The 112647-nt window shown below is 67.0% G+C and carries 107 protein-coding genes, 1 tRNA gene, 2 other RNA genes and 2 pseudogenes (2 of these 112 cut by a window edge); 56 read left to right on the top strand and 56 right to left on the bottom strand.

The window, feature by feature from the left end; all coding sequences use genetic code 11:
* Window positions 1-848, top strand: partial view of a glycogen/starch/alpha-glucan phosphorylase gene (locus H7X47_RS06340; RefSeq protein ID WP_193367800.1) — the 3' end only. It extends 1570 nt beyond the left edge of the window; 848 of the gene's 2418 nt are visible here — the last part of the coding sequence; its start codon lies beyond the left edge, outside the window; it ends in the stop codon at window positions 846-848.
* A gap of 8 nt (window positions 849-856) precedes the next feature.
* Complete coding sequence (gene glgB, locus H7X47_RS06335; RefSeq protein WP_193367799.1) at window positions 857-3088, top strand: 1,4-alpha-glucan branching protein GlgB; 2232 nt, start codon at window positions 857-859, stop codon at window positions 3086-3088.
* Window positions 3089-3277: 189 nt separating this feature from the next.
* On the opposite strand, the gene H7X47_RS06330 is transcribed toward glgB, so the two are convergent.
* Window positions 3278-3571, bottom strand: coding sequence for a hypothetical protein (locus H7X47_RS06330; RefSeq protein ID WP_193367798.1), 294 nt, complete (start codon window positions 3569-3571; stop codon window positions 3278-3280).
* Between the two features lie 219 nt (window positions 3572-3790).
* On the opposite strand from H7X47_RS06330, the gene H7X47_RS06325 reads away from it, so the two are divergent.
* From H7X47_RS06325 to H7X47_RS06300, 6 genes are all read left to right on the top strand, one after another.
* Window positions 3791-4666: an NAD(P)-dependent oxidoreductase gene (locus tag H7X47_RS06325; RefSeq protein WP_193367797.1), complete on the top strand. Its 876-nt coding sequence runs from the start codon at window positions 3791-3793 to the stop codon at window positions 4664-4666.
* 28 nt (window positions 4667-4694) lie between these two features.
* On the top strand, window positions 4695-4883 hold the full coding sequence (locus H7X47_RS06320; protein ID WP_193367796.1) for a hypothetical protein: 189 nt from the start codon (window positions 4695-4697) through the stop codon (window positions 4881-4883).
* A gap of 364 nt (window positions 4884-5247) precedes the next feature.
* A complete protein-coding gene (locus tag H7X47_RS06315) occupies window positions 5248-5874 on the top strand; it encodes a TetR/AcrR family transcriptional regulator (protein WP_193367795.1) in 627 nt (208 codons plus the stop codon).
* A 23-nt stretch (window positions 5875-5897) separates the two neighbouring features.
* Window positions 5898-6341 carry an SRPBCC family protein gene (locus tag H7X47_RS06310; protein ID WP_193367794.1) on the top strand — a complete coding sequence of 148 codons (444 nt, stop codon included), beginning with the start codon at window positions 5898-5900 and terminating at the stop codon, window positions 6339-6341.
* A 43-nt stretch (window positions 6342-6384) separates the two neighbouring features.
* A complete protein-coding gene (locus H7X47_RS06305) occupies window positions 6385-6876 on the top strand; it encodes a VOC family protein (protein ID WP_193367793.1) in 492 nt (163 codons plus the stop codon).
* 27 nt (window positions 6877-6903) lie between these two features.
* Window positions 6904-7560 (top strand): glutathione S-transferase family protein, encoded by a 657-nt coding sequence (locus H7X47_RS06300; RefSeq protein WP_193367792.1) that lies wholly within the window; start codon window positions 6904-6906, stop codon window positions 7558-7560.
* A 229-nt stretch (window positions 7561-7789) separates the two neighbouring features.
* Here the strand turns inward: H7X47_RS06300 and H7X47_RS06295 are convergent, their stop codons facing one another.
* The 7 genes and pseudogenes from H7X47_RS06295 to H7X47_RS06265 form a co-directional block, all read right to left on the bottom strand.
* Window positions 7790-8254 carry a VOC family protein gene (locus H7X47_RS06295; RefSeq protein ID WP_227010251.1) on the bottom strand — a complete coding sequence of 155 codons (465 nt, stop codon included), beginning with the start codon at window positions 8252-8254 and terminating at the stop codon, window positions 7790-7792.
* A 180-nt stretch (window positions 8255-8434) separates the two neighbouring features.
* Window positions 8435-8776: pseudogene (locus H7X47_RS06290) on the bottom strand (integrase core domain-containing protein); the annotation flags it as partial.
* 422 nt (window positions 8777-9198) lie between these two features.
* Complete coding sequence (locus tag H7X47_RS06285) at window positions 9199-9948, bottom strand: amino acid ABC transporter ATP-binding protein (RefSeq protein ID WP_319633546.1); 750 nt, start codon at window positions 9946-9948, stop codon at window positions 9199-9201.
* Entirely contained in the window at window positions 9945-11063 is a 1119-nt protein-coding gene (locus H7X47_RS06280) for an amino acid ABC transporter permease (RefSeq protein WP_193367790.1), read from the bottom strand. The genes H7X47_RS06285 and H7X47_RS06280 overlap by 4 nt, the downstream gene beginning before the upstream one ends.
* 1 nt (window position 11064) lies before the next feature.
* Window positions 11065-12264, bottom strand: coding sequence for an amino acid ABC transporter permease (locus H7X47_RS06275; RefSeq protein WP_193367789.1), 1200 nt, complete (start codon window positions 12262-12264; stop codon window positions 11065-11067).
* A gap of 30 nt (window positions 12265-12294) precedes the next feature.
* The gene (locus tag H7X47_RS06270; protein WP_227010250.1) at window positions 12295-13323 is read right to left on the bottom strand and encodes an amino acid ABC transporter substrate-binding protein; all 1029 of its coding nucleotides are present in this window, start codon (window positions 13321-13323) and stop codon (window positions 12295-12297) included.
* A 76-nt stretch (window positions 13324-13399) separates the two neighbouring features.
* Window positions 13400-14581, bottom strand: coding sequence for a trans-sulfuration enzyme family protein (locus H7X47_RS06265; RefSeq protein ID WP_193367788.1), 1182 nt, complete (start codon window positions 14579-14581; stop codon window positions 13400-13402).
* A 109-nt stretch (window positions 14582-14690) separates the two neighbouring features.
* On the opposite strand from H7X47_RS06265, the gene H7X47_RS06260 reads away from it, so the two are divergent.
* From H7X47_RS06260 to H7X47_RS06230, 7 genes are all read left to right on the top strand, one after another.
* Complete coding sequence (locus H7X47_RS06260; RefSeq protein WP_193367787.1) at window positions 14691-15575, top strand: LysR substrate-binding domain-containing protein; 885 nt, start codon at window positions 14691-14693, stop codon at window positions 15573-15575.
* 81 nt (window positions 15576-15656) lie between these two features.
* Window positions 15657-18185, top strand: coding sequence for a heavy metal translocating P-type ATPase (locus tag H7X47_RS06255; protein ID WP_193367786.1), 2529 nt, complete (start codon window positions 15657-15659; stop codon window positions 18183-18185).
* A 20-nt stretch (window positions 18186-18205) separates the two neighbouring features.
* Window positions 18206-19246 (top strand): 2Fe-2S iron-sulfur cluster-binding protein, encoded by a 1041-nt coding sequence (locus H7X47_RS06250; RefSeq protein WP_227010249.1) that lies wholly within the window; start codon window positions 18206-18208, stop codon window positions 19244-19246.
* 1 nt (window position 19247) lies between these two features.
* A complete protein-coding gene (gene cueR, locus H7X47_RS06245) occupies window positions 19248-19694 on the top strand; it encodes a Cu(I)-responsive transcriptional regulator (RefSeq protein ID WP_193367785.1) in 447 nt (148 codons plus the stop codon).
* 68 nt (window positions 19695-19762) lie between these two features.
* Window positions 19763-20017, top strand: coding sequence for a heavy-metal-associated domain-containing protein (locus H7X47_RS06240; RefSeq protein WP_193367784.1), 255 nt, complete (start codon window positions 19763-19765; stop codon window positions 20015-20017).
* A 132-nt stretch (window positions 20018-20149) separates the two neighbouring features.
* Window positions 20150-20287 (top strand): hypothetical protein, encoded by a 138-nt coding sequence (locus H7X47_RS06235; RefSeq protein WP_193367783.1) that lies wholly within the window; start codon window positions 20150-20152, stop codon window positions 20285-20287.
* Window positions 20260-20655, top strand: a complete 396-nt coding sequence (locus H7X47_RS06230; protein WP_193367782.1) for a dihydroxyacetone kinase subunit DhaK — start codon at window positions 20260-20262, stop codon at window positions 20653-20655. The genes H7X47_RS06235 and H7X47_RS06230 overlap by 28 nt, the downstream gene beginning before the upstream one ends.
* A gap of 329 nt (window positions 20656-20984) precedes the next feature.
* Here H7X47_RS06230 and atzF read toward each other — a convergent pair whose 3' ends face one another.
* The 16 genes and pseudogenes from atzF to ilvC all read right to left on the bottom strand — a co-directional run.
* Window positions 20985-22733, bottom strand: coding sequence for an allophanate hydrolase (gene atzF, locus H7X47_RS06225; protein WP_193367781.1), 1749 nt, complete (start codon window positions 22731-22733; stop codon window positions 20985-20987).
* A gap of 42 nt (window positions 22734-22775) precedes the next feature.
* Window positions 22776-24449 carry a carbon-nitrogen hydrolase family protein gene (locus H7X47_RS06220; RefSeq protein WP_193367780.1) on the bottom strand — a complete coding sequence of 558 codons (1674 nt, stop codon included), beginning with the start codon at window positions 24447-24449 and terminating at the stop codon, window positions 22776-22778.
* 54 nt (window positions 24450-24503) lie between these two features.
* A complete protein-coding gene (locus H7X47_RS06215) occupies window positions 24504-25280 on the bottom strand; it encodes an ABC transporter ATP-binding protein (protein WP_193367779.1) in 777 nt (258 codons plus the stop codon).
* A 114-nt stretch (window positions 25281-25394) separates the two neighbouring features.
* Window positions 25395-26384 carry an ABC transporter substrate-binding protein gene (locus tag H7X47_RS06210; RefSeq protein WP_193367778.1) on the bottom strand — a complete coding sequence of 330 codons (990 nt, stop codon included), beginning with the start codon at window positions 26382-26384 and terminating at the stop codon, window positions 25395-25397.
* A 55-nt stretch (window positions 26385-26439) separates the two neighbouring features.
* Entirely contained in the window at window positions 26440-27228 is a 789-nt protein-coding gene (locus H7X47_RS06205) for an ABC transporter permease (protein ID WP_193367777.1), read from the bottom strand.
* Window positions 27229-27539: 311 nt separating this feature from the next.
* On the bottom strand, window positions 27540-28469 hold the full coding sequence (locus H7X47_RS06200) for a LysR family transcriptional regulator (protein ID WP_193367776.1): 930 nt from the start codon (window positions 28467-28469) through the stop codon (window positions 27540-27542).
* A gap of 581 nt (window positions 28470-29050) precedes the next feature.
* A tRNA-Lys gene (locus tag H7X47_RS06195) sits at window positions 29051-29126 on the bottom strand.
* Window positions 29127-29377: 251 nt separating this feature from the next.
* A complete protein-coding gene (rodA, locus tag H7X47_RS06190; protein ID WP_193367775.1) occupies window positions 29378-30532 on the bottom strand; it encodes a rod shape-determining protein RodA in 1155 nt (384 codons plus the stop codon).
* Entirely contained in the window at window positions 30532-32433 is a 1902-nt protein-coding gene (gene mrdA, locus H7X47_RS06185; protein ID WP_193367774.1) for a penicillin-binding protein 2, read from the bottom strand. The genes rodA and mrdA overlap by 1 nt, the downstream gene beginning before the upstream one ends.
* Window positions 32434-32450: 17 nt before the next feature.
* Complete coding sequence (gene mreD / locus H7X47_RS06180) at window positions 32451-32966, bottom strand: rod shape-determining protein MreD (protein ID WP_193367773.1); 516 nt, start codon at window positions 32964-32966, stop codon at window positions 32451-32453.
* Window positions 32963-33862: a rod shape-determining protein MreC gene (gene mreC / locus H7X47_RS06175; RefSeq protein ID WP_193367772.1), complete on the bottom strand. Its 900-nt coding sequence runs from the start codon at window positions 33860-33862 to the stop codon at window positions 32963-32965. The genes mreD and mreC overlap by 4 nt, the downstream gene beginning before the upstream one ends.
* A gap of 129 nt (window positions 33863-33991) precedes the next feature.
* Window positions 33992-35032 carry a rod shape-determining protein gene (locus H7X47_RS06170; RefSeq protein WP_167223262.1) on the bottom strand — a complete coding sequence of 347 codons (1041 nt, stop codon included), beginning with the start codon at window positions 35030-35032 and terminating at the stop codon, window positions 33992-33994.
* Window positions 35033-35104: 72 nt separating this feature from the next.
* On the bottom strand, window positions 35105-36694 hold the full coding sequence (locus H7X47_RS06165) for a 2-isopropylmalate synthase (RefSeq protein WP_193367771.1): 1590 nt from the start codon (window positions 36692-36694) through the stop codon (window positions 35105-35107).
* A gap of 471 nt (window positions 36695-37165) precedes the next feature.
* Window positions 37166-37447 carry a DUF6881 domain-containing protein gene (locus H7X47_RS06160; RefSeq protein WP_227010248.1) on the bottom strand — a complete coding sequence of 94 codons (282 nt, stop codon included), beginning with the start codon at window positions 37445-37447 and terminating at the stop codon, window positions 37166-37168.
* The gene (locus tag H7X47_RS06155; protein WP_193367769.1) at window positions 37444-38010 is read right to left on the bottom strand and encodes a GNAT family N-acetyltransferase; all 567 of its coding nucleotides are present in this window, start codon (window positions 38008-38010) and stop codon (window positions 37444-37446) included. The genes H7X47_RS06160 and H7X47_RS06155 overlap by 4 nt, the downstream gene beginning before the upstream one ends.
* Window positions 38011-38421: 411 nt before the next feature.
* Window positions 38422-39447, bottom strand: a pseudogene (ilvC, locus tag H7X47_RS06150) (ketol-acid reductoisomerase); the annotation flags it as partial.
* 298 nt (window positions 39448-39745) lie between these two features.
* Between ilvC and H7X47_RS06145 the strand changes: the two are divergent.
* The 3 genes from H7X47_RS06145 to H7X47_RS06135 are packed head-to-tail and all read left to right on the top strand — an operon-like array spanning window position 39746 to window position 42389.
* On the top strand, window positions 39746-40450 hold the full coding sequence (locus tag H7X47_RS06145) for an NUDIX hydrolase (RefSeq protein WP_227010247.1): 705 nt from the start codon (window positions 39746-39748) through the stop codon (window positions 40448-40450).
* Window positions 40451-40467: 17 nt separating this feature from the next.
* On the top strand, window positions 40468-41466 hold the full coding sequence (locus tag H7X47_RS06140; protein WP_193367766.1) for an SPFH domain-containing protein: 999 nt from the start codon (window positions 40468-40470) through the stop codon (window positions 41464-41466).
* A gap of 26 nt (window positions 41467-41492) precedes the next feature.
* The gene (locus H7X47_RS06135) at window positions 41493-42389 is read left to right on the top strand and encodes a diacylglycerol kinase catalytic domain-containing protein (protein ID WP_193367765.1); all 897 of its coding nucleotides are present in this window, start codon (window positions 41493-41495) and stop codon (window positions 42387-42389) included.
* A gap of 16 nt (window positions 42390-42405) precedes the next feature.
* Here the strand turns inward: H7X47_RS06135 and ilvN are convergent, their stop codons facing one another.
* The 3 genes from ilvN to miaA all read right to left on the bottom strand — a co-directional run bounded on the left by ilvN (window position 42406) and on the right by miaA (window position 45948).
* Complete coding sequence (gene ilvN, locus H7X47_RS06130) at window positions 42406-42924, bottom strand: acetolactate synthase small subunit (RefSeq protein WP_193367764.1); 519 nt, start codon at window positions 42922-42924, stop codon at window positions 42406-42408.
* Between the two features lie 86 nt (window positions 42925-43010).
* A complete protein-coding gene (locus H7X47_RS06125; protein ID WP_193367763.1) occupies window positions 43011-44774 on the bottom strand; it encodes an acetolactate synthase 3 large subunit in 1764 nt (587 codons plus the stop codon).
* A gap of 193 nt (window positions 44775-44967) precedes the next feature.
* Window positions 44968-45948 carry a tRNA (adenosine(37)-N6)-dimethylallyltransferase MiaA gene (gene miaA, locus H7X47_RS06120; protein WP_193367762.1) on the bottom strand — a complete coding sequence of 327 codons (981 nt, stop codon included), beginning with the start codon at window positions 45946-45948 and terminating at the stop codon, window positions 44968-44970.
* 88 nt (window positions 45949-46036) lie between these two features.
* On the opposite strand from miaA, the gene serB reads away from it, so the two are divergent.
* Complete coding sequence (gene serB / locus H7X47_RS06115) at window positions 46037-46936, top strand: phosphoserine phosphatase SerB (RefSeq protein ID WP_193367761.1); 900 nt, start codon at window positions 46037-46039, stop codon at window positions 46934-46936.
* 76 nt (window positions 46937-47012) lie between these two features.
* On the opposite strand, the gene H7X47_RS06110 is transcribed toward serB, so the two are convergent.
* The 4 genes from H7X47_RS06110 to hflK all read right to left on the bottom strand — a co-directional run bounded on the left by H7X47_RS06110 (window position 47013) and on the right by hflK (window position 51038).
* A complete protein-coding gene (locus H7X47_RS06110) occupies window positions 47013-48524 on the bottom strand; it encodes a DegQ family serine endoprotease (RefSeq protein ID WP_193367760.1) in 1512 nt (503 codons plus the stop codon).
* Between the two features lie 211 nt (window positions 48525-48735).
* Complete coding sequence (locus H7X47_RS06105; RefSeq protein WP_193367759.1) at window positions 48736-48921, bottom strand: DUF2065 domain-containing protein; 186 nt, start codon at window positions 48919-48921, stop codon at window positions 48736-48738.
* Between the two features lie 74 nt (window positions 48922-48995).
* The gene (gene hflC, locus H7X47_RS06100; RefSeq protein ID WP_193367758.1) at window positions 48996-49874 is read right to left on the bottom strand and encodes a protease modulator HflC; all 879 of its coding nucleotides are present in this window, start codon (window positions 49872-49874) and stop codon (window positions 48996-48998) included.
* A gap of 12 nt (window positions 49875-49886) precedes the next feature.
* Window positions 49887-51038, bottom strand: a complete 1152-nt coding sequence (gene hflK / locus H7X47_RS06095; protein WP_193367757.1) for an FtsH protease activity modulator HflK — start codon at window positions 51036-51038, stop codon at window positions 49887-49889.
* A gap of 160 nt (window positions 51039-51198) precedes the next feature.
* Between hflK and apbC the strand changes: the two genes are divergently transcribed.
* The gene (gene apbC, locus H7X47_RS06090; RefSeq protein ID WP_193367756.1) at window positions 51199-52347 is read left to right on the top strand and encodes an iron-sulfur cluster carrier protein ApbC; all 1149 of its coding nucleotides are present in this window, start codon (window positions 51199-51201) and stop codon (window positions 52345-52347) included.
* 133 nt (window positions 52348-52480) lie between these two features.
* Window positions 52481-52951: a YHS domain-containing (seleno)protein gene (locus tag H7X47_RS06085; RefSeq protein ID WP_193367755.1), complete on the top strand. Its 471-nt coding sequence runs from the start codon at window positions 52481-52483 to the stop codon at window positions 52949-52951.
* Between the two features lie 27 nt (window positions 52952-52978).
* Here H7X47_RS06085 and H7X47_RS06080 read toward each other — a convergent pair whose 3' ends face one another.
* Together H7X47_RS06080 and H7X47_RS06075 are read right to left on the bottom strand one after the other, a co-directional pair.
* A complete protein-coding gene (locus H7X47_RS06080; protein WP_193367754.1) occupies window positions 52979-53509 on the bottom strand; it encodes a L,D-transpeptidase family protein in 531 nt (176 codons plus the stop codon).
* A 90-nt stretch (window positions 53510-53599) separates the two neighbouring features.
* On the bottom strand, window positions 53600-54022 hold the full coding sequence (locus tag H7X47_RS06075; RefSeq protein ID WP_193367753.1) for an SRPBCC family protein: 423 nt from the start codon (window positions 54020-54022) through the stop codon (window positions 53600-53602).
* 255 nt (window positions 54023-54277) lie between these two features.
* Between H7X47_RS06075 and H7X47_RS06070 the strand changes: the two genes are divergently transcribed.
* On the top strand, window positions 54278-54946 hold the full coding sequence (locus tag H7X47_RS06070; protein WP_193367752.1) for a class I SAM-dependent methyltransferase: 669 nt from the start codon (window positions 54278-54280) through the stop codon (window positions 54944-54946).
* Window positions 54947-54980: 34 nt separating this feature from the next.
* Here H7X47_RS06070 and H7X47_RS06065 read toward each other — a convergent pair whose 3' ends face one another.
* Entirely contained in the window at window positions 54981-55508 is a 528-nt protein-coding gene (locus tag H7X47_RS06065; RefSeq protein ID WP_193367751.1) for a dihydrofolate reductase, read from the bottom strand.
* A 3-nt stretch (window positions 55509-55511) separates the two neighbouring features.
* A complete protein-coding gene (locus H7X47_RS06060) occupies window positions 55512-56306 on the bottom strand; it encodes a thymidylate synthase (protein ID WP_193367750.1) in 795 nt (264 codons plus the stop codon).
* Window positions 56307-56496: 190 nt separating this feature from the next.
* Here H7X47_RS06060 and ssrA point away from each other — a divergent pair.
* Window positions 56497-56874: a transfer-messenger RNA gene (gene ssrA, locus H7X47_RS06055) on the top strand.
* 167 nt (window positions 56875-57041) lie between these two features.
* Window positions 57042-57578 (top strand): SspB family protein, encoded by a 537-nt coding sequence (locus H7X47_RS06050; RefSeq protein WP_193367749.1) that lies wholly within the window; start codon window positions 57042-57044, stop codon window positions 57576-57578.
* Window positions 57579-57661: 83 nt separating this feature from the next.
* On the opposite strand, the gene H7X47_RS06045 is transcribed toward H7X47_RS06050, so the two are convergent.
* Window positions 57662-57862 (bottom strand): hypothetical protein, encoded by a 201-nt coding sequence (locus H7X47_RS06045; RefSeq protein ID WP_193367748.1) that lies wholly within the window; start codon window positions 57860-57862, stop codon window positions 57662-57664.
* A gap of 260 nt (window positions 57863-58122) precedes the next feature.
* On the opposite strand from H7X47_RS06045, the gene H7X47_RS06040 reads away from it, so the two are divergent.
* The gene (locus H7X47_RS06040) at window positions 58123-58770 is read left to right on the top strand and encodes an alpha/beta family hydrolase (RefSeq protein ID WP_193367747.1); all 648 of its coding nucleotides are present in this window, start codon (window positions 58123-58125) and stop codon (window positions 58768-58770) included.
* On the opposite strand, the gene H7X47_RS06035 is transcribed toward H7X47_RS06040, so the two are convergent.
* A complete protein-coding gene (locus tag H7X47_RS06035) occupies window positions 58767-59186 on the bottom strand; it encodes a VOC family protein (RefSeq protein WP_227010246.1) in 420 nt (139 codons plus the stop codon). The genes H7X47_RS06040 and H7X47_RS06035 overlap by 4 nt on opposite strands.
* Before the next feature lie 127 nt (window positions 59187-59313).
* Between H7X47_RS06035 and H7X47_RS06030 the strand changes: the two genes are divergently transcribed.
* Together H7X47_RS06030 and H7X47_RS06025 are read left to right on the top strand one after the other, a co-directional pair.
* Window positions 59314-60072, top strand: coding sequence for a helix-turn-helix transcriptional regulator (locus H7X47_RS06030; protein ID WP_193367745.1), 759 nt, complete (start codon window positions 59314-59316; stop codon window positions 60070-60072).
* Window positions 60069-60467 carry a TfoX/Sxy family protein gene (locus H7X47_RS06025; protein WP_319633545.1) on the top strand — a complete coding sequence of 133 codons (399 nt, stop codon included), beginning with the start codon at window positions 60069-60071 and terminating at the stop codon, window positions 60465-60467. The genes H7X47_RS06030 and H7X47_RS06025 overlap by 4 nt, the downstream gene beginning before the upstream one ends.
* Before the next feature lie 44 nt (window positions 60468-60511).
* Here H7X47_RS06025 and H7X47_RS06020 read toward each other — a convergent pair whose 3' ends face one another.
* Together H7X47_RS06020 and H7X47_RS06015 are read right to left on the bottom strand one after the other, a co-directional pair.
* Entirely contained in the window at window positions 60512-61342 is an 831-nt protein-coding gene (locus H7X47_RS06020; protein WP_193367744.1) for a carbonic anhydrase, read from the bottom strand.
* Window positions 61343-61430: 88 nt separating this feature from the next.
* Window positions 61431-63200 (bottom strand): methyl-accepting chemotaxis protein, encoded by a 1770-nt coding sequence (locus H7X47_RS06015; protein WP_193367743.1) that lies wholly within the window; start codon window positions 63198-63200, stop codon window positions 61431-61433.
* Window positions 63201-63884: 684 nt separating this feature from the next.
* Between H7X47_RS06015 and fumC the strand changes: the two genes are divergently transcribed.
* From fumC to H7X47_RS05995, 4 genes are all read left to right on the top strand, one after another.
* Window positions 63885-65300, top strand: a complete 1416-nt coding sequence (fumC, locus tag H7X47_RS06010) for a class II fumarate hydratase (protein ID WP_193367742.1) — start codon at window positions 63885-63887, stop codon at window positions 65298-65300.
* 25 nt (window positions 65301-65325) lie between these two features.
* Window positions 65326-65649, top strand: coding sequence for a ribbon-helix-helix domain-containing protein (locus H7X47_RS06005; protein WP_193367741.1), 324 nt, complete (start codon window positions 65326-65328; stop codon window positions 65647-65649).
* 227 nt (window positions 65650-65876) lie between these two features.
* Window positions 65877-66227, top strand: a complete 351-nt coding sequence (locus H7X47_RS06000) for a YciI family protein (protein WP_193367740.1) — start codon at window positions 65877-65879, stop codon at window positions 66225-66227.
* Entirely contained in the window at window positions 66224-67477 is a 1254-nt protein-coding gene (locus H7X47_RS05995; RefSeq protein WP_227010245.1) for an RNA polymerase sigma factor, read from the top strand. The genes H7X47_RS06000 and H7X47_RS05995 overlap by 4 nt, the downstream gene beginning before the upstream one ends.
* Before the next feature lie 143 nt (window positions 67478-67620).
* Here the strand turns inward: H7X47_RS05995 and H7X47_RS26270 are convergent, their stop codons facing one another.
* Window positions 67621-71061, bottom strand: coding sequence for an AsmA family protein (locus H7X47_RS26270; RefSeq protein ID WP_193367739.1), 3441 nt, complete (start codon window positions 71059-71061; stop codon window positions 67621-67623).
* Window positions 71062-71485: 424 nt separating this feature from the next.
* Here H7X47_RS26270 and H7X47_RS05985 point away from each other — a divergent pair, with 424 nt between their 5' ends.
* Complete coding sequence (locus tag H7X47_RS05985; protein WP_193367738.1) at window positions 71486-71644, top strand: hypothetical protein; 159 nt, start codon at window positions 71486-71488, stop codon at window positions 71642-71644.
* A 32-nt stretch (window positions 71645-71676) separates the two neighbouring features.
* Here the strand turns inward: H7X47_RS05985 and H7X47_RS05980 are convergent, their stop codons facing one another.
* From H7X47_RS05980 to H7X47_RS05955, 6 genes are all read right to left on the bottom strand, one after another.
* Complete coding sequence (locus H7X47_RS05980; RefSeq protein WP_193367737.1) at window positions 71677-74454, bottom strand: cation-translocating P-type ATPase; 2778 nt, start codon at window positions 74452-74454, stop codon at window positions 71677-71679.
* A gap of 69 nt (window positions 74455-74523) precedes the next feature.
* Window positions 74524-75924 (bottom strand): FAD-linked oxidase C-terminal domain-containing protein, encoded by a 1401-nt coding sequence (locus H7X47_RS05975; protein ID WP_193367736.1) that lies wholly within the window; start codon window positions 75922-75924, stop codon window positions 74524-74526.
* 125 nt (window positions 75925-76049) lie between these two features.
* A complete protein-coding gene (locus H7X47_RS05970) occupies window positions 76050-77357 on the bottom strand; it encodes a TRAP transporter large permease (protein ID WP_193367735.1) in 1308 nt (435 codons plus the stop codon).
* On the bottom strand, window positions 77357-77884 hold the full coding sequence (locus H7X47_RS05965) for a TRAP transporter small permease (protein ID WP_193367734.1): 528 nt from the start codon (window positions 77882-77884) through the stop codon (window positions 77357-77359). The genes H7X47_RS05970 and H7X47_RS05965 overlap by 1 nt, the downstream gene beginning before the upstream one ends.
* Window positions 77885-77954: 70 nt before the next feature.
* Window positions 77955-78941: a TRAP transporter substrate-binding protein gene (locus tag H7X47_RS05960; protein WP_193367733.1), complete on the bottom strand. Its 987-nt coding sequence runs from the start codon at window positions 78939-78941 to the stop codon at window positions 77955-77957.
* Between the two features lie 182 nt (window positions 78942-79123).
* Window positions 79124-79843: an aspartate/glutamate racemase family protein gene (locus tag H7X47_RS05955; protein WP_193367732.1), complete on the bottom strand. Its 720-nt coding sequence runs from the start codon at window positions 79841-79843 to the stop codon at window positions 79124-79126.
* Between the two features lie 84 nt (window positions 79844-79927).
* On the opposite strand from H7X47_RS05955, the gene H7X47_RS05950 reads away from it, so the two are divergent.
* The 6 genes from H7X47_RS05950 (at window position 79928) to H7X47_RS05925 (ending at window position 84763) form a co-directional block, all read left to right on the top strand.
* The gene (locus H7X47_RS05950) at window positions 79928-80647 is read left to right on the top strand and encodes a hypothetical protein (RefSeq protein WP_193367731.1); all 720 of its coding nucleotides are present in this window, start codon (window positions 79928-79930) and stop codon (window positions 80645-80647) included.
* Window positions 80648-80716: 69 nt separating this feature from the next.
* Window positions 80717-81112 (top strand): IS66-like element accessory protein TnpA, encoded by a 396-nt coding sequence (tnpA, locus tag H7X47_RS05945; protein WP_227010244.1) that lies wholly within the window; start codon window positions 80717-80719, stop codon window positions 81110-81112.
* On the top strand, window positions 81109-81459 hold the full coding sequence (tnpB, locus tag H7X47_RS05940) for an IS66 family insertion sequence element accessory protein TnpB (protein WP_193367730.1): 351 nt from the start codon (window positions 81109-81111) through the stop codon (window positions 81457-81459). Before tnpA ends, tnpB begins: the two co-directional genes overlap by 4 nt.
* Window positions 81460-81556: 97 nt before the next feature.
* Entirely contained in the window at window positions 81557-83179 is a 1623-nt protein-coding gene (gene tnpC, locus H7X47_RS05935; RefSeq protein ID WP_193367729.1) for an IS66 family transposase, read from the top strand.
* 52 nt (window positions 83180-83231) lie between these two features.
* Window positions 83232-83573 (top strand): DUF7668 domain-containing protein, encoded by a 342-nt coding sequence (locus tag H7X47_RS05930; RefSeq protein ID WP_193367728.1) that lies wholly within the window; start codon window positions 83232-83234, stop codon window positions 83571-83573.
* A 467-nt stretch (window positions 83574-84040) separates the two neighbouring features.
* Window positions 84041-84763 (top strand): hypothetical protein, encoded by a 723-nt coding sequence (locus tag H7X47_RS05925; protein ID WP_193367727.1) that lies wholly within the window; start codon window positions 84041-84043, stop codon window positions 84761-84763.
* Window positions 84764-84773: 10 nt separating this feature from the next.
* Here H7X47_RS05925 and H7X47_RS05920 read toward each other — a convergent pair whose 3' ends face one another.
* Window positions 84774-85274, bottom strand: a complete 501-nt coding sequence (locus tag H7X47_RS05920; protein WP_193367726.1) for a hypothetical protein — start codon at window positions 85272-85274, stop codon at window positions 84774-84776.
* 93 nt (window positions 85275-85367) lie between these two features.
* Here H7X47_RS05920 and H7X47_RS05915 point away from each other — a divergent pair, with 93 nt between their 5' ends.
* On the top strand, window positions 85368-85931 hold the full coding sequence (locus H7X47_RS05915; RefSeq protein WP_193367725.1) for a tetratricopeptide repeat protein: 564 nt from the start codon (window positions 85368-85370) through the stop codon (window positions 85929-85931).
* A gap of 13 nt (window positions 85932-85944) precedes the next feature.
* Here the strand turns inward: H7X47_RS05915 and H7X47_RS05910 are convergent, their stop codons facing one another.
* The 7 genes from H7X47_RS05910 to H7X47_RS05880 all read right to left on the bottom strand — a co-directional run bounded on the left by H7X47_RS05910 (window position 85945) and on the right by H7X47_RS05880 (window position 92790).
* Complete coding sequence (locus H7X47_RS05910; RefSeq protein WP_193367724.1) at window positions 85945-86514, bottom strand: winged helix DNA-binding protein; 570 nt, start codon at window positions 86512-86514, stop codon at window positions 85945-85947.
* The gene (locus tag H7X47_RS05905) at window positions 86511-90167 is read right to left on the bottom strand and encodes a hydantoinase B/oxoprolinase family protein (protein ID WP_193367723.1); all 3657 of its coding nucleotides are present in this window, start codon (window positions 90165-90167) and stop codon (window positions 86511-86513) included. The genes H7X47_RS05910 and H7X47_RS05905 overlap by 4 nt, the downstream gene beginning before the upstream one ends.
* Window positions 90168-90281: 114 nt before the next feature.
* The gene (locus H7X47_RS05900; protein ID WP_193367722.1) at window positions 90282-91220 is read right to left on the bottom strand and encodes a homocysteine S-methyltransferase family protein; all 939 of its coding nucleotides are present in this window, start codon (window positions 91218-91220) and stop codon (window positions 90282-90284) included.
* A gap of 82 nt (window positions 91221-91302) precedes the next feature.
* Window positions 91303-91635: a hypothetical protein gene (locus H7X47_RS05895; protein ID WP_193367721.1), complete on the bottom strand. Its 333-nt coding sequence runs from the start codon at window positions 91633-91635 to the stop codon at window positions 91303-91305.
* 13 nt (window positions 91636-91648) lie between these two features.
* Window positions 91649-91960: a hypothetical protein gene (locus tag H7X47_RS05890; protein WP_193367720.1), complete on the bottom strand. Its 312-nt coding sequence runs from the start codon at window positions 91958-91960 to the stop codon at window positions 91649-91651.
* On the bottom strand, window positions 91960-92307 hold the full coding sequence (locus H7X47_RS05885; RefSeq protein ID WP_193367719.1) for a hypothetical protein: 348 nt from the start codon (window positions 92305-92307) through the stop codon (window positions 91960-91962). The genes H7X47_RS05890 and H7X47_RS05885 overlap by 1 nt, the downstream gene beginning before the upstream one ends.
* Before the next feature lie 21 nt (window positions 92308-92328).
* A complete protein-coding gene (locus H7X47_RS05880; protein WP_193367718.1) occupies window positions 92329-92790 on the bottom strand; it encodes an Lrp/AsnC family transcriptional regulator in 462 nt (153 codons plus the stop codon).
* Window positions 92791-92920: 130 nt separating this feature from the next.
* On the opposite strand from H7X47_RS05880, the gene H7X47_RS05875 reads away from it, so the two are divergent.
* Window positions 92921-93907, top strand: a complete 987-nt coding sequence (locus H7X47_RS05875; protein WP_193367717.1) for a DMT family transporter — start codon at window positions 92921-92923, stop codon at window positions 93905-93907.
* Here H7X47_RS05875 and H7X47_RS05870 read toward each other — a convergent pair.
* Window positions 93867-94466 (bottom strand): glutathione S-transferase family protein, encoded by a 600-nt coding sequence (locus H7X47_RS05870; protein WP_193367716.1) that lies wholly within the window; start codon window positions 94464-94466, stop codon window positions 93867-93869. The genes H7X47_RS05875 and H7X47_RS05870 overlap by 41 nt on opposite strands.
* Window positions 94467-94619: 153 nt before the next feature.
* Window positions 94620-96011: a methyl-accepting chemotaxis protein gene (locus H7X47_RS05865; protein WP_193367715.1), complete on the bottom strand. Its 1392-nt coding sequence runs from the start codon at window positions 96009-96011 to the stop codon at window positions 94620-94622.
* 198 nt (window positions 96012-96209) lie between these two features.
* Here H7X47_RS05865 and H7X47_RS05860 point away from each other — a divergent pair, with 198 nt between their 5' ends.
* The 16 genes from H7X47_RS05860 to murG all read left to right on the top strand — a co-directional run.
* A complete protein-coding gene (locus H7X47_RS05860; protein ID WP_319633544.1) occupies window positions 96210-96965 on the top strand; it encodes a DUF3750 domain-containing protein in 756 nt (251 codons plus the stop codon).
* 121 nt (window positions 96966-97086) lie between these two features.
* Complete coding sequence (locus tag H7X47_RS05855) at window positions 97087-97818, top strand: TerB family tellurite resistance protein (RefSeq protein WP_193367714.1); 732 nt, start codon at window positions 97087-97089, stop codon at window positions 97816-97818.
* A gap of 2 nt (window positions 97819-97820) precedes the next feature.
* Window positions 97821-99674 carry an ABC-F family ATP-binding cassette domain-containing protein gene (locus H7X47_RS05850; RefSeq protein ID WP_193367713.1) on the top strand — a complete coding sequence of 618 codons (1854 nt, stop codon included), beginning with the start codon at window positions 97821-97823 and terminating at the stop codon, window positions 99672-99674.
* Window positions 99671-100594 carry a DMT family transporter gene (locus H7X47_RS05845; protein WP_227010243.1) on the top strand — a complete coding sequence of 308 codons (924 nt, stop codon included), beginning with the start codon at window positions 99671-99673 and terminating at the stop codon, window positions 100592-100594. Before H7X47_RS05850 ends, H7X47_RS05845 begins: the two co-directional genes overlap by 4 nt.
* Before the next feature lie 33 nt (window positions 100595-100627).
* Complete coding sequence (locus tag H7X47_RS05840) at window positions 100628-101317, top strand: N-acetylmuramoyl-L-alanine amidase (RefSeq protein ID WP_193367712.1); 690 nt, start codon at window positions 100628-100630, stop codon at window positions 101315-101317.
* Between the two features lie 29 nt (window positions 101318-101346).
* Window positions 101347-101735: RNase P RNA component class A (gene rnpB / locus H7X47_RS05835), an RNA gene on the top strand.
* Window positions 101736-102141: 406 nt separating this feature from the next.
* A complete protein-coding gene (locus tag H7X47_RS26265; protein ID WP_193367711.1) occupies window positions 102142-102609 on the top strand; it encodes a division/cell wall cluster transcriptional repressor MraZ in 468 nt (155 codons plus the stop codon).
* On the top strand, window positions 102606-103631 hold the full coding sequence (gene rsmH, locus H7X47_RS05825; RefSeq protein WP_193367710.1) for a 16S rRNA (cytosine(1402)-N(4))-methyltransferase RsmH: 1026 nt from the start codon (window positions 102606-102608) through the stop codon (window positions 103629-103631). Before H7X47_RS26265 ends, rsmH begins: the two co-directional genes overlap by 4 nt.
* Entirely contained in the window at window positions 103628-104026 is a 399-nt protein-coding gene (gene ftsL / locus H7X47_RS05820; protein WP_193367709.1) for a cell division protein FtsL, read from the top strand. Before rsmH ends, ftsL begins: the two co-directional genes overlap by 4 nt.
* Complete coding sequence (locus H7X47_RS05815) at window positions 104023-105822, top strand: peptidoglycan D,D-transpeptidase FtsI family protein (protein ID WP_193367708.1); 1800 nt, start codon at window positions 104023-104025, stop codon at window positions 105820-105822. Before ftsL ends, H7X47_RS05815 begins: the two co-directional genes overlap by 4 nt.
* Before the next feature lie 25 nt (window positions 105823-105847).
* A complete protein-coding gene (locus H7X47_RS05810) occupies window positions 105848-107287 on the top strand; it encodes a UDP-N-acetylmuramoyl-L-alanyl-D-glutamate--2,6-diaminopimelate ligase (protein ID WP_264373075.1) in 1440 nt (479 codons plus the stop codon).
* A complete protein-coding gene (locus H7X47_RS05805) occupies window positions 107287-108750 on the top strand; it encodes a UDP-N-acetylmuramoylalanyl-D-glutamyl-2,6-diaminopimelate--D-alanyl-D-alanine ligase (RefSeq protein WP_193367706.1) in 1464 nt (487 codons plus the stop codon). Before H7X47_RS05810 ends, H7X47_RS05805 begins: the two co-directional genes overlap by 1 nt.
* A 13-nt stretch (window positions 108751-108763) precedes the next feature.
* Window positions 108764-109852, top strand: coding sequence for a phospho-N-acetylmuramoyl-pentapeptide-transferase (gene mraY, locus H7X47_RS05800; protein ID WP_193367705.1), 1089 nt, complete (start codon window positions 108764-108766; stop codon window positions 109850-109852).
* Between the two features lie 15 nt (window positions 109853-109867).
* Entirely contained in the window at window positions 109868-111310 is a 1443-nt protein-coding gene (murD, locus tag H7X47_RS05795; protein ID WP_193367704.1) for a UDP-N-acetylmuramoyl-L-alanine--D-glutamate ligase, read from the top strand.
* Window positions 111307-112428 carry a putative lipid II flippase FtsW gene (gene ftsW, locus H7X47_RS05790; protein ID WP_193367703.1) on the top strand — a complete coding sequence of 374 codons (1122 nt, stop codon included), beginning with the start codon at window positions 111307-111309 and terminating at the stop codon, window positions 112426-112428. Before murD ends, ftsW begins: the two co-directional genes overlap by 4 nt.
* On the top strand, window positions 112428-112647 hold the 5' end (the start) of the coding sequence (gene murG / locus H7X47_RS05785; protein ID WP_193367702.1) for an undecaprenyldiphospho-muramoylpentapeptide beta-N-acetylglucosaminyltransferase. 941 nt of this gene lie beyond the right edge of the window; the window shows 220 of its 1161 coding nt (coding positions 1-220); it begins with the start codon at window positions 112428-112430; the stop codon falls past the right edge of the window. The genes ftsW and murG overlap by 1 nt, the downstream gene beginning before the upstream one ends.

Here is a 112647-nt window from a genome sequence, read left to right as displayed (position 1 = left end):
AACGCACCCTGGGCGTGACGGTCGATCCCGAAGCCATCTTCGACATCCAGATCAAGCGCATCCACGAGTACAAGCGCCAGCTGCTGAACATCCTGGAGACCGCGGCCCAGTGGAACGCGATCCGCCGCGACCCCGGCGCCGACTGGGCGCCGCGGGTCAAGATCTTCGGCGGCAAGGCGGCGCCCGGCTACGTCATGGCGAAGCAGATCATCAAGCTGATCAACGACATCGGCGCGACGGTCAACGCCGATCCGCTGATGGAGGAGCGCCTTCAGGTCGTCTACCCGCCGAACTACAACGTTTCCATGGCCGAGCTGCTGATCCCGGCGGCCGACCTTTCCGAACAGATCTCGACCGCCGGCATGGAGGCCTCGGGCACCGGCAACATGAAGCTGGCGATGAACGGCGCGCTGACCATCGGCACCCTGGACGGCGCCAACATCGAGATCGCCGAGGCGGTGGGCCGGGACGACATCTTCATCTTCGGCTTGACCGCCGAAGAAGTCGCCGCCGCACGGGAGGCCGGCTACGACCCCGCCGCCCACATCGAGGCAGAGCCGCGCCTGGCCGAGGTGCTGGAGCAGATCGCCGCCGGCGTCTTCTCGCCGGACGACCCGCAGCGCTACACCGGGCTGGTCGACAACCTGCGCCAGAACGACTGGTTCATGGTGGCCGCAGACTTCACCGCCTACTGGGAGGCCCAGCGCCGAGTCGACGCGGCCTGGCGGGACCGCGACGCCTGGAACCGCAGCGCCGTCTTGAACACCGCTCACATGGGCTGGTTCTCCTCCGACCGCACGATCCGCGGCTACGCCCGCGACATCTGGCAAGCCGAACCCGCGTTCTGAGACCGCCCATGGCCAAGCGCCCCAAATCCCCGCCCAAGGAAGTTCTGGCCGATCCGGCGCAGACCGCTGCCCTGGCCGCAGGCAGGCACGGCGACCCCTTCGGCTACCTGGGCGTCCATCCCCTGGAAGCCGGCGGCTGGGTGCTGCGGGTCTTCCGCCCGGGCGCGGAGGCGGTGGAGATGCTGCCGGCGCCGCCGCGGCGCAAACCCGTAACACTGGAAAGGGTCGCGGGCAGCGACCTCTTCGTCGCCGCGCTGGAGGGCGATCCCGGTGTCTACCGCCTGCGGCCGCGCAGCATGCAGGACGAATGGGAGGAGCATGATCCTTACCGCTTTCCCCCGGTGCTGGGGGAAATGGACGAGCACTTCATCAGCGAGGGCTCGCACCTGGCCCTCTGGCAGGTTCTCGGCGCGCACCCCCTGACGCTGGAGGGCGTCGCCGGGGTTCACTTCGCGGTCTGGGCGCCCAACGCCCGGCGGGTTTCCGTCGTCGGCGAGTTCAATCACTGGGACGGCCGGCGCCACCCCTTGCGCGCGCGCGGCGCCACCGGGGTATGGGAGATCTTCCTGCCCGGGGTCGTCGAGGGCGCCTGCTACAAGTACGAGATCCTGGGTGCCGACGGCGCCGGGCACCCGCAGAAGGCCGACCCGGTGGCCTGGGCCGCAGAGCCCCCGCCGGCCACCGGCTCGGTGGTGCGCGACCTCGGCGGCCGCCAGTGGCGTGACGACGACTGGATGGCCGGGCGCGCCGAGGCCGCCCGCCGCGACCGGCCGATTTCCATCTACGAGGTTCACCTCGGCTCCTGGCGGCGCGTACTTGAGGAAGGCGGCGACGGCGAGCGGCCGCTCAGCTACCACGAGCTGGCCGAGCAGCTGGTGCCCTATGCCCGCGACATGGGCTTCACCCACATCGAGATGCTGCCGATTACGGAGTTTCCCTTCGACGGCTCCTGGGGCTACCAGCCCATCGGGCTCTACGCCCCGTCCATCCGTCACGGCACGCCGGGCGAGTTCCGCGACTTCGTCGAGGCCTGTCATGCTGCGAACCTTGGCCTCATCCTCGACTGGGTGCCGGGCCACTTCCCGACCGACCCGCACGGCCTGGGACGCTTCGACGGCACCGCGCTCTACGAATACGCCGACCCGCGCGAGGGCTTCCACCAGGACTGGAATACCCTGATCTACAACTACGGCCGGCGCGAGGTGCAGAACTACCTCATCGCCAACGCGCTCTACTGGCTGAAGGAGCACCACCTGGACGGCCTGCGCGTCGACGCCGTGGCCTCCATGCTGTACCGCGACTACTCGCGCCGCGAGGGTGAATGGGTGCCCAACGTCCACGGCGGGCGCGAGAACCTGGAGGCCATCGCTTTCCTCCGGCGCATGAACGAGGTGGTCTACGGCGACTGCGCCGGGGTCATGACCCTGGCCGAGGAGTCGACCTCCTTCCCCGCCGTTTCGCGGCCAACCCACGACGGCGGCCTCGGCTTCGGCTACAAGTGGAACATGGGGTGGATGAACGACACCCTGGACTACATGCGGCGCGACCCGATACACCGCCGCCATCACCACCACCAGATGACCTTCGGCCTGCACTATGCCTTCTCGGAGAACTTCGTCCTCCCGCTTTCCCACGACGAGGTAGTCCACGGCAAGGGCTCCCTGCTGGCCAAAATGCCGGGCAGTGGCGAGGAGAAGTTCGCCAACCTGCGCGCCTACTTCGCCTTCATGTGGGGCCACCCGGGCAAGAAGCTGCTGTTCATGGGCCAGGAACTAGCGCAGCCCGGCGAGTGGAACCACAACCGCAGCCTGGACTGGCAGCTGCAGGATGACCGCCGCCATGCCGGCATGCAGGCCCTGGTCCGCGACCTCAACCGGCTCTACCGCGCCAGCCCGGCGCTGCACCAGCTGGATTGCGAGGCCGGCGGCTTCGAGTGGATCGAGGCCAACGCCGCCGAAGAGTCGATCTTCGCCTGGCTGCGGCGAGGCGACAGGAACGCGCCCCCGGTGGTGGTGGTCAGCAACTTCACGCCGGTGGAGCGTAGCGCCTTCCGCCTGGGCGTGCCGGCCGCCGGTCATTGGATCGAGCGCCTCAACAGCGACGCCGCCGACTATGGCGGCCAGGGGCGCGGCAACCTGGGCGGCGTCGACAGCCGACCTGTGGGCTCACACGACCGCACAGACTCGATCGAGATCACGCTGCCGCCGCTGGCCACCCTGATCTTCGAGCTGGCGGCCTGAACCGGCAGCCGCTGCGCCGATCTCGTTGAGCGCGGAGTTCCTTCATGCGCGCCGCGATCTCACGGCCCAGGCTGGCGACGTCCCGGCTCATGGAGGCCGCCACAGTGTCATAGTCAGCACCGCCTTCCCCGAGAGGCGCAGCGGATCTCTGCGCCGGCCCACCGCCTCGCGGCAGACCGCCCTCCCGCGCTACCGGTCGCCGCGGCGGGTGCGGTTCATCCTGATCCACTTTTCGGTCTTCTTCACTTCCTCGAGACATTTCGCCTCGTCACCGCTTCGCAGCGCCGCTTCGGCCGCGGCGACGTGCCTGGCGGCGGTCCCCATATGCGGCCTCGGCACGTTCACGTCGCCTGTATGCCGCTTGGCTCTCTTTATCTGGTCGGCGCAGGAGACAGCCGCGTAGCTCTCCGCTGCCGCAAGAAGAACCGCGGCAAACAGGGCGAAGAGGCCGGCGGCTCGCAAGGCCTCAGGTTTTCCGGGCATGGGCCTTCTCCTTTCGTAGGAACAACCGATACACCATTTAGGGCGCCACCGCCTTCGTGACAGGCGCGAATAAGCGCGCGCGATTTCCACCTATGGCCCGGGCGCGGCAGCGGACGTGCGGGCGGCGGAGCGATCCGGGAGGATCGGCCATATGTCGGTGACAATCTCCCGACCCGGGCGCCTAATGGAATTGGAAGAATGGCTGAGAGGGGAGAGACGATGATGAGCGACGTTACGGTTGCAGGTCTGGGAGCGATGGGTACGGCCCTGGCACGGACGCTCATAGACGCGGGGCGGAAGGTGACGGTATGGAATCGCTCTCCGGAAAAAATGGCCCCCCTCGTGGCGCTGGGCGCGAACGGCCCCTCGGACTTCGGCGAGGCCCTCGCCGCCAGTCCCCGCGTCATCGTCTGCATTTCGGACTATCAGACGACGGAAGAACTGTTCGGGCAGCCGGCTACTACGACCTTGCTCAATGGCCGCAGCGTCGTCCAGTTGAGCACCGGGACGCCCAAGGAAGCCAAGCAGAGCGAGACATGGTTCAATGGCTTCGGTGCTTCCTATCTGGACGGCGCCATCCTCTGCTGGCCCCGCAACATCGGAACGGCTGACGGACTCATCCTGGTCGGCGGGCAGGAAGCGGCGTTCGAAGATTGCCGAACCGACCTTCAGCACCTTGCCGGCGACCTGCGCTATCTCGGCCCGAACATCGGGGCGCCCTCGGCGCTCGATCTGGCGTGGCTGTCGCGCCTGATGGGCGTCGTATTCGGTTCCATTCATGGCGCCCTCCTCTGCGAGTCGGAAGGTGTGCCCGTGTCGGCCTTCACGGCGCTGCTGCCGGCCAACGACAGGGCCGTTCCACTGACGCAAGCCATCAATGACGGAACCTTCGCCGAGGTCAGCAAAGGCGGGGCGACGCTCGATGTTGCCACCAGCGCCTTGGCCCGAATTCGCCAGCAGGCGCAGGATGCCGGCATCAACAGCGAGTTGCCCGACCTGCTGTTCGCTTTGGCGAAACGCGCTCAGGTCGCCGGATACGGGTCGGAGGAGACGGCCGCGGTCATAAAGGTGCTTCGTGGGAGCCGCTCATCCTGACGACAGAGGGCCGCCGCAAGAGGCCGCCATGGTCGAGCGGGGCGCGGAGAACGCCGCCGAACTGGTCGTCGACGAGGTTACGGAAGCCTTCCTGACACTGAAGAAGGAGCGCTTTGCCCGCGGTCAACTCGACCTCTCCGGCCCCCTCACGGAAGAGGACCTGGAAGCGCTGGGGCAGCCGGGTTTCGACCGCATCAAGCGCCTGCTCGACAAGTAAGTTCACACAGCGCCCCGCGAGGCCTCCGGCCGCCTGGAAGTGCTGCACGACATTGCGGATTCGAGCGCCCAAACAGCTTCCAGGCGCTATTGCAGAGAAGATCGGGGCTGCACTGCGCTGGCCCTGGCGCGAACGCGGTCAACTTCTGTCACATGGCCCTAACCTGTCCGCTACGATTTCATAGCAGACACAGCCCTAACGTCGAGAGGAGTTCGGCTTCGTGCCAACACCGGTCACTTCGTGGCCGTGAGCAGATGTCCGCGCCGCGGACCGAGTGGACGTCTTGTCACTGAAACTGGCAGATTATGGTCATTTGACAACATACCGACTGGTTGGTATGTTTCGGCTTCCAAAGGAGGGCGAGATGTCCAGCCAGGCCGCAAAACCGAACGCCAGATCAAAGCTGCTCGATGCCGCGCTGTCGGTGATCCGCACCAAGGGCTACTCCGCCACTACGGTTGACGAGCTCTGCGCGACCGCCGGGGTCACCAAGGGCGCGTTCTTCCATCACTTCAGGAGCAAGGACGACCTGGGCATCGCCGCGGCGGACCACTGGTCGGAAAAGACCGAGGCGCTGTTCGCCGAGGCGCCCTATCACGACCATGCGGATCCGCTGGACCGGGTGCTGGCTTACCTCGCCTTCCGCAAGGCGCTGCTGCGCGGCGGCGTGCCCGAGTTCACTTGCCTCGTCGGCACCATGGTGCAGGAAACCTACGAGACCAGTCCGGCCATCCGCGACGCTTGCGACCGCAGCATCAGTCGCCATGCCGAGACGCTGGAAGCCGATATCGAAGCGGCGCTGCAGGAGCGGGGCATGTCGCCCGACTGGACCGCCCGGTCGCTGGCGCTGCACACCCAGGCCATCCTGCAGGGCGCCTTCATTCTCGCCAAGGCAAAGGGCGGCGCGGCGGTCGCCGCCGACAGCATCGATCACCTGACCCGGTACCTGGAACTGCTGTTCAGCCCGCGAAAGGTAGAACGCAAGAACTGAAATCACACCAAGAGGAGAATGACATGCCCAGTACGATCCGCCTCCACCGCGTCCTCGCCGCAAAGCCCGAGAAGGTCTACCGCGCCTTCGTAGAGAGCGATGCCGTGGCGAGTTGGCTGCCGCCTTATGGCTACGTCTGCACGGTCCATGAACTGGAGGCGAAGGTCGGCGGGCGCCATAGAATGTCCTTCCGGAATTTCACGACGGGCGAGGGCCACTCATTTGGTGGCACCTATGTCGAGCTCGTGCCGGGCGAGCGCCTGGTCTACACGGACAGCTTCGATGATCCGAAACTGCCGGGCGAGATGCAGGTCACCGTCACCCTGAAGGCCGTTTCGGTGGGCACAGAACTCAACATCGAGCAGGAAGGTGTGCCCGACGTGATCCCGCCGGAGGCCTGCTATCTCGGATGGCGCGACTCCCTCGACAAGCTGACAAAACTGGTGGAGCCGGAGATCCACCAATAGGGCCCTCCGATGGCGCAAAGAGCAAGACGCAAGGAGAATGAACATGACTGACCTCGTTACCTGCGTGTGGTTCGATCACGGTGAAGCCAGCAAGGCGGCCGAATTCTATGCCGCCACCTTTCCCGACAGCCATGTCGACCGGGTGAACGCAGCCCCGGGTGATTTTCCCGGCGGCCGCGAGGGCAGCGAACTGACCGTCGAGTTCACGGTGCTGGGGCGGCGGTTCATCGGGCTTAACGGCGGCCCGGTTTTCACGCCGAATGAAGCAGTCAGCTTCATGGTGTTGACCGAAAGCCAGGAAGAGACCGACCGCTACTGGAATGCGATCACTGCAAATGGCGGCACCGAGAGCGAGTGCGGCTGGTGCAAAGACCGCTGGGGCTTCTCCTGGCAGATTACACCGAGGCGCCTGCTTGAGCTGACGACGCTTGCCGACCGCGCCGTGGCGAAGCGTACCTTCGAGGCGATGATGAAGATGCAGAAAATCGATATCGCGGCACTCGAAGCGGCTGCCTCTGCCCGAGCGGGCGCCTGATATCCGCAGCCAACCCGGCGCCTTCCAATGACCATCACTATCACCGCCTTTGCACGCTCGCCCGATGGCGGCAGGGGACTGGCGCGCGACATGCCGGTTCGCTGGGCGCTGGAAGAAGCGGGCGCGGCCTACGACGTCCGCCTGGTTTCGTTCGCGGCGATGAAGGGGCCCGCGCATCGGGCACTGAATCCCTTCGGGCAGATTCCGACCTATGAAGAAGGAGATCTCGCCCTCTTCGAGTCGGGAGCGATCGTGTTCCATATTGCCGAGCGGCACGCGGGCCTGCTCCCGGACGAGGCGAATGCGCGGGCGCGGGCGGTCACCTGGATGTTCGCCGCGCTGAACACCGTGGAGCCGCCGATCTTCGAGCGCGATCTCGCCGACATCCTGGAGCGCGACAAGCCCTGGTATCAACAGCACCTGGCTGTCCTCGAGGACAGCATCCGCAAACGCCTGGATGCACTTTCCCGCCGCCTGGGTGATGCCGACTGGCTGGACGGCGCGTTCAGCGCCGGCGATCTGCTGATGGTGACGGTGCTGCGCCGGTTGCAGGGATCGGGCCTGCTGAAGGAATTTCCAAACCTCGCGGCCTATGTCGCCCGCGGCGAAGCACGGCCCGCTTTCAGGCGCGCTTTCGACGCGCAGCTGGCGGTTTTCGCCGACAGGCCATCGGATGGCACGTAAAGATCCGCTCTGAGCTGAATGCGGTCACAAGAACAATAAGCCCATAGTGCCGCACCAGGTCAATAGCCGCCTTTCCGGAGGCCGCCTCCTCAGGTCTGGTCAGCGCCACCAAGCTGTTATTTGGGGTGCCCGGCCCGTCTATGCCGGCTTGCAGGGGAGGAGCGGACCAGTCCATCGCCCCTGAAGAACAGCCGCCGAGTGCCAGGAACCGACCTCTCAGCATTGATACCTACTTGTTGCCAAGCTCTTCGGCCAGTCCGATAAGAATTCCTTCGGGACCTCGGATGTAGCAGAGCCGATACATGTCCTTGTATATTACTACATCACCAACGAGTTTAGCGCCGCGCTTGCGCAGTCTCTCGAGCGTCTCGTCGATGTTCCCGACGGTGAACATGGTGCGCAGATAGCCAAGCGCGTTCACCGGGGCGTTCCGGTGATCGGCAACTACCGACGGAGCGAGGAATCGCGAAAGCTCAAGACGGCTGTGGCCATCGGGCGTAACCATCATAGCGATTTCGACGCGCTGATCACCGAGACCGGTGACGCGCCCGGCCCATTCTCCCTCGACCGTGGCCCGCCCTTCGAGCACGAGGCCAAGCTCAGAGAAAAAGGAGATGGCCTCATCAAGGGATTCCACCACGATGCCGACGTTGTCCATTCGAAGCAGCGCCGATTTTTGTGATTTTTCCGCCATACGCCATACACCTCCAATCACGGCAGGGAATACGTGGAACCGCGCTCAGTCTGCAGAAAAAGTCCCCACTCATGATGCGACCCAACGTATCCTCATCTATACTAGAAGTGTCCGTCATCAGAATGAATGGGACAGGTGCGGTGACTACTTAGTGGAGGCCCCGGCTCATCCTGGTTGATGTTAAGCGGCTTGGCGCTGATGGGCCAAGCGGCGTTTTCGGATAGTCAGATTTTTGATCTTTCTCCTTCTGTCGATGATGGCCCGGTCGCGTCCGAAGTAGACGTCAGCGGGCGTCAGGTTGCCGAGGCTTTCGTGATAGCGGCGGTGGTTGTAGCGCTCGACGAAGTCGGCGATAGCGGGCTCGAGATCACCCGGCAGGTAGTAGTTCTCCAGCAGGACGCGGTTCTTCAAGGGCTGGTGCCAGCGTTCGATCTTACCCTGGGTCTGGGGGTGGTTCGCTGCGCCACGGACGTGATCGAGGCCCCGGTCCTTGAGCCAGTCTGCAAGATCGCCGGGCACGTGATCATCGAGGCAGAAATCATAGAACAGCCGGTCCGGCGCCGCCTGTGTCCCCATCATTGCCCTGTCCTCCCCGCAAAACCTTAGGAAGACGGAATCACGCCTCTCACCTCCGTTCAAGCCCGACTAAATCAACAAAATCTGCCAGGAGGCGACGTTGACCTAGGACGCAGCTTGCGGGTCTTGCCGAAAGCCGAACAGCTTGGCGTTCAGGCCGCCATCTTCAAAAAAACATCTCACTCAGGGCCCGATCCGAATCCTCAGCCGCAACCGCCGTATCGTCGCCGCGCTCGAAGGTCTCTGCCATTCCTGCAGCCGCTGGCCTGACGCTGCAACTGAGGGTGGTCTATCGCGAAAGACGGGGAAGCAATCCAGCTCGATGAGTTCACTTGATAAAGATTGAAGTCGCACGTTGTTCGAGGGCATCAGGCAACGGGCGTTGCCCCGATCTCCCCGAGAAATGCCCGGGCGCGCTCGCTGGCTGGCGCCTTGAAGAAGCTGGCAGGGTCAGCGGCTTCAACGATGCGTCCGCGATCCATGAAAATGACGTTGTGTGCGACGTGTCGGGCAAAGCCCATCTCGTGCGTTACCACGACCATCGTTGTGCCGCTTTCGGCAAGCTCGACCATGATGTCGAGCACCTCCTTGATCGACTCCGGGTCGAGAGCGGAGGTCGGCTCATCGAACAGCAAGGCGCGGGGCGCCATGGCGAGCGCCCGGGCAATGGCCACGCGCTGCTGCTGACCGCCCGAGAGATCGGCCGGCAGCTTGCGGGCCTGATCCGCAAGCCCCACACGCGCCAGGAGCGCCATACCCGCCCGTTCCGCGTCAGCCCGGCGCTGCCGGCCCACGACTCTTGGCGCAATGGTCACGTTGGCCAGCGCGTCCAGATGTGGAAAGAGGTTAAAGCTCTGGAACACCATGCCAACCTCCCGGCGCAGGCGGCGGAGGTCCCGCGCTCTGCGGGCGACCGGACAGCCACCGATAATAACGTCGCCCGCCTCCCATTCTTCAAGGCCGTTCAAACAGCGCAGCAGCGTCGACTTGCCGGACCCGGAGGGGCCGCAGAGCACCGTGCAGCTGCCGGCCCTGACCTCGAGGGAGACGTGGTCGAGCGCGCACCAGGCTCCATACCATTTGCAGAGGGACCGGACGGAGATCAGGGCCTCGCTCATCGCGACATTCCTAGTGTGTTCTCGGCCGGCCGGTTCGGCTTGTCGCGCTGCTCGAAGCGGGCGCTCATGCGCGACATGCCGAAGCAGATGGTCCAGTAGATGACCCCGACGAAGATATACCCCTCGGCTGCCAGGCCGACCCAATGGGCATCCGACAGCCCGGCCACGACGATGTTCAGCAGGTCGAAGAGGCCGACGACCATCACGTAGGTCGTATCCTTGAACAGCGCGATGGCAGTGTTGACGATGGCCGGCACCACCGAGCGCAAGGCCTGGGGCATGACCACGTAGCCCTGCATGTTCCAGAAACCAAAGCCAAGCGCGCCAGCCGCCTCGTACTGTCCACGACCGATGCCCTGGAGGCCGCCGCGCACCACCTCGGCGAGGTAGGACGCCGAGTAGAAGGTGATGCCGGCGAGCGCCAGGGACAGCCGCGGCGCCTCGACATCGGGAGGCAGGAACAGCGGTAGCATGATGACCGACATGAAGAGGATCGCCACCAGCGGCAGGCCGCGCCAGAACTCGATAAAGCCTGCAGCAACCAGCCGCAGCGCCGGTAGGCCGGAGGTGCGTGCGAGAGCAAGCACAATGGCGAGCGGAAACGACAGGACAAAGGCGCTCATGCCAACGATCATGGTGAGCGTGAGGCCGCCCCACTTTTCGGTCGAGACTTCGGGCAGTCCGGGCAATCCGCCGGCGAGCAGCATGAAGGCAAGAAAAGGATAGAGACCAAATCCCGTCACCATGATGACCCGGCGCCCCCGGAACTCGGGAACCACTGCCAGCAGCATCAGTGACGGCGGCGCCAGCACAACGAGCAAGGCGCGCCAGCGCTCCTGCTCCGGATAGAAACCGAAAGCGAACTGCGGCAGGCGGTTTACGATGAAGGCCCAGCAGGCTCCCGCGGGGTCACAGCTGCTGCGGTCTTCGGCTAGGAATGTGGCGTGGACGATACCCCAAGAGACCACGCCCTCGCCGACGATCCAGGCGGCATAGAGCAGGACCAGCGATACCAGGAGGCTGAAGGGGTGCCGGATCGTGACCGCCAACAACGATCCCGTCTGGCGGGCAAGACGCCGGGGGATGGAGGGGCCGGAGAGGGTTCCCGCCGACATTTCAGCGCTCCACCAGCTTCATACGCCGGTCGTACCAGCCGGTGACAAGACCCACGGAGGCGGTCAGGGTGAGATAGACGGCCGCCGTCATCACAACGATCTCGACAGCCCGGCCCGTCTGGTTCAGGGCCGTGCCCATGAAGACGTTTACCAGGTCAGGAAAGCCCACGACCGTCGCCAGCGCCGAGGCCTTGATGAGGTGCGCGTACTGATTGGCCATCGGCGGCACCATCACACGGACAGCCTGTGGCACGATGATGAGGCGCATTGTCAGGCGTGCCGACAGACCGAGCGCTGTGGCGGCCTGGCGCTGCCCCGGGCTAACCGACTGGATGCCGGCGCGCACGATCTCGGCGACGAAGGCGGCGTTGTAGAGGGTCAGCGCGGCAACCAGCGCAGCGAGTTCCGGCATGATCTTCACACCGCCCCGGTAGTCGAAGCTGCCGAGCACGGGGACATCCCAGTCCACCGACGCCACTGTGATTACGATGAAGGCGGCGGCGAGAAGGATCATGCCCACGGCATGGGCCGGCGGCAGCAACTCCTGCCGGCGGTGGGCCCTGCGCGCCAACAGGAGGCCGATACAAAGCGTTGCGCCGGCCCCTCCAAGAAACACGAGCGACGCCGTTGACCAACCCACCGGCGCCGCGAGATAGAGGCCGCGATTGCTGAGAAAGGCCACCCCGCCCAGTTCGTGCGCCTGCTTCACGGTTGGCAGGGACCGCAGGATGACGCCCTGCCACAGTAGCAGGTGGAGCAGCAGCGGCAGGTTGCGGACCAGTTCGACATAGCCTTTCGAAAGGAGCCGTGCCGGGATGTTCTGCGACACGCGCGCCAGCCCGATGAGAAACCCCAGCATCGTCGCCGCTACCATCGCCACGGCGGCGACAAGCAGGGAGTTCAGCAGGCCGACCAGGAAGATCCGCCCATAGGTGGAGGTCGCGTCGGCCGCGATGAGGGTAAAGCCGACGTTGAATCCGGCCTCCTGCCAGAGAAAGTCGAACCCCGAGGCCAAGCCACGCGCCTGCAGATTGACAACGGTATTGCGGACGATGACTGCGCCGACGGCGGCGAGGGCGCCAAGCAGGAGCAGTTGTTGGAGGAGCGCGGCGCGCCGGCGACGGGCCTGTCGCCGGGCGACCGCGCCCGCCCCGTCGGTGCGCCTGCTCTCATCCTTCAGGCTTGCAGCAGTTGTCAGCATCGTATCCTGGCCAGCGGGCGTTGTCCTTCCTCAGCGGATCGGAGGCGCGTAGAGCAGGCCGCCCTCGGTCCACAGGGTGTTCAGCCCGCGATCGAGTTTCACCGGGCTGCCCGCACCGAGGTGACGTTCGAAGATCTCGCCATAGTTGCCGACGGCGGAGATCACCGACACAGCCCAGTCGTTGGAGAGCCCGAGCTTGGCGCCGAAGTCGCCGGTCTTGCCGAGCAACCGCTGGATCTCCGGGTTTTGCGAGGACTCTGCCAAGGCGGTGACGTTCTCCTGCGTAATGCCGAACTCCTCGGCAGCGACGAGGGCATGCAGCGTCCAGGCGGCGACGTCGCGGAATTGCGGATCGTTCTGGCGCACAATCGGCCCCAGTGGCTCTTTGGAGATGACTTCGGGCAGGATGACGTAGTCGTCAGGCTGGGTCAGCCCCAGACGGCTGGCGGCGAGGCCACCCCGTTCGTTGGTATAGGCGTCGCAGCGCCCGGCCTCCAGATTGGCGAGGTTCTGCTCGCGGTTGTTCGCCACGATCGGCGTGTAGTCCAGGCTGTGGGTCCGGAAATAGTCAGCCAGGTTGAGCTCGGTCGTCGTGCCGGCCGAGACGCAGATGGAGGCGCCGCTCAGCTCCCCCAGCTTCGCCACGCCGAGGTCCTTCTTCACCAGGAAGCCCTGGCCGTCGTACATGTAGACTCCGACCCAGTCGAATTTCAGCTCGGTGTCGCGCGTATAGGTCCAGGTCGCGGCGCGCGCCAGCAGGTCGACGCTGCCGGACTGCAGCGCTGCAAAGGCATTCTTGAATTCAAGGGGGACGAAGCGGACCTTGGCGGCATCGCCGAGCAGAGACGCCGCAACGGCGCGGCAGTAGTCGACCTCGAGCCCGCTCCATTTTCCAGTGTCGTCGAGGGTGCTGAGTCCGATCGCCGTCCCGGTACTGGTACCGCAGACGAGTTCGCCGCGCTGCTTGATGGCGCTGATGGTCTCGCCTTCGCTCGCCACCGCCGGGCCGGCCAGCAGGCCTATGCCGAAGAGTGCGCAGACTGCTTGCTTCATAGTCATGATCTTACCCCTTTCTTGCTTCCCTGTTTGTAGTTTGTGTTGCCGGCCCGACGACCGGCCCCCGCACGCCACCCGGTCAGATGGAGGCGGCCCTGTTCGGCGGGCGGTAGCGCTCCAGCCCTGCCAGAAGGTCGTCGATAAGGTCGTCGGGATGTTCAAGGCCGATGCTGAATCTCAGCACCGGTCCCGCGCCTTGCCACGGCACCGCACTGCGCGCGCCGTCGAGCCGCGCTGGTGCGACGAGGCTATGCAGGCCACCCCAGCTCGCGCCGAGGCGGAACAGGCGCATCTGCTCCAGGAAGGGGGCAAGGGCCGTGTCGCCGCTCGGCTCAAGCACGACCGAGAAAACACCGCTCGCCCCGGTGAAGTCGCGGCACCAAAGGACGTGGCCAGGATCGCCCGGCAGTGGCGGATAGAGAACCTGCTTGACGCAGGGGTGCTCGGCCAGGATGCCGGCAACCTTGACGGCGCTCTCCGTCTGCCGGCCAAGCCGGGTGGAGAGCGTGCCCAGCCCACGCTGCGCCAGGAAGCAGTCGTCGGGAGACACCCCGAGCCCGAGGTAGCGGCTTGCGTCTTTGATCCGGCGGAACAGAGTTTCGTCGTCGACCGTCACGCTGCCCAGGATGAGGTCTGAGTGGCCGGCGATGTGCTTTGACAGGGCCTGAACAGCAACGTCGGCGCCATGGCGCAGCGCCTTAAAGCCGAGTGGCGAAGCCCAAGTGCAGTCGGCAGCGACCAGCGCGCCATGGTCGTGGGCGGCGGCCGTGATCGCCGGCACGTCCTGCACTTCCATAGTGAAGGACGCTGGGGACTCAACCCAGACGAGGCGGGTTGTCGACCGGAACAACTCGGCAATCCCGACACCGGCCAGCGAATTGTAGAAGGTCGACGTGACCCCCATGGCCGACAGGAACCCCTCTGCCGCCGCGCGGGCCGGCGCATAGACGGCGTCCGGTATCAGAACGTGGTCGCCGGGGCGCAGGAGCGCGAGGTTGACGACGGAAATCGCCGCCATGCCGGAAGGCACGATAAGCGCACGGCTCCCCCCTTCCAGCGTGGCGATCTGCTTGGCGAGCGAGCGCGACGCGGGGTGGCCATAGAGGCCGTAGGAGTAGCCGTCGTAAAAACGGCTATGGCGCGCGAGGAATTCTTCGACCGTCGGAAAGACCAGCGTCGAGGCCCGGTGAACCGGCGTCGTCAGGGCCCGGAACGGCTCGTCATCGCTATCGCAATGAAGCAGGCGTGTCTCGTCGTGCATCGTCGACCTCTAATGAGAAACCGCCCTATTGCAGCGAGAAGACAACTTGACTTCAAATGCTAACTTTCCCGATAGTTATGCAGATATATTATAAGTATCGGAACATCCCATGAATTTCCGCCAGGTCGAGGCCTTTCGGACCGTTATCGCCTGCGGGACCACGACCCGCGCCGCGGAAATCCTGCGAATCTCCCAGCCGGCGGTCAGCCGTCTGCTGGCCGACCTCGAGCGCTCGACGAAGCTGAAGCTCTTCGACCGCGGCAAGGGCCGCATCCGGCCGACAGCCGAAGGCCTCGCCTTCTACGAGGAGGTGCAGCGTGCCTTCATCGGGTTGGAGCGGTTGTCCTTCGCCGCTGAAAACATCCGCAGCTTCGCCGCTGGCAGCCTGCGTGTGGCGAGCCTCCCGGCCCTCGGCCACGCCTTCCTGCCGCGCGTCGTCGCCTCCTTCTGCCGTGACTTTCCAGGCATCTCGGTGTTGTTGCACATTCGCAGTTCGGAAGCGGTCAAGGATCTCGTGGCGACCGGTCAGTTCGACCTCGGATTTGCCGCGGATGAAATCGACCTTGCAGGTGTCGAAGCGCAGGTCTTCGCTGCCCCGCAGGCGGTATGTCTGGTGCCGAACGGCCATCCGCTGGCAGAGCGGGAAACACTGGCGCCGCAGGATCTTGCGGACAGCCGCTTCGTTTCCCTGGCCAGCGAGGATGCCGCCCGGGCCCGCATCGACCGCCTGTTCGAACAGGCTGGCGTCCGGCGGCGCATCGTGGTGGAAACGCAATACTCGGTGACCATCTGCAATCTCGTGCGCAACGGTGTCGGTGTCAGCCTGGTCAATCCCCTGGCGCTCGAGGGATTGGATCGGGCGGGACTTACCGTCGTTCCCTTCAAGCCAGAGGTGCATTTCCGCACGCTGATGATCACCCCGCCAAGCGGCACCCTCTCTCAGGTCGCGGGTGCCTTCCTCGCCGAAGCCCAGCGTCAATTGGCACTGTCCTAGCCGTTCCGGCAGCCCACGAGAATAGGCATTGACCTTCCCATAATGGGAAAGTTTAGGGATAGAGGGAATGGAGGATTCCCGATGCCCAGCCAGACCGTGCAACCCGCCCCCAACAGTTTAACCCTCACCGTCGAGGGCATGAGTTGTGCTTCCTGCGTCAAACGCGTGGAGACGATCGCCGGCCGCGCCCCCGGGGTCGCCGCGAGCAGCGTCAACCTCGCCAACGAGACCCTGACAGTAGAGATGGCCAAGGATTTTTCCCTTGAGGCCCTGATCGAGGCCATCAGGAAGGGCGGCTACGGCGCGGCGACACGCAGAACCGAGATCGCCATCGACGGCATGAGCTGTGCCTCCTGCGTCAAGCGGGTGGAAAACGCGATCCATAAGGTGCCCGGCGTCGTCGGGGCAACGGTCAACCTGGCGACCGAACGGGCGAGCGTGGAACTGCTGGGCGACAACGCGCAGCTGGGCGAGGTCCTGAAGGCGATCACGGCAGCAGGCTATGCAGCGCAGAGCGCGGAGGACGACCAGGCCCTGGAATCCCGTCAAGAAAGCAAGACTGCCGAGGTGCAAAAGCTGCGGCGCGACGTCATGGTGGCCGCACTGCTGACCCTTCCCCTCTTCGTCCTGGAGATGGGCGGCCACCTCTATCCTCCCTTCCAAGGCTGGCTGAGGTTCGCCATATCGACCCCTTCGCTCCACCTGCTCTACTTCGCGCTGGCCAGCGCCGTGATGTTCGGCCCGGGCCGGCGATTCCTGGTGAAGGGCGTTCCCGCCTTGCTGCGCGGCGCGCCGGACATGAACTCGCTGGTAGCGCTCGGCACCTCTGCCGCCTACGGCTACTCGGTGCTGGTTACCTTCGCCCCGCAACTGCTGCCGGCGGCGGCGCACAACATCTATTACGAGGCCGCAGCCGTCATCGTCACCCTGATCCTGGTCGGGCGACTGCTGGAAGCCCGCGCCAAAGGGCGCACCAGCCAGGCCATCAAGCGCCTCGTCGGCCTGCAGGCAAAGTCCGCTCGGGTGGTCAAGGACGGCGCGGTCGTCGAAGTGCCGCTGGCCGCGGTCGCCGCCGGCGACATTGTCGTCATCCGCCCGGGCGAGAAGATTCCCGTCGACGGCGAGGTGATCGAGGGGTCCTCCTACATCGACGAGTCGATGATCTCCGGTGAGCCTCTGCCCGTCGCCAAGAGCGAGGCCGACACCGTGATCGGCGGTACCATCAACAAGACCGGGAGCTTCCGCTTCCGCGCCACCAAAGTCGGCGCCGATACCATGCTGGCCCAGATCATCCGCATGGTGGAAGAGGCCCAGGGATCGAAGTTGCCTATCCAGCTGCTGGTCGACCAGGTAACCGCCTTGTTCGTGCCGGCCGTCATGGCGATCGCCGCCGTCACCTTTCTGGCCTGGGCCCTCGTCGGCCCAGAGCCGGCTTATACCTACGCCATGATCAATGCCGTGGCTGTGCTGATCATCGCCTGCCCCTGCGCCATGGGCCTAGCCACGCCGACCTCCATCATGGTCGGCACCGGCCGCGGCGCCGAGACCGGCGTGCTGTTCCGTAAGGGCGACGCCCTGCAGCAGCTGCGCTCGGCGGCGGTGGTAGCCCTCGACAAGACCGGCACCCTGACCAAGGGCCGTCCGGAGCTGACCGATCTGCTGACCATGCCGGAACACGATGAATCCGAGATCCTGGCGCTGGTCGCCGCCGTGGAGGCCCAGTCCGAACACCCTATCGGTGAGGCCATTGTGAGCGCCGCCGCCCAGCGCGGCCTGACCCTGGCAAACCCCAGCGCCTTCGAGGCGGTGCCCGGCTACGGTGTCACGGCGGTGGTCGACGGACGCCGGGTCGAGATCGGCGCCGACCGCTTCATGACGAAACTGGGCTACAGACTCCGCGGCTTCGGCGGCGAGATCGAGCGCCTCTCCGACGAGGGCAAATCGCCGCTCTTCGCCGCCGTGGACGGCAAGATTGCCGCCGCCATCGCCGTGGCCGACCCGGTGAAGCCGACCAGCCGCCAGGCCGTCGAGCAGCTGCACGCCCTGGGCCTCCAGGTCGCCATGATCACCGGCGACAACCGCCGCACTGCGAAGGCGATCGGCCGGGAGCTGGGCATCGACCAGGTGATCGCGGAAGTCCTGCCGGAAGGAAAGGTGGCGGCGCTGCACGACCTGCGCGAGGGCGGCAATCTGCTCGCCTTCGTCGGCGATGGCATCAACGATGCGCCGGCCCTGGCCGAGGCGGACATCGGCATCGCCATCGGCACGGGCACGGACGTCGCCATCGAAAGCGCCGACGTGGTGCTGGTCGGCGGCGATCTGCTGGGCGCGGTGAACGCCATCGCCCTCAGCCGGGCGACGATGCGCAACATCAAGCAGAACCTTTTCTGGGCCTTCGGTTACAACGTCCTGCTGATCCCGGTCGCCGCCGGCGTTCTCTATCCCGCCGCCGGCCCGCTGCTTTCGCCCATGCTGGGGGCTGCCGCAATGGCGCTGTCCAGCATCTTCGTCCTCACCAATGCGCTGCGCCTGCGCCGCTTCGTGCCGCCGCAGGGCGAAACGGCCGGGACAGCGGCAAGCGTCGCGGCCACGGCCACGGCCGCAGCCTGAATCGCAAGGAGATCCCGCCCTTGGACAACGACACCTTCAAGGCCAGGATTATTTCCGCGGAGCGCGCACTCACACTGCCGGCGGACAAGACCCTGCTGGAGACCGCTCTGGACGCCGGCATCGCCTATCCTCACGGCTGCCGTTCCGGGCGCTGTGGGGCCTGCAAGACACGCCTCTTGTCGGGCGAGGTCGAGCTGCTGCCGCACACGCGCTTCGCCCTGAGCGAAGACGAGCGAGAGCAGGGCCTGATCCTCGCCTGCCGGGCCAAGCCGCTGAGCGACATCGAGGTCAAGTGGCTGGCCCAGGAGACCGTCTCCCACCCTCTGGTCAAGACGACGGGCAGCGTGGCCGGAACGCGGCGCCTGACTCACGACATCGTGGAACTGCGGCTAGGTCTCGAGGCGCCCTTCGCCTATGCGCCCGGCCAATACGCCAGGCTGACCTTTCCGGGCCTGCCGGCACGCGACTACTCCATGGCGCCCAGCGGGCGCGACGACGAACTGGTCTTTCACATCCGCGAGGTGGCCGGCGGGCGCGTCAGCGCCGCGGTCGCGCAGGCGGCCAAGCCGGGCGTCGCGGTGCAGGTCGAGGGCCCCTTCGGAGAGGCCTACCTGCGCGAAGGCCACACCAGGCCGATCCTGGCGGTAGCCGGCGGGTCGGGGCTGGCCCCCGTGCTTTCGATTGTGTCCCGGGCCGTTGCGGCCGACATGCGCCAGCCGATCCACGTCTATTTCGGCGCCCGCGACCGCCACGACGTCTACGGTCAGCAGCAGCTGGACGCGCTCATGGCGGCGCACCCCCGGTTCTCGCGCCAGGTCGTCCTCTCCGCTGCGAAGGGCGAAACCGCCTTCCGCAAAGGCTTCGTGCACGAGGCGATCGCCGCCGATATCGACGCCATGGCCGGCTGGAAGGCCTATGTCGCGGGTCCGCCGGCCATGGTGGAGGCAGTCGGGCAGGTCTGTCGCGAACGCAATCTGCGGGAAACCGACCTGCACGCCGACGTTTTCTTCACACCGGAAGACGGCAGCCGGGCGAGCGCCGAGGCTGCCTCGGGAGGTTGACATGAACATCGGAGATGCCGCCGCCGCATCGGGCGTCTCGGCCAAGATGATCCGGCATTACGAGTCGATCGGGCTGATCAGTCCGCCCCGGCGCACCGAGAGCAACTATCGGGTCTACAGCACCGAGGACGTCCACGTGCTGCGCTTCATCAAGCGGGCAAGAACCCTCGGCTTCTCGATCGAGAAAACCGGCATGCTGCTCGGCCTCTGGCAGGACAGGTCGCGGGCCAGCGCGGACGTGAAGGAGCTCGCGCTCTCGCACATTTCCGAGCTTGAGGAGCGGATCTGCGAACTGCAGGATATGGTTTCGACCCTGAAGCACCTCGCCCATTGCTGCTCCGGCGACGGCCGCCCCGACTGCCCGATCCTGAACGACTTGGCGGCGCCTACCGCACTTCCCGCGCCACCGCGGGCCGGCTGGAAGAAAATCGGGACCAGGCATCACTAGCTCGCTTGACCTTACCATTATGGGAAGCTGCAAGCTTCGCTCATTCGGACAGTCAGAAGGATCCCACCATGTGTGACAGCCATCAGCATCACGAGGCAGAGACCACAGCCACGGCGGCCAGCAAGGGCATTTCCTTTCACGTCGCCGACATGACCTGCGGCCACTGCGCCGGCGTCATCCGCTCGGCTCTGGAGGAAAGCCTGCCGGGCACCGCCATCGAGATCGATATCGCCAAGGCGCAGGTCACAGTCGCCGGCGATCAGGCCAAGGCCGCCCAGGCCATTCGCGAGGCCGGCTATACGCCGGAACTTCTGGCGCACTGACTCTCCCTGCCGACTTGGCGGCCTGCCGGTGCTCCCGGCTGGCCGCCGCCTCCTTTCCGCCACTCTCCGCTCTCTACCGGCAAAGCAGACCCTTCGTTTCAAGGGGTGAAACGAAACAAAGCTCTGAACAGCATGACGCAACTGGCCTTTGAGAGATCGGACGGCAAGGCGCTGCACTTTTGCGATGTCGCCGGCAGCGAGCAGGAGGTCGCCTGCGATGCCATCGGCTTTGGCAATCACCTGTGCGCAAAGCCCAGCTGGCTGACCTAGCCAGCGTTCCTTTTTCCTATAATCTCCGCCTCAACCAGTTGCCGCCGGATTGCGACTCCCAGGATCGCATTACCGTCCAACGCGTCTACTCGGTCGGCGACGGCGCCCAGCTGACCGGCGCCTACAGCGCCGAGATAATGGGACGCCTGGCGGAGCCGGCCGCCCTGGCCGACCAGGGCCAAGCGGTCGATGCCGCCGTGCGTGAGGCCGACCGCCGCAGGCTGACGGTTACCCGCTCCCTGGTCGACAATTACTGCACCTCGTTGGAGATGGCCAGTTGCTTGCTGCCCTTGGTCAAGTTCGACAGCGAGGTAGCCTCCTACTGGGAGGCCCCGGTACACAGCGCTGCGCTACACTGGCGAATGTGATCAGGAAATAGCGCTATTACACGGCCACGCTATCAGAAAGTCCGGAAGTCCGCTTGGGGTCACGAGCCGCCTTCCCCGTGCCAATCTACTTGGTCCGTTAACAGCCCCTCAGCTGACATTTTCTGCGGCCCGGCCCCCAATGTCACCTTTCAGAGGCGGAGTGGACATGCTCCACCTGCCTCCCAATGTCGGGGGCGTGCCAGAAGCGGCCTTTCAGCAGGCGGCTGAGTCAGGACCGCTTAGCGCCTCTCAGCCGGTGTTCGACGCGCTGCCGTGAACATGACGGCTTGCCGACCTGGAGCGGACACGCTTACTGGTCTCAGCGACCGCTATTGCGCGGCCACGAAGCCGCGCCAGCCGCCGAATTGCGAGATGTCATGGGCCATATCGACGGCCACGCTCTCTACCAGGAACCCCTTCACCAGCCTGCCGTCGACGAGCTTGACGTTCCCTATGCACATGGGCGGCGGCAAGGCGGCAACGAACGCGCCGAAGGCCTCTTCCGTCAATGACCAAAGCTCCGCCTCTATTTCAGTCCCCCTGCCCGGCTGCACGCGCAGCAGGCCCGGCTTGGCCGGCTCACTGTCGGGCAAAGCGTAGAGGCAATAGTCCGCTGCAGTCTTCGTCGCCTGCTCGAACTGCCCGTCGAGGGCCGTCAGCTGGCCGTTCAGTGACAGGCCGGACATGTGAGCGCCAACAACCAGTATCCCTATGCGCTTTGCGGTGTCGTTCGACGTCGGAACCGGTCCCGCTAGGAATGACCCGGCCAGCTGTGCCACCTGTGCGTCGGCCCCATCGCGGCCGAGGAAGGTGACGGACTCCGGCCGCCCGTCCTCACGCCGGCCGACGGGGACAGTCATCCCGCAAAGGCCCAGCAGGTTTACGAAATTGGTATAGGTGCCGAGGTTGCTGTTGGTGGCGAGCGGTTCCGCAAGAACTTCCTCAACCGTGTACCACGTCGGCGCGGTCGGCACGCAGAGTGCATCGATTCCCTGCATGAGGTTCCGCGTTTCACGGCGCAGAGCGGCGAGCTGGTAACCGGCCTTGAATGCATCGGCTGCAGAGAAGGCGGACGCGCCTTCGATGATCGCGCGGGTCACGGGATGCAGGGCCTCGGGGCGGGACGTGATGAATGCCTCGATCGCAGCATAGCGTTCGGCAACCCAGGCGCCCTCGTAGAGAAGCCGGGCCACGCGGTAGAAGGCGTCGAAAGGCAGTTGGGTGATCTCCAACCCCATTTCAGCGAGCCTCTCGACTGCAGCCTGGTAGCCCGCCGCCGCGGCCTCGTCGCCGAAAAATACGCGGTCTTCGTACCGCGGCACGCCAATACGCTGCACCTGCGCAGGCGCTCCGGCATCACCGGCCGGCACAACCCGCGAATAGGGATCGGCGGGATCATAGCCGCGTGCTTCAGCAAATGCGGCGGAGGCGTCCGCGGGCGAGCGGGCGAAAATGGAGACGCAGTCCAGGGTGCGGCAGGCCGGCACCACCCCCTGGGTCGAAATCGCACCGAAGCTCGGCTTGAGGCCAACCAGCCCGTTGAGTCCGGCGGGAATACGGCCCGAGCCTGCGGTATCCGTACCGAGTGAGAAACTGCACAGGGCACGCGCCACGGCGACGGCGGAGCCGGCACTCGATCCACCCGGGATCAGAGCGTCGTCCAGCGCATTGCGCGGGGCGGGATAGGGCGTGCGCAGGCCGACCAAACCGGTCGCGAACTGATCCAGGTTGGTCTTTCCGATGATGAAGGCCCCGGCGTTCCGAAGCCGGCGTACCACCGTCGCGTCTTCCTTTGCGCGATAGGCGAAGTCCGGACAGGCGGCGGTCGTCTCCATGCCGGCAACGTCGATATTGTCTTTGACCGCAAAGGGAATGCCCCACAGAGGCTTGGCAACGGGATCGAAGGGACCGAGCCCGGAGATCTCGGCCTTCATCTGCTCCGCCGTGGGCCGAGAAATGAAGATTCCGGGATCGTCGACCGCCGCGATGCGTCGCTCGATCTCCTCGACAACCTCGCCGGCGCCTGTACCGGCTCCATAGGCCGTGTGCAGGGCTGCGATTGTGAAATCGTTCTGCATTCCTGGAATTCCCTCCCGAGACCCCTTTGCGGCCCCTGCCGCCTAGGCGGCGACGATGGGCGCGTAGGTCTCGACCAGGCGATTGGCGAACATGTCGACCTTGGGGATCATCTGCTTCTGGCGGCAGACCGCGAGGTCGATGTGCTTCGGCATCACCGCGCCGGCCTTGAGGACCCGCGGCGCGACTTCGTTGATGTCCCACAGGGGGAAACCGGTGGGCGGTATGACTAGGCTGCCGCCGGGATAGGGGCAGTCGAGGCGGTTGGCCAGTACCACGGCAACCCGGTTGTCCTCGGCGCGTGGTACAGCGATCAGCTCGCGCTCGAAGGGCTCGCGCAGGGAAGCGGGCCAGAGAATGATATCCGCCGCAGCAATCCCGAGGCAGCGGGAGGATTCCGGAAAGACCGCGTCATATCCAGACATGACTCCGATACGGCCGAACGGCGTCTCGAAGACGGGATAGTCGTCGCCCGGCACCGCCCAGGCGCGCTCCTCGGCGGTCAGATGGGTCTTCCGGTACTTGCCGATCTCCTGACCTTCGGGACCGATCAGATAGGTGGTGACGTAGAGTCCCATGGCGGCCCGCTCCACCGTCGGCAGGGCGATGAGGCAACCGTAAAGGCTGGCGATATCGCCGATTTGGGCGACAAGGCCCTTGGTTTCCCCGGCCAGCGCGGCGGCTTCGTCCGCGTTCGGCAGCCAAGTCCTGGCGAAAGCGTATTCGGGCAGAGAAATGACCTTGATGCCCAGTTTCGCCGCATGCTCAACCATGTTGAGAACGTCGCTGGCACCGTGTTCGTCATCCACATGGATCTGCACCGCGGCCACCTTGCTGGTCGAGCGGGCGGGCACGATCGGCGTTTCCGCGACCGTGGAGACCGGCGTGTCGGCATAGCTCACGGTCATGATGCCGTAGGTTTCCGGCCGGCGGTCGGCAATCTTGTCGTTCGCGGTATAGATGGACTTGTCGCCGGCGGCCTCCGGATCGATGTCCGCCACCGCCATGCCATGAGTGTCGTAGGGTACCTTAGAGAGCACTCTCCCCTTCGGATCGACAATCATGCTGCCGCCAGGATAGTAGATTGAACGCTCATAGCCGGCCTTGGTGGCCGCGACCAGCCAAAGGCCGTTTTCATACGCGCGCGCCGGCCCCCACATGTCAGCCTGGTCCATGGCAAAGAAGTTCGCCATGTCCACGATGACCTCCGCTCCCTGTATTGCCATGGAGCGAAAGATCTCGGGAATGCGGCCGTCGAAGCAGATCAGCAGGCCGATCTTGCCGAGGTCGGTTTCGACCACCGGGCAGCCCCGTTCGCCAAAGCTGAACCAGTTCTGATCGTGGGTCGCGAGAAACTGCTTGTGGTAGTGGCAAACCACTTCACCCTTGCGCCCAAACATGATGCCGCTGTTAAAGACCTTTTCCTTGCCCGCGTCCCACTCGGTGATGCCGCTGGCGATATAGATGCCATGCTCCCGGCTCAGCGTGGCCAGCGCCGAGACAAACGGACCGTCGGGCACGGTCTCTGCCAGCTCGCGGCAGTGCGCCGGAGAATCGAAGAGGTAACCGGTGTCCATGCACTCCGGGAAGACAACCAGCTCGACACCTTGCCGGACGGCGTCCTCGACGAATTTCGTCGCCAGGGCGATGTTGTGGTCGTAATCCCCAAGGGCAGCCAGCGTCTGCACGGCGGCGGCGCGGAAACGGCGAGTAGTCATGATGTTCTCTTTTCTCACTAGGCGATGAACTGGGGGAGGGCTCTGGCGCGCCGGTCAACTGGCTTTCACTTCGCGCCAGAAAACCTCTAGGCAGTGCCGCTTGATATCGACGAAGCGACTGTCCGTGGTCACCTGGGTCGTCCGGGGCCACGGCAGGCCAACGTCGACGATCTCCGCGACCCGGGTCGGCCGCCGTGTCAGCAGCAAGACCTTGTCCGCCAGCTGCACGGCTTCCTCCAAGTCGTGCGAGACCAGCAGGGTGGTGGTCCCGGTCTTGAGGTAGATCTTCTGGATCTGCTCGCGCATGAAGAGCGTCATCTCGTAGTCGAGCGCAGAAAACGGTTCGTCCAGGAACAGCACTTCCGGCTCGGTCACCAGGGCGCGCAGGATAGAGACGGTCTGCTGCTGCCCGCCGGACAGGGTGTAAGGATAGGCGTTGAGGTCGATCTTGATCTCGAAATCGGCAAGCAGCTGCTCCACACGCTCCTCGCGCGTCCGGCGCGGCAACCCCATAACTTTCAGCGGGTAGTGGATGTTGTCGATGGCCCGCAGCCAGGGGAACAGCGCCTCGCGGTAGTTCTGGAATACGTAGGAGATCTTCGTCTCCTTGATGGTTTGACCATCGTAGAGCACCTCGCCTGCGTCCATCGGCATGAGGCCGGAGATCATGTTGATCAGGGTACTCTTGCCGCAGCCGTTGGGGCCGAAGATGGAGATCAGTTCTTCTTGCGGCAGCTCGATGTCGAAGTTGTCGTAGATGACGGTGTCACCGAATGACTTCTTCAATCCCTGGATGGAGATCATGCGCTGGCGGGCGGACGTCTTGGGCATGGGCGGTTCCGTCTCCCGGCGCTCGGGGTGGGGGAGATCCTCCCCCACCCTCGCGATGCCATCAGCGGAGACCCGGGCAACGCTGCTTGTCATGGATCTTCAGCTCCTGCCCGTTCAACTTGCGAGGTCGGCGAGCTTCAGCATCTTCTCCCGTACGTCCATCGGCTCCTTCAGCACGCCCTCCTTAACGAAGACGTCGACGAAGGCCTGGTAGGAGTTGAGATCGGTCTCGTTGAGATCGTGGAACGGCCGCAGGTAAGGCTTGGCCAGCAGGTCGAGCTGCGATTCCTGGATGGCCGTGTACTTGGGAATGATCACCTTGTACTTGTCGAAGTCGGCCATCACCAAGTCGGTCGCCTCGTCGATCACCTCGACCACCTTGCGGGCGACGTCGGGGCGTTCCTGCATGAACTTCGTGGTCAGGACCGCCGCGCCCGAATAAAAGGGGTCGGCGATCACTGAGGCCACGGGGTTGGTCATCGCCCGTTTGGCCTTGCCGGAGGCCGCGGCGATGGAGCCGACGGGCTCCAGTGAAAGGGTGGCGTCGACGCTACCGCCGGCCACCGCAGGGACCTGCATGGCGACCGCAAGGTCGGTCAGGGTCACGTCCTTGTCGGGGTCGAGTCCGGCGGCGCGCACCATGTGACGCGAGATCGTGCGCCACTGAATGCCCGGTACGTGGCCCAGCGTCTTGCCCTTCAGGTCGGCGAAGCTCTTGATGTCACTGTCCGGATGGACGATGAGGCCGTCGTTGATCAGGTCGACCTGGATGCCGCCGCCCTGCAGGCCGAACACCTTAAAGGTTCCCGGGAACTTGGATTCCGCGATCATCGCGATGCCCGCCGCGGCGCCCGGAGGGCCGAAGTCGGCGCGCCCCGCGACCAGGGCATCGATGATGTGGTTCGGCGACTGCATCTTGTTCGAATCGATCTCGATGCAGTTTTTCTCGAAGAGCCCTTCCTCAAGGGCCACGTAGTAGGCCGTGGTCTGCATGATCGGCAGCCATGCGGCCACGACCTTTTCCATCTTATCGCAGGCTGCCTGGGCGCCGCCGGCCGACAGCAAGGCCGCCGCCAGGGTGGTGGAGAAGACGATCTTTTTCATGTTGAAGCCTCCAGTTCTTGGTCGGTTTGTCTGTTGCTGCCGGTTGGGCCCACGCCTAGCGTCCTGACCAGTGGACGATCGTCTTCTCGACGATGAGCAGACCGAGATTGAGGCCGTAGCCCATCGCACCGGCGGCGAGGATCGACCCATACATATCCGTCAGCTGGTAGGAAATCTGGGCGTCTATGATCCGGTGCCCCATGCCGTCGACGGCGCCGATGAACATCTCGGCGACGATGATGACGACCAGGGCAATGGAAACGGCCGTCCGCAGACCGACAAAGGTCTGCGGCAAGGTCTCGAAGAAAATGACGTCCTTGAAGATGCGCAGGCTCGACGCCCCCATGGAGCGCGCGGCCAGGATGCGGGTCTGGCGGGCGTTCATCACACCGTAGGCGACGTTGAAGACGATCACCAACCAGGCGGCAAAGGCGGCGACCGCGATCTTGGCGATGTCGCCCAGGCCGAAGAGCAGCAGGAACAGCGGAAACATGGCTGTCGCCGGCGTCGAGCGGAAGAAGTCGATGACGAACTCCAGGGAGCGGTAAACGCTGTCCTTGGCGCCCAGGGCGATGCCGATGGGCACGCCCAGGACCGTCGCGATGGCGATGGAATATGCAACCCGGATCAGGGTTTGCAGGAAGTCGTGAATCATGTCCCCAGCGGCGATGGCGACCGCGGTATCGGCGATGGTCGCAAAGGGCGAGGGCAGCAGGTCCTTGTTCACCAGTTCCCCGGCAAAGGCGATCCACCACACCGCCACCAGGAAGACCGGGCCCAGGGTCAGTTCCGCACAGCGTCGCGCCTTGGGTTTCTTTAGGGCTTTGAGTATCCGTGCAGACATGGAGCTTCCCTGGTTCTTGCGCCCCGGCCCGGCGTCCACCGTCCCGGCGTGCATCCTTTGCGTCTGCTAAGTCTCGAAATCGGCCCTATCAGGCCGTTTTCGGGATCGCATGCTGCAATGCACAGGCACCATGATCGGAAGATCGCTGCAGATAGGAAGACCCAGTTTTGCAAGGCTATGTGCAAATTTGCAGAATATTCTGCCAATTCGTTAGCCTACTTGACATTTTTGCATGCTCAAAGATTCGGCACATCTTGAAAGTGCCTAATCTTTCAGCGGCTTCGCAGGGCGCCAGAGCGCAAAAAAATGCGTCACTCTCCGGTCTGGGCGAGTTGCGGCATGAGGAAGTCGCGGTCTTTGGCGATCTGTTTTTCCAGGAAAGAGAGGATCGCCTTGATGCGGGTGATGTGCAGCAGGTCCTCGTGGACGGAAAGCCAAATGTCGCGCACGGTGAAGAGGTCGGGCATCACAGGAATCAGGTCCCGGTTATTCGCCGCGACGAAGGATGGCAGCATGGCGATCGCCTGGTCGTTCGAAGCATAGAGGTACTGCGCCACCAGGCTGGTACTGCGAAAGACGATCTGGGGCGGCCTCAGGATATCCGACAGCCAACGGTTCTCGCGGACATGCACGAGCTCGTCGATGAAATCGACGAAGGTATGGTTGTCGAGTTCCTCGATGGTCGAAGGGTGGCCGTGCGACGCCAGATAGCGCCGCGAGGCGAAGAGAGAGACCTTGAACTCTCCAAGCTTCTTGATAGACAGGCGTTTGCCCACCGGCTTGAAGAAACTGATGAAGACGTCCGCTTCGCGGCGGCTCAGATCGAGCATGCGATAGTCAGTGATCAGTTCAATCTGGACGGCCGGATAACGCTTATTGAAATCGCCGAACAACCGCGTGAGATAAAGGCTGCCGATCCCCTCCATACTGGCGAGCCGTACGGCGCCGCCGGCCTCCCCGCCATCGACGCCGGCGATGACCTCGGCGATGGAGTTCGCATGCCCTTCCATTCCCTCGGCGAACTCCAGCAGGCGCAGACCGGTCTCGGTGAGGTTGAAGCCGGACTTGCCCCGAGAGAACAGCGAGGTGTTGAGGCTGCGCTCCAACTCCCGCACACGTCGGCTGACCGTGGTGTGGTCGACACGCAGTTTCTCGGCCGCCCTGACGAGGCTCTTCTGCCGCGCCACTTCCAGGAAATAGACGATATCGTTCCAGTTGTATCTTGGTCGTTGATTGGACAAGAGAAAGCGGGCCCTCACGATGGAGACAACGGACGGGAGTATGATCGATTGCGCCGATCGATAACACCTATCGCCATATGATCGTGTCCGCCAGGACCTGGCATTGGTGCGGAGCGGCCTCTCCCGAAATGCAGATGTCGTTCCGAATTCGCCCGGACATCCAAAAGGTGCTTGGCGGAATGCAGCCCCGATACCAAACCAGATAACTTCCCTCAAATGACCGCATCGGATCAAAAGCGGCGGTTCACTGCAACAGCAGTCATAGTCCGCTCTAGTAGGCTTACCGGACTAAGCTCGGGCAGTTGCCACGCCTAAAGCCGGTAGCTCGAATCGTCTTGCAACACCTGCCGAGGGGGCAGCTCGGTGCTCCTAGGGTCGTCATCAGGGAAACATCCAACGGCCTCGTGCAGAGCTGGAATACGGTCAACTTCCCAGCCGCACTCCAGGAGATTTTTGGACCGAAAGGCCGCTCTCAGTCAGCTATTGAGGAGCGCTATTCCAAACGCGCTGAAAGCGGAATTCCAAATGCGAGCGCTTCTCACATTTGTCCGTCTCTATCTATTTGAAATATCTGGGGAAAATGGTGGGCGTACAAGGACTCGAACCTTGGACCCGCTGATTAAGAGTCAGCTGCTCTACCAACTGAGCTATACGCCCCCATGAAGGGTTCCCGGGAAGCCGCTCTGCCTGGCCCCTTTGCCCGCCAAAATCCGCGAAAAACCTTGGATTTTCCCCGAAAACGAGGTCGACAGGGCCGGGCCGGAAAACGGCAAGACCGCCGGGATGCGGGGTGATAGCAAGTCCGGCGGGCTTTGTCGAGCCCTCCGGGAGCAATGAGGCGCGAAAAATGCTGAAATACGGGCCCTTGGCCCCGGGCGAGCAGTTGGGGGGCCGGGCGCTGGCGGGCCCTAGACCTCGGCCGTGCCGCGGCGCGAGATGCGGATGTCCCGGTGGATGTAGCAGGACATGATCAGGCCCATGGCGATCATCACCGTCAGCAGCACGGTGCCGCCGTAGGAAACCAGGGGCAGCGGCACGCCGACCACCGGGAACATGCCCATCACCATGGCCATGTTGATGAAGACGTAGAGGAAGAGGTTGGTGGTGAGGCCGAGGGCCAGGACGCGGGCGAACTGGTTGCGCGCCCGCAGGGAGATGGCGAGGCCGTAGGCCAGCACCAGGAAGTAGAGCCCCAGGAGGCCCAGGCTGCCGACCAGGCCGAATTCCTCGGCCAGCATGGTGAAGATGAAGTCGGTCTGCTTTTCCGGCAGGAAGTTCAGGTGGCTCTGGGTGCCCTGCATGAAGCCCTTGCCGGTGACCGCGCCGGAGCCGAAGGCGATCATCGCCTGCAGGCTGTGGTAGCCGGCGCCCAGAGGGTCGTTCTCCGGGTTCAGGAAGGTCATCACCCGGGCCTTCTGGTAGTCGTGCAGGAACTGCCAGCCGATGGGAATGGCGCCCAGGCCGGCGACGATCACCAGGGCGAACTTCCACCAGCGCACCCCGGCGGCAAAGAAGACCGCGCCGGCGGCCAGCAGCAGCATGCCCGCGGTGCCCAGATCGGGCTGCTTCAACACCAGGCCCGCCGGGGCCACGGCCAGCATGATCGGCAGGATCAGGTAGGTCGGCCGCCCGATGTCCTCGCTGGCGACGCCGTGGAAATAGCGGGCCAGCGCCAGCACCAGGGCGACCTTCATCATCTCCGAGGGCTGCAGGCGGATGAAGCCCAGGTCGATCCAGCGCTGCGCGCCCATGCCGATGGTGCCCATCACCTCCACCGCCACCAGCAGGGCGAAGGCGGCGAAGTAGATCAGGTAGGCGTAGCGGAACCAGAACCGGATATCTATCAGCGCCACGGTGAACATCAGCACCAGGCCGAGGCCGAAGCGGATCATCTGGCGTGAGGCCCAGGGCGTCATGGAGCCGTTGGCCGCCGAGTACAGCATGGCGAAGCCGACGCCGGCGATGAGGCATAGCAGCAGCACCATGCCCCAGTTCAGCTGCCAGAACTTCTGCCGCAGGGTCAGCTCCGGATTGCGCCGGGAAAGGAAGATATCGATCGCCATCAGCCGCGCTCAACGATCTGCGTGGCCGCCACGATGGGCAGGGAACGGCGCCCGGCCGGGTCACGCTGCTGGGTCTCCAGCAGGATGTCGCGGGCGATCGGCGCCGCCACCGCGGAACCGCCGCCGCCGTGCTCGACCACCACCGCGCAGCAGTAGCGCGGCTTGTGCACGGGCGCGAAGGAGACGAAAAGCGCGTGGTCGCGCCGCCGCCAGGGCAGCTGCTCGTTCTTGGTCACGCCGGCGGCGCGCTCGGCCAAGGTGATGCGGCGCACCTGGGAGGTGCCGGTCTTGCCGGCCAGCTCCATGCCCTCTTCCTGGATGCGCGCCCGATAGGCGGTGCCGCGCGGGTGATTGCTGACCGCGTCCATGGCCTCGCGGATGACCTTCAGGTGGGCGGGCGGCACCTCCAGCGGCGCGAAGTCCGGCACCGCGGCCTCGGCCGCCTCGCCCTCCGGCGGTTCGGCGTCAGCGCGCACGCCGCGCGTCAGGCGCGGCGTCACCTGCTTGCCGCTGGCGATGCGGGCCGCCATGGTGGCCAACTGCAGCGGCGTGGCCAGCACGAAGCCCTGGCCGATGGAAGCCACCAGGGTCTCGCCGCCCTGCCAGGTCTCGCCGATATTGGCCAGCTTCCAGTCCCGGGTCGGGATCACCCCACCCTTCTCGCCGTTCAGGTCGATGCCGACTTTCTCGCCCAGGCCGAAACGGTTGGCCATGGCGGCGATGTTGTCGATGCCGACCTTGCGCGAGGTGTCGTAAAAATAGACGTCGCAGGAATGCTGGATGCCCTCGTGCATGTCGACCCAGCCGTGGCCGCCACGCTTCCAGCAGTGGAAGCGCGAGCGTCCCAGGGTCATGTAGCCCGGGCAGAAGACCTTTTGATTGGGGTTGATACCGGCCTTCAGCGCCGCCAGGGCGACCATCATCTTGAAGGTCGAGCCCGGCGCGTACATGCCGGCGATGGCCTTGTTGGTCAGGGGGTGCAGCGGATCGTTGATGAGGTCGTTCCACTGCTTGTAGGTCAGGCCGATGTTGAAGGCGTTGGGGTCGAAGCTGGGCACCGAGGCCAGAGCCAGGACGTCGCCGTTCTCGATGTCCATGACCACGGCCGAGGCGCTCTTTTCGCCCTGCAGGCGCTGATGGACGAAGGTCTGCAGGCCGCCGTCGACGGTCAGCACCAGCTCGTCGCCGGGCTTGCCTTCCTCGCGGTTCAGCTCGCGGATCACGCGGCCGTAGGCGTTGACCTCGATCTGGCTGGTCCCGGCATTGCCGCGCAGGGCCAGGTCGTACTTCTGCTCGATGCCGTTCTTGCCGATGCGGAAGCCCGGCAGCTCCAGCAGCGGGTCGCCGGTCAGGTCGCGCTCGGCCACAGCGGCGACGTAGCCCAGCACGTGGGCCATGGAATCGGCGTAGGGATAGTCGCGGATCTGGCCCATCTCGATGGTGACGCCCGGCAGCTCCGGCCCGTTCACCTCGACGCGGCTGACCTCGTCCCAGGTCAGGTTCTCGCGCACCGTCACCGGCACGAAGCCGCGCTTGCGCGACACTTCGCGCAGCACCCGCTTGGTGTCATGCTCGTTCAGCTCGATCAGCCGCGACAGCGCCATCAGCACCTTTTCGACATCGCCGGCGTGCTCGCGCACCAGGACGACGCGGAAGTTCTGCCGGTTGGTGGCCAGCGGCAGGCCGAAGCGGTCGAGGATGCGCCCGCGCGGCGGCGGCAGCAGGCGCAGGTTGATGCGGTTGTCCTCGGCCAGGGTCTTGTAGCGGTCGGACTCGATCACCTGCAGGTAGTACATGCGCCCGGCCAGCCCGGCCAGCAGCAGGGTCTGGGCGCCGCCCAGCAACAGCCCGCGGCGCGTGAAGGCCCTTTGGCGTTCGTTGTCTTCGTTCTTCTGCAGCATGGCCGGCCCCTGTCCCCCTAGCGCTGGAACAGCCGCTGGCCGCGCAGGAAGGCCCAGGCCAGGCAGGGGTAGAAGGCGAGGGTCACCAGGTACTGGAAGAACACGGGACCCGGGTCCAGAAGCGTCATCATGGCGATGCTCGTCAAGAGCCAGGTCACGGCCAGGGCCGCGGCTGCCACCAGCATGAAGGCGAACCAGATGACGGCGAAGGAGGCCGCCAGGAAGAAGCGGTGCTGCCACACCACCAGGGCGTGGGCCACCAGCAGGCCGATGATGCCGGGGCCGATGACGCCGCCGGTCAGCACGTCCTGCACCAGGCCGATCAGGAAGACCGCCCAGATGGGCATGAGATCGGGACGGTGCACCGACCAGAAGAACACGCCGATCAGCGCCAGCGCGGGCACGATGGGCGACAGGTCGGCGATGTGCAGGGGCAGAAGGGCGAAGAGGACCAGCAGCAGCGTCACGAAGAAGGGCGAGATGCTGCGGGCCACGACATCAAGGCGGTGCCAGACCCCCTCTTCCTGTCTCACTGCGCGTTCCCGGCTGCCGCCGCCGCGCGGGCCGCTCCCACCTGTGCCTCGAAGTCCAGGATGCCGGTCATCTCATAGTCGACGATGCGCAGGACTTCCATGTGCGCCCAGTCGACGAAAGGCTTCACCCGGATGCCCTTCTCGCCGACCCCGGCGACCACGCCGATGGGCAGGCCCGGCGGAAAGACGCCGCCGTGGCCGGAGGTGGTCACCCGGTCGCCGACCTGAACCTTGGCGGTGGGGCCGAGGTAGAGCAGTTCCGGGGCGTTGGTGTTGTCGCCGGCCAGCACGCCGCGGTCGCGGGCGTCACCCACCACCACCGGCACCCGGCTGTTGATGTCGGTCAGCAGCAGCACCCGGGCCGAACGCTTGCCGACCTCGGCGATGCGGCCGGCCAGGCCGTCGGCGGTAATGGCCGCCTGGCCCTTCTCCACGCCGTTGCGCTCGCCGGCGTTGATCAGCACGGTGCGCACGAAGGCGCCGCCGGGGTCGCCCACGACGCGGGCGGTGACGTAGGACATGGCCGGGTCGGGCACCATGCGGTTCAGCGAACGCAGGGCCGCGTTCTCCGCCTCCAGGCGGCGGGCCACCGCCTGCCACTCCAGCAGGCGGGTGTTCTGTTCCTTGAGGGCCAGGTTCTCGCTGCGCAGGTTCGCCAGGGCCTCGGCCTGGTCGATGACGCCGCTGAAGGTCTCGACCGGCTGCGAGACGGCGTCGAGGATCGGGGTCACCATATCGGTGACCGCCGTGCGGGTTTCCTCGACGATGAAGCTGTTGGTGCGCCCGATGAGCATGAGGCCGAAGGCGGCCCCCACCAGGAGCAGAAGCGCGAAGCGGCTCGCCCAAGCTTTCAGGGGCGATGCAACGCGGATTTCTGAGCCGGTCGGTTTGTTCACAGGACCTCCTGTCGCTGCAGCCCCCCAACCAGGCCATCAAGCGACCGATTCGGGCTAAGTTACCGAACCATCACACCAAATACAAATGAAGAAAGCATTGATCCCTAATAGACCCTTAATGTCGGGGCCTCAATACATGGAGATCAGCACGTTCTTCAGGACCTTCATTTCCTCCAGGCAACGGCCGGTGCCGAGCGCCACACAAGAAAGCGGGTCGTCGGCAATGGAGACCGGCAGGCCGGTGGAAGCCCGAAGCACGTAGTCCATGTTGCCGAGCAGGGCACCGCCGCCGGTGAGCACGATGCCCTTGTCGACGATGTCGGCGGCCAGTTCCGGCGCGGTGTGCTCGAGGGCGACCTTCACCGCCTCGACGATGGCGCCGACCGGCTCGGCCAGGGATTCGGAGATCTGCCGCTCGGAGATGATCAATTCCTTCGGCACGCCGTTCATCAGGTCGCGGCCCTTGATCTCCATGGTGCCGCCCTCGCCGTCTTCCGGCGGGCAGGCGGAGCCGATTTCCTTCTTGATGCGCTCGGCGGAGCCTTCGCCGACCAGCAGGTTATGATTGCGGCGGATATAGGCGATGATCGCCTCGTCCAGCTTGTCGCCGCCGACACGTACGGAGCGCGAGTACACGATGCCGCCCAGCGAAAGTACGGCCACCTCGGTGGTGCCGCCGCCGATGTCGACGACCATGGAGCCGGTCGGTTCGGTCACCGGCAGGCCGGCGCCGATGGCCGCGGCCATGGGCTCCTCGATCAGGAAAACCCGGCGCGCGCCGGCGCTTTCCGCTGATTCCTGGATGGCGCGGCGCTCAACGGCGGTGGAGCCGGAGGGCACGCAGACGATGACCTGCGGACTGGCGAAGGAGCGGCGATTGTGCACCTTGCGGATGAAGTGCTTGATCATCTCCTCCGCGACCTCGAAGTCGGCGATGACGCCGTCGCGCAGCGGGCGGATGGCCTGGATGTTCCCCGGCGTACGTCCGAGCATCATCTTGGCCTCGTCACCGACGGCCAGGACCTGCTTCTTGCCTTTCACTTCGGCGATCGCGACCACCGAGGGCTCATTGAGGACGATACCGCGGCCCTTCACGTAAACCAGGGTGTTCGCGGTGCCGAGGTCGATCGCCATATCGGCGGAGAGCATGCCGAGCAAACCAGAAAACATGGATCCAATCGCCTTTTCTTCAATCCGTACACATGCCGCGCTACCCGCGGCGGTTCAAACCAGAAGCCCGGATCAGGCCGACATCACCTGGGGTGCCGTCTTTTCCCGCTTCACCAGCAACTTGTTCAGCGCGTTGATGTAGGCCCGCGCCGAGGCCACCAGGGTATCATGATCCGCGCCCTGGCCGTTTACCGTTTTACCATTCTCTTCCAAACGGACCGTTACTTCCGCCTGCGCGTCGGTACCTTCGGTCACCGCGTGGACCTGGTAGAGCTGCAGGCTGGCCTCGTGAGGGAATAGCTGCGAAATCGCCGCGAAGGTGGCATCGACCGGGCCGTTGCCCTCGGCCTTGGCCGCCTTGGCCTCGCCGTCGATCTCCATCTCCAGCTCGGCCGTCTGCGGGCCCTTGGAGCCGCAGACCACCTGCAGCGAGACGAAGCGCAGCCGGTCGTTGTGGCGCAGCACGGCGTCGTCGACCAGGGCCATGATGTCCTCGTCGTAGACATCCTTCTTGGCGTCGGCCAAGTCCTTGAAGCGGACGAAGGCGTCCTGAATCTCGTTCTCGTTGAGGGTGAAGCCCAGCTCTTCCAGCTTGGACTTGAAGGCGTGGCGCCCGGAATGCTTGCCCATGACCAGGGTCGAACGGCTGAGGCCGACCGATTCCGGCGTCATGATCTCGTAGGTCTCGGCATTCTTCAGCATGCCGTCCTGGTGGATGCCGGATTCATGGGCGAAGGCGTTGGCCCCGACGATGGCCTTGTTGGGCTGCACCGAAAAGCCGGTGATGGCCGAGACCAGGCGCGAGGCCTTGGTGATCATCTCGGTCTTCACGCCCGTGGTGTAGGGCATGGTGTCGTGGCGGGTGCGCAGCGCCATGACGACCTCTTCCATGGCCGCGTTGCCGGCGCGCTCGCCGATGCCGTTGATGGTGCACTCCACCTGGCGGGCGCCGGCCTGCACGGCGGCCAGGGAGTTGGCGACGCCCAGGCCCAGGTCGTTGTGGCAGTGCACGGAGATCACCGCCTTGTCGATGTTCGGCACCCGGTTCTTCAGCATGGAGATCAGGGCGTGGAACTCTTCGGGGATGGTGTAGCCCACGGTGTCGGGGATGTTGATGGTCCCGGCGCCGGCCTTGATGGCCGATTCCACGCAGCGGCAGAGGAAATCGTGCTCGGTGCGGGTGCCGTCCTCGGGCGACCACTCCACGTCGTCGCAAAGGTTGCGGGCATGGCCGACGCTGTCGACCACCGCCTGGTGCACGTCCTCCGGCTCCATCTGCAGCTTGAACTTCATGTGCAGCGGGCTGGTGGAGATGAAGGTGTGGATGCGCGGGGCGGCGGCGCCCTTCAGGGCCTCGGCGGCGCGGTCGATGTCGCGCTGGGTGGCGCGGGCCAGGCCCGCCACGCGGGCCGCCTTCACCGCGGCGGCCACCGCCTGCACGGCCTCGAAATCGCCCTTGGAGGCGATGGGGAAGCCGGCCTCGATGACGTCGACGCCCATTTCCTCCAGGACGTGGGCGACCTGCAGCTTTTCCTCGAGGTTCATGGAGCAGCCCGGCGACTGCTCGCCGTCGCGCAGGGTGGTGTCGAAGATAATGACGCGCTCTCCCGCGGCTTTACCGCCGGTCGCCTCCTTCTTCGCGCTCGCCTGCTTGCTCGCCACTGCCTGTTACACCCTCGTCTCGGGCCGTGGGCCTGCCCGGCCGCCACGTCCCGTGAAAATCCCGTTCCCCAAAGCGCCGGCCCGGGCAACCGGGGCGGCGAAGAGCGGCGGAAGAAAAGCTGGGCGCAAGGCCGATCCTAAGGCCACGGGAAGGGTCACTGCTTCTGCCGGTCCCCCCTCCGGAGGCCCCCCTACTGGAGGGGTCGAGATCCTCGACCTGTCGCGCCGTCTCCCGTTTTCAGCGCAACGGTCCCGTCACGGGACCACCATTCGGTTCAGAAGCGTGGTTAACGCCTACTTTTCTAAACCCCACTCTTGAGGTTAACAATATCTAATTTGGAAGCGTTAAGAATTGCTGAAGTCCAGGCGCTTCCTACGTTTTTTCCACGCAGGAAGGTTTTCCGCAGGTTGCGGAAAAGGGCCCGACTCGCCCCCTTTCCGGGTCCCGATTCAGCACAGAGCGATGGGCCTTCAGCCGGCAAATCGCCGCCAGACCGCTTCGAACTCCTCGCGCGTGATCTCCCGGGGCTCAAATCCCGCCTGCGCTGCGATCTCGGCCAGCGGCGGACAGGGTTCTGGGCTAAGCCACGTGCTGCCCATCTCAATGCCGGGACCGGCGACCTCTCCATGCCCGTCCTTGAAGATGTACACCTTCCGTAGCTCGTAGCGGTCGCCATCCAACTCGCTGTAGAGGTCGACGGGCTCGTCCGGATGGTCATGATTCCAGCGGCACACGAAATAGCTTTTGGTCACTGCCCTTTCCTCCATTTCGCACTTTTCAGCCGATAGAGCACATGGCGGCGCAGCGGGTGGCCCTCCGGCACCTTCGGATGGTCGAAGTCGTCGGCAGGGTCGCGGGTCATGCCCAGGCGGCCCATGACCGCCTGGGAGCGGGCGTTGGTCGTGGTGGTCAAGGAGACGACCTCGCCCAGCCCAAGCTCCTCGAAGCCGAAGCGCAGGGCCTCGCGGGCGCCTTCGGTGGCATAGCCGCGCCCCCAGAATTCCTTCGCCAGGCGCCAGCCGACCTCCACGCAGGGGGTGAAGTGGGCCTCGAAGTTGGGCACGGCCAGGGCGATCACCCCGATGAAGGGCGCCACCCCCGGCGCCTCGGCCGCCCACCAGCCGTGGCCCTGGGCCGCCAGGGCCGCGCGCATGCGCCCCACCGCGGCGTCGCTCTCCGCCCGGCTGAGGGGCGCCGGAAAGTGCTCCATCACCTCGGGATCGGCGTTCAAGGCCGCGAAGGGCGCCAGGTCGCCGTCGCGCCAGGGCCGCAGGATGAGGCGCTCGGTGGTGAGGATCGGGATGGTCGCGGTCATGGCGGTGTGGAGAGTAGCGGAAAGCCCTCCCCAGGCTCCACTGTCATGCTCGGGCTTGACCCGAGGGTCCATTTCTCCGTGGCACGGTCCTGACCAAGGTCTTCCATGGATGCTCGGGTCAAGCCCGAGGGTGACGACAAGAGAAAGCGGCGACCACAAGCGCCCTCCGCCTGACGGCTCAGCGCGGCAAAGGGGTCACCCCCCTCCTAACCTCCCCCCATCAAGGGGGGAGGGAAAGCATCTGCGCTTCAACAGCAATCCCCTCCCCCTTGATGGGGGAGGGCTAGGGTGGGGGTGGGGCCGCAGATCAGATTTCTCCCCCCGAGAACACTTCGGGCCCCGCACCTTTGACAGCGCGAGGCCCGAAGCCGAGCTCAGAAAGCCCGAAGGAAGAGCTTTAGTTCTTTTCCCCTAGTTCTTTTCCTTATCGACCAGCTGGTTGGCCGCGATCCAGGGCATCATGGCGCGCAGCTTGGCGCCGACTTCCTCGATGTTGTGCTCGGCGTGGCGGCGGCGCAGGGCCTTGAAGGAAGGCTGGCCGGCCTTGCACTCGGTGACCCAGTCGCGCGCGAAGCGGCCGGACTGGATGTCGTCCAGCACGCGCTTCATCTCGGCCTTGGTCTCGTCGGTGACGATGCGCGGCCCGGTCATGTAGTCGCCGAACTCGGCGGTGTTGGAGATCGAGTAGCGCATGTTGGCCATGCCGCCCTCGTACATCAGGTCGACGATCAGCTTCACCTCGTGCAGGCACTCGAAGTAGGCCATCTCCGGGGCGTAGCCGGCCTCGCAGAGGGTCTCGTAGCCGGCCTGGATGAGCGCCGTCAGGCCGCCGCAGAGCACCACCTGCTCACCGAAGAGGTCGGTTTCGCACTCTTCCTTGAAGGTGGTCTCGATGACGCCGGAACGGCCGCCGCCGATGGCCGAGGCGTAGCTGAGCGCGATCTCCTGGGCGTTGCCCGAGGCGTTCTGCGCCACCGCGATGAGGCAGGGCACGCCGCCGCCGCGCACATACTCGGACCGCACAGTGTGGCCCGGGCCCTTGGGCGCGATCATGAAGACGTCGAGGTCCTTGCGCGGCTCGATGAGGTTGAAGTGGACGTTGAGCCCGTGGGCGAAGGCCAGGGCCGCGCCCTCCTTCATGTTGCCCTCAAGGCTGTCACGGTAGATGTCGGCCTGCAGCTCGTCCGGGGTCAGCATCATGACCACGTCGGCCCACTTGGCGGCCTCCTCCGGGGTCATGACCTGCAGGCCGGCGTTCTCGGCCTTCTTGGCCGTGGCCGACCCGGCGCGCAGCGCGACACGGACCTCGGATACACCGCTGTCCTTCAGGTTATTGGCGTGGGCGTGGCCCTGGCTGCCGTAGCCGACGATGGCAACTTTCTTGCCCTTGATCAGATTGACGTCGGCGTCCCGATCGTAATAGACGCGCATTGCGGCCGTCTCCCTATGTACTTTTGTTGTCCGAAAAGGCTCGCCGGGGTTCTAAAGCGCCGAAAGCCAAAGCGCAACGGGATTCCCGGCATGGCCCCCTGCGCCCTCTGCATAGCCGGAAAGTCCCGGAATTTCGCGCTTTATCGGAGCCCGCTCGGCGGCCGGCGAGCAGTATCCCGGACCTTCGATATCCACCACGGTGCCCGGCGGTACCCAGCCCCGGCAAAATGCGTGCTTGACACTTATATCCATTTCACTTATATCTATAATGCATATTATGATGAACCGCCAGAACGAGCCGAAAATGTCAGAGCTGGACCGCTACCCGAAACCCGCCGTCACTGTGGACCTGGTCCTCATGTCCGTCCAGGACGCCCGCCTGACGGTGCTGCTGCAGAGGCGCGCCACCGAGCCCTTCGCGGGCCGCTGGGCGCTGCCGGGCGGCTTTGTGCGGGTCGAGGAGAGCCTCGACGCCGCCGCCGAGCGGGTGCTCGCGGAAAAGGCCCGTATGCAGGGCGCCTGGATCGAACAGCTCTACAGCTTCGGGGCGCCCCATCGCGATCCGCGCGACCGCGTCATTACCGTCGCCTACTTCGCCTTGCTGCCGCGGGCGCGCTTCGAGGCGGCGCTGACCGACGCCGGCGACCTCACCCTGGCGACGCTAGAGGTATCGTGGGAAGGCGAGACCGGCGGACCGGTTGCCGCCCTGGGGCCCGACGGCGCCGCCCTGCCGCTGGCTTTCGACCACGGCGACATCCTGTCGCTGGCCGTCAAGCGTTTGCGCGGCAAGCTGGACTACACCGAGATCGGCTTCGCGCTGCTGCCAGACAGGTTCACCCTGCGCGAACTGCAGGACGTCCATGAGGCGATCCTGGGGCGCCCCCTCAACAAACCCGCATTCCGCCGCCGCATGCTCGAACGCGGCTGGCTGGAGTCCACCGGAGAACGCGAGACCGGCACCGGTTTTCGCCCGGCGGAACTCTATCGTCTGAAACCCAGGAAGGGATAAGGAAAGGACGGTGTATCATGGCTACCATCCGACACTACGGCCCCGTGGCCTTGCTGCGCAGTGAAGCCAGCAACCACGTCATCCGCTACCGCAACGGACGCAAGGTCGCCTCCGGCCGCGGGCTCGTCTTCTGGTTCCTGCCGGAGCGGGCCTCCATCGCGGAGATCCCGACGGACGACCGGGAAACCACGCTCTTCGTCAAGGGCCGCAGCCAGGACTTCCAGGACATCGCCGTCCAGGGAACCGTCATGTGGCACATCAGCGATCCCGAACGCCTGGCCGAGCGTGTCGACTTCACCATCGAGCTGGAGAACGGCCGTTACCAGGATGTGCCCGTCGAGAAGATCGAAATTCGCCTGGCCGGCCTGGCCGAACAGGCGGCCCTGCAGTACCTGGCGGAAGCGCCGGTGCACGATCTGCTCGACGCTGGGGTCGCGCCGTTGCAGGCGCGTGTCGAGGAAGCGCTGATCGGCGCCCCTGCCCTCACCGACATCGGCATCGAGGTGGTCGCAGCGCGGCTCGGCAAGCTGGCGCCGTCCAAGGAGCTGGAACGCGCCTTGCAGACGCCGACCTTCGAGGCGTTGCAGCAGAAGGCCGACGAGGCGGTCTTCGAGCGGCGGGCGCTCGCCGTCGACAAGGAACGGGCCATCGCCGAGAACGAACTGGCGAACCGCACCGAACTGGCACGGCGCGAGAAGCAGTTGATCTCCGAAGAGTCGACCAATGCCCGGGATCGCGCCAAGGCGAAGGCGGAGGCAGGCCAGATCGCGGCGGACGCCGAGGCGGCACGCATCCGCACCGTCGAGGGCGCCAAGGCGGCGACCGAACGCGAACGCATCGCCATCTACAGCGGCCTGCCCGCCCAGGTGCTGCTGGGCCTCGCCGCGCGCGACTTCGCCGGCAAAATGAAGGCCATCGAGCACCTGAACGTGACGCCGGACCTGCTGGCGACCGCGCTCGGTGCCTTCAGGTCGGCCTCCGCGCCCGCCGTTACGTTCGGCGCGAAGGCCGAGTGATCCCGGTATGAAGGGGAGATGACAAGATGTCCACCAACCCTCCCCGTGCTGTCTTCGTCATCCGGGAGACCGAGTACGAAGCCCTGCTCGCGCGTCATGCGACGCGTGAGCAGGCCCGGTTCTTCCTCGAGACACGCGGACAAAAACTCGAGACGGTGGAAGCACGCCACCAGCACTTCACCAAGGTTCTCAAGCAGGCGCACGATGCGGTGCCGGCGGACTGGCGCCAGGCTACGCTCGCCCGGGCCGACCTCGACCGCTTCCACTTCGCCCCGGAAGACGTCGTGGTGGCGGTCGGCCAGGACGGCCTGGTCGCCAACGTCGCGAAATATCTAAGCGGCCAGCCGGTGGTCGGCGTAAACCCCGATCCGGCGCTCTTCGACGGCGTGCTGGTCCGCGTTCCGCCGGAGGGACTGGCCAAGGTGCTGCCCGCCGTGGTGCAGGAGGACTGCGGCCTGGAGCGCCTGACCATGGCCGAAGCCAGACTGGACGACGGCGAGCGCCTGCTGGCGCTCAACGAGATCTTCGTCGGCCACCGCAGCCACCAGTCGGCGCGCTACGAGATCGTCCACGGCGACAAGCGGGAAGCGCAGTCGTCGAGCGGCCTGATCGTCGCTTCCGGCACGGGAGCGACCGGCTGGGCGCGGTCGATCAGCGAGGCAACCGGCATCCGCTTCCCGCTGGACCGCCAGGAAGCGGCGCTGGAGTTCTTCGTGCGGGAGCCTTTCCCCAGCGTCACCACCGGCACCTCGATCCGGGCCGGTCGGCTGGACCGCGACCACCCGCTGACGGTGATCTCGCGCCAGAACGAGGACGGCACCATCTTCGCCGACGGCATCGAGCAGGACCGTCTGGCCTTCGATTGGGGCCGGCGCGTCGAGATCGGCGTCGCCAGGGAAACGCTGAACCTGGTAAGCCCGTGAGAGCCTGCGAGAACTTCTAGAGCCCCTGCGGGCCCCGGGAGATGGCGACCACGCCGGTGCGCGAGACGTCGACCAGGCCCAGCGGCTGCATGAGGTCGATGAAGACGTCCAGTTTCTCGCTCTTGCCGGTCATCTCGAAGACGAAGTGGTCGTGCGAGGAGTCCACCACCCGGGCGCGGAAGATGTCGGCGATGCGCAGGGACTCGACCCGCTTGTCGCCGCTGCCGGCGACCTTCACCAGGGCCAGCTCGCGCTCCACCGAGGCGCCGTCCATGGTCAGGTCGCTGACCCGGTGGACCGGCACCAGGCGGTCGAGCTGCGCCTTGATCTGCTCCAGGATCTGCGGCGTGCCCGAGGTCACCACGGTGATGCGCGAGAAGCGCTGGCGCGGGTCGACCTCGGAGACCGTCAGGCTCTCGATGTTGTAGCCGCGGCCCGAGAAGAGGCCGATGACGCGCGCCAGCACGCCGGGTTCGTTGTCCACCAGCACCGCGATGGTGCGCGCTTCGATTTCTTGGTCTTTATGATTGGCCATGGCTCTGACCGGGGGCTTCCGGGCCCCCGCTTTCTATCTGTCGATCCGGGTTCCGAAGGATGAAGAGGCGTCGCTGTCTCGCGGCCCTATACGAGAACCATGCCTTCCTCGGAAATCGGCTTGCCGACCTTGTCGTCCGGGCCCAGCAGCATCTCGTAGTGCGCCGCACCCGAGGGGATCATCGGGAAGCAGTTTTCATCCTTGGTCACGAGGCAGTCGAAGACCACGGGCTTGGGCGTGTCGATCATCTCCATGATCTTGTCGTCCAGCTCGTCGGCCTTCTCGCAGCGGATGCCGACGGCGTGGAAGGACTCGGCCAGCTTCACGAAGTCCGGCAGCGCCGCCGAGTAGCTCTCGGAGTAGCGCCCGCCGTGCAGCAGCTCCTGCCACTGGCGCACCATGCCCATCCACTGATTGTTCACGATGAAGATCTTGACCGGCAGATTGTACTGCGCGATGCACGACAGCTCCTGAATGTTCATCAGGATCGAGGCCTCGCCGGCGACGTCGATGACCAGGGCGTCGGGATGGGCACGCTGCACGCCCATGGCCGCGGGCATGCCGTAGCCCATGGTGCCGAGGCCGCCGGAGGTCATCCAGTGGTTCGGCTGCTCGAACTTGAAGTACTGGGCCGCCCACATCTGGTGCTGGCCAACTTCCGTGGCGATGTAGGGGTTGCGGTCCTTGGTCAGCTCGTAGAGCCGCTTGATGGCGTGCTGCGGCTTGATCTCCTGGCCCTTCTGCTCGAACTTCAGGCAGTCGCGGGCGCGCCATTCCTCGATCTTCTGCCACCAGGCCTTCAACGCCTTCTGGTCCAGCTCCAGCTTGCGCGCCTGCCAGGCGGCCAGCAGATCCTCCAACACCGAGCCGGCGTCGCCGACGATCGGCAGGTCGACCATCACGTTCTTGTTGATGGAAGAGGCGTCGATGTCGACGTGGATCTTCTTGGAGCGCGGCGAGAACTCGTCCAGGCGCCCGGTCACGCGGTCGTCGAAGCGCGCGCCGATGTTGATCATGACGTCGCAGTTGTACATGGCGAGGTTCGCCTCGTAGGTCCCGTGCATGCCCAGCATGCCGAGGAACTGCGGATCGCTGCCCGGATAGGCGCCGAGGCCCATCAGCGTGTTGGTGCAGGGCACGCCAAGGGTGCGCACGAAGCGGGTCAGCAGCTCGCAGGCCTTGGGCCCGGCGTTGATGACGCCGCCGCCGGCATAGACGATGGGGCGCTTGGCCTGGGCGATCATCTCCACCGCCTCGGCGATCTTGTGATCCTCCGCCTTGGTCTGCGGGCGGTAACTGCGGTGCGTCACCTCTTCCGGCGCCACGTAGTGATCGCTCTTGCCCTGCAGCACGTCCTTGGGCAGGTCGACGACCACCGGGCCGGGGCGCCCGCTGCGCGCCACGTAGAAGGCCTCGTGCATGATGCGCGGCAGGTCGATGATGTCCTTCACCAGGTAGTTGTGCTTGGTGCAGGGCCGGGTGATGCCCGTGGTGTCGGCCTCCTGGAAGGCGTCGTTGCCGATCAGGTGCGTCGGCACCTGGCCGGTCAGGCAGACCACGGGGATGGAATCCATCAGCGCGTCGGTCAGGCCTGTCACCGCGTTGGTGGCGCCGGGGCCGGAGGTCACCAGCACCACGCCGACCTTGCCGGTGGAGCGGGCATAGCCTTCGGCGGCGTGCACGGCGCCGCCTTCCTGGCGCACCAGGATGTGCTGGATGTCGTTCTGCTGGAAGAGGGCATCGTAGATCGGAAGTACGGCGCCGCCGGGATAGCCAAAAATGACGTCAACACCCTGGTCCTTCAGGGTCCTGATCAACATCTCCGCACCGGTCTTCTGTTCCGCCGACATCGTCTTCTACCTTTCGTCTTGCCGTCTTTCCGCCGGGCCCCGTTCCTGGCCGCCTTCGGCTATCAAGGAGGGGCCGGCGCAACTCAACACCACATAAAATAGGCCGGCAGAACCGGCCAAACGCGAACAATTGCCAATGATTTCACACCCTTCGCCCGCCGTTTTGCGGGTGAAGGAGGCGGACCCTAGACCCTTAGCCCGGGTCGGTCAATAGATTTTGACGAATTTTCGCAAAAGTTTCCACCCTTTGACTTTCTGAATATTGCGTTTCCATGACGTTAACCGTCGAATCGTTACCGAGAAACTGGTGCCGCAGCCAGGTCATCTGCCGCTTGGCGTAGCGCCGGGTCGCCTGCTGGGCCTCGGCCAGGGCCGCTTCCAGGCTGAGCTCGCCGGCCAGATGGGCGGCGAACTCCGGCACCCCCACCGCCTTCATGACCGGCAGCGCCGGGTCGAGTCCCAGCGCCAGCAGCGCCTCCACCTCCTCCAGCGCGCCCCCTCCTTCCGACCTGGGCCCGACCATGGCCTCCAGGCGGGCGTCGCAGGCGGCGTAGAGCGCCGGGCGCGGCGGCAGCAGGCAGAGCCGGGCGAAGCGGTAGGGCGCCGGGGTGGCGGGCGCGGCCTGCCACTCGGCCAGCGACCGCCCGGTCGCCGCCAGGACCTCCCAGGCGCGCAGCAGGCGCTGGCTGTCGCCCGGCTCCAGGCGCGCGCCCATCACCGGATCGCGCTCGGCCAGGCGGGCATGGAAGGCGGCCTTGCCCAGCTCCGCCAGTTCGGCGCGGGCGGTGGCGCGGACCCCGGCCGGGATCTCGGGCACCGTGTTCAACCCCTCGGCGAAGACCTTGAGATAGAGGCCGGTGCCGCCGACCAGAATCGGCAGGCGGCCCGCCGCCAGGGCGGCCTCGACCTCCGCCAGGGCCATCCCGCGCCAGCGCCCGGCCGAACAGGCCTCGGCGCCGGAGAGCACGCCGTAGAGCCGGTGCGGCGCGGCCTTCAGCTCGGCGCCGCGCGGCCGCGCGGTCAAGAGCGACAGCTCCCGGTAGACCTGCATGGAGTCGGCATTGATCACCGTGCCGCCCCACTGCGCCGCCACGGCGGCGGCCAGGGCCGACTTCCCCGAGGCCGTGGGACCGGCGATCATCATCACCAAGGGTTTCTGCTCGGCTTCAGGCATGTGAACGTCGTGACTTCGGGGGCATGAAGGCTGGCCCATCGCGGCTGTGCGCTTGCGGGAATGGGGGCGGCCTCTGTATAAGCCGCCGATGCACTACGTGCTTACCGTGATTGGGGACTCGCACTCAAGGCCGCTGTCGACGGCCCTGGTCGATGCCGCGCGCCGCGCCATCGACAACAGCCACAGTGCGGCCGGCGCGGCCCACTGGCTGGCCGACGACGTCGCCTGCGACATCACCTTCGAAGGCAGCGAGCCCACCATTACCCAGGCCCTGGTCCGCGAAGCCCTGGGGCCCTCGCCCCTGGACCTGGCGATCCAGCCCGCCGCGGGCCGGCGCAAGAGGCTGCTGGTCGCCGACATGGAATCGACCATCATCCGCGAGGAGATGCTCGACGAGCTGGCCGAGGTGGCCGGCATCCACGAGGAAGTGGCTGAGATCACGGCGCTGGCCATGGCCGGCGAGCTGGACTTCGAAGCGGCCCTGCGCGAGCGGGTCGGCCTGCTGAAGGGCATGCCGCTGACGGCCCTGGAGGAAGCGGCCGAACGCATGACCCTGGTGCCCGGCGCCCGCGCCCTGGTGGCGACCATGCGCGCCAACGGCGCCTACTGCGCCCTGGTGTCCGGCGGCTTCACCTGCTTCACCAACCTGGTGCGCGAGGCCTGCGGCTTCGACGAGGACCGCGCCAATCAGCTGGCGGTGGCCAACGGCGCGCTGACCGGCGAGGTGGTCGCCCCGGTGCTGGGCCGTGCTGCCAAGCTGCAGGCGCTGGAGGAACTCTCGGCGGCCCACGGCCTGGTGCCCAACGACGCCTGCGCGGTGGGCGACGGCGCCAACGACCTGGACATGCTGGGCGCCGCCGGCCTGGGGGTCGCCTTCTACGGCAAGCCCAAGGTGCGCGCCGCCGCGCACTACCGCATCGACCACGGCGACCTGACCGGCCTGCTGTACCTGCAGGGCTACCACGCCGACGAGATCCGGGAAGCCTAGGAAAAGGAAGATCGGCAAAGAAAAACGGCGGCCCGAAGAGGCCGCCGTTTCGCTTAAGAGGCTTACCGCGTGCGGATCAGCTCTGATCGATCCTGACGGCCACCCATTGGAAGTCGCCCTGGCGGAACACCAGCAGGGTGACCACCCGGTAGCCTTCGGACTTGGCCCGTTCGACCTTCTCGACCACGTCCGCCGGGGTGGCGACCTCTTCCTGGTCGACCTCGACGATGACGTCGCCCGCCTTCAGGCCCTTCTCGGCGCCGGAGCTGCCTTCCTTCACCTCGGTGATGACGACGCCCTTGGTCGCCTCGTCCAGGCTGAAGCGGCTGCGCAGTTCGGGCGTGATCTCGCCGAGCGCGAGGCCGAGGGATTCCATCTCCTTCGGCTTGGTCTCCGGCGGCGTCTGCGTCGCCGGGGCGGTGGCGACCTGCTCTGCCTCCAGCTCGCCGATGGTGACGCGCAGCTGCTTCTCCGCGTTCTTGCGCCAGATGGTCACGTCCACCGTGGAACCCACGCTGGTCTCCGCCACCATGGCCGGCAGGCGGCGCATCTCCGGCACCTCGCGGCCGTTGAACTCCAGGATCACGTCGCCCTGCTCGATGCCGGCGGATTCCGCCGGCCCGCCTTCGGTGACCGCGGCCACCAGGGCGCCGCGCGGCCGGTCGAGCCGCAGGCCCTCGGCCAGCTCGTCGGTGACGTTCTGGATGCGCACGCCGAGCCAGCCGCGCCGCACCTCGCCGGTGTCGCGCAGCTGGGCGATGATGTTGCGGGCCATGGAGGACGGGGTGGCGAAGCCGATGCCCACCGAACCGCCGGAGGGTGAGAAGATCGCCGTGTTGATGCCGATCACCTGGCCGTCCATGTTGAACATCGGGCCGCCGGAGTTGCCCTTGTTGATGGCGGCGTCGGTCTGGATGAAATTGTCGTAGCGCCCGGCGTTGATGTCGCGCTGGCGCGCCGAGACGATGCCGGCGGTCACGGTGCCGCCCAGGCCGAAGGGATTGCCGATGGCGACGACCCAGTCGCCGATCCGCGTCTTGTCGGAATCGCCCCAGGTGGTGGACGGCAGGGGGCGGTCGGTCTCAACCTTCAGCAGCGCCAGGTCCGTGTCCTTGTCGCTGCCGACGATGGTGGCTTCCAGCGAGGTGCCGTCGGAGAGCACCACCTCAACCTCATCGGCGTCGGCGATGACGTGGTGGTTGGTGACGATGAAGCCGCTGGGCTCGATGATGAAGCCCGAGCCGAGGGAACTGCCCCGGCGCTGCTGCTGCGGCGGCGGCTCGCCGCCTTCGCCGCGGCGCTCGAAGAACTCTTTGAAGAATTCCTCGAACTGCTCGGCCTGGCCGCCCTCGATGGTCTGGCTGGTCTGGATGTTGACCACGGTGGGCAACAGCCTTTCCGCCAGGTCGGCAAAGGTGTCGGGTGCCGAACGCGCCTGCACCGCCGACGACCAGGCCAGGATCAGAAGGGCCGTGAACAGCGCAGCCGCGCCCAACAGCCCTTGCAGGGGCAGCCAGCGCGAGGCTGGCGCCGGCCGCGTCACGGCGCGCGCCGTGACGCCCCGCCGCTGGATGGGAGGCCGTTGCATTCCGGAAATTCGAGTCACTGTCAGTTCTCTCCCTCGCTTGGAGATGCGCTCCGGCAGGGCGGATGCCCTGGAGGCTCCTGAAGCGTCGCTTAGCGCTATCTGGAACTATTGGAGCGGAGTTTGTAGGCCCTCTCAACAAAAAGTGTATCACCAGCAGGCTGCGATACGAAGTGGGCGAATTTGTGGCGCTATCACGCCATTCCCGCGTTTCCTAACCGCGCAGCAGCCACACCAGGAAGACCCCGAGGGAAGCCGCCACGATGCCGCCGATCCGCAGGGAGTCGGGCGGCATTTCCGCCAGCATTTCAACGATTTGGCGCAGGCGCCGCGGAAAGATCGCCAGAAACAGCCCCTCGATCACCAATACCAGGGCCAGCGCCGTGAAAAAATCGGTCATAGCGGGCGCCGCCTCAGCCCCGACGGCCGGCGGGGAGGCGCCGCGGCGCCTCCCGGACCTTCCGGGGCGGCCGGCTAGTTGCCGGCACCCTCTTGAGCCTGGTTGAAGAAGCTGAAGAACTCGCTGTCCGGCGACAGGACCAGATAGGTGCTGTCGGCGCCCAGCGAGGCGCTGTAGGCCTGCATCGAGCGGTAGAAGTTGAAGAAGTCCGGATCCTGACCGTAGGCGTTGTTGAGGATCTCGGTCCGCCGCCCTTCGCCCTGACCGCGCAGGATCTCCGACTGGCGCTTGGCCTCGGCGCGGATCACCGTGGCCTCGCGGTCGGCCGCGGCCTTGATGCGCTCGGACTGCTCGAAGCCCTGGGCGCGGAACTCCGCCGCCTCGCGCTCACGTTCGGAGCGCATACGGTCGAAGACCGATTCCCGCGTCTCGTCCGGCAGATCGGCGCGACGGATACGCACGTCGACCAGGACGATGCCGAAATTCCGCGTCTCCTTGTCCACGCTCTCGCGCAGGTCGGCCAGGATCTGCGTGCGCTCGTCGGAGAGCACCGACGACAGGGTCGAGTTGCCGAGGATCTGGCGCAGACGGTCGTTGATGATCGTGCTGAGGCGCGGCCGGGCCGTCTCCTCGGCCCGCACGGTCTGGAAGAACAGCAGCGGATCGTCGATGCGATAGCGGGCGAAGACATCGACGATCAATCGCTTCTGGTCCGACAGCAGGATGTTCTCCGCCGGCGGGTCCAGGTTCAGCACCCGCTTCTCGTAGTACTGGACGTTCTGGATCATCGGGACCTTCCAGGCCAGCCCGGGCTCGGCGATGACCCGCTTGGGTTCACCGAACTGCATGACGATGGCCTGCTCGCGCTGGTCGACGGTGAAGAGGGCGCCATAGGCGGTCAGGCCCAGGACGACGATCACGGCACCGATGATGAAATTCGTGCTCAAGCGCATGGCGTCGTCTCCTCAGTTGCCGCTGCCGCTGCCGGTCGAACCTGACCGGCCGCGTAGTTCGTTCAACGGCAGATAGGGGATCGCCCCGCCCCCACCTTGACGGTCCAGGATCACCTTGTCGGTATCGCTCAGCACGTCCTGCAGAGTCTCCAGGTACATGCGCCGACGGGTCACGCCCGGGTTCTGCTTGTAGGCGTTGAAGACCGAGAGGAAGCGCTGGGCCTCGCCTTCGGCCTCGTTCTCGAGCTGCTCCTTGTAGGCCTCGGCCTCCTGCACGACACGCAGCGCATCACCGCGGGCGCGCGGCAGGATGTCGTTGCGGTACCTGTCCGCCTCGTTGCGCGCACGGTCGCGGTCCTGCTGGGCGCGCAGCACATCGTTGAAGGCGTCGATCACCGCGCGCGGCGGCTGCACGTCCTGCAGCGCCAGCTCGGTGATCTCGATCCCCGCCTCGTACTCGTTGAGGGTGGCCTGCAAGAGGGTCCGTGTCTCCGCCGCCACGGTGCCGCGCGCCTCGGTCAGCGCCGGCTGGATGTCGGTGCGGCCGATGATCTCGCGCATGGCGCTCTCGGCTGCGATCTTCACCGTCGCTTCCGGGTCGCGGATGTTGAAGAGATACTGCCCGGCATCGGCGATCTTCCATTGCACCGTGAAGTCGATGTCGATGATGTTCTGGTCGCCGGTCAGCATCAGGCTTTCCTGCTCCACGTCGCGGCGCGAGGCCCGCGCGCGCTCGTTACCGGAGGAGACGAAGCCGATGTCGATCTGCTGGACCGAGGTGACGCTGGGGGTCAGCGCGCTCTCGATGGGCCAGGGCAGATGCCAGTTGAGGCCGGGCTCGGTCGTCTCCACCCACTTGCCGAATTGCAGCACCACGCCCTGCTCGTTGGTCTGGACCCGATAGAGGCCGGTCAAACCCCAGGCCAAGACCACCACGATAGCGATCAGCAGCCAGGCCGACGGGCCCAGGCCGCCGGAGCCGCCCGGCAGAATGGTGCGAAAACGGTCCTGGCCCTTCTTGATGAAGTCCTCGAAGTCAGGCGGCCTCGGGCCGCCTCCCTGACCGCCGCCGCCACGGCCCCACGGGCCGCCGCCGCCGGATCCGCCGGAGCCTCCGCCGCCGCCCCACGGGCCGCCGCCGCCACCTTTATTTTCCCAAGGCATATTTTCTATCCCTGTTACCGTTTCCGCTACCCTAGCGGGCTTGATCCGTGGGTGAAATCCCCGGGCGTCGGACTTATATCACGGCTGAGCTATTGTTCTAGCCGAGTCTGCCTGCTACCTCCTGCGTGCATATCGGCCGGATCGGGGAGTTTTCAAGGAAATGAGTGGGATCAGCGAAGCCGTCGTACTGGACGCCCTCAAAAACGTCAAAGACCCTATCAAGGGTGAGGATATTGTCGCCCTGGGCATGGTCTCGGGGCTGATCATCAAGGACGGCAACGTCGGCTTCGCCATCGAGGTCGATCCCCGCCAGGGCGAGGCCATGGAGCCCCTGCGCAAGGCGGCGGAGAAAGCCGTCTACGATCTGGAGGGCGTGACCTCGGTCACCGCCGTGCTGACCGCCGAGCGCGCGGCGCCCCAGAACGGCGGGGCGGGCGGCGGCCAGGCGGCCCCCCACGGCCAGCAGGCAGCCCCCGGTCAAGCTTCAGCGGGTCCGGGCGGCGCCATGATCCCCGGCATCCGCTCCATCATCGCCGTGGCCAGCGGCAAGGGCGGCGTCGGCAAATCCACCGTCACCACCAACCTCTCCCTCGCCCTGGCGCAGCTCGGCCTCAAGGTCGGCATCCTGGACGCCGACATCTACGGCCCCTCGCAGCCGCGCATGCTGGGCATCAGCGGCCGGCCGACCTCGCCCGACGGCAAGACCCTCAATCCGATGGAGAACTACGGCATCAAGTGCATGTCCATGGGCTTCCTGGTGGCCGAGGACACGCCAATGATCTGGCGCGGCCCCATGGTGCAGAGCGCCCTGCAGCAGATGCTGCGCGACGTCGACTGGGGCGAGCTGGACGTGCTGGTGGTCGACATGCCGCCGGGCACCGGTGACGCCCAGCTGACCATGGCCCAGCAGGTGCCGCTGAGCGGCGCCGTCATCGTCTCGACGCCGCAGGACATCGCCCTGCTGGACGCCCGCAAGGGCCTCAACATGTTCCGCAAGGTGGACGTGCCGGTGCTGGGCATTGTCGAGAACATGAGCGTCTTCGTCTGCCCCAACTGCGGCCACGAGTCGCATATCTTCAGCCACGGCGGCGCCAGGCGCGAGGCCGACAAGCTGGGCATGGAGTTCCTCGGCGAGATCCCGCTGGACATCGAGATCCGCGAGACCTCCGACGGCGGCCGACCGGTGACGGTCTCCAAGCCCGACACCCCCAACGCCCAGATCTTCCTGGCCATCGCCAAGCGGGTCTGGGAGAAGGTCTCGGCCCAGAGCGGCGCCGGCCGCGAGGCCCCCAAGATTGTCATGCAGTAGGCCGGGTGCCGCAAGTCAGCTTGGCGCCTCGCGGCCCTACGACTCGCGGAGACGTGACTGCGCCTTGATTTGCGGCGCGCGGGCAAACGCGCGATCCTCCAGACGCTTCACTTGCGCGAAGGGGAGATTCCGCATGTTCCGCAGCAGGCTTTCACGCCGCCACTTCCTCGCGGCCGCCGTCGCAGCGGGCCTCGCCGCCGGCGCCGCCGGCCCGGCGCAGGCCCTCGATCCCACCTTCAACACCGACGGGCTGGCCATCCAGGGCTACGACCCGGTGGCCTACTTCACCGAGGGCAAGCCGGTCTATGGCAAGCCCGAGTTCACCTACGACTTCGCCGGCGCGACCTGGCAGTTCGCCTCCGCCGCCAACCGCGATACCTTCGCCGCCGAGCCGGAGCGCTACGCCCCGCAGTACGGCGGCTACTGCGCCTGGGCGGTCTCCGAGGGCTACACCGCCTCGACTGACCCTGCGGCCTGGCGCATCGAGGGCGGCAAACTGTACCTGAACTACTCCAAGTCGGTGCAGAGCCGCTGGGCCCAGGACATCCCCGGCAACATCTCCAAGGCCGACGCCAACTGGCCGGGCCTCAAGGGCGCCAACTAGCCTTTCCGGGGACCTAGGCCTTGCCGATCACGGCCTGATCTCGATCGGCGTACCGTCGGGCACCAGCCGCCATATTTCCTCGATCTCCTCGGAGGTGACGGCGATGCAGCCCGCCGTCCAGTCGCGCGCGCTATGGGCCCCGCCGATCCAGCCCAGGCCGTTGGGCAGGCCGTGGATCATGATCATGCCGCCGGGGTCCTCGCCCGCCGCGGCCGCGGCGGCCTTGTCCGCGGCGCTGGGATAGGAAATGTGCAGGGAAAGGTGATAGGCGCTGTCGGCGTTGCGCCAGTCGATGACATAGCGCCCTTCCGGGGTGCGGCCGTCACCCTCGCGGCGCTTGTGGCCTTCCGGGGCGAAGCCCAGGGCGATGTCGTAGGCGGCGATTTCCGCCGCGCCGCGCCGCAGGACCAGCCGGCGCTCCCCTTTCAGCACCACCACGGCGGTCGCGCGCTCGCCCGCCGGGGCCAGGGGCGGCGGCGTCCCGGCCTGCACCGCGGCCGGCAGCGGGGTCAGGCAGAGGAGGCAGATCAGGAGCGTGCGACAGGGCAGCGGACGCAAGGGCGGGTCTCCGGCAGAGGCGCAGCTTGTGCAACCTCTGTCGGATTAGCCGCCAAATGCGGCGAGATTCCGGCGGCCAGACGGCGAAGTTCAGCCGCCGAACATCTTCTTCAGGTTTTCGAAGCCGGCCTCGTAGATGCCGCTGATGGCCTCGATCGCCGCGCTCTCCGGCGCGCCCTTAGCCTCGAACTCGCTCGACCACTCGACGGTGCAGCCGCTGCCCTTGTCGTCGCCGCGTACCCGCAGGGTCGCGGTGTAGTTGGAAACCGGCAGCGGGCCCGACAGGATGGAATAGGTGTAGAGCCGCTCCTTGTCGTCGATCTGCTCCAGCTTCTCTTCGATGGTGCCGCCGCCCATGAGGGACAGCTTGCGCAGGGTGCCGCCGTCTTCCTTCTTCAGTTCGCTCTTCTCGACGGCGGGATGCCAGTCGGGCAGCGCGTTGAAGTTGCCGATGACCGCCCAGACGGTCGCGGCCGGCACCGGCAGATCGGCGGATGAACTGACTTTGGTCATGGCGCGGGACCTCCCCATTTTCTCTTTGTCGTTGCGCGGCGGAGGGCCTATCGCGAAAAGCCCCTCGCCGGCCGAAGTGTAGAACCCCGGCGGCGGCGGCGACAACCTGCCCGGAAGGACAGCTTGACCCTGGTTGAGGATTGTGGGCCCAGGGAAGGGGGGCCGGGCCAATCCGGCCGGGGCCGCTTTCACCCTTTGTTAAGCCCGCGCTGCGAGGCTCCGGCAGTCCGCTTGTGCCCGGGGCCAGACGCCAAAATGATGCAATATGTGAAGCCGCCGCTCGCGCTGCTGCGCCGCCTGATCGACCGGCAGACGCAGTCCAGCGACATCGCACTGGACGTCTACTGCGCGCCCAATCCGCTGCTGCGCGAGTTCTTCTGGGCGCGCCTGTGGATGCTCACCCTGCTGATCCGGCGCTTTTCCAAGCCGGAGGGCGCCTGCCTGGACTTTGGCGGCGGCAGCGGCATCTTCATGCCCAGCCTGGCCAGCGGCTTCCGCTCGGTCGACCTGATCGACCTGAACACCGCCCAGGCCGAGCAGATGCGCGAGGCCTACGAGCTCTCGAACGTCCGCATCACCAATGCCAACATCAAGGACTTCGACTTCGGCAGCGGCCGCTTCGACGCCATCGTCGCCGCCGACGTGCTGGAGCACTTCGAGGATCTGAGCTTCCCCATCGAGCGCATCCGCCACTGGCTGGGCGCCAGGGGCGTGCTCTACACCTCGCTGCCCTCGGAAAACCTGGCCTATCGCCTGCTGCGCGTCGTCTTCGGCAAGCAGAAGCCGCACGACCACTACCACGCCGCCTGGCAGGTCGAGCAGTTCCTGCGGGAGAACGGCTTCCGCAAGGTTTTCGGGATCTACCACCCGCTGTTCCTGCCGCTCTTCCCGCTGTTCCGCATCAGCGCCTGGCAGAAGGCCTGAGCCCAAGGCCTGACGGCAGCCCCCTCCCCGGTGCTCAGCGCCGCTCCAGCACCACGATACTGAAATCCGGCTGGCCTTCGCCGCCGGAGACCGGCGCGTCGCGCCGCACCTCTTCCCAGAGCGCGGGATCGAGATCGGGAAAACGCGTGTCGCCCTCGGGACTGGCATGGACCTCGGTCAGGTAGACGCGGCGGGCCAGCGGCAGGGTCAGCTCGTAGATCTGGCCGCCGCCGATCACCATCACTTCCGCCGCCCCGCTGTCCGCCGCCAGGTCCTGGGCGCGTGCCAGCGCCGCTTCGGTGTCGGGAAAGACTTCCACGCCCTCGGCATGGAAAGCCGGGTCGCGGGTGATGACCAGGTTGGGGCGTCCCGGCAGCGGGCGGCCGATGGACTGGAAGGTCTTGCGGCCCATGACCACCGGCTTGCCCAGCGTCTGGGCCTTGAAGAACTTCAGGTCTCCGGAGAGGTGCCAGGGCAGGCCGCCCTCGCGCCCGATGACGCCGTTGTCGGCGCGCGCGACGATGAGGGCGAGCGGCACGCCCGTTTCGGCGGAGTGGGCCATGGTTCAGACGGCAACCGGCGCTTTGATGTGCGGATGGGCCTCGTAGCCGACGAGCTCGAAGTCCTCGTAGCGGAAGGCGAAGAGGTCCTTCACCGCCGGATTGATCTTCATAGTCGGCAGGGCCAGCGGCTCGCGCTGCAGCTGCAGATCCGCCTGCTGCTGGTGGTTCACGTAGAGGTGCGCGTCGCCCAGGGTGTGCACGAAGTCGCCGGGCTCCAGCTCGCAGACCTGCGCCACCATCATGGTCAGCAGCGCGTAGGAGGCGATGTTGAAGGGCACGCCCAGGAAGATGTCGGCACTGCGCTGGTAGAGCTGGCAGGACAGCTTGCCCTCGGCCACGTAGAACTGGAAGAGGCAGTGGCAGGGCGGCAGCGCCATCTTGTCGACCTCCGCCGGGTTCCAGGCGCAGACGATGTGGCGGCGCGAGTCCGGGTTGCTCTTCAACTGTCGGAGCAGCTGGCCGATCTGGTCGATGCGGCGGCCGTCCGGCGCCGGCCAGGAGCGCCACTGGGCGCCGTAGACGGGCCCGAGGTCGCCGTTCTCGTCGGCCCACTCGTCCCAGATCCTGACCCCGTGCCGCTTCAGGTAGGCGATGTTGGTGTCGCCCGCGAGGAACCACAGCAGCTCGTGGATGATCGACTTCAGGTGCAGCTTCTTGGTGGTCAGCACCGGGAAGCCTTCGCTGAGGTCGTAGCGCATCTGGTAGCCGAAGAGGCTCTGGGTGCCGGTGCCGGTGCGGTCGCCCTTGTAGCAGCCCTCCTCGCGCACCTTGCGCAGGAGGTCGAGGTATTGCTTCACGTCGGTCCTTCTCGCCTTCGGGTCATTCTTGAGATCCTGGCTCCGGGTCGTCTCGGGGCCGCTTCCCGGCCGGGGCGGGCCCGGAGTCGTCGCGGGCCATTCTAGCGCAGTTGCCCGCCCGAGGTCCGGAATTCTGCGGCGAATCGGGTCAAAACGGCCCATTTCGCCCGCCGCGGCGGGGGACCGCCTAGACCTTTTATCAGCCACCTAAAGTGCTTATATTGGGGGTGCCGGTTCGCCGGCTATGGTGCTAAACGGGCCTGTGGAATAAGCGTTACGGACCCGGGGGCAGTACCCGGCGCCTCCACCAAACCCCTCCAACTCGTCGGTTTCGCGGGATTTTCGGAGGGCTCTCTTGGGGGCGAAATAGGATCGACGTGCGTGGTAAAGATGGGTTCGGTGCCCGGCATGGTACCGCCGTTATCGGGCCGAAACTATAGTTGCGAACGACAACTACAGTGAGGCACGCCTCGCCGCTTAATGCGGTCAGGTTAGCCAAATCTAAGTCCTAGGCTCTCACAAGTTTAGGCGGGGTTCGGGGCGCACCTGGCAACAGAAGCGCCCCACCGGGGGCGCGGACGGCAATATATGCGCCCCACCGGGGGCGCGGAAAACAACAGAAGCGCCCCGCTTCAGGTGCGCGAAGCGCGCCCGCGTTGGGGGATATCAATAATGGCAACAACACCCCTCACCTAGGTAACTGGAATTGGTCTGCGGAAGGGCGTGACGGAGGCTATGTCGAACGAGGGGCTGCGATACGACCGCATGGTGGAGGACGCGTTGCGCTCCGTGGTGCGCAAGGCGTTGATCGAAGTCGCCGAACACGGGCTGCCGGGCAACCACCACTTCTATATCACTTTCCGCACCGACCATAAGGACGCCGAGATCCCGGTGGCCCTGCAAGAGCGTTATCCCGGCGAGATGACCATCGTCCTGCAGCACCAGTTCTGGGGGCTGGAGATCGACGAGGACCAGTTCTGCGTCACCCTCAGCTTCGCCGACGTGCCGCACCGCCTGGTGGTGCCCTTCGCCGCCGTCACCGCCTTCGCCGACCCCTCGGTGCGCTTCGGTCTGCAGTTCGACGTGGAGACCTCCGACACCCTGGGCAGCGGTCCCGACAGCGCGGCGCTCTTCGAGCCGCCGGCGGCGGTGCCGGGCGCCGACGAGAAAATCACCGAGAAAAGCGAGGCCGAGAGCCCCGCCGAGGACGAAGGCGAAGAAAAGAAGAGCGGCGAGAAGGTCGTCACCCTGGACGCCTTCCGCAAGAAGTAGCGGCCCGCGCAGAACCGGCGGCAGGCAATTTTTCGATATTCAGGAAGAGCGGAAGCCTTCGGCCTCCCGGGCAGACCTGCCCGCTAGTTGCGCTTGCCCATGGTGGAGGGGTCCCAGCGCTTGGTGGCCTTCTTGCTGGCAGGCTTGCCGATGCTGTTGGCCACGGAGGGGCGGCGCATCAGGCCGACAAACTCCTCGAAGCGCCGCTTCAATTCCCGGCGTTCTTCCAGGGTCATCTCCGACTCAGGGATTTCGCTGAGATCGCGATGGCGAATGTCGTCCATGTCCTGCTCCTTCGGATCCAGGGGCCGCCGGAAGGCGCGATACGGCCTTCCCCGGGGACAAACCCCTGTTCTAGAGCAACCCGCGTCCGGACGGACGCGGACAGGTTGCTCCAACTTCATAAGACAGATCAATTTACCCTCGATCAGGTGATTCCACCTGATCGAGGATTGATCTGGTCCTATCATCCCGCCCCTTGGTTAAGGGAGCGTTAGCTCCCTGGCCGTTCTTGGACCTTCCCCGCAAGGGCATGAAAGCGCTGATGAAAAACACCAACAGCTTGCCGGATTTCCTCACCGACGGACCCGCGGACGCCCCCCTCACCTTCGCCTTCGCCCATGGCGCCGGGGCGCCCATGGACACCCCCTTCATGACCTTCTTCGCCGGGGGGCTGGCGGCCAAGGGCTGGCGGGTGGCGCGCTTCGAATTTCCCTACATGGCCCGGCGCCGGCACGAGCCCAAGCGCCCGCCGCCCGACCGCCAGCCGGTGCTGCTGGAGACCTGGCAGGCGGTGATCGACGACCTCTCGGGCTCTGGGGGCGCCGAGAAGCTGGTCATCGGCGGCAAGTCCATGGGCGGGCGCATGGCCAGCCTGATCGCCGATGAAGCGGGCGTACGCGGGCTGGCCTGCCTCGGCTACCCCTTCCATCCCGCCGGCAAGCCGGAGCGCCTGCGCACCGAGCACCTGGCGGCGCTGAAGACCCCCTGCCTGATCTGCCAGGGCACCCGCGACGCCCTGGGTAAGGCCGAGGAAGTGGCCGGCTACGCCCTGGCCGGAACCATCCGGCTGCACTGGGCCGAGGACGGCGACCACGATCTGAAGCCGCGCAAGGCCAGCGGCCGCAGCGCCGAGCAGAACTGGAGCGAGGCCGTGGATGCCCTGGACGATTTCCTGCGCGCCCTCGCTTAGCTCTCTGCCTTGGCCGCCGCCAGCGCCTCCGGCGGAATGTGCACCAGCTCGTATTTCAGGCCGTCCGGGTCGCTGAAGAAGACAGCGTAATAGCCCGGCAAGTAGTCGTAGGCCGCCGGTGCGTCGAGCACGGTGATGTTTTTTGTCTGCAGCAGCTCGTGGCAGTCGTCGACGCGCTGCCGGCTGTCCGCATTGAAGGCGAAATGATGAAAGCCGGGAGCATAGCGCTCCGCCGCCCGGCCGCGGTGCTCGGGCTTGGCCTGCCACAGGTTGATGGCCGAGCCGTCGCCGGCCAGCCACAACGACATCTCCGGCAGGCGCTCGACCTCCTGATAGCCGAGAAAGCCGAGGACCGGCGCATAGAAGAGCCCGGTCGCGGCCGCCAGGTCGCTGACCGTAACCCCAAGATGATTCATGCTGCCCAGAGTCATCTTCAGATATGCTCGCGAAAGTTTTTTCAAGGGAGCATGGCTATATCAGAACCATCCTGACAACATGCTGTCAGGATGGTTCTGTTAGGGTCCTCGTCAGGAGGAAGGCAGGATGCGCCGAGCTGACAGGTTATTCCAGATAGTTCAAGAACTTAGGCGCCGGAAGCTGGTGACAGCCCGGCACCTGGCGACTGTACTCGAGGTTTCGGAGCGCACGATCTATCGTGACATTCGCGACCTCGCCGCCTCCGGCGTGCCCATCGAGGGCGAAGCCGGGGTCGGCTACGTGCTGCAGCGCGGCTACGACCTGCCGCCGCTGATGTTCACGGAGGAGGAGATCGAGGCCCTGGTGCTGGGCGCCCGGATTATCGAATCCTGGGCCGATCCGGCGCTGGCCAAGGCGGCCGGCGACGTGGTGGCCAAGGTCGAGGCGGTCCTGCCGGACAACCTGCGCGACCATGTCTCGCGCACCCCGCTGTCCGCCCCGGCCGACCACAGGGCGGCGCCCTTGAGCGTCGACGCGGCGGCGATCCGCGCGGCCTTGCGCAGCCGCCACAAGCTGCACTTCCACTACTGCAATGCCGAGGCGCGGGCCAGCGAGCGCAGCGTGCGCCCCCTGGCGCTGGCCTTCTACGGGCCGGTCTGGCTGCTGATCGCCTGGTGCGAGCTGCGCGACGACTTCCGCGCCTTCCGCCTGGACCGCATGGAGCGGATGACGGTGCTGGACGAACGATTTGCCGAGGAGCGCGGCAAGACGCTGCGTGATTTCGTGGCCGTCGACCGGGCGCGCCGGGCGGCGAAGGTCGCGCAAGGCGGCGCGCCGGAACCCGCCCCTGTGCTGGAGCGCCAGCCGGAAGCCGTCGCCGAGTGAGCGCGCCGGCGCAAAAGACCGCCGGGGCCATCCCGCCCTTCATCGCGCGCTGCCTGACGCTGCTGCTGCCCCTCGGGCCGGCGGCCCCACGGCGCATGTTCGGCGGCTGGGGCTTCTTCCTGGACGGCGTCATGATCGCCCTGGTCGCGGGCGAGCGCCTCTACTTCAAGACCGACAGCCAGACCGCGGCGCGTTTCGCCGCGGCCGGCGCCGAGCCTTTCGTCTATCACCGCCAGGGGGCGCCGGTCACCCTGTCCTACTGGAGCGCCCCGGCCGCCAGCCTGGAGGATCCGCCGGCGCTGCTGGCCTGGGCCGAGCTGGCACTGGGGGCGGCGCGCCGAAGCGCGGCACAGAAGGCCACCCGCAAGCGGCGCAGGCGTGACCGCCCCCAGTAGTTCACCCTCAAGTCAGCCCGCTGCTCGTCAGGCATCCGCGAGAATCAGAAGTTCCCGAGGATGAAGCGGCGGTGCTGCGGCTGGACCGGACGGGCATTCGCCGGATAGAGGCGGGCGAACTGCGCGATCTGGCCGGCCGAGACCTCGATCGGATCGCGGAACACCAGCCAATCGACGATTTCAGAACAGGGCGGCGTGGTCAGGGACCCTGCGTAGCGGTAGCAGGCGCGGCTGTCCGGCAGCAGAAGGCGGATGTCCACGGGCCCCGGCGTCGAGGCCTTCTGGCCGGCCTTGTGCGGCAGGCGGGTCCAGACCTTTTTCAGTTCGCCGTGCTCCCGGCCGGGCGTCAGGAAAGCCCCCAGGACCGCCAGGTTGCCCTCGGCGCTCTTGTGGACGAAGTGCGCCTCCATCGAATAGGGCCGCCCATCGACCTGGTGCTCGCTGGGATGATGGAAATGAAACTGCAGCAGGTCGTAGCGCTTGCCTTCCAGCATGACCCCGTTGCCCGGCGCCGCGTTGGCCTGGATGGTGTGCCCGTTGTTGACCACTTCAAAGGGCCCCGGCTGCCAGTCGACGGAAAGCCCGCTCAGCAGGCTGGGACGGCGGTTGTCGAGGTTTAGCGGGGACTGCTGCGAGCCGGCGCCGCAGGCCCGGTACTCCGGGGAAAGGTCGCCCCAGTGCTCGGGAGCCCCCGTGCCCTCGTAGGACCAGAGCCCTCCCCCGTGGCCGGGGTTCTCGGCAGCCGCGGGTTTGGCCGCGCCATGCGCCGGCGCAGGGGCGTCCTTGCCGGACTCGGTGGCGAGGGCGCTGCTGCACAGCGGGCAGCTCACCACGGCGCCGGCAGAAAGAAGGCGAACAAAATCACGTCGTCTCATAACCAAGCTCCACTAGGTTCAAGTCTCGAAAGCTGTCGAAAAGGGATGCCCGGGCGGCCGCCGGACAGCGCGCCGCCCGCTACGGCGCTCAGCCGGTCCGCAGGCCGGCGATGAAGTTACCGACCTCGCCACGCAGCAGTTCGGACTGCTGCGAGAGCTCCTGGGCGGCCTGCAGAACGTCGCTCGCCGCGGTCCCGGCCTGCTCTGCGGCCTGGCGGACGCCTTGGATGTTGCTGGCGACGGCCTGTGTGCCGCCGGCGGCTTCCTGCACGTTGCGCGAGATCTCGCCAGTGGCGGCGTTCTGCTGCTCCACCGCAGCGGCAATGCCGTGGGCGTTCTCGCTGATCCGCTTGATCACGGTCACGATGCCTTCGATGACGCTGACGGTGCCGCCGGTCGCGGACTGCATGCTCTCGACCTGCTGGCCGATTTCCTGCGTCGCCTTGGCGGTCTGGTTGGCCAGGGACTTCACCTCGCCCGCGACGACGGCGAAGCCCTTGCCGGCCTCGCCGGCGCGCGCCGCCTCGATAGTCGCATTGAGCGCCAGCAGGTTGGTCTGCTCGGCGATGTCCTGAATCAGGTTCACCACGGCCCCGATCTTCTGCGCCGCCTCGGCCAGGCCGTTGACCGACTGGCTGGCCTTGTCGGCTTCCTCGACCGCCTGCTGCGAGACCTGGTTGGTCTCGGCGATCTGGCGGGAGATCTCGGCAATCGACGCCGACAGTTCCTCGGAAGCGGTGGCGACGGTCTGCACGTTGGCCGAGGCCTCCTCGGAGGCGCTGGCAACGGTGACCGACTGCGCGTTGGTCTGCTCCGCGGTGCTCGACATGGTCTGAGCGCTCGCCTGCAGTTCGGTGGCGGCGGAGGAGACCGTGCCGACGACGCCGCCGACGGTGGACTCGAAGGAATCGGCCAAATCCAGCATCTGCCGGCGCTTCTCCTCGCGCTGGCGCTCCTCTTCCTTGGCGCGCTCTTCCTCCAGGCGCTTCAGCTCCAGGGTCTTTTCCTTGAAGGTGACGAAAGCCTCGGCGACCTGGCCGATCTCATCCTTGCTCTTGACGTTGACCTCGGCGGTGGTATCGCCGGCAGCCAGGCGGTTCAGGGCACTGACCACCTGGGCCAGCGGGCGCGCCACCCCAACGCGGGTGAACCACGCCGCCAGGGCAAAGCCCAGCACGGCGGAGACAAGCGACACCACGCCCATCTGCCAGATGGCCGCCTTCTCGTGCTCCTCCGCGGCCATAACGGCGGCCTCCGTGAAAGTTTCGATCTCTTCCAGCAACGCTTCGAGCTCGTGGTTCAGGTTCTCCTCTTCCTCTTCGACGCCGCGCACCAGCTCCAGCGCCTCGTAGCTGCGGCCTTCGTGGCTCAGCCGGAAGATCTCGCTCGCCTCGTCGTGGTACTTCCTGTGTTCGCTCTCGATCTGAGACAGCCCCTCCAGCACCTTCTCGAATTCGGCTTTCTCCTCGGCGCTGCGGGCTCGCTTAATGGCCGCCTCGGCGAGCCTTTCGCCCGCCGCGATTTCCTCATCGACGGCTGAGGAAAGATGCTCGAACTCGGCTTCTACCGCCTGCAGTTCTTCCGCGGTCGTCTCCTCCACCAGGCCGCTGAGCCGCAGGATCCGCTCCAGCAGCACCGCCTGCTGCAATTGGTGAACGGTGACACGGCTGACCGCTTCGGTCAGCGGCATGTCATCCTCGGCGACGCCTTCGATCTCGTGACCAATCTCACTCAGTCGCCATATTCCGATGACGGCAACAATCACCGTGGCAAGCAGGCAGAGGCCCACGATGCCGAGGAGCTTGTGCATCACCGTGGCGCCAAGCCGCCCGAAGATCCCAGATTTGAAGTCCCGCATTTCTTTCTCCCGGTCCGTACCCGTTGTTGCTGCCGGGAAGCCGAAGGGCCTCACCGGCCGGGTGGAAGTAGTCAAGGCCAAACCGCGTGGAGACGATTTTCCCATCGGTCCGACTGACCCCCTCGGCGGAAGCGGCAACAGGGGCGCTCCGCCAATTCTCGAGCAATGCGGACTTCAGTCAGGCGGCCTTTCACGGCTTTCGCATCAAGTCCGCATAGTCGAAACAATTCTCCCTTGAGGACTCAGGATATTCATTAACCAACTTAATAATGGGTAAAATTTATCTAATACCCATCCCAAAGAATACCGACATTTATTTGGACATATCCCAAAGTATTACTGCCACAAAATACTAATGGCTCGCCCACATAAGACTACCAACGAAATTGCAACTTTTACTTATATATCTCAAGCATTCTCCTATCTGAAATTGCGCCGCCCGTTCCCGCAGCCGCTGACATGACAGCCAGGGCAGGCGACGCAGACAAAAAACCGCCCCCGCGCGGGCGCGCGGGCGGCAGCCTGAGAGAGCTCTCGGGATTGGGGGTCAGGTGCCGGTGTTGCTGAGGATTTCCGTGACGCCCACCAAAGTTTGAGAAATCCGGGCTAGACTCATAAACTCCGCCCCGTTCACGCCCTTCGCTACGGGCACCCTGCCGCAACCAAATCAGGATTCTCACGAAGATGTCTGCCGCCCCCACCGCCGAAACCCGCATCGAATCCGATTCCATGGGCGAGATCGCCGTGCCCGCCGACCGCTACTGGGGCGCGCAGACGCAGCGTTCGCTGACCAACTTCAAGATCGGCGGCGAGAAGATGCCGCCGGCCCTGGTCAAGGCGCTGGGCATCCAGAAGCTGGCGGCGGCGCGCACCAACAAGGTGCTGGGCGTACTGGACGCAAAGCTGGCCGAGGCCATCTGCCAGGCGGCCCAGGAAGTCGCCGATGGCAAGCTGATGGATCACTTCCCGCTGGTGGTCTGGCAGACCGGCTCCGGCACCCAGACCAATATGAATGCGAACGAGGTCATCGCCGGGCGCGCCAACGAAATCCTCACCGGGAACAAGGGCGGCAAGGAGCCGGTGCACCCCAACGACCACTGCAACATGGGACAGTCTTCGAACGATACCTTCCCGACGGTGATGCACATCGCCGCGGTGCAGAAGATCGTCGGTGAGACCATCCCGGCCCTCGGCCACCTGCACGCGGCCCTGGACGCCAAGGCCAAGGCCTTCGAGAGCATCATCAAGATCGGCCGCACCCACCTGATGGATGCCACGCCGCTGACCCTGGGCCAGGAGTTCTCCGGCTACGCCGTCCAGATCGCCTACGGCATCAAACGCCTGGAGGGCGCCACCGAGCGCCTGCTGCAGCTGGCGCAAGGCGGCACCGCCGTGGGCACGGGCTTGAACGCCATCGACGGTTTCGCCGAGGCCTTCGCCGAGGAGGTCGCCAAGATCACCCAGCTGCCCTTCAAGACGGCGGAGAACAAGTTCGAGGCCCTGGCCGCCCACGACGCCGTGGTCGAGGCCTCCGGCGCGCTCAACACCATCGCCTGCTCGCTGATGAAGATCGCCAACGACATCCGCCTGCTGGGCTCCGGCCCGCGCTGCGGCCTGGGCGAACTGAAACTGCCGGCCAACGAGCCCGGCTCCTCCATCATGCCCGGCAAGGTGAACCCGACCCAGGCCGAGGCCATGACCATGGTCTGCGCCCAGGTGATGGGCAACCACACCACCTGCACCGTGGCCGGATCCAACGGCCACTTCGAGCTCAACGTCTTCAAGCCGGTACTGATCTACTCGCTGCTGCAGTCGGCGCAGCTCATCGGCGACGCCTGCGACTCCTTCCGCAGCAATTGTGTGGAGGGCATCGAGGCCGACGAGGAGCGCATCGCCACCCTGATGAACCAATCGCTGATGCTGGTGACGGCGCTCAACCCGCACATCGGCTACGACAACGCCGCCAAGGTGGCCAAGAAGGCCTACACCGAGAATTCCACCCTGAAGGAGGCGGCCATCGCCCTGGAGCTGCTGACCGACGAGCAGTTCGAGCAGTGGGTGCGCCCGGAGAACATGCTGGGCCCCCGGGCGAAAAAGTAGGCCGCAGGCAATTGAGCTTTCGGGCATGACCGAGAACCCGGTCCCGCCGCAGCCCGCCGCCCCAGGGGGCGGCGCGGCAGGCGGCGCGCAGATCCGCAAGCGCTCGGTGAAGATCGCCGGGCACAGCACGTCGCTGTCCCTGGAGGGCATCTTCTGGGACGCCTTGAAGGAAGTGGCCGCCGGCCGCGGCCTGTCGCTCAACGCCCTGATCGAGGAGATCGACCGCGGCCGCGGCGGCAACCTCTCCAGCGCGGTCAGGGTTTACCTGCTGCAGCACTATCGCGCCGCCGCACGCTCCGAAGCCGAGCCAGCCTCCGAAGCCCAAGCTCAACCGCCTGATCCAACATGATTTCCCCAAGAGGGCTGATCCTCGCGGCGGCACGCCTGCCCCGGCGCGCCGGCTTCAGGAAAGCCGCAACCGCGCCATCCGGGGGCCCATCTGACCGGCGCGGGAACTCGGAGCCGGAAGCCGTCCCGGCAAAAAAATTTCGCGCAGGCTGTCCAAAATAAGGACCTTCAGTCGTCATAGGGTGTGTTCATCGACCAGACGAACTTGCGACGAGAAAAGGAGCCAGCATGTCTAAGAAGACTTATTTGTGCATCCAGCGAAGTCCGATGAAGCAGCCCGAAAACCGAGAAGCCCCCTCTCCTGCCCAGATGGAGGAAATGTATGCGAAGTTCACCGCCTGGAAGGAGCGGTTTCAGGGGAACATTTCCGACATGGGTGGCAGGTTGATCCGCGGCGGCAAGATCGTCACCTCGGACGGCGCGACCGATGGCCCCTTCGTGGAGGCAAAGGAAGTCGTGGGGGGCTATATGATCGTCACGGCCGACAGCCTGGAAGAGGCCGTGGAGGTCGCACGTCAAAGCCCAGGCGTGGCGATGCCCGGGTCGAGTGTCGAAGTCAGAGAGATAGCCACGTCTTGACGCTCCCGGAGCTGTCCAAGCACTTCTTCCGTCACGAGTACGGCCGACTTGTCGCCTCCCTGTCACGCCGCGTGGGCCTGCAACACCTGGAGGCGGCCGAGGATGCCGTTCAGTGCGCTTTGATGAAAGCGGTTGAGGCTTGGACAACAACGGGTAAGCCGAGCAACCCCTCGGCCTGGCTTTATCGGGTAGCCTACAATGAGCTCCTGGGAGAGTTGCGCCGGCGCACAGGCCGTCGCCGCATCCTGGAGCGAAGCGCAGGCGAGTTGACCGGTGATCCGGCCGAGGGTCCATCGGCCTCCTTCGCAGGGGAGATGCAGGACGACCTCCTGCGCATGCTGTTTGCCTGCTGCGACGACGCCATTCCTGAGGAATCGCAGATGGCTCTGGCCCTGAAGACCCTCTGCGGCTTCAGTAGCCAGGAAATCGCCTATCGGCTGTTCACCAGCGAAGCCAATGTGTACAAACGGCTCAGCCGAGCCCGAAGCCGGTTGCGGAAGAATCCGCCTCTCCTGGATGAGCTGACCGGTGACGAGTACTCCGCAAGACTTCCGGCTGTAAAAAAAACCCTCTACCTGCTCTTCACGGAAGGCTATCTGTCGTCCCACGCCAGGATGGCGACCCGCCGTGAACTTTGCGAAGAAGCGATACGGCTAACCTCGATCCTGGCAAACCATCCGGTCGGAGAGACTCCGGAGACGTTCGCCCTCTTGGCCCTGATGCATCTGCACTTGGCACGAATGACCGCCCGCCAGGATCATACCGGCGGCCTGCTTCTCTTGGAGGAGCAGGACCGAACACTCTGGGACCACCATGGAATCCATATCGGCCTGAAGTGGCTGGAGAGGTCGGCACAAGGTGATGTCTTTTCACGCTATCACGCGGAAGCCGGGATAGCCGCCGAGCACTGCCTGGCGCCTTCGTTCCAGGAGACGCGCTGGGGCAAGGTGGTGGAGTGCTATGAATTGCTGGAACAGGCCGCACCCTCTGCACTGCACCGGATGAACCGGGCCGTGGCGGTTGCGGAATGGCAGGGCCCCGCCAGCGGCCTCTCCATTCTCGACGATTTCGTGCCCCCGACCTGGCTTGCCGGCTCCTACCTGTGGGCTGCAGTCCTCGCCGACCTGCACGGGCGCTGCGGCAACGCCCAGGTGGCGCAGAGCTATCGGGACAAGGCCCTGGAGGCCGCGCCCACTCCGGCCGTGCGGGAACTGCTCGAGCGCCGCCTCGCGGACACGAGCACCCGCTGAGAGGCTCTTAGGAGTCCGGGCGGGCTTCGGCCTGGCCATAGGGTGGCGATTGCCGGCGCCAGACACCTCCGCCGGCTCCTTGGAGCCTTGCAGCAAAGCCCCGCCGGCAGAAGAGTCAGCCTCGGCTGCAAGAGGCCCTAGCCCTAGCCTCCGAGACCCTTCAGAAGACCCTTCACGCCTTCCTTGAGCAGGTCTTCCGGTTTCATCGGCTGAGCCGGCGACTCCTGCTCCTGCCCTTGCTCGGGCACCTGGATCACCGCCGGCTGTTCGGCGGCGGCGGGCTCCTCGCGGCGCTGGAAGGGCTGGCCGCTGATGCGCACGTTGGGCGAGTCGGGTGGCCCGCGCAGCACTGCCGTCAGAAAAGCGTTCTGCGGATCGGCGTCACGGAACACGTCGGTGCGGCTTTCCATGTGCCAGCTGGGAAGGTTCACGTTGCCCGCGGTCAGGGCCTGGGCATCGCGCCCGCGCACCGTGAGGTCATCGCTGCGCAACACCCCCTGCTCCATCGCGAAGGTGCCGTCTATCTTGGCCGGGGCGCCGGCGAAGGCACTGAACAGCATGGTCGTGCTGTCGGTGACACCGCGCACCTCCTTCACCTTCTTGCCCAGCAGGTTGAGCACCAGGGCGCCGGCCTGCTCCTCCACCTTGGCCGCGACGGTCACCGTGCCGTCCAGCTTGCCCCGGCCGTTCAGCGCGGAGACCAGGGCCGCCTCGCTGAGCCCCCGGGTGTTCAGGCTGCTCTCCAGAGAAATCGGCCCGGAAAAGCGGTCGCTGTCGGCCAGGGCGCCCAATAGTTCCTTCAGTTCCACATCGATGGCGGTGACGGCCGCGGCCACCTCCATCCCGCCGGGCGCGCTTTCGCGGAAGTCGGCCTTGCCGGTCACCGCCAGCGCCCCGCCGTAGGTCTGCGCGTTGAACTTCCGCAGGTCGAGGATCCCGTCGGCCAGCACCGCTTCGACTTCGGCTTTGTCGAGGCGCAGTTTGTCGGCGACGATCGCTTTGGCGCGCAGCTTGATGTCGGCGTCCAGGCCGCGCAGGGCGCTGACGTCGATCGGCTTGGTCGACCAGCGCTCGCGTCCCGCCGCGGCGCTGCTGCCCGCGGCTGATCCCGAGCCGCCGTTCTTCTTCGCCTTGCCGCCGCCCGCGGCGGGCGCCCCCAGGGCGGCCAGCGGCAGGACGCCGGTTTCCAGATCAGCGGTGATCTTCGGCCGCAGCGCGGCGAGGTTCACGGAGACGTCACCGCTCAGCACCTCGGTGCCCGCCGCCTGGCCGGTGAGGCCAGAGAGGCTCACGGCCCCCGGTGCCGCCGCCAGCCGCCCCTTCAGGGCCACCGGCCCCAGGCCCGCGGGCACCGAAGCCTCGCGCAGCAGTTCGCCCATCAGCACCGAGAGATTCGGATGATCCAGCTCCAGCACCGCATCGACCGAGGGGGCGGCCGGCTGCAGCTCGGCCTTGCCGGCGGCGCGCAGGTTGCCGCCCAGGGCCGCCAGCTTCTGGTCGAAACGCAGCGCTTCCCGGTTGCCGTTGACCGCACCGCTGAGAGTGAAGGACTCCAGCGGCAGCTGGCCGCCGGTGCTGACGCCGAAGGCCTTGGCGAGACGCGACAGCGCCGCCACCGAGACGTCGAGCGAGCCGTCCAGCGAGGGGTCGCGGTCGACGTTCGCCAGGCTGCCGGCGAAGCGGCCGCGACTGCCGGCGAGATCGGCCACCGACAGCTCGCGCACCACCAGGCCGCCGCGCTGCAGGGTGGCGTCCAGGCGCAGGCCGTTCAGCGGCAGTCCCCGGTAGGTCATCTGGCCGACCTTCACGTCGATGTTGGCATCGAAGCGGCCGAGCAGGGCGAGACCGGCCGGCGGTGGCGCCTGTGAAGCGCCCGCCCCGGCCTGCGGGGCCGCGCCCTCGCCCTGGGTGGCGCCCGGCGCCGCTTCCTGGGACGGGGCGGGCGACGCCGCGGTCATCTCCGGCAGATAGGCGTCGAGGTTGATGCGGTCCAGGGAGACGCCGATGCCGAAGCCCGGCCGGTCGCGCAGGGCCACGGCCACGCCGCCGGTCAGCCGGCTGACGTCCAGGCTGAGATCGATGTCGCGCAGCGTGATCTGGCCGGGCGCGGCGTCGACACCGGTCTTCAGCGACAGGCGGCGCAGGCGCTCGGGCGGTACCGCGGCGATGTCGACGCCCAGCCAGTGCAGCAGGCCGCGCAGGTTGTCCGAGGAGGCTGCGACGGTGCCGCCGAAGCGCGGCCCCTGCGGCGTCAGGCTGAGCTGTCCGGCAAGCGATACGTCGGAACTGCCCGGCAGCTGCGCCGCGGCTTTTTCCACCTCCAGCTTGCCATCGGCCAGACGCGCGACGATGTCGACCTGGCGCACCGTCTGGCCCCGGTACAGCAGCGCCCCGGCGCTGAGCTTGAGGCTGGCGGTCACGTCGCGCGGCAGGCCCGGCGCTTCGCCGGCCGCCGCGGCGCCGTCGTCCTCACGTGCCGCCGGCGCCTCGGCCGTCTGACCGCCGCTGCGCGCTTCGCCGCCTTCGCCCTTGGCTTCCTGGCTCAGCAGTTTGTCGAGGTCGATGGTCTTGGTCGAAAAGCTGGCGGTGATGTCCGGCACCTCGCCGAAGGTCGCCGCGGCCTCGCCGTCCAGCGAAACATCGCCCAGCTTGAAGGTGATGGCCTCCGCCGTGGCTTCGTTGTCGCTGCCCGAGATCTCCGCCGTTACGGCAAAGGGCCGGGCCAGTTGGGACGGCAGGTCCGAAGGCGTTTCGGCAAGCGGCAGTCCGCGAATCAGGCGGGCAAGGTCCTCGCCCTCCGCCTGCAGACGGCCGCGCAGAGTCTGCAGATCCTGGTGGCGCGACAGGGCGCCGAGAAAGGTGCCGCTGGCCGCGGACCGTGGCAGGCCGAGCGACAGCGACAGCGCGGTCGCGCCGTCGTCGACCAGACGGTCGAGGCTGAAGTCGAACTCCAGCGGCACCTCCTGATAGACGGCACTGCCGACCACGACGAAGGGCCCGATCAGCGACTCGGCGCCCAGCTCGGCATTGAGGCCGGTGAGCACCTCGGCGCGGCCGCTGCGCGCGTCGCGATAACGCAGCGTGCCGTCCTCGATGATGAAGCTGTCGACACGGATCGATTCCTCTCCGGCCGCGCCGCTGTCCGGCTCGTCGCCGCTGCCGCTCGCCGCGGGGGCACCCGCCGGGGACGCCTGCGCGGCGGCGAAAGTCCAGTTGACCCGGCCGTCCGGCAGCACCTCCAGCAGGACCTCCGGCTTTACCAGGGTCACGCTCTCGACCCGCACCTTACCGCCCAGCAGCGGCGCCAGAGCGACGCGGATCTGCAGCTCCTCGAGCTGCACCATGGCCGGGTCCGAGCCACCCTCGACATTGGCCAGGGTGACCTCACGGGCCGCGAAGGCCGGAGCCGGCAGCAGGCGCAGGCTGACATCGCCGGCGATCGTCAGGTCGCGGCCGGTCTGTTCCTTGACCAGCGCGGCAATGCGTCCCTTCTCCCCGTTCCAATCCCAGAAGCTGGGCAAGACCAGCAGTCCCCCGATCACCAGGAGAACCAGAACGACAATTGATACGGCCGCCTTTTTCACGATGCTTTCCTGTGCCTTCTTGGCATCCCTGTGCCCATTTTTGCCTCACCGGCTTCTTTCCACGGTGCGCCCCTTTTTCGGAGCGCGCCCGGGGGACATTGCAACCGCGCCTGTTTCCGCTAAGCTACTTTAAATTGGGCCTTCCCGGCAAAGCGGAAGCGCGGGCGGGACCTCGAAACGCCCCTCAGGGACGATCGGACAGGAGTATAGCCCCGAAGCCCGGCCGAGCGTTATGGTCATAGGGGACAATTTCCGGCTGGGACTTCGGCGCGCGGACTGGAAAGCGGGCCAAAAAGGGCCCAGATGCAAAGAGGCGTTCTTAAGTGGCTTACAAGAGCGCGAAACAGAGTACATAATGGCAGGCAACCGCTAGACGAGCTTGAAGGAACCTCACGCTTAACCAAGCCGGCGAGTGATAGTGGCAATGGGTGAAATCGTCGATCTGGACGCATATCGCGCCGCACAGCGGCAACGGCAGCGCGAAGAGGCCAAGCGCAAGGACCGCAGCCGTTCGCGGGCGGAGCGCGGCGAGGCCAGCAACACTAAGCCGGAGGCCGAGCCTCTGGAAGAAGATCCCGCGTAGCCTCCGGCCCCGCGGGACTGCCGTCAGCAGCCTTACAAGGTCTTGCGCCGCGACGCGCGCAACCAGGCCTTGCGTATCTCCATCACCACAAGCAGTGACAAAGCGACGCCGGCAACCGTCAGCCAGTCGATCAGGCTGATCGGCTGAACCGCCAGCACGTCGCTGATGCCCGGCAGGTACATGGCCGCCACGTGACTGCCCTGGGCGCCGAGAATCGCCAGGATCAGGAAGGGGTTGGCGCCCAGCGGCACGGCGAAGGCCGAGCGCTCCTCGGAGCGGGCGTTGAGCGCGTGGACGTTCTCGAACAGCACCATGAGCAGCAACAGCAGGTTGCGGGCCTGGTCCTCCGGCAACCCGCGCTCCAGGGCCCAGAAGTAGAACCCGAAGGCGCAGGCGCCCATGTAGACGCCGCCGACCAGCACCTGGCCGAGCATGCGCCGGTCGAAGAGCGACTCCTCACGCGGGCGCGGCGGGCGGTCCAGGATTCCGGGTTCGCCCCGCTCGAAGGCCAGGGCGACGTCCTGGATGCCGTTGGTCACCAGGTTCAGCCACAGCAGCTGCACAGCGAAGAGCGGCAGCGGAAAACCGGCGCTGATCGCCAGAAGGAACAGCACGATCTCGCCCAGGCCGGTGGTGACAAGCAGGTAGATCAGCTTGCGCACGTTGTCGTAGGCGACGCGCCCTTCCTCGATGCCGGCGACGATGGAGGCGAAATTGTCGTCGGTGAGGATCAGGTCGGCGGCGCCGCGCGCCACGTCGGTGCCGTCCTTGCCCATGGCCACGCCGATATCGGCGGCGGCCAGCGCCGGAGCGTCGTTCACGCCGTCGCCGGTGACCGCCACCAGGTGCCCTGCCTGCTGCAGGCAGCGCACGATCTGCAGCTTTTGCGGCGGCCCGACGCGGGCGAAGACCTGGGCGCCGCCGCCCAGTTCGGCAAAGCGCGCAGGCTCGTCGGCCGCCGCCGTCAGCTCGCGGCCGCTGACCACCTGGGCGTCGCCCCCCGCGCCGTCGGCCCCGATACCGAGCTGGCGGGCAATGGTGCGCGCGGTCTCCGGATGGTCGCCGGTGATCATCACCACCTCCACCCCCGCCGCGCGGCAGCGCTCCACCGCCGCCGGCACCTCCGGGCGCACCGGGTCCATGAGGCCGACCAGGCCCAGCAGCCGCAGGTAGCGCAGCGAGTCCGGCGCCGCGCGCTGCGCCGCCTCCTGCGAGACCACGCCGCTGGCCACGGCCAGCACGCGATAGCCCTCGGCCGCCAGGGCCTCGCCCGCCTCCAGCGCCCGCGCCCAGTCGACGCCGTCGCACATGGGCAGCAGCGCCTCCAGCGCCCCCTTCACGTGCACGGTGACGTGGCCGCCCGGCCGGCGCGCCTCGGGCCCGGCGGTGTAGGCGGCGACAAAGGCGGCGCCGTAGCGGCGCTGCGGCTCGTAGGGGATGATGCTGAGCTGGGCGGTCTCGGCCTTGGCCCGATCGGGGTCGATGCCCAGCTTGTGCGCCAGCACCAGGAAGGCCACGTCCACCGTGTCGCCCAGATGGCTGACCGACTCCTCGTGCAGGCGCAGCTCCGCCTCATTGCACAGCACGGCGCTGCGCGCCAGCTCCAGAAAGCCGGCCTGTTCCTGCGGCGTGGGGTGGCGGCCGTCCACGGTGATGCCGCCGTCGGGGCGGTAGCCCTCGCCCGCCACCGCGCCTTCGACCGCCGGTCCGACATCGTCGAACAGCACCAGCCGCTTCACGGTCAGCTCGTTGCAGGTCAGCGTCCCGGTCTTGTCGCTGGCCACCAGGGTGCAGGCGCCGAGGCCCTCCACCGCCGGCAAGGCGCGCACGATGACGTCGCGCCGCGCCATGCGCGAGGTGGCGATGGCCAGGGCCACCGTGATCGCCACCGGCAACCCCTCCGGGATGGCCGCCACCGCCAGGGCGACGGCGACCAGGAAGACGGTCAGGATCGACAGGCCCTGGGCGAGCTGGACCGCCGCCAGGACGGCGATGGCCACCAGGGTGGCGATGCCGATCCAGCGGCTGAACTGCTCCAGGCGGCCGATCAGCGGCGGCAGCGCCTGGTCCGGCGCCGCCAGCGCCGTGGCGATGCGGCCGATCTGGGTGTGGGCGCCGGTGGCCGCCACCACGCCCTGGGCGCGCCCGGTCAGCACGGTGGTGCCGGCGAACAGCAGATTGGTCCGCTCGGCCATGGGCGCCGCCTCGTGCAGCATCTCCGCGGCGTCCTTCACCACCGGCAACGATTCGCCGGTCAGCAGGGACTCGTCGACGGTGAGTTCCTGCTGGCTCAGCAGGCGCAGGTCGGCGGGCACGGCAGAGCCCGATTCCAGACGCACCACGTCGCCGGGCACCAACCCGGCCGTGTCGACGCGGTGCGACAGGCCGTCGCGCAGCACCACCGCCGTAGCCTGCAGCATGCGGTCCAGGGCGGCGGCGCTCTGCTCGGCCTTCCACTCCTGCACGCCGCCGATCAGTGCGTTGAGCTGCAGCACCACGAAGATGAAGGCCGCGTCGCTCCACTCGCCGACGACGAGCGAGACCACCGTGGCGGCCAGCAGCAGATAGACCAGCGGGCTCTTGAACTGACGCAGGTAGACGACCAGCACCGGCGTGGTCTCGCGGCGCGGCAGCCGGTTCTCGCCGTAGCGCGCAAGGCGCTCGGCCGCCGCCGTATGGGTCAGCCCGGCGCGGCCGCTGTCGAGCCGCAAGAGAGCCTCCTCCGCCGACAGCGCATGCCAGGCGCCGCGCGGCGGCGCCGCGCCGGCCGGCGGGTGTTGCGGAGAATCGGCGGGACTGACCTCAGCCATGATGCCGCAAAGAATGCGCGGCGGGCGCGGGGACCGCAAGCGACAGATGGGTCGCGGGCGGAACCGGCGTCAAACGGTCAATATCTTGCCGGGGTTCATGATGTTGTCGGGGTCGAGCGCCACTTTCAGCTGGCGCATCACCGCCAGCGCGTCGCCGTGCTCGGCCTGCAGGAAGCGCATCTTGCCGGTACCGACGCCGTGCTCGCCGGTGCAGGTGCCGCCCATGGAGAGCGCGCGCATCACCATGCGCTCGTTCACGCCCTCGGCCTTGGCCATCTCCTCCGGGTCGTCGGGATCGATGACGAAGGTCAGGTGGAAGTTGCCGTCGCCGACATGGCCGACGATGGGCGCCAGCACGCCGGTCTCGTCGATGTCCTTGCGGGTCTCCAGGATACACTCGGCCAAGCGCGAGATGGGCACGCAGACGTCGGTGGCCCAGGCGCCGGAACCGGGCTTAAGAGCCAGGCAGGCGAAGTAGGCGTTATGCCGCGCTTCCCACAGCTTGGTGCGGTCCTCCTGGCGCGTTGCCCACTGGAAGTTGGCGCCACCGTAGTCCCGGGTGATCTCGCCGACCAGTTCCGCCTGCTCCCTGGCCCAGGCCTCGGTGCCGTGGAACTCGAAGAACAGCGTCGGCTTCACCGGGTAGTCGAGCTTGGCATAGGCGTTGATGGCCTTGACCTGCAGTTCGTCCAGAAGCTCGATGCGGGCCACCGGGATACCGGACTGGATGGTCAGGATCACCGAGTCGACGGCCCCTTCCAGGGTGTCGAAGGAGCAGACCGCCGCGGCCATGGCCTCGGGAATGCCGTAGAGGCGCAGCTGCACCTCGGTGATGATGCCGAGGGTGCCTTCGGAACCGACGAAGAGCCGCGTCAGGTCGTAGCCGGCCGAGGACTTGCGCGCCCGCCCGCCGGTGCGAATCACCCGCCCATCGGCCAGCACCACCGTCAGGCCCATGACGTTCTCGCGCATGGTGCCGTAGCGCACGGCGTTGGTGCCGGAGGCCGAGGTCGCCGCCATGCCGCCCAGCGAGGCGTCGGCGCCCGGGTCGATGGGGAAGAACAGGCCGGTGTCGCGCAGGTAGGTGTTCAGCGTCTTGCGGGTCACCCCGGCCTGCACGCGGCAGTCCAGGTCGGCCTCGTTGACCTCCAGGATGGTCGCCATGTTGGAGAGGTCGATGCAGATGCCGCCCTGGGCCGCCTGCACCTGGCCCTCCAGGGAGGTTCCGGTGCCGAAGGCGATGACCGGACGCTTGTACTGGGCGCAGAGCTTGACGATGGCCGAGACCTCTTCGGTGGACTCGGCGAAGGCCACCGCGTCGGGCGCCTCCATGGCATGGTAGGAGGCATCCTTGCCGTGGTGCTCGCGCACCGCCTGGGCGGTGGAGAGGCGCTCGCCCAGCAGCGCGCGCAGCGCCTCGATCAAGGGGTCCTGCGGCTGGTTTCTCTTGTCTTCCGCGGCGTCAGCCATGGGTCTCTTTCCTCCCTGGGGGGAGGCACTATAGCAGAGGTCGTCGGCAGGCGTGCAATGCTGCGAAAGGCCATAACCGCCCTGGGGTTACGGGGCTTGGGGAGGACGGAGCTCGGGAGCGCGGTCTAAGGACTGGACCGCATCTGCGCCGGCAGCCAGGTGGCAATCTCCGGGAAAGCGACGACCAGGATCACGGCCACCACCATGATGCCGAACATCGGCAGGGCCGCGCGGGCGATGAAGGGGATCTCGTGGTGGGTCATGCCCTGCAGGACGAAGAGATTGAAGCCCACCGGCGGGGTGATCTGCGCCATCTCCACCACGATGACCAGGAAGATGCCGAACCACAGCATGTCGATGCCGGCCTGGCGCACCATAGGCTCGACCACCGCCATGGTCAGCACCACCGCCGAGATGCCGTCCAGGAAGCAGCCCAGCACGATATAGAAGACGGTCAGCGCGGCGATGAGCGCCAGGGGCGACAGCTCCAGCGAGCCGATCCAGGCCGCCAGGTCGCGCGGCAGGCCGGTGAAGCCCATGGAGAGGGTGAGGAACTTCGCGCCGGCGAGAATGAGGGCGATCATGCAGGAGGTGCGGGTCGCGCCCATGAGGCTCTCGAGGAAGCTCTCCTTGCTGAGCGAACCCTGCAGCAGCGACAGCACCAGGGCGCCGACCACGCCCAGCACCGCGGCCTCGGTCGCCGTGGCGATGCCGGCGTAGATCGAGCCCAGCACCGCCAGGATCAGCAGGATCACCGGCAGCAGGGAGAAAGAGTCGCGGAACTTCTGCAGGAACCCCGTCGCCGCCTCGCGCGGCGGCATGGACTCGGGTCTCAGCAGGGCGCGGACGAAGATGAAGCCCATGAAGAGCAGCGCCAGCATGATGCCGGGGAAGACCCCGGCCATGAAGAGGCCGGCGATCGACTCGTTCACGGTGACGCCGTAGACGATGAGGATGATCGAGGGCGGGATCAGCAGGCCCAGGGTGCCGGCCCCGGCCAGGGTGCCGATGATCATGTTCTCCGGATAGCCGCGGCGGCGCAGCTCCGGGATCGACATCTTGCCGACCGTGGCGACGGTGGCCGCCGAGGAGCCGGAGATGGCGGCGAAGAGCGCGCAACCGGCCACGTTCACGTGCAGCAGCCGTCCCGGCAAACCGCCCAGCCAGGGCGAGAGGCCCTTGAAGAGATCCTCCGACAATCGCGTCCGGAACAGGATCTCGCCCATCCAGATGAACAGCGGCAGGGCGGTCAGCGTCCAGGACGAGGACGCGCTCCAGATCGTCGTCGCCATGGCGTCGCCGGCCGGGCGGCTGGTGAAGAGCTCCATGCCGACCAGCGCCACGCCGAGCAGCGACAGGCCGACCCAGACGCCGCTGCCCAGCAGGAAGAACAGCACGGCGAGAAAGAGGACGGTGAGCAGCAGGTTTTCCATCAACCCACCACGTCTTCGGGCGGCGCTTCTTCCGGCGCGGCTTTCTTGTGGTCCAGCGGCGCGCCCCGTGCCACCGCGATCAGGCGGTCAGCCAGGGCGACGGCCAGCAGCACCGAGCCCAGCGCCATGCCAATCTGCGGAACCCACAGCGGCGTCGCGTCGGCGCCCTCGCTGACGTCGCCCAACGTGTGGGAGACACGCACCATCTTCACCGAGTACCAGGCGAGATAGCCGGCGAGGAAGGTGCCCACGGCGAGGCACCAGAGTTCCGCCGCGCGGCGGCGGGGACCGGAGAATTTGTCGATGAAAAGGGCGACGCGGATATGCCCGCCCTTGCCGAAGGTGTAGGCCAGGGCCAGGAAGGACGAGGTCGCCATGGCGTAGCCGGCGTAGACCGTCAGGCCCGGCACGTAGAGGCCCAGCAGGCGGGTGATGATGGACAGCAGCACCAGCACCGCGATGGAGATCAGGCCGAGGCCGGCGAGTGCCCCCGCGGCCAGGTAGAGCCGGTCGAGCGCGGCGCGCATCTTCTGTCGCTTTCCCCGAAGAAGAGAGCGGCCGGTGATCCCGTCACCGGCCGCAGCTCCTTCTCAGACCTTACATCGCCTTGTAGGCGTCGATGACCGACTTGCCGCTGTCGCCGGCGCGTTCCAGCCATTCCTCGGTCATGGTGGCGCCGATCTGCTCGAAGTCGGCTTTCAGCTTGGCGCTCGGCGCTTCGATGACCATGCCCTCGGCGGCCAGCTGCTCCTTGTACCAGTCGGAAAGCTCGCGGGCCTTGTTCCAGCCCCGCTCCTCGGCGGCGGCGGCGGCATCCAGCACGACCTTCTGCAGCTTCGCATCAAGGCCTTCCCAGGCCGCCTTGTTGACCACCACCATGTTCTTCGGCAGCCAGGCCTGGACGTCGTACCAGTACTTCACATGCTCCCAGATCTTGCGGTCGTAGCCGGTCGAACCGGAGGAGATCATGGAATCGGCGACGCCGGTCGCGAAGGCCTGCGTCAGCTCCGCCGCCTCGATCTTGGTCGGCACCGCGCCCATCAGTTCGGCCAGCCGCGAGGTCGCCGCGTTGTAGGCGCGGAACTTCACGCCCTTCATGTCGGCGGCCGAGTTCACCGGGTTCTTGTTGTAGAGACCCTGCGGCGGCCAGGGCACGGTGTAGAGCAGCATCAGGCCGGCCTCGTCGAGGGTCTTCTCGAGCTGCGGCTTGGAGGCCTTATAGAGCTTCCAGGAATCGTCGAAGCTGGTGGCGAGGAACGGCAGGGCGTCGACCTCGAACAGCGGGTTCTCGTTGCCGAGAGCCGAGATCAGGCGTTCGCCGATCGGCGCCTGGCCGGTGCGCACGGCGCGGTAGATCTCCCCGCCGCCGAACAGCGAGCCGCCGGGGTGAGCGACGATTTCCAGCTCACCGCCGGAAGCCTTGGTGACATCCTCGGCGAACTGCGCCGCGTTTTCGGAGTGGTAGTTGCTGGCGGAATAGGCCAGCGGCATATCCCACTTCTCGGCGGCCGCCGCGGACGTGGCCGCGAGGCCCAGCGCAACGACCGAAGCAATCCCGCCAAGGGATTTAAGGAACGTGTTCATTATATTGTCTCCCTGTTTGGCCTTCGGCGGGACTTTGGTGCCCGCAGAGTTTTCCCAATAAGCCTTCAGGCCAGGTCCTGCATGAGAGGCCGCGCCATTGCGCCCTTCAAGGGCTCAACTTTAGGCGCGGCGCCCGCCGGCAGGCAACTGACGCAACACAATGACATTTTATCGATAAATTATCAACGTTTTCGTTCTGACCCTCCCGCGGGGTTTCTGAGGGCGGCAAGCCGCCCCTCTACAAGGGTGACCAGGTCATGGACCGGCAGGCCGAGGGCCCGGGACAGGGCCGCGCGGTAGGGCGGCAGGTTGGTGCACTCCAGCACCACGGCGCCCAGCTCCGGCTGCGCGGCCTGCAGGGCGCGCCCGGCGGCCAGCACGTCGGACTCCGCCGCCGCCGGGTCCAGCACCGCGAGGTCCCGGGTGATCACCCGGTGCAGCTCACCGCCCTCCTCCAGTCCCGCGAGCGGCGTATCGGCCGGGGCCCTGGCGGCGGCCAAGTGCGCGGGCGAGAGGCGGCGCGCATCGATGGTGATGACGCCGACCCGCGCACCTGGCGGTAGGCCGGCCTGCACGTCCGGAACCTGCAGCAGGCTGGAGGTCACCACCGGCACCGGCAGCGCCGCCTGCAAGGCGTCCTGCGCCGTCACCAGGAAGCCGCAGGAGGTGGTGATGAGGTCGGCGCCTTCGGCCACCAGGTCCCGCCCGGCCGCGGCGAAGGCCTCGACCAGGCCCTCGGGCAGAGGTCCACTGCGCACCACAGCGGCCACATCGGCGGGCTCGACCACCTGATAGAGGCTGGGCACGGACCAGGTCTGCGGGTTGCCGACGTCGCCCGGCGGACGCGGAAAGCCCGTCTTCAGCATGAGGACGCCCAGGGTGGGCTTGCCGTCTGCGCGCATGCGTCATCCTAACGCCTTCCCCCGCGGACCGGAATGCCGCTAAACTCCTGCGTGTATGCAGGCGGACTAGAAGCGACTTCGGGTATGAATGAATCTACTGCAGCAGTTGGCATCGATGCGCGATACGCACGGGCTCTGGAAATCTTACTGCGCAGCACCACGGTGCCCCTACGCGAAGGCGGCGCTGTCGTCTTTCCTGGGGGCTTCCCCGGCCGGGGCTATCGCCTTGATGCCCAGCAGTTCGAGCGCTATCGCGCCGGGCTCGAGTCCGCCTTGACTGGCAAAGCCGGCCGGCGGCTAAGGCGATGGATATGGGTGATCGTCTTCCTCGGTCTTTTCGGCCTGATGTTCGGCTTTGCCGCCGCGAATTTCCTCAGAAAGGCGCCCTTGTTCCACTCGGAACTGGACGCTCAGCTTCCTCTCCTCGGCATCGCCGCGGTCTTCATCGGATTTCTCGCGGCCATCGTCCTTCTGAACAATCGGGGTATGGCCTTCGCGCGGGAATTCCGGCCGGCACCGAGGGTGAGCCGCTTCGCCCATCTCCACAGAAGATATCTGGGCGTTGTCGTGGCTCAGAACTTGAAGCCAATCGCACAGTTGCTCCTGGCCCTGCTGCCAGCCGCCGCGGCTTTCTATCTCACGAAGGTCGCGTTTGCCTCTGGAATGCCTTTTCCGCTCACCCTTTTCTTCGTGCTGCCTCTTCTCGCCTTTGCGGCTTGGCGGACCATCCTGGTGACGATCTACTGGTCCTTCCGCCGCAAACACGGCCGTGGCCCCACAGAAGAAGATTTGACACCGATTTAGGGTATCCCTCCGGTGAGCGCCGCGGCTTGGGACGGTGACGGGACGTCGTTTTCGTAGTGCACTGTCGCTATGGATATGGATAGCGACGGTGGCTTGATTGGCCGGCTGGAAGTGGTGAACACCGGTCGGCGTCGGCGATGGAGCGATGCCGAGAAGGTGCGGATTGTCGAGGAGAGCCTGAGCGGGCGCCGCCTGGCGTCGGCGACGGCGCGGCGCCACGGGATTTCGAGGACGCTGCTGTTCCGCTGGCGCAAGGCCTATCGCGAGGGGCGGCTTGATGGCGGCCAGGCCTCGGTGTTCGTGCCGGCTATGGTCGTGCCGGAGGAACCGGACCCGCCGGCCCGGGAGGCTGCATCAAGCGGCCGCATGGAGATTGTCGTGGGCGACGGCCGGTCTGTGATTGTCGGCCCGGACGTCGATCCTGGCGCACTGGCGCGGGTGCTCGCAGTGCTGGAGGGGCGATGACGATCGCGGTCCCCGCTGGCGTGCGGGTCTGGCTGGCCGGCGGGGTGACCGACATGCGCCGGGGCATGAACGGGCTGACGCTGCAAATCCAGGAGGGCCTGGGACGTGACCCACACGCGGGTGATCTTTTCGTCTTTCGCGGCCGGCGCGGCAATCTGATCAAGGTCCTCTGGCATGATGGCATCGGCCTGTCGCTCTACGCCAAGCGGCTGGAGCATGGCCGTTTCATCTGGCCCTCACCGGCCAGCGGGGCCGTCGCGATCTCGGCGGCACAGCTCGGCTATCTGCTCGACGGCATCGACTGGCGCAACCCGCGCCGTACCTGGCGGCCGGCCTCGGCGGGCTAAGGCAAGCCGGTCGGCCATCTGCGACCAATTGACTCAATCGGTCGATTGACAGGCGGAAATCCGCCACAGCCTTGCGGTTTTGGCTAGAATCGTGGCCATGACAGCTGCCCCGGAGGACATCGCCGCACTGCGCGCCGCCCTGGCGGAGGCCGAGGCACGGGCCGCGGCGGCGGAGGCGCAGGTCGCCCGCCTCACGGCGCAGGCCTCCGGCACCGAGGCGCTGATCGCCGGCTTGAAGCTGCAGATCGAGAAACTGCGCCGCGAGCTCTATGGCCAGCGCTCCGAGCGCAAGGCGCGGCTGCTGGACCAGCTGGAGCTGGAGCTCGAGGAGCTGGAGGCAACGGCCAGCGAGGACGAACTCGCCGCCGAGCGGGCCGCCGCCAGGACCACGCGGGTCGCGGCGTTCGAGCGCAAGAGGCCGGCGCGCAAGCCCTTTCCCGAGCACCTGCCGCGCGAGCGCGTGGTCATTCCGGCGCCGCAGACCTGCGAGGCCTGCGGCTCGGACCGCCTGTCCAAGCTGGGAGAGACGGTCACCGAGACGCTGGAGGTGATTCCGCGGCAGTGGAAAGTGATCCAGACGGTGCGCGAGAAGCTCGCCTGCCGCTGCTGCACGCACATCAGCCAGCCACCGGCGCCGTTCCACGTCGTGCCGCGCGCCTGGGCCGGCCCCAGCCTGCTGGCGATGATCCTGTTCGAGAAGTTCGGCCAGCACCAGCCGCTCAATCGCCAGAGCGAGCGCTACGCCCGCGAGGGCGTCGAGCTCAGCCTGTCGACCCTGGCCGACCAGGTCGGCGCCTGCGCCCACGCTCTTAAGCCGCTGCACGATCTCATCGCCGGGCACGCCCTGACGGGCGCGCGCCTGCACGGCGACGACACCCCGGTGCCGGTGCTGGCTAAGGGTAAGACCGACACCGGTCGGATCTGGGTCTACGTCCGCGACGATGCGCCGTTCGGCGGCGACCGGCCGGCGGCACTGTTCCACTACTCCAGGGACAGGTCGGGCGACCACCCCGTCGCGCACCTCGCAATCTTCTCCGGCATCCTCCAGGCCGATGCCTACAGCGGCTACAACCGGCTCTACGAGGCGGGACGTCCCTCCGGCGCCGTTACGCCGGCGTTCTGCTGGAGCCACGGGCGGCGCAAGTTCTACGAGCTGGCCGACATCGCCAAGAAGGGACGCCGGGGCAAGCGCGCGCCGCCGATCTCGCCGCTTGCCCTGGAGGCGGTGACGCGGATCGACGAGGTATTCGATGTCGAGCGTGCCATCAACGGGCTGAGCCCGGAGGAACGCCTGGCCGTCCGTCAGGCGCAGGTGCGGCCCCTGGTCGAGGATCTGGAGAGCTGGATGCGCGAGCATCGCGCCGCCCTGTCGCGCCATGCCGATGTTGCCAAGGCCATGGACTACATGCTCAAGCGCTGGGACGGCTTTGCCCGGTTCCTCGAGGACGGGCGCATCTGCCTGACCAACAATGCGGCCGAACGCGCATTGCGCGGTCTGGCTCTCGGCAGACGCTCGTGGCTGTTCGCGGGCTCGGATCGCGGCGGCCAGCGCGCGGCGGTGATGTACACCCTGATTGTCACCGCCAAGATGAACGATGTCGATCCGCAAGCCTGGCTCGCCGATGTGCTGGCCCGCATCGCCGAGATGCCCCAGGCCCGCCTCCATGAACTCCTGCCATGGAACTGGAAGGCCGCCCGGGAGTCCGTTCAGGCAGCCTGAGCCGCGGCGCTCACCGGGCTCACCGGAGTGATACGAACCGAAAGAGGTAACGATGCCTGTAGACGTAAAATTGCAGCCTGCAATATTAGAGCTGGTTGACGTCTTAATGCGCGGTGAGTTTGAGCGTCTAGAACTCGATGGCCGCATCGGGCGGTTGACGGCTGCCGAGCTAAGTAGAGCGCTTAGCGAGTATGGTGGCAAGTTGGTACCCTTGCCTGATGATGCGTTTGATAGCGCCGACTGCTATCCAATTGAAGGTGAGGCGAGCAAGTGGGCAGTGGATCTGCCCTTATGGACACGAGAGGAAGGGCGGAGCGATCTCACGCTGGCGCTGTCGATCAAGGAGGATAATGGGAAAGTGCTTGTGGAGATTGATGATCTGCACGTTCTCTAACGGCCTCTAAGACCACATTTGGCGCGCCGCTGCCCGTGCTGTGGTGATCTCCGCTGGGTGGGCAGCTCATTAGGCCGCTACACTTGCCAAGCACACTGTGCCGTATTCGCCTGGGCCTCATCGGAAGTCTCTATGGCCCCGGTTGCGCCCATTTGATGAAGGGGATCTATTGCTTAGCGACGGCGATTGCTTGAACCGCGGCGCTCGCCGGATGGTTACGATTTAGGCGGCCTCCCTCATCCTCCACCGGCGTCGGCCGGCGACGCGGTCAACCTGGCGCGGGCAAGGGCCAGGGGCGAAGGCGAGATACACGGTCCCGGCGGACGCGGAAAGCCCGTCTTCAGCATGAGGACGCCCAGGGTGGGCTTGCCGTCTGCGCGCATGCGTCATCCTAACGCCTTCCCCCGCGGACCGGAATGCCGCTAAACTCCTGCGCACAAACGACAGGGAAGCAAACGACTCCAGGTATGAGCGAAGAGACCAACAAGCCCCCGACCCGGCTGTCGCGCGAGGAGAAGAGCCTTCAGCTCATGCTGCTCAGCATGACGGTGCCCTTCCGCGAGGGCGGCGGGCTGGTCTTCCCCCTGGGCTTTCCCTTCGCCGGCTACCGGCTCGACGAGTGGCAGTTCGAACGGTACCGCTCGCTGCTGGACCGCAGCCTGCTCAGCCCGGAGATGAAGCGCGAAGGGCGCCTGGTGCTCGCGGTCTTCACGACGCTCGTCTGCGTGATCGTCGGCGGTAACGTCGTTTCCTTCACCTTTTCCTTTTTCGAAGACAGCGCCTATGGGCAGACCGTCCGCCAGTGGCTCCCGGTCGCATGGTTCGTCCCCTTCGTCTTCATCGTGACCTACAGCTACGTCCTCGCGCGGCGCTATGCGCAGGCCGTGCAGGAACGCTTCCCCGGCGCCCGCCGGACCGCGCGCGGCGCCTACCTGCGGCGGCGGCTGCTGGGCTACATGGTCGCGAAGTCCTTCAAGCCGCTGCGCGCCCTGGCAATCGCGGTCTTTGCCGTCCCCCTGGGCGCGCTGCTGCTGGCCGCCGGCCTCTGGGTGCCCGTCGTCTTCTATGCGCTTCTCGGGTTCATGCTGCTGCTGATCGGGCTCTTCCAGGGGGTCCTGCTGGCGGTCTACTGGTCTTTCCGCCGCCAGCAGGGCCGCGGCCCCAGGGCGGAAGACCTGGAGCCGGTCTAGCGCGCCGGCCTCAGCCCTCGGCGGCTTTCGGATAGAAGCCGAAGGTGCGGCCTTCGCCGTCCTTGCCAAAGGCGCTGATGGCGATGCCGCCTTCATTGAGAAAGAGCCGCGCCTCGATCCGCAGGCCGCTGTCGCAGGTGGCGGTCCAGTCGGCGTCGGTCGGCGTCTGCAGGACGTAGCTGCCCTGGCACTCGTCGTTCACCTCGGGCAGGGTGAGGCGCAGGCCGCCTTCGGCGCCGGCGCGGTTGTAGTAGGCCCGCCCGCTCTTGATGTCGCCGCGCCCCTGCCAGCCGACCCTGACGGCCTCGCTGATCCAGGGGGAAGGCTCGGCCGGCACCTCGGCGACGCGGCCGCCCTGGCGCAGGCAGGACCAGGGATGGGAGACGAAGTAGACGCGGCCATTGACCTCGCACTCCAGGCGGGTCTCGGCGGCCTGATCCGTGGTGCCGCTGCAGCCCGCGGCCAGGCCGGCCAGGGCCAAGGCCAGGCATCCCACTCCCGCAGACTTCATCGCCAGCGCTCTCCCACTTGGTGTCACACCACAATTAAAGGTAGATTGCCCACCGCAGAGGCGCAACAGGACTTCGCGGGGGATCAGGACAGAATGAAAGGTATTCAAACAACCGTCATTCTGGCTGGCGGCCTGCTGGTTGCGATGGTCGGCTGCTCGGCCACGGTGCAGGATGCGGAAAAACTGCTGGCCGAGTGCAATGATCAACTCTTCCAGGAGGGCGGCGCCGCGCCCGGGGCGGCATTCTCCGAGGCGACACTGGAACTCTGCGAAAAGGCCTTGGCCGCAAGTCCCGGGGAAAAGGAACTCATGCTCTCACTGGGGACGGCCTACTTGAGGACCGGCCGGGACGACCGCGCCGCGGAGCTGATCCAGGCCGCCGTGGATCTCGAGTATCTCAATGCTTATGCGGCCCTGGCATTCCTGTACATGACCGGCACAGGTGTTCCGACAGACTACCGGAAGGCCCGGCAGGTGGCGCGCCATGCGGCGAATCTTGGAGATTCGTCCGCACAGAACATACTTGGCGTCATGTGCGCGGCCGGTTTGGGCGCACCCGCCGACAAACAGGAGGCGGCACGGTGGTTTCGGCTCGCGGCGGAGCAAGGAAATCGTGCCGCCGCCGAGCACCTTCGCCGCCTGGAAAACAAGCCTTAGTTGCTGCAACGCTCTAGAGACTCGACGCCGACCTGGCCGCCTGGTCGTAGAGGCCGGAGAGGGCGCGCAGCAGGTCGGCGGCCTCGCCGATCTGCTCGTTGAGCTCCCCCGCCTTATCGCCGCCGAAGGCGGAAAAGGCGCTGACCAGACAATCTTCACGAACTTCGCGGTAGGTCGCGCAGGCCGCCTGCCCGTCCTTGGTCGTGGCGTAGAAGATCTCCTTGCCGCGCTTGTCGCCGGCGACGAGGCCCAGGCGCGTCAGCTTCTTCAGGGCGTAGTTCACCGTGTGGCTGTCCTCGATGTTGAGGACGAAGCAGATGTCGGCCAGCTTCTTGTCCTTGGCGCGGTGGTTCACCGTGTGCAGCACCATGACGTCCAGAGCGCTCAAGTCCGGGTAGCCGGCCGCCGACATGCAGCGCTGGATCCAGCGGTTGAAGGCGTTGGAGGCGATGTAGAGGCCGTACTCGAAGGCGCTGGTCTCCGCCGCGCGCTCGGAGACCAGATGCGCCGAGGAGACGATGGAGCGCTTGCCGCCTTCCTTGCGGCCTGCCTCCTTCTGGGCAGTGTCCTTCACGTCGCTCATTCCGCCGCCTCCCGCTGGTCTTCGGTCTTACCGTAGCCGCCACCGCCGGGAGTCTCGATGACGAAGACGTCGCCGGCGCCCATCTCGATCTCGTCGCTGCCCTTCAGCTCGACGAAGGAGCCGTCGGTCCGCTCGACGGTGTTGCGCCCGCGCCGGCCCGCTTCGCCGCCCTCCAGGCCGTAGGGGTCGGTGGTGCGGTGAAGCGACAGGATGGTCGCGGTCATGGGCTCCAGGAAGCGCATGCGGCGGACCACGCCGTCGCCGCCGCGGTGCTTGCCGCCGCCGCCCGAGCCGTGGCGGATGCGGAAGGCCTCCAGGCGCACCGGGAAGCGCCACTCCAGCACTTCCGGGTCGGTCATGCGGGTGTTGGTCATGTGCGAGTGCACGGCGGAGGTGCCGTCGTGGTCCGGCCCGGCGCCGGTGCCGCCGCAGATGGTCTCGTAGTTCTGGTAGCGGTCGTTGCCGTAGACGAAGTTGTTCATGGTGCCCTGGGCCGAGGCCAGCACGCCCAGCGCGCCGTAGAGTGCGTCGGTGATACACTGGGAGACCTCGGTGTTGCCGGAGATGACCGCCGCCGGGTACTCGGGGCTGATCATGGAGCGTTCCGGGATCTTCAGCTTCAGAGGCTTGAGGCAGCCTTCGTTCAGCGGGATCTCGTCTTCCACCAGGGTGCGGAAGACATAGAGCACCGCCGCCTTGCAGACCGCCGTCGGGGCGTTGTAGTTGCCCTTGTCCTGCGGCGAGGTGCCGGTGAAGTCGATGAGCGCCTCGCGCTTGGCCTTGTCGACGGTGATCTTCACCTGGATCCGGCTGCCGTTGTCCAGAGGATAGGTGAAGTGACCGTCCTTCAGCACGTCCAGCACCCGGCGCACCGATTCCTCGGCGTTGTCCTGCACGTGGCGCATGTAGGCCTGCACCACGTCGAGGCCGAAGTGGGCCAGCATCTTGCGCACTTCCTGAACGCCGGTCTCGTTGGCGGCGATCTGTGCGGAGAGGTCGGCCATGTTCTGCTGCGGATTGCGGCAGGGGTATTGCCCGGAGGTCAGGAGCTCCAGGGTCTCCTGCTCGCGGAAGCGGCCTTCCTCGACCAGCAGGAAGTTGTCGATGAGGACGCCTTCTTCCTCGATGCGCGTCGAGTCCGGCGGCGCCGAGCCCGGCGTGCGCCCGCCGATGTCGGCGTGGTGGCCGCGCGAGCCGACGTAGAACAGCAGTTCCTCGCCGGCGTCGTCGAAGACCGGCGTGATGACCGTCACGTCGGGCAGGTGGGTGCCGCCGTTATAGGGCGCGTTCAGGGCATAGACGTTGCCCGGCTTCATGGTGCCGGCGTTCTCGCGGATCACCGTCTTGATCGACTCGCCCATGGAGCCGAGGTGGACCGGCATGTGCGGCGCGTTGGCGACCAGGTTGCCTTCGGGGTCGAAGATCGCGCAGGAGAAGTCCAGGCGCTCCTTGATGTTCACCGAATAGGCGGTGTTGGCCAGCGTCGCGCCCATCTGCTCGGCGATGTTCATGAAGAGGTTGTTGAAGACCTCCAGCATCACCGGGTCGGCCTCGGTACCCACGGCCTCGGTCTTGGGCCGCGGCACCACGCGGGTCAGCACCAGGTGGCCGCGCTTCGTCAACTCGGCCTGCCAGCCCGGCTCCACCACCGTGGTGCCGGTGGACTCGACGATGACGGCGGGGCCGTCGACCTTCTGGCCGGGCAGCAGCGCGTCGCGGTCGTAGAGCGGCGTGTCGTGGGCGCCGCCGCCGGAGTGCATGGCGACGCGGGTCAGCGGTTCGGCCTCGGTCGCGCCGGCCGGCACCTCGCGCTCGGGGTCGGCGACTTCCTCGGTGGAGCCGATGACCTCCACGGAGACGGCCTCCACCACCAGTTTCCGTTCGCTCGCGATGAAGCCGAAGCGCTGCTTGTGCGCCGCCTCGAAGGCTTCCTGCATCGCCGCCAGTTCGCCGAAGTCGACCGGCAGCGGGCTGTCGGTGCCCTCGTAGCGCAGCTGCGCCTTCTTCACCAGCTTGATGCGGTCGGGGTGGACGCCCTGGTCCAGCACCTCCGCCTCGGCCTCGGCGGCCAGAGCCTTGTAGGCCTCCTCCATCACCACCGGCGCCTCGACATTGAAGGGCACCTCGACCTGCTGCTCGCGCAGCGCCCGCACGTCGGCGAGGCCCATGCCGTAGGCCGAGAGCACGCCGGCGAAGGGGTGCAGGAAGACCTTGGTCATGCCCAGGGCGTCGGCCACCAGGCAGGCGTGCTGCCCGCCGGCGCCGCCGAAGCAGTTGAGGGTGTATTCGGTGACGTCGTAGCCGCGCTGCACCGAGATCTTCTTGATGGCGTTGGCCATGTTCTCCACGGCGATGCGCAGGAAGCCCTCGGCCACCTCCTCCGGGCTCTGCAGCGGCTTGCCGGTCGCCTCGGCGATGTCCCGGGCCAGGGCCTCGAACTTCTCCCGCACCACGGCGGCGTCCAGCGGCTGGTCGGCATTGGAACCGAAGACCTTGGGGAACTGTTCCGGCTGAATCTTGCCCAGCATGACGTTGCAGTCGGTGACCGCCAGGGGGCCGCCGCGACGGTAGCAGGCCGGGCCGGGATCGGCGCCGGCGGAGTCCGGGCCCACCCTGAACCTGGCGCCGTCGAAGTGCAGAATGGAGCCGCCGCCGGCCGCCACGGTGTGGATGTGCATCATCGGCGCGCGCATGCGCACGCCCGCCACCAGGGTGTCGAAAGTGCGCTCGTACTCGCCGTCGTAGTGCGACACGTCTGTCGAGGTGCCGCCCATGTCGAAGCCGATGAGCTTGCCGAAGCCGCCCATGTGCGCGGTGCGCACCATGCCGACGACGCCGCCGGCCGGGCCGGAGAGGATGGCGTCCTTGCCCTGGAAGAGGCGCGCGTCGGTGAGGCCGCCGTTGGACTGCATGAACATGAGGCGCGGTCCGTGTTCGACGTCCGCATCCAGCTGCTCGGCCACCTGGTCGACGTAGCGGCGCAGGATGGGCGAGAGGTAGGCGTCCACGACCGTCGTATCGCCGCGGCTGACCAGCTTCATCAGCGGGCTGACCTCGTGGCTCACCGAGACCTGGGTGAAGCCGATGTCGCGGGCGATGGCCGCGACGCTCTTCTCGTGGTCGGGAAAGCGGTAGCCGTGCATGAAGGCGATGGCCACGGCGCGGATGCCGTCGTCATAGGCGCTTTTCATGGCCGCACGCGCGGCGTCCTCGTCCAGCGGCGTGATGACCTCGCCCTCGGCGCTGATCCGTTCGGAAACTTCCACCGAGCGCTCGTAGAGCATTTCCGGCAGCACGATGTGGCGGTCGAAGAGGCGCGGGCGGTTCTGGTAGCCGATGCGCAGCACGTCGCCGAAACCCTCGGTGGTGACGAAGAGGGTGCGGTCGCCCTTGCGCTCCAGCAGCGCGTTGGTGGCCACCGTGGTGCCCATCTTCACCGCCTCGACGGCGCCCGGCGGCAGGGCGTCGTGCTGCTTGAGGCCCAGCAGCGTGCGCACGCCCTGCACGGCGGCGTCCTTGTACTGCTCCGGATTCTCGGACAGCAGCTTGTGGGTCACCAGTTCGCCGTCGGGCTTGCGGGCCACCACGTCGGTGAAGGTGCCGCCCCGGTCGATCCAGAATTGCCAAGCGGGTTGCCTGTTGTCGCCGTCCATTTTTCCACGCCTTTGTTCCAAAGAGCACGTTTCCGCGCCCCATTACAAAGACACTTTATCGATAAATTGTCAACGTTATCTCAGAATATGACCGCTCCGCCGGCCCCCAAGGGCTCAGGCGTCCGCCTTGCCCCGCAGGGCCAGGGCCTCGATGTGCGCGGTGCCGGAGCCGCAGCAGCCGCCTAGGTAGACCGTTCCGCAGGTTTTGCTCAGGTCCCAGACATTGCGGCCGAAATCCTCCGGGGCCTCCGTGTCCAGCTCCGTCAGGCCTTCCAGTTCCTCCGGCGTCTTGGCCGAGGTGTTGGCGTCGAGACCCAGGATGCGCGCGGCGGCTTCCGGACGGCGGTCCCGGGTCGCCGCAATGGCCGCGGCGAAGACCGAGGCATGGACGCAGTTGACGTTGTAGTGGGCCGGCGCGCGGGGCGTCTCGTTGTCGATGCGCGCGATGGCTTCGTCGAGAGGCGTGCCGTCCAGCAGCGTGCCTTCAGGCCGCACCACGAAGCTCAACACGTAGGGCACCTCCGTGGCGGCCATGCAGCGCGCGATGCCGAGGGCCTCGGGAAAAGCGGGCAGCGTCTTGGCCACCAGGAAGTCGGCGCCGCTGTCGGCCAGTTCCTCGACCTGCGGGCGATGGAAGCTTTCGGCTTCCCCGGTCCCCGGCGCTGCCGCCGGCAGGTAGGCATCCCCCTTGGGCCCGGTCGTCCCGCCGATCACGATGGGCGCGGCACCGGGGCCGTAGGAGTCGCGCAGTTCCCGCATGAAACGCAGGCTATCGCGGTTGACGGCCCGGTCCGCGCAGCCGGAGCGCGCCACGCGCTCAGCGTTCGCCCGCCAGGTCGGCGAGGTCGTGGCCATGGGCAGGCCATGGCGCTGGGCGATGTCCAGGTACTCCCGGCAGACGCCTTCCAGGACCGCGCGGGAACGCTCGTCGTAGATCAGGCTGGCGTGAAAGATGTGGGGATCCAGCCCGGCCGCCCCGCCGCGGCGCAGGCGCTCGTACATCGAGCCCGGGCCGAGAACGAAATCGGCGTTCTCCATGAAGGCCTGATACATGGGTCGTGTCCCGGCAAGGAGGCGGCCGGGCGATTGTAGACGCCGGGCGGCCTATTCCAAACCCCTTCCGCCCTGCCGGCGCTCAACCGTCGCCGATGTCGATTTCCGCGCCGCTCGTGCCGTCGAAGGCGGCCTCGCCCTTTCTGTCAGCTCCCCCGACGCGGACCGAATCGGCCGCCGAAAGCGCCAGTGCTCCGGGAACGTCGAGCATGGCTCCCTTGCGCTTCGACACGGTCTTGCCGCTGCGCCGGCGGGCCAGGAACCTGACCAGAAGCCGGAACAGAACCAGCGCCGTGACGGAAAAGACCAGCACGATGCCCAGGGCGAATTGCACCTCCGCATCGCTGCGCGCGCCGTACCACAGCAGCAGCAGGCCGAGGGCTTCGAGGACGAGGAAGACGAGCCAGGACGTCATCTGAGCATTCCCTTCATCGCGTCTCTTGCGGCCCTTCGGCGGCACGGCGGCGCTTGCGCTTCAGGTGCCCGATGAGCCAGCCGACGCCGAGTCCGACGTTGACGGTAAAGAGGCACAGCCAGGCAAAAGCGAGCTGCGCGCCGTTCGCGAATTCCCGACCCTCCAGAAGAAGCCAGGCAATCGCAACAGCATCGGCCGACAGAATGGTGGCACTGCAGGCCCAACCGCATTCGAGCCCGAACTGCGCCTTCAAAACGCAGAACGCCGTCCAGAGCACCGGGACCATACCGAGCAGCACCAGGAGCCAGGTCGGCAAAGCCTCCATCAATCGAAGCCTCCGACGTCTATGTCGGATAAGCCGCCCCCGTCGGCGTCAATGGGATCGACGGAGGAAGCATTGTCGTCTCCAGGCTGCGCCTTCCGGTCGAAGCGGCGCCTCGCGCCGACGCCAAGCGGCAAGTCCACCTCCGCTGCCGTGCCTTCCGCCAGCTTGCGCCGATGACGGCGGCGGCTGGTTCGGGAAGAGTAGTAGAGCGCCGCAAAGACAACCGCGGCCACGAAAAGGAAGGTTCCACCGATTGCAAGGTTGATCCAGACGCCTTCCGACCAGCCTCGCCAAAGCAGCCAGAGGCCGAGCGGAAGGAGCAGCGCAACGAAAAACAAGACCTGCATGCCCCCTCCAGAGGTCTAAACCTAGAGGGGAATTGTAAGGCCCAGTTTCACGCTGTCCATGACAACCTGGGTGTGGAACTTCCGGATGACGTTGTTGCCGTAGAAGAGACGCCGGGTGAGCTGCTCATAGTGGGCGAGATCCTCGGCAACGACGACCAGGACGAAATCGCATTCGCCGGTGACGTAGTAGCACTGCTGCACCTCCGGGATCTTCTGCATGTCCCGCTTGAAGCCGTCGACGATGTCGGCCCGGCCGCGGGCGAGATCGACCTGCACGATGAAGGTGATCCGCCGGCCGACCTTCGCCGGGTCCAGCACCGAAACGTCGGCGGCAATGTAACCCGCCTCGCGCAGCCGCTTCATGCGGCGCTGACAGGCCGTCGGCGACAGGCCCACGGCGATGGCCAGCATCTCGGAGGTCTGGCGGTTGTCCTGCTGCAAAGCGTCGAGCAACGCGACGTCATACTGATCTAATTCATCCATATCTGCAGTTTATCGGCTCGTTTTTGCGTTTTCACGATTAATTTCTGCTTGACCCGGCACATAACGCAGTATCGCGACACCCCCTTCGGCCTATCGTCGGTTTTCCCCGAAACACAACGAGGACCAGGCCATGTCGTCCCTCTCCCTCCCCGCGCCGGAACAGGGCCGTTCCGCCGCCGTGCTCTACGGCCTCGCCGCCGCGCTGATCTGGGGCGCCTGGCCGGTGGTCTCGGCCATCGGCATCCAGGCCGAGACCCTGGCCGCCGCCGACCTCGCCGCCCTGCGCTTCGGCGTCGCCGGCCTGGTCCTGCTGCCGCTGGTGCTGCGTCACGGCACCGGCGGGCTCGGCTGGCCGCGCGCCCTGGTGCTGGCCGCCGGGGCCGGTGCGCCCTACGTGCTGGTGACCGCCGGCGGCCTGGCTTACGCCCCGGCGGGACAGGGCGGCATCATCACGCCCAGTTGCATGCTGGCCTGCTCCACCCTGGGCGGCTGGTTGCTGCTGGGCGACCGCCCGCCGCGCCGGCGCCTCCTCGGCATCGCCGTCATCCTGGCCGGCATCGCGCTGATCGGCGGCCAGAACCTGCTCGATACCCAGCCGGGACAATGGAAGGGGCAGCTGCTCTTCGCCGCCGGCGGCCTGCTGTGGGCCGGCTACACGGTGGCCGCGCGCGCCTGGGGCGCCGCGCCGCTGCAGGCCACGGCCCTGGTCTCGGTACTTTCGCTGCTGCTCTACCTGCCGGCCTACCTGGTCTTCGCCGAACCGCGGCTGCTTCAAGCCGCGCCGGCGGAGGTCGCCGGCCAGGCGGTCTTCCAGGGTCTCTTCGCGGCGGTGCTGGCGCTGGTCTGCTACAGCCGCGCGGTGGCGCTGCTGGGGGCCGGCGGCGGCGCGGTCTTCGCCACCCTGGTCCCGGCCATCGCCGTGCTGCTGGCCTGGCCGCTGCTGGGCGAAGTGCCCGGCGCCGGCGACCTGGCGGGTGCGGGTCTGGTCACCGCCGGCATGGCGACGGCCCTCGGCCTCGCGCCGCCCCGATTCACCTTGGAGCGACTCACCTTGGGGCGACTCACCTCGCGGCGGATTACGCCGGGGCGGTCTCCTGCATCGAAGGGCGGGCGTTGAACTCCTCGAACCAGGCCGCCAGCGAGTCGTGGCCGTCGCGCCACTTCAGGTCGCCGTGGCGCAGGTCCAGGTAACCCAGCGCCGTGCCGCAGGCGATGTGGCCCATGGTCAGCTCGCCCGGCAGCCCATTCAGATGATCCATCATGTGGTCGACGCTGCGCAGCATCGCCGCGCGGTAGCGGTCGACCACCTCCTGCGACCGCTTGTCCGCCGGGCGGCGTGACTCGCCGGTGGCCAGATAGGCGGCGTCGGTCACGCCCTGGCCCAGGGCGGCGGCCACCAGCACCTTGAAGCGCGCCGGGCCGGCGGCCGGGATCAGCGCCGGGCCGGAGCCCAGGCCGTCGAGATACTCGGCGATCACCGGGCTGTCGAAGATCGCTGCGCCGTCGTCGAGCACAAGACAGGGCACCTTGCCCAGGGGATTCCGGCGCTGCAGCTCCGGTGGATCGTCGTTGGGGACGACGGCGAGCTCCTCTACGTCCGCCATGAGATCACGCTCGCGCGCCACCACCCGGCACTTGCGGGCATAGGGGGACGTGGGGGAATAGAAGAGCTGCATCGCTGCCTCCGCGCGTATCGACAGTGTGTTGGAGGCGACGCCGGGAGTCGGCGCCGACCGGAATCGCGGAGACCTTAGGCGATTGTTTGTGATGGGTCGATAGCCAAGCGCAGGGCAAGAATCCTGCAAGCGGCCAAACACCTAAACGCAGCGTCAGACCTTGTAGGCCAGGCGCACGCCGCCCCAATGCTTGCCGCCGACCATGATGGGCGCCGAGACGTCCTTCATCATGACGAAGTTGCCGCCGCCCATGTCGCGGCGATAGGTCTGCAGCAGGAAGGGCTCGGTGTTCTGGCCGGCGGCCAGGCCGACGCGGTCGTCGAAGATGCGCCGGTTGCGGCAGTTGGCGGCGTTCCACACAGGGTCGTCGCCCTGCGGCTGCCCGAACTTCAAGTTGTGCGTCGGCAGGAAGCCGTTCACGTCGACAGAGGCGCAGAACACGACGCGCTCGTCGAAGTCGAGCAGCGGCTCCTGGATCGGCGGCAGGACTTCGTCGGTCAGCGCGACGCAGCCGGCCATGAGCTGCTCCGGATCGCTGCCCGGAATCGGTTTGTAGTCGCGGTCGAAAAGCTGCGCTTCGGTGATGCGGCCATCGGCGATGGCCTGCTCGAAGGCGGCGGAGACCTTGGCGGCCACATCCTTCACCTGGCTGATGAAGGGGCCGTCCAGCGAATTCATGGATGACTGCGCGGTCAGGCGGATGACCTTCTCGCTGACGCCGATGAGGCGGTTCACCCGATCGCGCGCCTCACCCAGGGTCTTGCTGGAGACCGCGACCTCTTCGTTCATGCCCTCCAGGGTGGTCACGAAGGTGCCGCACTGCTGGTCGATACGCGCCGCGCTCTCGGCGATGGCCGTGGTGTCTTCCTCGATGCCGGTCACCGCCTGGCCGACGACGCTCATCACGTCGCCGATGGTCTGGGTGCCGCTGCGCACGGACTCGGCCCGCCCGGTGGTCTCGTTGCCCTGGTTGATCAGTTGGTCGGCCTGCTCGGTCAGCCGCTTCAGGGTCTCGTCGATCTGTGCCGTCGCCTTGGAGGTCTGGGTTGCCAGTTCCTTCACCTCGCCGGCCACCACGGCAAAGCCGCGGCCGGCCTCGCCGGCGCGCGCCGCCTCGATGGTGGCGTTCAGCGCCAGCAGGTTGGTCTGCTTGGCGATGGCGTCGATACCCTGGGCCACCTGGGCGACCTCGCTGAGCGCCTCCTGCAGGCCGGTCAGCTGCCCCTCGATGACGGAGACGGCCTCGACCAGCGCAACGATGTCGCTGACGGCGTTACGCACCGTGTTTTCGGACTCGCGCACGCTGCTGGCGGTTTCGGTCGCCTTCTCGCGCGCGTGGCCGGCGGCGGTGGCGATGCGCCGATTGCTGTCGTTCACCTCGCCGGCGTTTTCTACCAGTCCGCGAAACGAGCGCGCCTGCTGCTCGACCCGCGTCGAGATCTCGTCGATATTGCCCGCAACATCAACGATCTCGACCCCAAGCCCGGCCGCCTCGCGCGCCAAACCCTCTATAATTTTAGCTTCCGAAGCCACGTCGCCCGACATTTCCAACCCTTCTGTCCCCAAGTCCCAGACCCGGCTCTCCGTCCGGTCCCATTGGGCGATAATTTGGCGGAACAGCGTTAAGAAAGCCTTATATGAGCAAAACCGCCGGTATATTTCCGCCACAACAGCGCCATATTGAGCATCTAGGTTGAGTATTCAGTTCGACACTACTTATACGGGTTATACGGGTCCGATTCTGTGACTTATCTAATCGTCAATCTGCGGCGCATGGTGTTGATTCTCGGCGTTCTTCTTGCCGGACCGGCCCTGGCCCTCATGACCGGTGAGGTTTCGTTGGAGCGCAGTTGGTACACCGCGAGCCGGGAAAGCGCCGCCATCGTGCCGCCGGCCGCCAGCACGCCGGAAGCCGTGGTCCAGGTCTACGGCGCGCGGGCCTTCCATTGGCGCGGCGCCTTCGCCGTGCACACCTGGATCGCGGTGAAGCCGGAAAAGGCCGACGCCTACGTGACCTACGAGGTCATCGGCTGGCGCTACTGGCGCGACGGCAACGGCCTGACCCGCCGCGAAGGCCCGCCCGACCGCCGCTGGTTCGGCGCCGAGCCGCAGATCTATGCCGAACTGCGCGGCGCCGCGGCCGCCGAGGCGATTCCGCAGATCGAGGCAGCGGTCGCCGCCTATCCCTACGCCGGGCTCTACCGCACCTGGCCGGGGCCCAACTCCAACACCTTTACCGCGAGCGTCGCCCGCCAGGTGCCGGCGCTGAAGCTCGACCTGCCGCCGACGGCCGTCGGCAAGGACTATCTGGCCCCCGGCGACTTCGCCGCCGCCACGCCCAGCGGCACCGGCTACCAGGTCTCCCTCTACGGCGTTCTGGGCGGCATGCTGGCGTTGGAGGAGGGCTTCGAGTTGAACCTGCTGGGCCTCACCTTCGGTGTCGACCCAAAGGACCTGGCCTTCAAGCTGCCCGGGCTGGGGCGGATCGGCCTCAACTGAGCGCAGCAGGCCTTCCCGCGCAGGGCAGCCTTGCGCGGGCGCGGCTTGACGCCACCGGGGGCGGGCCGTCATTCTGCCGCCGTCGACCTTTTCCTCCCTCCTTTCCGACGACAGCGACGACATGAGCGTTTGGGGCAAGATTCTCGGTGGCGCCGCCGGCTTCGCGCTGGGCGGCCCGATTGGCGCCTTGATCGGCGCCATCGCCGGCCATGCCGTCGACAAGTTCAAGGACTCGACCGGCCCCGAGGCCAATGACGCCACCAAGCAGATCGCCTTCACCATCGGCGTCATCGTGCTGGGCGCCAAGCTCGCCAAGGCCGACGGCCAGGTGACGCGCGACGAGGTGGACGCCTTCAAGCAGGTCTTCCACATCCCCCAGGACGAGATGAAGAACGTCGGGCGGGTCTTCGACCAGGCGCGCAAGGACGCCGGCGGCTTCGAGCCCTATGCCAAGCAGCTGGCCCGCATGTTCGCCGACAACCCGGCGGTGCTGGAGGAACTGCTGAGCGGATTGTTCCACATCGCCCGCGCCGACGGCCGGGTGGCCGAGGAAGAACTGGCCTACCTGGAACAGCTCGCCGTCATCTTCGGTTTCGACGCGCAGGACTGGGACCGCATCCGCGCCGCCAACGTCGGCGCAGAGAAAGGCGACCCCTTCCGCATTCTCGGCGTCAGCCGCGAGGCCGGCGACCAGGAGATCCGCAACGCCCACCGCAAGCTGGTGGTGGAGAACCATCCCGACCGCCTGGTCGCCCAGGGCCTGCCGCAGGAGTTCGTCGACATGGCGAACGAGAAGCTGGCGGTCATCAACGCCGCCTACGACGAAATCAAGAAGCTGCGCGGCATTAAGTAACCATGGCTGCCACGCCTCCCCTCATCGCGTTGAAGAACGCGCGCCTGGCCTTTGGCGCGACGACGCTGTTCAGCGGCCTCGACCTGGCGCTGGCAAACGGCGAGCGCGCCTGCCTGGTGGGGCGCAACGGCACCGGCAAGTCGAGCCTGCTGAAGATCATCGCCGGTCTGCAGGACCTGGACGGCGGCGAACGCTTCGTGCAGCCGGGCACAAAGGTCGCCTACCTGCCGCAGGACCCGCAGTTTGATTCCGACGAGACCATCGCCGCCTATGTCACCCGCGATCCGGCGGGCGGACCGGACGCGCCGCGCCACGCCGTCGACGCGGTGCTGCTGCGCCTGGAACTGGACGGGACGCGCAAGCTGGGCGGGCTCTCCGGCGGCGAGGGCCGGCGCGTGGCGCTGGCCCGCTGCCTGGTCTCCGACCCCGAGGTGCTGCTGCTCGACGAGCCGACCAACCATCTGGACCTGCCGACCATCGACTGGCTGGAGGGCGAGCTGAAGCGCTTCCGCGGCGCCCTGCTGGTGATCAGCCACGACCGTACCTTCCTCTCGCAGCTGACCAACACCACGCTGTGGCTCGACCGTGGCAGGCTGCAGCGCCTCGACAAGTCCTTCGCCTACTTCGAGGACTGGGCCGAGGAGCTGCGCCAGCAGGAAGCCGAGCAGCAGCACAAGCTGGAACGCCAGATCGTGCGCGAGGAGCGCTGGCTGCAGCGCGGCGTCACCGCAAGACGCAAGCGCAACCAGGGCCGCCTCGCCCGCCTGCAGGGCCTGCGCAGGGAACGCGCCGAATGGCTGAACCAGATCGGCACCGCCAAGCTGGAGACCGCCAGCAGCGGGCGCAGCGGCGACATGGTGGTCGAGGCCGAGACCCTCTCCAAGAGCTTCAGCGGGGCGGAAGGAGAGGTGGTCATCCTGAAGGATTTTTCCACCCGCATCCGCCGCGGCGACCGCCTGGGCATCATCGGGCCCAACGGCGCCGGCAAGTCGACCCTGGTGAAGATCCTCATAGGGTCCCTGGCCCCGGACAGCGGCAAGCTGAAGATCGGCGCCAACGTCGAGCCGCTTTACTTCGACCAGCGCCGCGAGAGCCTCGACCCCGAGGCGACCCTTTGGCAGGTGCTGGCCCCGGACGGCGGCGACACCATCATCGCCCGCGGCCGCCAGCGCCACGTGGTCTCCTACCTGAAGGACTTCCTCTTCGACGAGAGCCAGGCGCGCCAGCCCGTCAAGGCGCTGTCCGGCGGCGAGAAGGCGCGCCTGCTGCTGGCCCGCCTCTTCGCCCGCCCAAGCAACCTGCTGGTCCTCGACGAGCCGACCAACGACCTGGACATGGAAACGCTGGACCTGCTGGAAGAGGTGCTGAGCGACTATGAAGGCACGCTGATCCTGGTGAGCCACGACCGCGACTTCCTGGACCGCCTGGTGAGCTCGGTGATCGCCATGGAGGGGGGCGGCCGGACCGTGGAGGTGGCCGGGGGCTACAGCGACTACCTGCACTACAAGAAGCAGCGCGGCGAGACCGCGCGCAGCGAGGCCAAGGCGCGCGCCAAGGCGGCGGCCCCCAGGCCGGAAGCCGCCCGGCCGAAGAAAGCGGCGAAGCTGAGCTACAAGGACCAGCGCGAGCTGGACCAGCTGCCGGGGCGCATCGACAAGCTGACCGCCGAGGTGACGGCGCTGGAGGAAAAGCTGGCCGACCCGCAGCTCTACGCCAAGGACCCCGGCGCCTTCGCCGAGACCACCAAAACACTCACCGCCCGGCGCGCGGAGCTGGCCGCGGCCGAGGAACGCTGGCTGGAGCTGGAGGCCGAGCGCGAAGCGCTCGAGGCCGGCAAGGGAGAGCTCACCTCTTGAGCGACGCCAAGCCCCGCCGCGAAGCGCCGAGCGCCGAGACGCCGCTCACCCCGCTGCACCTGCTGCTGGTGCTCGGCATCATGATTCTCTGGGGCCTCAACTTCGCCGTCGCCAAGATCGGCCTGCAGCAGATCCCGCCGATCTTCCTGGTCGCCTGCCGCTTTCTGCTGGTCGCCATCCTGCTGCTGCCCTTCGCCAAACGCCCGCACGGCCAATGGGGCGCCGTCTTCGCCATCGCGGTGGTCCTGGGGCTGCTGCACTTCTCCTTCATGTTCAACGGGCTGAAGACGGTCGACGCCGCCACCGCGGCCATCACCATCCAGCTTCAGGTGCCCTTCGCCTCACTGCTGGCGGCCATCTTCTTCAAGGACAGGCTGGGCTGGCGCCGCGCGCTGGGCATGGCCATCGCCTTCCTGGGCGTCGCCGTGATCGCCGGGGAGCCGCGCCTGGACGGCCAGTACCTGGCGCTCAGCTTCGTGCTCACCGCCTGCTTCATCTGGTCCATCGCCAACGTGATGATCAAGCGGCTGAAGGAGGTGGACGGCATCACCCTCAACGCCTGGCTGGCGGTCTTCGCCACGCCGATGCTCTTCGCCGCCTCGGCGGTCTTGGAGGACGGCCAGATCGAGGCCGTGCGCCAGGCCGACTTCTGGGCCTACTTCGCGGTGGTCTATCAGGCCGTGGCGGTGGTGGTGATCGGCTACGGCTGCTGGTACTGGCTGCTGCAGCGCTACCAGATGAACCAGGTCATGTCGGCGACCCTGCTGGTGCCGCTGTTCGGCGTGATGTCCGGCGTCGTCTTCCTGGACGAGGAGTTGACCGTGAATCTCATTTCCGGCGGCGTCATGACCATCGCGGGGGTGGGGATCATTATCCTGCGCCGCCCGAAAACGACCGCCCCCGAAGCCGAGCGGCTATAAGCAGAACGGCATATATCAGGGTATAGTGGGGCCATGACGGATTCGGATATCATAGATCGCCCCTCCCCCAACCACGACGCCCGCCCGGACGGCCAGGAGATCGACACCCTGGTGCTGCACTACACCGGCATGCCGAGCGGCGAGGCGGCGCTGCAGCGCCTCTGCGACCCGGAAGCCAAGGTCAGCGCCCACTACTGCATCGAGGAGGACGGGCACATCTTCGCCCTGGTCGGCGAGGACCGCCGCGCCTGGCACGCCGGGGTCGCTCTCTGGCAGGGGGCGAGCGACATCAATGCCCGCTCCATCGGCATCGAGCTGGTCAATCCCGGCCACGAGTTCGGCTACCGCCCCTTTCCGCCGGCGCAGATGGCGGCCCTGAAATCCCTGGCCCTGGACATCCTGGCGCGCCATCCCATCCCGGCGGCGCGGGTGCTGGGCCACGCCGACGTGGCGCCCCTGCGCAAAGAGGACCCGGGCGAACTGTTCGACTGGCGCGGCCTGGCGGGCAGCGGCATCGGCCTCTGGCCGGAGGAAGGCTCCGCGGCGGTGCTGGAAAGCGCCGTCGGCCAGGCCCTCAAGCGCATCGGCTACGGCTTTACGGACGAGGACCTGCCCGCCGTGATCCGCGCCTTCCAGCGCCACTACCGCCAGAACGGCATCACCGGCGGCGCCGACGCCGAGACCCGCCGCCGCATGGCCGCCCTGCTCGCCGTGATTGACTGAAAACCGCCTGCTTCTTACATAGAGAGACGCCAGACGGCCGGATGGCCGCCTTCGGGGCCCTAGGGTTCCGGGGGAGGAAAGTCCGGGCTCCACGGAAACAGGGTGCCGGGTAACGCCCGGCGGGGGCGACCCCAGGGAAAGTGCCACAGAAAGCAAACCGCCTGCTTTCGGGCAGGTAAGGGTGAAAGGGTGCGGTAAGAGCGCACCGCGGCCCCGGCGACGGGGACGGCACGGCAAACCCCACCCGGAGCAAGATCAAGTAGGGACGGCCGGCGGGCCTTCGGGGCCGCCACGCGGGTTTCCGCGCCGCCGTCCGGGTCGATCGCGCGAGGCGCCGGGCAACCGGCGTCCCAGATGAATGGCCATCCATGCGGGGCAACCCGCGGGACAGAACCCGGCTTACAGGCCGTCTGGCGTTTTATTTCCCCAATACATCCCCCAATACCTCCCGGGCCCGGCGCCGCGCAAAACCGCCGCTGTGCCCCGTCGAGCGCCGGTTTCTGCCACATTTTTGCCTTTCCTGGAACAAAGAAAGAACAGATCTCGGGGCCAGATTCGATTGGGCTTTGATTGTGGTTTTTCTCGAAAGACCCACAAGGGGTGCCACAACTACATGCCGAGGCCCCGAAAAGATCACTTTAAGCTCTTGTTAACCCGCAATAATTACTTGTAGCGGCATTGACACCCATGAAATCCCATGATATCCCAAATAATCCCATTTTAGGGGTAAGGTACGGCGATTTTTGCCAAGTCACCGTTGGGGGCGCAGATGACGCCGGGGTGGCCGAGACAGACGAGCGGGGAAGGAGCCGCAGGGGAAGCAGGTGGCGATCTTTATTGGCACCTTCGAGAACAAGGTGGACGCCAAGGGCAGAGTATCCGTGCCCGCGCCGTTCCGCCAGGCACTCGCCGGCCTGCCCTTCCAGGGCATCGCCGCTTTCCGCTCGCATCGCGCCGATGCGGTCGAGGGCTGCGGCATGGACTTCATGGAACAGATGATCGCCCGCGTCGGCGAACTGGACCTCTTCTCCGCCGACTCCGACGACCTGGCGACCACCATCTTCTCGGACTCCCAGCAGCTGCCCTTCGACAGCACCGGCCGCATCCAGCTGCCGGAGAACTTCCGCCAGCATGCCGGCATCACCGGCAAGGCCGCCTTCGTCGGCATGGGCCAGCTGTTCCAGATCTGGGAGCCCGGCAAGCTGGAGGCCCACAAGGCGGCGGCGCGCGACCGCGCCCGCGAGCAGCGCCTGACCATTCCCGCGCCACAGGGCGGCGGAGGTGGACGATGAGCCCCAGGCCTCCCTCCACCGGCCCCACCGCCGGCGGGCACCGCCCGGTTCTCCTGAAGGAAGTGTTGGAAGCCCTGGCGCCGCGCGACGGCGCCATTTACGTTGACGGCACCTTCGGCGCCGGCGGCTACAGCCGCGCCATCCTGGAGGCCGCCGACTGCACCGTCTGGGGCATCGACCGCGACAAGAGCGCCGTCGCCCGCGGCCGCGAGCTGGCCGCCGGCTATGCCGGGCGCCTGCAGCTGGTCGAGGGCTGCTTCGGCGACATGGCCGAGCTGCTGGCCGACCAGCTGGGCGAGCCGCTGGACGGTGTCGCCCTCGACCTCGGCGTTTCCTCCATGCAGCTCGACCAGCCCGAGCGCGGCTTTTCCTTCCGCGCCGACGGGCCGCTGGACATGCGCATGGAAGGCGCCGGCGAGCGGCCGACCGCCGCCGACGCGGTCAATTCCCTGCCCGAGGCCGAGCTGGCCGACATTATCTATACCTATGGCGAAGAGCGCCGCGCCCGCCAGGTCGCCCGCGCCATCGTCGCCGCCCGCGCCGAGAAGCCGCTGACCCGCACCGGGGAGCTGGCCGAGCTGGTGCGCGGCGTGGTGAAGAGCCCCAAGGGACCGAAGGGCGCGAAAGCCATCGATCCGGCGACCCGCACCTTTCAGGCGCTGCGCATCTACGTGAACGACGAGCTGGGCGAACTGCACCGCGGCCTGGAGGCCGCCGAGGCGCTGCTCGGCCCCGGTGGACGCCTGGCCGTGGTCTCCTTCCACTCCCTGGAAGACCGCATCGTCAAGCAGTTCCTGCGCGTGCGCAGCGGCCAGCAGGCCGGCGGCTCGCGCCACGCCCCGCCGAGCCTGGCGGAGGACGCCAAGGACCCGACCTTCACACCGCTGTTCCGCGGCACCCGCCGCGCGGGCGAGGAGGAGTGCCGCGAGAACCCGCGCGCCCGCTCCGCCCAGCTGCGCGCCGCCGAACGCACCGCCGCCCCGGCCTGGCCCCGCAGACAGGGGGAGGCCCGCGTCACATGAAGCGCCTCGTCATCTTCTGCTGGCTCGTGGCCGGCTCGGTCACGGCCCTGATCCTGTTCCAGATCAAGCAGGAAGTGCGCAGCCTGGAGCAGGAAATCGCCCAGACCCAGCGCGAGATCGTCAGCGACCAGGAAGCCGTCCACGTGCTGGAAGCGGAGTGGAGCTACCTCAACAGCCCGTCGCGCATCGCCACGCTGGCCCAGCGCCACCTGGGCATGGGGCCGATCCCGGCCGAGCGTGTCGTTGGTTTCCAGGACCTGCCGCTGCCCGGCGCGCCGGAAGAGGAAGACGGCGTCGCGCCCGAGAACGAAGATTCGAAACGGCCCTCCGCGGCGACCCTCGTGAAAGCCGGGGTCGAGGCGTCCGCCGGCCCGGCGGGAGCGCTGCGCCAATGATCCGCCGTTTCATCACCCGGCAACTGCGTCAGCCGCTGCCGCCCGCCAGGCCGGAGAGCGATCCCTACGCCCGCGCCCTGCCCAAGGGTGACCTGAGTGGCGGCCGCCCGGCGGTGGTGCGCGTCGACGGCGCCACCAAGCAGGCGCTGGAGACCGGCCGCACCCGGCTGCTGGTCGCCGCCGTCAGCTTCACGCTGGCCTTTACGCTGATCGGCTGGCGGCTGGTCGACCTGGGCCTCATGGCCGACCAGCACGAGCCTTCGCTGGCGCGCAGCCTGTCCTCCGACGCGCTGGAGACCGGCCGCGCCGACATCGTCGACCGCAACGGCATCGTGCTGGCGACGACCATGCCGACGGCCTCGCTCTACGCCAACACGCAGCACATCCGCAATCCGCAGCGCGCCGCCGAGCGCCTTGCCGAGGCGCTGCCCGACCTCAGCCCCGCCCACCTGCGCGCCAAGCTGGCCAGCGGGCGCAGCTTCGTGTGGCTGCAGCGCAACCTGACACCGCGCCAGCAGGACCGGGTGAACCGCCTCGGCATCCCGGGCCTCTACTTCCAGCGCGAGCAGCGCCGCTTCTACCCGCACGGCGCCCTGCTGCCGCACGTGGTCGGCTTCACCGACGTCGACAACCAGGGCCTGGCCGGCATCGAACAGTCCTTCGACGATGTGCTGCGCGCCTCGGCCAAGCCGCTGCAGCTCAGCATCGATCTGCGCGTCCAGCACGTGCTGGCCCAGGAACTGGCCGGCGCCATGACGGAGTTCCGCGCCATCGGCGCCGCCGGCGTGGTCATGGACGCGCGCAGCGGCGAGGTGCTGGCCATGGTTTCGCTGCCGACCTACGACCCGGAAAAGCCGGCCGCCGCCCCCGCCGACGCGCGCTTCAACCGCGCCAGTCTGGGCATCTACGAGATGGGCTCGGTCTTCAAGCTCTTCACCACCGCCATGGCGCTGGACGAGGGCATCGTCGATCTGAACGACGGCTACGACGTGCGCCAGCCGATCCGCGTGGCGCGCTTCACGATCCGCGACTACCACCCCAAGAACCGGTGGCTGTCGATCCCGGAAATTCTCATGTATTCCAGCAACATCGGCACCGTCCACATGGCCATGGACGCGGGGACGCCGCGCCAGAAGGAGTTCCTCGGGCGCCTCGGTCTGCTGCAGCCGGCCGGCGTCGAGTTGAGCGAGGTCGGCCAGCCGCTGGTGCCCTCGCCGTGGCGCGAAATCAACACCATGACGATCTCCTATGGTCACGGCCTGGCGGTCTCGCCGCTGCAGCTCACCAGCGCCGTCGCCGCCATGATCAACGGCGGCACCGAAGCGCGCGCCACCCTGCTGAAGCAGGACCCCGCAGGGGCCGGCAAGGGGCGGCGCGTGGTCGCCGCGGCCACCTCGGAAAAGATGCGCCGGCTCATGCGCCTGGTCGTGGTCAAGGGCACCGGCCGCAAGGCCAACACCGCCGGCTACGTCGTCGGCGGCAAGACCGGCACGGCGGACAAGCCATCGGGCGGCGGCTACGCGCGCAACTCGCGCATCGCCTCCTTCGTCGGCGCCTTTCCCATGGACGACCCGCGCTACGTGGTCTTCGCCATGGTCGACGAGCCGAAGCCGACCAAGGAGACCTTCGGCTACGCCACCGGCGGCTGGGTCGCGGCGCCCATCGCGGGACGCCTGATCGAGCGCATCGGCCCGCTGCTCGGCGTGGCGCCGCGCGGGGACGACAACGAACTGATCGAGCAGATGCTCGTCGATATCGAGACGAACGCGGAAGGTCGCCAACTTGCGTCTAACTGACCTTCTGCAAGGTGAGGAAGCGGTAATGCAGCCGGCAACGGCACAGGCGGAGATAGAGATCAGCGGCCTGACGGCGGACAGCCGGCAGGTGGCCGAGGGCTATCTCTTTGCCGCCCTGCCGGGCAGCCGCGCCGACGGCCGCGACTTCATCCCCCAGGCTCTGGAAAAAGGCGCCGCCGCCGTGCTGGCGCCGCAGGGCACCCGGCTGCCCGAGACGACGACGCCGGTCGCCCTCATCACCGATCCCAATCCGCGGCGCCGGCTTGCTCTGCTCGCCGCCCGCTTTTACGGATGCCAGCCGGAGACGGTCGCCGCCGTCACCGGCACCAACGGCAAAACCTCGGTCGCAAGTTTCACCCGGCAGATCTGGCAAGCGCTGGGTCACGACGCCGCCAGCCTTGGCACGCTCGGCCTGCAGCCGCCGCGCGCCGACGCTCCGGCCTCCCTGACCACGCCGGACTCGGTGGAACTGCACCGCTGCCTTGCGACGCTGGCCCGTGACCACATCGATCACGTTGTGCTGGAAGCCTCAAGCCACGGCCTAGACCAGTCTCGGCTTGATGGGGTCCGGGTCAGTGCCGCAGCCTTCACCAACCTGACGCGCGATCATCTCGACTATCACCGCACCATGGAGGCCTACCTGGCCGCCAAGCTGCGGCTCTTCACCGGGCTGCTGCAGGACGGCGGGACCGCGGTGGTCAACGTCGACGACCCGGCCGGCGCCGACGTTGTCGCCGCCTGCCGCGCGCGCGGGGTGAGGCTGATCACCTACGGCAAGAACGCGGGCGCCGAGCTGCGCCTCCTCGCCCAGCAGCCGACGGCCACCGGTCAGAACCTGAAGATCACGGTCTTCGGCCGGGACTACGACGTGGCCTTGCCCGTCGCCGGCGCCTTCCAGGCCGACAACGTCCTGGCCGCCTTGGGCCTCGTCCTGGCCGGCGACGTTGATACCGACAAGGCCGTCAAGGCGCTGGAGCAGGTCTCCGGCGTGCCGGGCCGGGTCGAGCTGGTCGGCGCCACGCCGGCCGGCGGCCACGTCTATGTCGACTACGCGCACACGCCCGACGCCCTGGAGACGGTGCTGAAGGCGCTGCGCCCGCATACCCAGAACAAGCTCTTCGTCATCATCGGCTGCGGCGGCGACCGCGACCCCGGCAAGCGTCCCATGATGGGCCGCATCGCCGTGACGCTGGCCGACGAAGCCATCATTACCGACGACAACCCGCGCAGCGAGGATCCCGCCGGCATCCGCCAGGAAATGCTGGCCGAGGCCCCGGGCGCGCAGGAGATCGGCGATCGGGGGGCGGCCATCGCCACCGCGGTGGCCGCTTTGGGTCCGGGCGACGTACTGGTCATTGCCGGCAAGGGCCATGAGACAGGCCAGATTGTTGGGGGACAAGTCTTGCCGTTCGATGACCGGGAAATCGCCCGGACCGCAATTTCCAAGCTGGCGGGAGGCGCGTGATGGCCGCCGCGACCGCTGCAGCTAAAGAAGTGCTGTGGACCGCCGAGGAAGCCGCCCAGGCGACCGGCGGGCGCAACACCACGGACTGGCAGGCGACCGGGGTTTCCATCGACTCGCGCACGCTGGAGCCGGGCGACCTCTTCGTCGCGCTGAAGGGGCCGACCTTCGACGGCCACGATTACGCCGGCAAGGCCATCAAAGCCGGCGCCGCCGCCTCCATGGTGCACCGGCGCGCCGACGGCGTGGACGAGTCCCTGCCGCTGCTGATCGTCGACGACACCTTCGCCGCGCTGTGGCGCCTGGGCACCGCGGCGCGCGAGCGCAGCACGGCCCGGCTCATCGCCGTTACCGGCTCGGTCGGCAAGACCGGCACCAAGGAGGCGCTGCGCCTCTGCCTCACGCCGCAGGGCGTGACCGCCGCCAGCGTCGGCAGCTTCAACAACCACTGGGGCGTGCCCCTGAGCCTGGCGCGCATGCAGCGCGACGCCGTCTACGGCGTCTTCGAGCTGGGCATGAACCATCCCGGCGAGATCCGCGAGCTGACCGCGCTGGTGCGCCCGCACGTCTCCGTCATCACCAACATCGAGCCGGCCCACATCGGTAACTTCACCTCGATCACCGAGATCGCCGACGCCAAGTCGGAGATCTTCGAGGGCATGGATTCCAACGGCACCGCCGTGCTGAACCGCGACAACGCCCTGTTCCATCACCTCTGCACCAAGGCGGAGGACGCCGGCGTTACGCGCATCGTCTCCTTCGGCCGCCACAAGGAGGCCGACGCGCGCCTGATCGACTGCTCGCTGCACGCCACCTGCAGCGCCGTCACCGCCAGCATCCGCGGGCAGGAGATCGACTACTGCCTGGCCATGCCGGGTTCGCACTGGGTGATGAACTCCCTGGCCGTGCTGGCCGCGGCCAGCGCCGCCGGCGCCGACGTGGTCAAGGCCGCCGGCGAGCTCGCCAACCTGAAGCCCCTGAAGGGCCGCGGCGAACTCCACAGCATCGAGACCACGGCCGGTACCTTCAAGCTGATCGACGACAGCTACAACGCCAACCCGACTTCCATGCGCGCGGCCTTCGAGGTGCTGGGCCGCGCCAGCCTGGGCAACGGCGGCCGGCGCATCGCCGTGCTGGGCGACATGCTGGAGCTGGGCGAGCGCTCCGACGAGATGCACGCCGGCCTCGCCGGCCCGCTGGAGGCCGCCGGCATCGACCTGGTCTTCACCTGCGGCGCCTCCATGGCCGCGCTGCACGAGGCGTTGCCGGAAAAGCGGCGCGGCGCCCACGCCGAGACCTCCAAGGAACTGGCCGGCTCCGTCGTGGACGCGGTCCGGCCCGGCGACTCCCTGCTGGTGAAAGGCTCGCTCGGCAGCCGCATGGCCGTGATCGTCGAGGCGCTGATTGCGCTCGGCGACGACTCACCGCAAGTAGCAAACGGCCCCAAAAAAGCCAACGGACGGTAGGAAACAACAAAGTATGATCTATAACCTGCTTGTCCCCCTCGCCGAAGACATCACGATCTTCAACCTGTTCCGCTATCTGACTTTCCGGAGCGGCGGCGCGGTGATCACGGCGCTGGCCATCTGCTTCCTGCTGGGTCCGCGCATCATCGCCTGGCTGCGCTCCAAGCAGGGCGAGGGCCAGCCGATCCGCGAAGACGGGCCGGAAGGCCACCTGCTGACCAAGAAGGGGACGCCGACCATGGGCGGCTTCCTCATTCTCATCGCGCTGACCATCTCCACCCTGCTGTGGGCGGACCTGACCAACCGCTACGTCTGGTGCGTGCTTTTCGTCACCACCGGCTTCGGCGCCGTCGGCTTCGTCGACGACTACCTGAAGCTCACCAAGCGCTCCAGCGACGGCCTGCCCGGCCGCCTGAAGCTGCTGATCCAGGTGATCATCTCCACCCTGGTCGCGCTGTGGATCTCCAACATCGCGCCGCCGGAGATGGACACCCATCTGGCGGTCCCCTTCTTCAAGAGCCTGCTGGTCAACCTCGGCATCATGTTCGTGCCCTTCGCGGTCTTCGTCATGGTCGGCGCCTCCAATGCGGTGAACCTGACCGACGGCCTGGACGGCCTGGCCATCGTGCCGGTGATGATCGCCGCCAGCTGCTTCGCGCTGATCGCCTACCTTGTCGGCAACTCCTTCTTCGCCGAGTACCTGCAGGTGCACTACGTGCCCGGCACCGGCGAACTGGCCGTTTTCTGCGGCGCCCTGGTGGGTGCCAGTCTCGGCTTCCTGTGGTTCAACGCGCCGCCGGCCATGGTCTTCATGGGCGACACCGGCTCGCTGTCCTGCGGCGGTGCGCTGGGCTCCATCGCCGTGGTGACCAAGCACGAACTGGTCCTGGGAATCATCGGCGGCCTCTTCGTGCTCGAGACGGTCTCTGTCATCGTCCAGGTCGCCTCCTTCAAGATGACCGGCAAGCGCGTCTTCCGCATGGCGCCGCTGCACCACCACTTCGAGAAGAAGGGCTGGGCCGAGCCGACCATCGTGATCCGCTTCTGGATCATCGCCTCCATCCTGGCCCTCGCCGGCCTCGCCACCCTCAAGCTGAGATAAGGAGTCCGTCGTCCCGTGATCGATCTCAGCTTCTTCGCCGGTTTGCCCGTGGCCGTGCTCGGCCTCGGCAAGTCCGGGCTGGCCGCGGCGCGCGCGCTGCACGCCGCCGGGGCGGAGGTCTGGGCCTGGGACGACAACGAGGACGCCCGCGCCAAGGCGCGCGAGGCCGAGGTGCCGCTGGTCGACCTGAACCAGGTGAACTGGATGGAGGTCACCAGCCTGATCCTCTCGCCGGGCATCCCGCACAGCTTCCCGCAGCCGCACCCCATCGTGGCGGCCGCCAGGCAGAACAACGTGGAGATCATCGGCGACATCGAGCTGCTGGCCCGCGCCCAGCGCGACGCGCGCTACCTCGGCATCACCGGCACCAACGGCAAATCGACCACCACCGCGCTGATCGGCCACATCCTGCAGCTCGCCGGCCGCCAGACCGCCGTGGGCGGCAACCTGGGCACCCCGGCGCTGACCCTGGAGGCGCTCTACAGCGACGGCATCTACGTGCTGGAGATGTCCTCCTATCAGCTGGAGCTGACCCTCTCCATCACCTTCGACGTCGCGGTGCTGCTGAACATCACGCCCGACCACCTGGACCGTCACGGCGGCTTCGAGGGCTACGTGAAGGCCAAGCGCCAGATCTTCCACCGCCAGACCAAGCCGCGCACCGCCATCGTCGGCGTCGACGACGAGACCTGCTCGAAGATCTACGGCGAGCTGAAGGCCGCCGACGAGCAGATCGTCATCGGCATCTCCGGCGAGCGCCTGGTGCCCGGCGGCGTCTACGCCCAGAACGGCGTGCTGATCGATGATACCGAAGGCGCCCGCACGCCGGTCATGGACCTGAGCGAGGTTCCGAGCCTGCCGGGCAGCCACAACGGACAGAACGCCGCGGCGGCCTATGCCGCCTGCAAGGCGATCGGCGTCGAGGCGCCGGTCATCGCCGCCTGCCTGCGCAGCTTCCCCGGCCTGCAGCACCGCCAGCAGATCGTCGCGGTGATCGACGGCGTGCCCTACATCAACGATTCCAAGGCCACCAACGCCGACGCCGCCGCCAAGGCGCTGGCCTGCTACGACAAGATTCTGTGGATCGCCGGCGGGCGCGCCAAGGAGACCGGCCTCGAGGGCCTGGAATCCTATTTCCCGCGCATCGCCCAGGCCTTCCTGGTCGGCGAGGCCGCCGAGGATTTCGCCAAGGTACTCGAAGGAACAGTGCCGGTTTCCCTGTCCGGCACCATTGCGCAGGCCGTGACAGAGGCCGCCGACGCCGCCTCCCGCCTCCCGGGCAGCGTCGTGCTGCTGTCGCCGGCCTGCGCCTCTTTCGACCAATTCGCGAACTTCGAGCTGCGCGGCGACGCCTTCGTCGCGGCCGTCGAGGCCCTGCCCGGCGAGCGCGGCGAGATCGCCGTGCCCGCCCTCAAGCCCGCTCCCTCTCCTGCCCAGAACCCGGAAGGTGCGGCATGAGCAGCTTCGCGCGCACCGATACCTCCCTGCTGGGGCGCTGGTGGTGGACCGTCGACCGCTGGACCCTGCTGTCGCTCATCGCCCTCATGGGCTTCGGCGCCGTGCTGATGCTGGCCGCCTCCCCGGCCGCGGCCGAACGTATCGGCCTGCAGTCCTTCCAGCTCGCGAGCCGCCAGATCGTGCTGCTGCCGGTCGCCGCGGCGCTGCTCATCGCCATGTCGCTGGCCACGCCGCGCTGGGTGCGGCGCATCGCCTGCTTCGGCCTGCTGGGCTCCATCGCGCTGCTGTGCCTGACCCTGGTGGCCGGCGCCGAGATCAAGGGCGCCACCCGCTGGATCAGCCTCGGCGGCTTCTCGCTGCAGCCCTCGGAGTTCGCCAAGCCCTGCTTCGCCGTGGTCTCCGCCTGGCTGTTCTCGCTGGAGCGCGAGGAAAGCGGCGTGCCCGGCGCCAAGATCGCCGTCGGCCTGTGGCTGGTGATGATCTCCCTGCTGCTGCTGCAGCCCGACCTGGGCCAGGCGGTGCTGGTCAGCGCCATCTGGGGCGCCCAGCTGTTCCTGGCCGGCCTGCCGCTGGCCTGGATCGCCGGTCTTGCGGTGCTGGGCGCCGGGGGCATCGTCGCCGCCTACTTCGCCCTGCCCCACGTGACCGAGCGCATCAACTCCTTCCTCGACCCCGCCGCCGGCGACCGCTACCAGATCAACCGCTCGCTGGAGGCCTTCGTGAACGGCGGCCTGCTGGGCCGCGGCCCCGGCGAGGGCACGGTGAAGGCGCAGCTGCCCGACGCCCACTCCGACTTCATCTTCGCCGTGGCCGGCGAGGAGATGGGCCTCATCGCCTGCCTCATCATCCTCGGCCTCTTCGCCTTCGTGGTGCTGCGCGGCTTCGCGCGGCTGATGGGCGAGAACTCCTTTTTCGTGCTGCTGGCGGCCAGCGGCCTCCTGGTGCAGTTCGGACTGCAGGCCTTCATCAACATGGCCTCCACCCTGCACCTCATGCCGACCAAGGGCATGACCCTGCCCTTCCTCAGCTACGGCGGCTCCTCGCTCATGGCGCTGGCGCTGGGCATGGGCATGCTGCTGGCGCTGACGCGGCGGCGCGTCGGCGGGGGGGCGCGGTGATGCCCCATTCCGCGAAACAGCCCCGCAGGGTGGTGCCCGCCGCCGGCGGCACCGGCGGCCACATGTTCCCGGCCCAGGCCCTGGCGCGCGAGCTGCTGTCGCGCGGTATCGGCGTGGTGCTGACCACCGACGCGCGCGGCGGCGGCTTCGGCCCCGACCTGCCGCAGGTCGAGACCCACCGCATCCCGGCCGGCGCCATGGCCGGCGCCGGGCTGATGA

Source organism: Pelagibius marinus (genome assembly GCF_014925385.1).
GTDB classification, from domain to species: Bacteria; Pseudomonadota; Alphaproteobacteria; order Kiloniellales; family Kiloniellaceae; genus Pelagibius; species Pelagibius marinus.
The sequence above is the reverse complement of the archived record's forward strand: the minus strand, read 5'-3'. Positions and strand labels throughout refer to the sequence as shown.

Coding starts and splice junctions, on each gene's coding strand:
- H7X47_RS05915 (WP_193367725.1), top strand. CDS start 85,368: ATGAAAGGTATTCAAACAACCGTCATTCTGGCTGGCGGCCTGCTGGTT.
- H7X47_RS06070 (WP_193367752.1), top strand. CDS start 54,278: ATGATGCAATATGTGAAGCCGCCGCTCGCGCTGCTGCGCCGCCTGATC.
- H7X47_RS05890 (WP_193367720.1), bottom strand. CDS start 91,960: ATGGAGGCTTTGCCGACCTGGCTCCTGGTGCTGCTCGGTATGGTCCCG.
- H7X47_RS05925 (WP_193367727.1), top strand. CDS start 84,041: ATGAGCGAAGAGACCAACAAGCCCCCGACCCGGCTGTCGCGCGAGGAG.
- H7X47_RS06170 (WP_167223262.1), bottom strand. CDS start 35,032: ATGTTTTCTGGTTTGCTCGGCATGCTCTCCGCCGATATGGCGATCGAC.
- H7X47_RS06045 (WP_193367748.1), bottom strand. CDS start 57,862: ATGGACGACATTCGCCATCGCGATCTCAGCGAAATCCCTGAGTCGGAG.
- mraY (WP_193367705.1), top strand. CDS start 108,764: ATGATCTATAACCTGCTTGTCCCCCTCGCCGAAGACATCACGATCTTC.
- ftsW (WP_193367703.1), top strand. CDS start 111,307: ATGAGCAGCTTCGCGCGCACCGATACCTCCCTGCTGGGGCGCTGGTGG.
- H7X47_RS06220 (WP_193367780.1), bottom strand. CDS start 24,449: ATGACTACTCGCCGTTTCCGCGCCGCCGCCGTGCAGACGCTGGCTGCC.
- H7X47_RS05905 (WP_193367723.1), bottom strand. CDS start 90,167: ATGGACGGCGACAACAGGCAACCCGCTTGGCAATTCTGGATCGACCGG.
- H7X47_RS06210 (WP_193367778.1), bottom strand. CDS start 26,384: ATGAAAAAGATCGTCTTCTCCACCACCCTGGCGGCGGCCTTGCTGTCG.
- serB (WP_193367761.1), top strand. CDS start 46,037: ATGCACTACGTGCTTACCGTGATTGGGGACTCGCACTCAAGGCCGCTG.
- H7X47_RS06215 (WP_193367779.1), bottom strand. CDS start 25,280: ATGCCCAAGACGTCCGCCCGCCAGCGCATGATCTCCATCCAGGGATTG.
- H7X47_RS05880 (WP_193367718.1), bottom strand. CDS start 92,790: ATGGATGAATTAGATCAGTATGACGTCGCGTTGCTCGACGCTTTGCAG.
- ftsL (WP_193367709.1), top strand. CDS start 103,628: ATGAAGCGCCTCGTCATCTTCTGCTGGCTCGTGGCCGGCTCGGTCACG.
- H7X47_RS06005 (WP_193367741.1), top strand. CDS start 65,326: ATGACCGAGAACCCGGTCCCGCCGCAGCCCGCCGCCCCAGGGGGCGGC.
- miaA (WP_193367762.1), bottom strand. CDS start 45,948: ATGCCTGAAGCCGAGCAGAAACCCTTGGTGATGATGATCGCCGGTCCC.
- glgB (WP_193367799.1), top strand. CDS start 857: ATGGCCAAGCGCCCCAAATCCCCGCCCAAGGAAGTTCTGGCCGATCCG.
- H7X47_RS06300 (WP_193367792.1), top strand. CDS start 6,904: ATGACCATCACTATCACCGCCTTTGCACGCTCGCCCGATGGCGGCAGG.
- H7X47_RS06015 (WP_193367743.1), bottom strand. CDS start 63,200: ATGCGGGACTTCAAATCTGGGATCTTCGGGCGGCTTGGCGCCACGGTG.
- H7X47_RS06265 (WP_193367788.1), bottom strand. CDS start 14,581: ATGCACGACGAGACACGCCTGCTTCATTGCGATAGCGATGACGAGCCG.
- tnpB (WP_193367730.1), top strand. CDS start 81,109: ATGACGATCGCGGTCCCCGCTGGCGTGCGGGTCTGGCTGGCCGGCGGG.
- H7X47_RS05900 (WP_193367722.1), bottom strand. CDS start 91,220: ATGTATCAGGCCTTCATGGAGAACGCCGATTTCGTTCTCGGCCCGGGC.
- H7X47_RS06145 (WP_227010247.1), top strand. CDS start 39,746: ATGTCAGAGCTGGACCGCTACCCGAAACCCGCCGTCACTGTGGACCTG.
- H7X47_RS05910 (WP_193367724.1), bottom strand. CDS start 86,514: ATGAGCGACGTGAAGGACACTGCCCAGAAGGAGGCAGGCCGCAAGGAA.
- H7X47_RS06325 (WP_193367797.1), top strand. CDS start 3,791: ATGATGAGCGACGTTACGGTTGCAGGTCTGGGAGCGATGGGTACGGCC.
- H7X47_RS06105 (WP_193367759.1), bottom strand. CDS start 48,921: ATGACCGATTTTTTCACGGCGCTGGCCCTGGTATTGGTGATCGAGGGG.
- H7X47_RS06280 (WP_193367790.1), bottom strand. CDS start 11,063: ATGTCGGCGGGAACCCTCTCCGGCCCCTCCATCCCCCGGCGTCTTGCC.
- fumC (WP_193367742.1), top strand. CDS start 63,885: ATGTCTGCCGCCCCCACCGCCGAAACCCGCATCGAATCCGATTCCATG.
- atzF (WP_193367781.1), bottom strand. CDS start 22,733: ATGCAGAACGATTTCACAATCGCAGCCCTGCACACGGCCTATGGAGCC.
- H7X47_RS06275 (WP_193367789.1), bottom strand. CDS start 12,264: ATGCTGACAACTGCTGCAAGCCTGAAGGATGAGAGCAGGCGCACCGAC.
- H7X47_RS06240 (WP_193367784.1), top strand. CDS start 19,763: ATGTGTGACAGCCATCAGCATCACGAGGCAGAGACCACAGCCACGGCG.
- H7X47_RS06135 (WP_193367765.1), top strand. CDS start 41,493: ATGTCCACCAACCCTCCCCGTGCTGTCTTCGTCATCCGGGAGACCGAG.
- H7X47_RS06050 (WP_193367749.1), top strand. CDS start 57,042: ATGTCGAACGAGGGGCTGCGATACGACCGCATGGTGGAGGACGCGTTG.
- H7X47_RS06040 (WP_193367747.1), top strand. CDS start 58,123: ATGAAAAACACCAACAGCTTGCCGGATTTCCTCACCGACGGACCCGCG.
- hflC (WP_193367758.1), bottom strand. CDS start 49,874: ATGCGCTTGAGCACGAATTTCATCATCGGTGCCGTGATCGTCGTCCTG.
- H7X47_RS06305 (WP_193367793.1), top strand. CDS start 6,385: ATGACTGACCTCGTTACCTGCGTGTGGTTCGATCACGGTGAAGCCAGC.
- H7X47_RS05970 (WP_193367735.1), bottom strand. CDS start 77,357: ATGGAAAACCTGCTGCTCACCGTCCTCTTTCTCGCCGTGCTGTTCTTC.
- H7X47_RS05850 (WP_193367713.1), top strand. CDS start 97,821: ATGGCTGCCACGCCTCCCCTCATCGCGTTGAAGAACGCGCGCCTGGCC.
- H7X47_RS05950 (WP_193367731.1), top strand. CDS start 79,928: ATGAATGAATCTACTGCAGCAGTTGGCATCGATGCGCGATACGCACGG.
- H7X47_RS06075 (WP_193367753.1), bottom strand. CDS start 54,022: ATGACCAAAGTCAGTTCATCCGCCGATCTGCCGGTGCCGGCCGCGACC.
- H7X47_RS05875 (WP_193367717.1), top strand. CDS start 92,921: ATGTCGTCCCTCTCCCTCCCCGCGCCGGAACAGGGCCGTTCCGCCGCC.
- H7X47_RS05870 (WP_193367716.1), bottom strand. CDS start 94,466: ATGCAGCTCTTCTATTCCCCCACGTCCCCCTATGCCCGCAAGTGCCGG.
- H7X47_RS06000 (WP_193367740.1), top strand. CDS start 65,877: ATGTCTAAGAAGACTTATTTGTGCATCCAGCGAAGTCCGATGAAGCAG.
- H7X47_RS05980 (WP_193367737.1), bottom strand. CDS start 74,454: ATGGCTGAGGTCAGTCCCGCCGATTCTCCGCAACACCCGCCGGCCGGC.
- H7X47_RS06255 (WP_193367786.1), top strand. CDS start 15,657: ATGCCCAGCCAGACCGTGCAACCCGCCCCCAACAGTTTAACCCTCACC.
- H7X47_RS06270 (WP_227010250.1), bottom strand. CDS start 13,323: ATGACTATGAAGCAAGCAGTCTGCGCACTCTTCGGCATAGGCCTGCTG.
- H7X47_RS05840 (WP_193367712.1), top strand. CDS start 100,628: ATGACGGATTCGGATATCATAGATCGCCCCTCCCCCAACCACGACGCC.
- H7X47_RS06085 (WP_193367755.1), top strand. CDS start 52,481: ATGTTCCGCAGCAGGCTTTCACGCCGCCACTTCCTCGCGGCCGCCGTC.
- H7X47_RS06285 (WP_319633546.1), bottom strand. CDS start 9,948: ATGAGCGAGGCCCTGATCTCCGTCCGGTCCCTCTGCAAATGGTATGGA.
- H7X47_RS05930 (WP_193367728.1), top strand. CDS start 83,232: ATGCCTGTAGACGTAAAATTGCAGCCTGCAATATTAGAGCTGGTTGAC.
- H7X47_RS06235 (WP_193367783.1), top strand. CDS start 20,150: ATGACGCAACTGGCCTTTGAGAGATCGGACGGCAAGGCGCTGCACTTT.
- H7X47_RS06260 (WP_193367787.1), top strand. CDS start 14,691: ATGAATTTCCGCCAGGTCGAGGCCTTTCGGACCGTTATCGCCTGCGGG.
- H7X47_RS05960 (WP_193367733.1), bottom strand. CDS start 78,941: ATGAACACGTTCCTTAAATCCCTTGGCGGGATTGCTTCGGTCGTTGCG.
- mrdA (WP_193367774.1), bottom strand. CDS start 32,433: ATGCTGCAGAAGAACGAAGACAACGAACGCCAAAGGGCCTTCACGCGC.
- H7X47_RS06065 (WP_193367751.1), bottom strand. CDS start 55,508: ATGGCCCACTCCGCCGAAACGGGCGTGCCGCTCGCCCTCATCGTCGCG.
- H7X47_RS05855 (WP_193367714.1), top strand. CDS start 97,087: ATGAGCGTTTGGGGCAAGATTCTCGGTGGCGCCGCCGGCTTCGCGCTG.
- apbC (WP_193367756.1), top strand. CDS start 51,199: ATGAGTGGGATCAGCGAAGCCGTCGTACTGGACGCCCTCAAAAACGTC.
- H7X47_RS06205 (WP_193367777.1), bottom strand. CDS start 27,228: ATGTCTGCACGGATACTCAAAGCCCTAAAGAAACCCAAGGCGCGACGC.
- tnpA (WP_227010244.1), top strand. CDS start 80,717: ATGGATATGGATAGCGACGGTGGCTTGATTGGCCGGCTGGAAGTGGTG.
- rodA (WP_193367775.1), bottom strand. CDS start 30,532: ATGGCGATCGATATCTTCCTTTCCCGGCGCAATCCGGAGCTGACCCTG.
- H7X47_RS06320 (WP_193367796.1), top strand. CDS start 4,695: ATGGTCGAGCGGGGCGCGGAGAACGCCGCCGAACTGGTCGTCGACGAG.
- H7X47_RS06315 (WP_193367795.1), top strand. CDS start 5,248: ATGTCCAGCCAGGCCGCAAAACCGAACGCCAGATCAAAGCTGCTCGAT.
- H7X47_RS05810 (WP_264373075.1), top strand. CDS start 105,848: ATGCAGCCGGCAACGGCACAGGCGGAGATAGAGATCAGCGGCCTGACG.
- H7X47_RS06030 (WP_193367745.1), top strand. CDS start 59,314: ATGCGCCGAGCTGACAGGTTATTCCAGATAGTTCAAGAACTTAGGCGC.
- H7X47_RS05965 (WP_193367734.1), bottom strand. CDS start 77,884: ATGCGCGCCGCGCTCGACCGGCTCTACCTGGCCGCGGGGGCACTCGCC.
- cueR (WP_193367785.1), top strand. CDS start 19,248: ATGAACATCGGAGATGCCGCCGCCGCATCGGGCGTCTCGGCCAAGATG.
- H7X47_RS06035 (WP_227010246.1), bottom strand. CDS start 59,186: ATGAATCATCTTGGGGTTACGGTCAGCGACCTGGCGGCCGCGACCGGG.
- H7X47_RS05985 (WP_193367738.1), top strand. CDS start 71,486: ATGGGTGAAATCGTCGATCTGGACGCATATCGCGCCGCACAGCGGCAA.
- H7X47_RS06155 (WP_193367769.1), bottom strand. CDS start 38,010: ATGACCGCGACCATCCCGATCCTCACCACCGAGCGCCTCATCCTGCGG.
- H7X47_RS05920 (WP_193367726.1), bottom strand. CDS start 85,274: ATGAAGTCTGCGGGAGTGGGATGCCTGGCCTTGGCCCTGGCCGGCCTG.
- H7X47_RS05955 (WP_193367732.1), bottom strand. CDS start 79,843: ATGCGCGCAGACGGCAAGCCCACCCTGGGCGTCCTCATGCTGAAGACG.
- H7X47_RS06020 (WP_193367744.1), bottom strand. CDS start 61,342: ATGAGACGACGTGATTTTGTTCGCCTTCTTTCTGCCGGCGCCGTGGTG.
- H7X47_RS05975 (WP_193367736.1), bottom strand. CDS start 75,924: ATGGCTGACGCCGCGGAAGACAAGAGAAACCAGCCGCAGGACCCCTTG.
- H7X47_RS05865 (WP_193367715.1), bottom strand. CDS start 96,011: ATGTCGGGCGACGTGGCTTCGGAAGCTAAAATTATAGAGGGTTTGGCG.
- H7X47_RS06140 (WP_193367766.1), top strand. CDS start 40,468: ATGGCTACCATCCGACACTACGGCCCCGTGGCCTTGCTGCGCAGTGAA.
- H7X47_RS06310 (WP_193367794.1), top strand. CDS start 5,898: ATGCCCAGTACGATCCGCCTCCACCGCGTCCTCGCCGCAAAGCCCGAG.
- H7X47_RS06110 (WP_193367760.1), bottom strand. CDS start 48,524: ATGCAACGGCCTCCCATCCAGCGGCGGGGCGTCACGGCGCGCGCCGTG.
- ilvN (WP_193367764.1), bottom strand. CDS start 42,924: ATGGCCAATCATAAAGACCAAGAAATCGAAGCGCGCACCATCGCGGTG.
- H7X47_RS05815 (WP_193367708.1), top strand. CDS start 104,023: ATGATCCGCCGTTTCATCACCCGGCAACTGCGTCAGCCGCTGCCGCCC.
- H7X47_RS05885 (WP_193367719.1), bottom strand. CDS start 92,307: ATGCAGGTCTTGTTTTTCGTTGCGCTGCTCCTTCCGCTCGGCCTCTGG.
- H7X47_RS06330 (WP_193367798.1), bottom strand. CDS start 3,571: ATGCCCGGAAAACCTGAGGCCTTGCGAGCCGCCGGCCTCTTCGCCCTG.
- H7X47_RS06125 (WP_193367763.1), bottom strand. CDS start 44,774: ATGTCGGCGGAACAGAAGACCGGTGCGGAGATGTTGATCAGGACCCTG.
- H7X47_RS06295 (WP_227010251.1), bottom strand. CDS start 8,254: ATGGCGGAAAAATCACAAAAATCGGCGCTGCTTCGAATGGACAACGTC.
- H7X47_RS05805 (WP_193367706.1), top strand. CDS start 107,287: ATGGCCGCCGCGACCGCTGCAGCTAAAGAAGTGCTGTGGACCGCCGAG.
- rsmH (WP_193367710.1), top strand. CDS start 102,606: ATGAGCCCCAGGCCTCCCTCCACCGGCCCCACCGCCGGCGGGCACCGC.
- H7X47_RS05895 (WP_193367721.1), bottom strand. CDS start 91,635: ATGACGTCCTGGCTCGTCTTCCTCGTCCTCGAAGCCCTCGGCCTGCTG.
- tnpC (WP_193367729.1), top strand. CDS start 81,557: ATGACAGCTGCCCCGGAGGACATCGCCGCACTGCGCGCCGCCCTGGCG.
- hflK (WP_193367757.1), bottom strand. CDS start 51,038: ATGCCTTGGGAAAATAAAGGTGGCGGCGGCGGCCCGTGGGGCGGCGGC.